Source organism: Nitrospira sp. M1 (assembly GCF_965152605.1).
Genome location: NZ_OZ224217.1, coordinates 1,170,585 through 1,285,927, shown reverse-complemented (window position 1 = coordinate 1,285,927; position 115,343 = coordinate 1,170,585). Strand labels below are relative to the sequence as shown.

120 protein-coding genes and 1 pseudogene (2 of these 121 cut by a window edge) are annotated in these 115,343 nt (G+C 47.8%); 63 read left to right on the top strand and 58 right to left on the bottom strand.

All coding sequences use genetic code 11. The features are described 5' to 3' along the window. Positions 1-907 carry the 3' portion of an alcohol dehydrogenase family protein gene (locus ACWHX8_RS06185; RefSeq protein WP_447971089.1) on the top strand. 149 nt of this gene lie to the left of the window's left edge, so only the last 907 of its 1,056 coding nucleotides appear in the window; the start codon falls outside the window, past its left edge; its stop codon occupies positions 905-907. A gap of 113 nt (positions 908-1,020) precedes the next feature. On the opposite strand, the gene ycaC is transcribed toward ACWHX8_RS06185, so the two are convergent. Together ycaC and ACWHX8_RS06175 are read right to left on the bottom strand one after the other, a co-directional pair. Next, positions 1,021-1,647 (bottom strand): isochorismate family cysteine hydrolase YcaC, encoded by a 627-nt coding sequence (gene ycaC, locus ACWHX8_RS06180; RefSeq protein ID WP_447971088.1) that lies wholly within the window; start codon positions 1,645-1,647, stop codon positions 1,021-1,023. A 50-nt stretch (positions 1,648-1,697) separates the two neighbouring features. Beyond that, positions 1,698-2,555 (bottom strand): pirin family protein, encoded by an 858-nt coding sequence (locus ACWHX8_RS06175; protein WP_447971087.1) that lies wholly within the window; start codon positions 2,553-2,555, stop codon positions 1,698-1,700. Between the two features lie 140 nt (positions 2,556-2,695). Between ACWHX8_RS06175 and ACWHX8_RS06170 the strand changes: the two genes are divergently transcribed. After that, positions 2,696-3,025 (top strand): winged helix-turn-helix transcriptional regulator, encoded by a 330-nt coding sequence (locus ACWHX8_RS06170; RefSeq protein WP_447971086.1) that lies wholly within the window; start codon positions 2,696-2,698, stop codon positions 3,023-3,025. Positions 3,026-3,325: 300 nt separating this feature from the next. On the opposite strand, the gene ACWHX8_RS06165 is transcribed toward ACWHX8_RS06170, so the two are convergent. Then, on the bottom strand, positions 3,326-3,538 hold the full coding sequence (locus ACWHX8_RS06165; protein ID WP_447971870.1) for a helix-turn-helix domain-containing protein: 213 nt from the start codon (positions 3,536-3,538) through the stop codon (positions 3,326-3,328). Then, positions 3,539-4,216, bottom strand: a complete 678-nt coding sequence (locus tag ACWHX8_RS06160) for a hypothetical protein (protein WP_447971085.1) — start codon at positions 4,214-4,216, stop codon at positions 3,539-3,541. 193 nt (positions 4,217-4,409) lie between these two features. Here ACWHX8_RS06160 and ACWHX8_RS06155 point away from each other — a divergent pair, with 193 nt between their 5' ends. After that, entirely contained in the window at positions 4,410-5,180 is a 771-nt protein-coding gene (locus tag ACWHX8_RS06155) for an SDR family oxidoreductase (protein ID WP_447971084.1), read from the top strand. Positions 5,181-5,774: 594 nt separating this feature from the next. Here ACWHX8_RS06155 and ACWHX8_RS06150 read toward each other — a convergent pair. From ACWHX8_RS06150 to ACWHX8_RS06135, 4 genes are all read right to left on the bottom strand, one after another. Next, positions 5,775-6,749, bottom strand: a complete 975-nt coding sequence (locus tag ACWHX8_RS06150; RefSeq protein ID WP_447971083.1) for an IS30 family transposase — start codon at positions 6,747-6,749, stop codon at positions 5,775-5,777. 375 nt (positions 6,750-7,124) lie between these two features. Beyond that, positions 7,125-9,176: a sigma 54-interacting transcriptional regulator gene (locus ACWHX8_RS06145; protein ID WP_447971082.1), complete on the bottom strand. Its 2,052-nt coding sequence runs from the start codon at positions 9,174-9,176 to the stop codon at positions 7,125-7,127. A gap of 315 nt (positions 9,177-9,491) precedes the next feature. Further along, positions 9,492-10,031, bottom strand: a complete 540-nt coding sequence (locus tag ACWHX8_RS06140) for a hypothetical protein (protein WP_447971081.1) — start codon at positions 10,029-10,031, stop codon at positions 9,492-9,494. Between the two features lie 204 nt (positions 10,032-10,235). After that, on the bottom strand, positions 10,236-11,228 hold the full coding sequence (locus tag ACWHX8_RS06135; protein WP_447971080.1) for a hypothetical protein: 993 nt from the start codon (positions 11,226-11,228) through the stop codon (positions 10,236-10,238). 131 nt (positions 11,229-11,359) lie between these two features. On the opposite strand from ACWHX8_RS06135, the gene ACWHX8_RS06130 reads away from it, so the two are divergent. After that, the gene (locus ACWHX8_RS06130) at positions 11,360-12,271 is read left to right on the top strand and encodes a LysR family transcriptional regulator (RefSeq protein ID WP_447971079.1); all 912 of its coding nucleotides are present in this window, start codon (positions 11,360-11,362) and stop codon (positions 12,269-12,271) included. 350 nt (positions 12,272-12,621) lie between these two features. Here ACWHX8_RS06130 and ACWHX8_RS06125 read toward each other — a convergent pair whose 3' ends face one another. The 5 genes from ACWHX8_RS06125 to ACWHX8_RS06105 all read right to left on the bottom strand — a co-directional run bounded on the left by ACWHX8_RS06125 (position 12,622) and on the right by ACWHX8_RS06105 (position 16,197). After that, complete coding sequence (locus tag ACWHX8_RS06125) at positions 12,622-13,311, bottom strand: YceI family protein (RefSeq protein ID WP_447971078.1); 690 nt, start codon at positions 13,309-13,311, stop codon at positions 12,622-12,624. A gap of 50 nt (positions 13,312-13,361) precedes the next feature. Then, complete coding sequence (locus ACWHX8_RS06120) at positions 13,362-14,006, bottom strand: DsbA family protein (RefSeq protein WP_447971077.1); 645 nt, start codon at positions 14,004-14,006, stop codon at positions 13,362-13,364. A 6-nt stretch (positions 14,007-14,012) separates the two neighbouring features. Continuing rightward, the gene (locus ACWHX8_RS06115) at positions 14,013-15,041 is read right to left on the bottom strand and encodes a methyltransferase (protein ID WP_447971076.1); all 1,029 of its coding nucleotides are present in this window, start codon (positions 15,039-15,041) and stop codon (positions 14,013-14,015) included. A gap of 24 nt (positions 15,042-15,065) precedes the next feature. Then, complete coding sequence (locus tag ACWHX8_RS06110) at positions 15,066-15,665, bottom strand: short chain dehydrogenase (protein ID WP_447971075.1); 600 nt, start codon at positions 15,663-15,665, stop codon at positions 15,066-15,068. Positions 15,666-15,747: 82 nt separating this feature from the next. Beyond that, on the bottom strand, positions 15,748-16,197 hold the full coding sequence (locus ACWHX8_RS06105; protein ID WP_447971074.1) for a MarR family winged helix-turn-helix transcriptional regulator: 450 nt from the start codon (positions 16,195-16,197) through the stop codon (positions 15,748-15,750). A gap of 357 nt (positions 16,198-16,554) precedes the next feature. Here ACWHX8_RS06105 and ACWHX8_RS06100 point away from each other — a divergent pair, with 357 nt between their 5' ends. Continuing rightward, on the top strand, positions 16,555-16,863 hold the full coding sequence (locus ACWHX8_RS06100; RefSeq protein ID WP_447971073.1) for a hypothetical protein: 309 nt from the start codon (positions 16,555-16,557) through the stop codon (positions 16,861-16,863). Positions 16,864-16,953: 90 nt separating this feature from the next. Here ACWHX8_RS06100 and ACWHX8_RS06095 read toward each other — a convergent pair whose 3' ends face one another. From ACWHX8_RS06095 to ACWHX8_RS06080, 4 genes are all read right to left on the bottom strand, one after another. Continuing rightward, on the bottom strand, positions 16,954-17,919 hold the full coding sequence (locus ACWHX8_RS06095; protein WP_447971072.1) for a hypothetical protein: 966 nt from the start codon (positions 17,917-17,919) through the stop codon (positions 16,954-16,956). 145 nt (positions 17,920-18,064) lie between these two features. After that, positions 18,065-18,841 (bottom strand): OmpA family protein, encoded by a 777-nt coding sequence (locus ACWHX8_RS06090; RefSeq protein WP_447971071.1) that lies wholly within the window; start codon positions 18,839-18,841, stop codon positions 18,065-18,067. Between the two features lie 316 nt (positions 18,842-19,157). Then, a complete protein-coding gene (locus ACWHX8_RS06085) occupies positions 19,158-20,048 on the bottom strand; it encodes a dioxygenase family protein (RefSeq protein ID WP_447971070.1) in 891 nt (296 codons plus the stop codon). Between the two features lie 48 nt (positions 20,049-20,096). Then, entirely contained in the window at positions 20,097-20,507 is a 411-nt protein-coding gene (locus ACWHX8_RS06080; RefSeq protein WP_447971069.1) for a VOC family protein, read from the bottom strand. A 1,025-nt stretch (positions 20,508-21,532) separates the two neighbouring features. On the opposite strand from ACWHX8_RS06080, the gene ACWHX8_RS06075 reads away from it, so the two are divergent. The 3 genes from ACWHX8_RS06075 to thiD all read left to right on the top strand — a co-directional run bounded on the left by ACWHX8_RS06075 (position 21,533) and on the right by thiD (position 23,773). Continuing rightward, positions 21,533-21,949 carry a response regulator gene (locus tag ACWHX8_RS06075; protein WP_447971068.1) on the top strand — a complete coding sequence of 139 codons (417 nt, stop codon included), beginning with the start codon at positions 21,533-21,535 and terminating at the stop codon, positions 21,947-21,949. A 472-nt stretch (positions 21,950-22,421) separates the two neighbouring features. After that, positions 22,422-22,757: a hypothetical protein gene (locus ACWHX8_RS06070; protein WP_447971067.1), complete on the top strand. Its 336-nt coding sequence runs from the start codon at positions 22,422-22,424 to the stop codon at positions 22,755-22,757. A 215-nt stretch (positions 22,758-22,972) separates the two neighbouring features. Beyond that, a complete protein-coding gene (gene thiD, locus ACWHX8_RS06065) occupies positions 22,973-23,773 on the top strand; it encodes a bifunctional hydroxymethylpyrimidine kinase/phosphomethylpyrimidine kinase (protein WP_447971066.1) in 801 nt (266 codons plus the stop codon). Between the two features lie 225 nt (positions 23,774-23,998). Here the strand turns inward: thiD and ACWHX8_RS06060 are convergent, their stop codons facing one another. After that, the gene (locus tag ACWHX8_RS06060) at positions 23,999-24,316 is read right to left on the bottom strand and encodes a hypothetical protein (protein ID WP_447971065.1); all 318 of its coding nucleotides are present in this window, start codon (positions 24,314-24,316) and stop codon (positions 23,999-24,001) included. A gap of 649 nt (positions 24,317-24,965) precedes the next feature. Next, a complete protein-coding gene (locus ACWHX8_RS06055; protein ID WP_447971064.1) occupies positions 24,966-25,514 on the bottom strand; it encodes a c-type cytochrome in 549 nt (182 codons plus the stop codon). Between the two features lie 745 nt (positions 25,515-26,259). Between ACWHX8_RS06055 and ACWHX8_RS06050 the strand changes: the two genes are divergently transcribed. The 11 genes and pseudogenes from ACWHX8_RS06050 (at position 26,260) to ACWHX8_RS06000 (ending at position 36,421) form a co-directional block, all read left to right on the top strand. Next, a complete protein-coding gene (locus ACWHX8_RS06050; protein ID WP_447971063.1) occupies positions 26,260-27,135 on the top strand; it encodes a YheT family hydrolase in 876 nt (291 codons plus the stop codon). A 349-nt stretch (positions 27,136-27,484) separates the two neighbouring features. Further along, positions 27,485-28,849, top strand: a complete 1,365-nt coding sequence (locus ACWHX8_RS06045; protein WP_447971062.1) for a DUF3422 family protein — start codon at positions 27,485-27,487, stop codon at positions 28,847-28,849. A gap of 48 nt (positions 28,850-28,897) precedes the next feature. Continuing rightward, the gene (locus ACWHX8_RS06040; protein WP_447971061.1) at positions 28,898-29,263 is read left to right on the top strand and encodes a DUF1499 domain-containing protein; all 366 of its coding nucleotides are present in this window, start codon (positions 28,898-28,900) and stop codon (positions 29,261-29,263) included. Between the two features lie 64 nt (positions 29,264-29,327). Then, complete coding sequence (locus ACWHX8_RS06035) at positions 29,328-30,149, top strand: mechanosensitive ion channel family protein (protein WP_447971060.1); 822 nt, start codon at positions 29,328-29,330, stop codon at positions 30,147-30,149. A gap of 120 nt (positions 30,150-30,269) precedes the next feature. Further along, on the top strand, positions 30,270-30,470 hold the full coding sequence (locus tag ACWHX8_RS06030) for a type II toxin-antitoxin system VapB family antitoxin (protein WP_447971059.1): 201 nt from the start codon (positions 30,270-30,272) through the stop codon (positions 30,468-30,470). Further along, positions 30,467-30,859 (top strand): type II toxin-antitoxin system VapC family toxin, encoded by a 393-nt coding sequence (gene vapC, locus ACWHX8_RS06025; RefSeq protein WP_447971058.1) that lies wholly within the window; start codon positions 30,467-30,469, stop codon positions 30,857-30,859. The genes ACWHX8_RS06030 and vapC overlap by 4 nt, the downstream gene beginning before the upstream one ends. A 1,138-nt stretch (positions 30,860-31,997) precedes the next feature. Next, positions 31,998-32,600 (top strand): LemA family protein, encoded by a 603-nt coding sequence (locus tag ACWHX8_RS06020; protein WP_447971057.1) that lies wholly within the window; start codon positions 31,998-32,000, stop codon positions 32,598-32,600. 114 nt (positions 32,601-32,714) lie between these two features. Further along, positions 32,715-34,664 carry a M48 family metalloprotease gene (locus ACWHX8_RS06015; protein ID WP_447971056.1) on the top strand — a complete coding sequence of 650 codons (1,950 nt, stop codon included), beginning with the start codon at positions 32,715-32,717 and terminating at the stop codon, positions 34,662-34,664. A 267-nt stretch (positions 34,665-34,931) separates the two neighbouring features. Continuing rightward, positions 34,932-35,834 (top strand): lipoyl synthase, encoded by a 903-nt coding sequence (gene lipA / locus ACWHX8_RS06010; protein WP_447971055.1) that lies wholly within the window; start codon positions 34,932-34,934, stop codon positions 35,832-35,834. A gap of 123 nt (positions 35,835-35,957) precedes the next feature. Continuing rightward, a pseudogene (locus ACWHX8_RS06005) lies at positions 35,958-36,219 on the top strand (type II toxin-antitoxin system HicA family toxin). Then, positions 36,209-36,421 carry a type II toxin-antitoxin system HicB family antitoxin gene (locus ACWHX8_RS06000; RefSeq protein WP_447971054.1) on the top strand — a complete coding sequence of 71 codons (213 nt, stop codon included), beginning with the start codon at positions 36,209-36,211 and terminating at the stop codon, positions 36,419-36,421. The pseudogene ACWHX8_RS06005 and the gene ACWHX8_RS06000 overlap by 11 nt, the downstream one beginning before the upstream one ends. A gap of 50 nt (positions 36,422-36,471) precedes the next feature. Here the strand turns inward: ACWHX8_RS06000 and ACWHX8_RS05995 are convergent, their stop codons facing one another. Both ACWHX8_RS05995 and ACWHX8_RS05990 read right to left on the bottom strand, forming a co-directional pair. Continuing rightward, a complete protein-coding gene (locus ACWHX8_RS05995; protein ID WP_447971053.1) occupies positions 36,472-37,446 on the bottom strand; it encodes a DUF2891 family protein in 975 nt (324 codons plus the stop codon). 238 nt (positions 37,447-37,684) lie between these two features. Then, positions 37,685-38,554, bottom strand: coding sequence for an MBL fold metallo-hydrolase (locus ACWHX8_RS05990; RefSeq protein WP_447971052.1), 870 nt, complete (start codon positions 38,552-38,554; stop codon positions 37,685-37,687). Positions 38,555-39,037: 483 nt separating this feature from the next. On the opposite strand from ACWHX8_RS05990, the gene pdhA reads away from it, so the two are divergent. The 3 genes from pdhA to ACWHX8_RS05975 are packed head-to-tail and all read left to right on the top strand — an operon-like array spanning position 39,038 to position 42,359. Further along, entirely contained in the window at positions 39,038-40,030 is a 993-nt protein-coding gene (pdhA, locus tag ACWHX8_RS05985; RefSeq protein ID WP_447971051.1) for a pyruvate dehydrogenase (acetyl-transferring) E1 component subunit alpha, read from the top strand. Positions 40,031-40,090: 60 nt separating this feature from the next. After that, positions 40,091-41,065, top strand: a complete 975-nt coding sequence (locus ACWHX8_RS05980; RefSeq protein WP_447971050.1) for a pyruvate dehydrogenase complex E1 component subunit beta — start codon at positions 40,091-40,093, stop codon at positions 41,063-41,065. A 22-nt stretch (positions 41,066-41,087) separates the two neighbouring features. Then, positions 41,088-42,359, top strand: a complete 1,272-nt coding sequence (locus tag ACWHX8_RS05975; RefSeq protein WP_447971049.1) for a dihydrolipoamide acetyltransferase family protein — start codon at positions 41,088-41,090, stop codon at positions 42,357-42,359. A 25-nt stretch (positions 42,360-42,384) separates the two neighbouring features. Here ACWHX8_RS05975 and ACWHX8_RS05970 read toward each other — a convergent pair whose 3' ends face one another. After that, entirely contained in the window at positions 42,385-43,008 is a 624-nt protein-coding gene (locus tag ACWHX8_RS05970) for a Spy/CpxP family protein refolding chaperone (protein ID WP_447971048.1), read from the bottom strand. Positions 43,009-43,249: 241 nt separating this feature from the next. Here ACWHX8_RS05970 and ACWHX8_RS05965 point away from each other — a divergent pair, with 241 nt between their 5' ends. From ACWHX8_RS05965 to ACWHX8_RS05925, 9 genes are all read left to right on the top strand, one after another. Next, positions 43,250-44,401, top strand: coding sequence for a citrate synthase (locus ACWHX8_RS05965; protein ID WP_447971047.1), 1,152 nt, complete (start codon positions 43,250-43,252; stop codon positions 44,399-44,401). A 60-nt stretch (positions 44,402-44,461) separates the two neighbouring features. Further along, positions 44,462-46,177, top strand: a complete 1,716-nt coding sequence (locus ACWHX8_RS05960) for an FAD-dependent oxidoreductase (RefSeq protein WP_447971046.1) — start codon at positions 44,462-44,464, stop codon at positions 46,175-46,177. Positions 46,178-46,251: 74 nt separating this feature from the next. Beyond that, on the top strand, positions 46,252-47,229 hold the full coding sequence (locus ACWHX8_RS05955) for a succinate dehydrogenase/fumarate reductase iron-sulfur subunit (protein ID WP_447971045.1): 978 nt from the start codon (positions 46,252-46,254) through the stop codon (positions 47,227-47,229). 94 nt (positions 47,230-47,323) lie between these two features. Beyond that, positions 47,324-48,214, top strand: coding sequence for a CoB--CoM heterodisulfide reductase iron-sulfur subunit B family protein (locus ACWHX8_RS05950; protein WP_447971044.1), 891 nt, complete (start codon positions 47,324-47,326; stop codon positions 48,212-48,214). Between the two features lie 64 nt (positions 48,215-48,278). Next, complete coding sequence (locus tag ACWHX8_RS05945; protein WP_447971043.1) at positions 48,279-48,710, top strand: hypothetical protein; 432 nt, start codon at positions 48,279-48,281, stop codon at positions 48,708-48,710. A gap of 21 nt (positions 48,711-48,731) precedes the next feature. Then, positions 48,732-49,742 (top strand): methyltransferase, encoded by a 1,011-nt coding sequence (locus ACWHX8_RS05940; protein WP_447971042.1) that lies wholly within the window; start codon positions 48,732-48,734, stop codon positions 49,740-49,742. A 61-nt stretch (positions 49,743-49,803) separates the two neighbouring features. Next, entirely contained in the window at positions 49,804-50,241 is a 438-nt protein-coding gene (locus ACWHX8_RS05935; RefSeq protein WP_447971041.1) for an SET domain-containing protein, read from the top strand. A gap of 164 nt (positions 50,242-50,405) precedes the next feature. After that, positions 50,406-50,582, top strand: coding sequence for a hypothetical protein (locus ACWHX8_RS05930; RefSeq protein ID WP_447971040.1), 177 nt, complete (start codon positions 50,406-50,408; stop codon positions 50,580-50,582). Positions 50,583-50,917: 335 nt separating this feature from the next. Beyond that, complete coding sequence (locus tag ACWHX8_RS05925; RefSeq protein ID WP_447971039.1) at positions 50,918-51,343, top strand: hypothetical protein; 426 nt, start codon at positions 50,918-50,920, stop codon at positions 51,341-51,343. A 9-nt stretch (positions 51,344-51,352) separates the two neighbouring features. Here the strand turns inward: ACWHX8_RS05925 and ACWHX8_RS05920 are convergent, their stop codons facing one another. From ACWHX8_RS05920 to ACWHX8_RS05910, 3 genes are all read right to left on the bottom strand, one after another. Further along, positions 51,353-52,624, bottom strand: coding sequence for an ATP-grasp domain-containing protein (locus ACWHX8_RS05920; RefSeq protein WP_447971038.1), 1,272 nt, complete (start codon positions 52,622-52,624; stop codon positions 51,353-51,355). A 67-nt stretch (positions 52,625-52,691) separates the two neighbouring features. Beyond that, positions 52,692-54,281 (bottom strand): CUAEP/CCAEP-tail radical SAM (seleno)protein, encoded by a 1,590-nt coding sequence (locus tag ACWHX8_RS05915; RefSeq protein ID WP_447971037.1) that lies wholly within the window; start codon positions 54,279-54,281, stop codon positions 52,692-52,694. A gap of 24 nt (positions 54,282-54,305) precedes the next feature. Beyond that, positions 54,306-55,037 (bottom strand): DUF169 domain-containing protein, encoded by a 732-nt coding sequence (locus tag ACWHX8_RS05910; RefSeq protein WP_447971036.1) that lies wholly within the window; start codon positions 55,035-55,037, stop codon positions 54,306-54,308. Positions 55,038-55,255: 218 nt separating this feature from the next. Here ACWHX8_RS05910 and ACWHX8_RS05905 point away from each other — a divergent pair, with 218 nt between their 5' ends. Beyond that, complete coding sequence (locus tag ACWHX8_RS05905) at positions 55,256-56,086, top strand: fumarylacetoacetate hydrolase family protein (protein WP_447971035.1); 831 nt, start codon at positions 55,256-55,258, stop codon at positions 56,084-56,086. A 154-nt stretch (positions 56,087-56,240) separates the two neighbouring features. Here ACWHX8_RS05905 and ACWHX8_RS05900 read toward each other — a convergent pair whose 3' ends face one another. Further along, positions 56,241-56,645, bottom strand: coding sequence for an HI0074 family nucleotidyltransferase substrate-binding subunit (locus tag ACWHX8_RS05900; protein WP_447971034.1), 405 nt, complete (start codon positions 56,643-56,645; stop codon positions 56,241-56,243). Next, positions 56,633-56,944: a type VII toxin-antitoxin system MntA family adenylyltransferase antitoxin gene (mntA, locus tag ACWHX8_RS05895; protein ID WP_447971033.1), complete on the bottom strand. Its 312-nt coding sequence runs from the start codon at positions 56,942-56,944 to the stop codon at positions 56,633-56,635. The genes ACWHX8_RS05900 and mntA overlap by 13 nt, the downstream gene beginning before the upstream one ends. On the opposite strand from mntA, the gene ACWHX8_RS05890 reads away from it, so the two are divergent. After that, a complete protein-coding gene (locus ACWHX8_RS05890) occupies positions 56,943-57,296 on the top strand; it encodes a hypothetical protein (RefSeq protein ID WP_447971032.1) in 354 nt (117 codons plus the stop codon). The two genes, mntA and ACWHX8_RS05890, sit on opposite strands and share 2 nt — an antisense overlap. Before the next feature lie 428 nt (positions 57,297-57,724). Here ACWHX8_RS05890 and ACWHX8_RS05885 read toward each other — a convergent pair whose 3' ends face one another. The 6 genes from ACWHX8_RS05885 to ACWHX8_RS05860 all read right to left on the bottom strand — a co-directional run bounded on the left by ACWHX8_RS05885 (position 57,725) and on the right by ACWHX8_RS05860 (position 63,075). Further along, entirely contained in the window at positions 57,725-58,861 is a 1,137-nt protein-coding gene (locus tag ACWHX8_RS05885) for an SGNH/GDSL hydrolase family protein (RefSeq protein ID WP_447971031.1), read from the bottom strand. Between the two features lie 237 nt (positions 58,862-59,098). Beyond that, positions 59,099-60,946, bottom strand: a complete 1,848-nt coding sequence (gene ilvD / locus ACWHX8_RS05880; protein ID WP_447971030.1) for a dihydroxy-acid dehydratase — start codon at positions 60,944-60,946, stop codon at positions 59,099-59,101. A 207-nt stretch (positions 60,947-61,153) separates the two neighbouring features. Beyond that, complete coding sequence (locus tag ACWHX8_RS05875) at positions 61,154-61,531, bottom strand: PIN domain-containing protein (protein WP_447971029.1); 378 nt, start codon at positions 61,529-61,531, stop codon at positions 61,154-61,156. Next, positions 61,521-61,769: a type II toxin-antitoxin system Phd/YefM family antitoxin gene (locus ACWHX8_RS05870; RefSeq protein ID WP_447971028.1), complete on the bottom strand. Its 249-nt coding sequence runs from the start codon at positions 61,767-61,769 to the stop codon at positions 61,521-61,523. Before ACWHX8_RS05870 ends, ACWHX8_RS05875 begins: the two co-directional genes overlap by 11 nt. 138 nt (positions 61,770-61,907) lie before the next feature. After that, positions 61,908-62,636 (bottom strand): HAD family hydrolase, encoded by a 729-nt coding sequence (locus ACWHX8_RS05865; RefSeq protein WP_447971027.1) that lies wholly within the window; start codon positions 62,634-62,636, stop codon positions 61,908-61,910. Positions 62,637-62,706: 70 nt separating this feature from the next. After that, positions 62,707-63,075: a cupin domain-containing protein gene (locus tag ACWHX8_RS05860; protein ID WP_447971026.1), complete on the bottom strand. Its 369-nt coding sequence runs from the start codon at positions 63,073-63,075 to the stop codon at positions 62,707-62,709. 317 nt (positions 63,076-63,392) lie between these two features. Here ACWHX8_RS05860 and ACWHX8_RS05855 point away from each other — a divergent pair, with 317 nt between their 5' ends. The 5 genes from ACWHX8_RS05855 (at position 63,393) to ACWHX8_RS05835 (ending at position 68,031) form a co-directional block, all read left to right on the top strand. After that, the gene (locus tag ACWHX8_RS05855) at positions 63,393-64,457 is read left to right on the top strand and encodes an ATP-grasp domain-containing protein (protein ID WP_447971025.1); all 1,065 of its coding nucleotides are present in this window, start codon (positions 63,393-63,395) and stop codon (positions 64,455-64,457) included. Positions 64,458-64,745: 288 nt separating this feature from the next. Then, on the top strand, positions 64,746-66,032 hold the full coding sequence (locus ACWHX8_RS05850) for a TAXI family TRAP transporter solute-binding subunit (protein ID WP_447971024.1): 1,287 nt from the start codon (positions 64,746-64,748) through the stop codon (positions 66,030-66,032). Positions 66,033-66,244: 212 nt separating this feature from the next. After that, entirely contained in the window at positions 66,245-66,865 is a 621-nt protein-coding gene (locus ACWHX8_RS05845) for a MarC family protein (protein ID WP_447971023.1), read from the top strand. A gap of 546 nt (positions 66,866-67,411) precedes the next feature. Further along, positions 67,412-67,786 (top strand): hypothetical protein, encoded by a 375-nt coding sequence (locus tag ACWHX8_RS05840; protein WP_447971022.1) that lies wholly within the window; start codon positions 67,412-67,414, stop codon positions 67,784-67,786. After that, positions 67,768-68,031 (top strand): transposase, encoded by a 264-nt coding sequence (locus ACWHX8_RS05835; protein ID WP_447971021.1) that lies wholly within the window; start codon positions 67,768-67,770, stop codon positions 68,029-68,031. The genes ACWHX8_RS05840 and ACWHX8_RS05835 overlap by 19 nt, the downstream gene beginning before the upstream one ends. A 487-nt stretch (positions 68,032-68,518) precedes the next feature. On the opposite strand, the gene ACWHX8_RS05830 is transcribed toward ACWHX8_RS05835, so the two are convergent. Together ACWHX8_RS05830 and ACWHX8_RS05825 are read right to left on the bottom strand one after the other, a co-directional pair. Beyond that, positions 68,519-69,127 (bottom strand): hypothetical protein, encoded by a 609-nt coding sequence (locus ACWHX8_RS05830; protein ID WP_447971020.1) that lies wholly within the window; start codon positions 69,125-69,127, stop codon positions 68,519-68,521. A 195-nt stretch (positions 69,128-69,322) separates the two neighbouring features. Then, positions 69,323-70,150 (bottom strand): nucleotide excision repair endonuclease, encoded by an 828-nt coding sequence (locus tag ACWHX8_RS05825; RefSeq protein ID WP_447971019.1) that lies wholly within the window; start codon positions 70,148-70,150, stop codon positions 69,323-69,325. Positions 70,151-70,453: 303 nt separating this feature from the next. Here ACWHX8_RS05825 and ACWHX8_RS05820 point away from each other — a divergent pair, with 303 nt between their 5' ends. Continuing rightward, positions 70,454-72,652, top strand: coding sequence for a LysM peptidoglycan-binding domain-containing protein (locus ACWHX8_RS05820; protein ID WP_447971018.1), 2,199 nt, complete (start codon positions 70,454-70,456; stop codon positions 72,650-72,652). A 265-nt stretch (positions 72,653-72,917) separates the two neighbouring features. Here ACWHX8_RS05820 and ACWHX8_RS05815 read toward each other — a convergent pair whose 3' ends face one another. The 8 genes from ACWHX8_RS05815 to ACWHX8_RS05780 all read right to left on the bottom strand — a co-directional run bounded on the left by ACWHX8_RS05815 (position 72,918) and on the right by ACWHX8_RS05780 (position 78,213). Next, positions 72,918-73,259, bottom strand: a complete 342-nt coding sequence (locus ACWHX8_RS05815) for a hypothetical protein (protein WP_447971017.1) — start codon at positions 73,257-73,259, stop codon at positions 72,918-72,920. 61 nt (positions 73,260-73,320) lie between these two features. After that, positions 73,321-73,581, bottom strand: a complete 261-nt coding sequence (locus ACWHX8_RS05810; protein ID WP_447971016.1) for a hypothetical protein — start codon at positions 73,579-73,581, stop codon at positions 73,321-73,323. A gap of 208 nt (positions 73,582-73,789) precedes the next feature. Continuing rightward, positions 73,790-74,131: a DUF5615 family PIN-like protein gene (locus ACWHX8_RS05805; RefSeq protein ID WP_447971015.1), complete on the bottom strand. Its 342-nt coding sequence runs from the start codon at positions 74,129-74,131 to the stop codon at positions 73,790-73,792. A gap of 12 nt (positions 74,132-74,143) precedes the next feature. Beyond that, positions 74,144-74,389: a DUF433 domain-containing protein gene (locus tag ACWHX8_RS05800; RefSeq protein ID WP_447971014.1), complete on the bottom strand. Its 246-nt coding sequence runs from the start codon at positions 74,387-74,389 to the stop codon at positions 74,144-74,146. A gap of 517 nt (positions 74,390-74,906) precedes the next feature. After that, on the bottom strand, positions 74,907-75,779 hold the full coding sequence (locus ACWHX8_RS05795) for an MliC family protein (protein ID WP_447971013.1): 873 nt from the start codon (positions 75,777-75,779) through the stop codon (positions 74,907-74,909). A gap of 333 nt (positions 75,780-76,112) precedes the next feature. Further along, entirely contained in the window at positions 76,113-76,358 is a 246-nt protein-coding gene (locus tag ACWHX8_RS05790; protein ID WP_447971012.1) for a hypothetical protein, read from the bottom strand. Further along, a complete protein-coding gene (locus ACWHX8_RS05785; RefSeq protein ID WP_447971011.1) occupies positions 76,355-76,885 on the bottom strand; it encodes a zeta toxin family protein in 531 nt (176 codons plus the stop codon). The genes ACWHX8_RS05790 and ACWHX8_RS05785 overlap by 4 nt, the downstream gene beginning before the upstream one ends. A 29-nt stretch (positions 76,886-76,914) precedes the next feature. After that, positions 76,915-78,213 (bottom strand): DUF2130 domain-containing protein, encoded by a 1,299-nt coding sequence (locus ACWHX8_RS05780; protein WP_447971010.1) that lies wholly within the window; start codon positions 78,211-78,213, stop codon positions 76,915-76,917. Between the two features lie 257 nt (positions 78,214-78,470). On the opposite strand from ACWHX8_RS05780, the gene ACWHX8_RS05775 reads away from it, so the two are divergent. Both ACWHX8_RS05775 and ACWHX8_RS05770 read left to right on the top strand, forming a co-directional pair. Beyond that, a complete protein-coding gene (locus ACWHX8_RS05775) occupies positions 78,471-79,163 on the top strand; it encodes an SDR family NAD(P)-dependent oxidoreductase (RefSeq protein ID WP_447971009.1) in 693 nt (230 codons plus the stop codon). A 399-nt stretch (positions 79,164-79,562) separates the two neighbouring features. Beyond that, positions 79,563-80,129 carry a heme-binding beta-barrel domain-containing protein gene (locus tag ACWHX8_RS05770; protein WP_447971008.1) on the top strand — a complete coding sequence of 189 codons (567 nt, stop codon included), beginning with the start codon at positions 79,563-79,565 and terminating at the stop codon, positions 80,127-80,129. Between the two features lie 153 nt (positions 80,130-80,282). Here the strand turns inward: ACWHX8_RS05770 and ACWHX8_RS05765 are convergent, their stop codons facing one another. The 5 genes from ACWHX8_RS05765 to ACWHX8_RS05745 all read right to left on the bottom strand — a co-directional run bounded on the left by ACWHX8_RS05765 (position 80,283) and on the right by ACWHX8_RS05745 (position 84,892). Beyond that, complete coding sequence (locus ACWHX8_RS05765) at positions 80,283-80,897, bottom strand: carbonic anhydrase (RefSeq protein WP_447971007.1); 615 nt, start codon at positions 80,895-80,897, stop codon at positions 80,283-80,285. 290 nt (positions 80,898-81,187) lie between these two features. Next, positions 81,188-81,925, bottom strand: coding sequence for a L,D-transpeptidase (locus tag ACWHX8_RS05760; protein ID WP_447971006.1), 738 nt, complete (start codon positions 81,923-81,925; stop codon positions 81,188-81,190). A 55-nt stretch (positions 81,926-81,980) separates the two neighbouring features. Then, complete coding sequence (locus ACWHX8_RS05755; protein WP_447971005.1) at positions 81,981-82,622, bottom strand: hypothetical protein; 642 nt, start codon at positions 82,620-82,622, stop codon at positions 81,981-81,983. Positions 82,623-83,384: 762 nt separating this feature from the next. Further along, the gene (locus tag ACWHX8_RS05750; RefSeq protein WP_447971004.1) at positions 83,385-84,062 is read right to left on the bottom strand and encodes an inorganic pyrophosphatase; all 678 of its coding nucleotides are present in this window, start codon (positions 84,060-84,062) and stop codon (positions 83,385-83,387) included. Between the two features lie 440 nt (positions 84,063-84,502). Continuing rightward, positions 84,503-84,892: a CBS domain-containing protein gene (locus ACWHX8_RS05745; protein WP_447971003.1), complete on the bottom strand. Its 390-nt coding sequence runs from the start codon at positions 84,890-84,892 to the stop codon at positions 84,503-84,505. Positions 84,893-85,162: 270 nt separating this feature from the next. On the opposite strand from ACWHX8_RS05745, the gene ACWHX8_RS05740 reads away from it, so the two are divergent. The 6 genes from ACWHX8_RS05740 (at position 85,163) to ACWHX8_RS05715 (ending at position 90,403) form a co-directional block, all read left to right on the top strand. Then, positions 85,163-85,483, top strand: a complete 321-nt coding sequence (locus tag ACWHX8_RS05740) for an ArsR/SmtB family transcription factor (protein ID WP_447971002.1) — start codon at positions 85,163-85,165, stop codon at positions 85,481-85,483. Beyond that, a complete protein-coding gene (locus ACWHX8_RS05735; protein WP_447971001.1) occupies positions 85,480-86,313 on the top strand; it encodes a phosphate ABC transporter substrate-binding protein in 834 nt (277 codons plus the stop codon). Before ACWHX8_RS05740 ends, ACWHX8_RS05735 begins: the two co-directional genes overlap by 4 nt. Then, on the top strand, positions 86,270-87,148 hold the full coding sequence (gene pstC, locus ACWHX8_RS05730; RefSeq protein ID WP_447971000.1) for a phosphate ABC transporter permease subunit PstC: 879 nt from the start codon (positions 86,270-86,272) through the stop codon (positions 87,146-87,148). Before ACWHX8_RS05735 ends, pstC begins: the two co-directional genes overlap by 44 nt. Further along, positions 87,141-87,995 (top strand): phosphate ABC transporter permease PstA, encoded by an 855-nt coding sequence (pstA, locus tag ACWHX8_RS05725; protein ID WP_447970999.1) that lies wholly within the window; start codon positions 87,141-87,143, stop codon positions 87,993-87,995. The genes pstC and pstA (ACWHX8_RS05725) overlap by 8 nt, the downstream gene beginning before the upstream one ends. After that, a complete protein-coding gene (locus ACWHX8_RS05720; protein ID WP_447970998.1) occupies positions 87,992-88,837 on the top strand; it encodes a phosphate ABC transporter ATP-binding protein in 846 nt (281 codons plus the stop codon). Before pstA (ACWHX8_RS05725) ends, ACWHX8_RS05720 begins: the two co-directional genes overlap by 4 nt. A gap of 189 nt (positions 88,838-89,026) precedes the next feature. Next, entirely contained in the window at positions 89,027-90,403 is a 1,377-nt protein-coding gene (locus ACWHX8_RS05715; RefSeq protein WP_447970997.1) for a porin, read from the top strand. A 98-nt stretch (positions 90,404-90,501) separates the two neighbouring features. On the opposite strand, the gene ACWHX8_RS05710 is transcribed toward ACWHX8_RS05715, so the two are convergent. Continuing rightward, complete coding sequence (locus ACWHX8_RS05710; RefSeq protein WP_447970996.1) at positions 90,502-91,152, bottom strand: hypothetical protein; 651 nt, start codon at positions 91,150-91,152, stop codon at positions 90,502-90,504. Positions 91,153-91,417: 265 nt separating this feature from the next. Here ACWHX8_RS05710 and ACWHX8_RS05705 point away from each other — a divergent pair, with 265 nt between their 5' ends. Further along, complete coding sequence (locus ACWHX8_RS05705; RefSeq protein WP_447970995.1) at positions 91,418-91,804, top strand: CBS domain-containing protein; 387 nt, start codon at positions 91,418-91,420, stop codon at positions 91,802-91,804. Positions 91,805-91,845: 41 nt separating this feature from the next. Beyond that, positions 91,846-92,325 carry a phosphate-starvation-inducible PsiE family protein gene (locus tag ACWHX8_RS05700; protein ID WP_447970994.1) on the top strand — a complete coding sequence of 160 codons (480 nt, stop codon included), beginning with the start codon at positions 91,846-91,848 and terminating at the stop codon, positions 92,323-92,325. A gap of 149 nt (positions 92,326-92,474) precedes the next feature. On the opposite strand, the gene ACWHX8_RS05695 is transcribed toward ACWHX8_RS05700, so the two are convergent. Further along, entirely contained in the window at positions 92,475-93,947 is a 1,473-nt protein-coding gene (locus tag ACWHX8_RS05695) for a porin (RefSeq protein WP_447970993.1), read from the bottom strand. A gap of 231 nt (positions 93,948-94,178) precedes the next feature. On the opposite strand from ACWHX8_RS05695, the gene ACWHX8_RS05690 reads away from it, so the two are divergent. Beyond that, the gene (locus ACWHX8_RS05690; protein ID WP_447970992.1) at positions 94,179-94,448 is read left to right on the top strand and encodes a transposase; all 270 of its coding nucleotides are present in this window, start codon (positions 94,179-94,181) and stop codon (positions 94,446-94,448) included. A gap of 161 nt (positions 94,449-94,609) precedes the next feature. Beyond that, positions 94,610-95,128, top strand: coding sequence for a SixA phosphatase family protein (locus tag ACWHX8_RS05685; RefSeq protein WP_447970991.1), 519 nt, complete (start codon positions 94,610-94,612; stop codon positions 95,126-95,128). An 18-nt stretch (positions 95,129-95,146) separates the two neighbouring features. Here ACWHX8_RS05685 and ACWHX8_RS05680 read toward each other — a convergent pair whose 3' ends face one another. From ACWHX8_RS05680 to ACWHX8_RS05670, 3 genes are all read right to left on the bottom strand, one after another. After that, positions 95,147-95,524, bottom strand: coding sequence for a bactofilin family protein (locus tag ACWHX8_RS05680; protein ID WP_447970990.1), 378 nt, complete (start codon positions 95,522-95,524; stop codon positions 95,147-95,149). A gap of 209 nt (positions 95,525-95,733) precedes the next feature. Then, a complete protein-coding gene (locus tag ACWHX8_RS05675; protein ID WP_447970989.1) occupies positions 95,734-97,284 on the bottom strand; it encodes a Ppx/GppA phosphatase family protein in 1,551 nt (516 codons plus the stop codon). A 65-nt stretch (positions 97,285-97,349) separates the two neighbouring features. After that, entirely contained in the window at positions 97,350-97,748 is a 399-nt protein-coding gene (locus tag ACWHX8_RS05670) for a winged helix-turn-helix domain-containing protein (protein WP_447970988.1), read from the bottom strand. A gap of 559 nt (positions 97,749-98,307) precedes the next feature. On the opposite strand from ACWHX8_RS05670, the gene ACWHX8_RS05665 reads away from it, so the two are divergent. From ACWHX8_RS05665 to ACWHX8_RS05640, 6 genes are all read left to right on the top strand, one after another. Further along, positions 98,308-100,779, top strand: a complete 2,472-nt coding sequence (locus ACWHX8_RS05665) for a hypothetical protein (protein ID WP_447970987.1) — start codon at positions 98,308-98,310, stop codon at positions 100,777-100,779. Beyond that, on the top strand, positions 100,751-101,803 hold the full coding sequence (locus tag ACWHX8_RS05660; RefSeq protein ID WP_447970986.1) for a phosphatidylserine decarboxylase: 1,053 nt from the start codon (positions 100,751-100,753) through the stop codon (positions 101,801-101,803). Before ACWHX8_RS05665 ends, ACWHX8_RS05660 begins: the two co-directional genes overlap by 29 nt. A gap of 3 nt (positions 101,804-101,806) precedes the next feature. Further along, a complete protein-coding gene (locus ACWHX8_RS05655; protein ID WP_447970985.1) occupies positions 101,807-102,856 on the top strand; it encodes a prolipoprotein diacylglyceryl transferase family protein in 1,050 nt (349 codons plus the stop codon). Next, complete coding sequence (locus tag ACWHX8_RS05650) at positions 102,834-103,574, top strand: tetratricopeptide repeat protein (RefSeq protein WP_447970984.1); 741 nt, start codon at positions 102,834-102,836, stop codon at positions 103,572-103,574. The genes ACWHX8_RS05655 and ACWHX8_RS05650 overlap by 23 nt, the downstream gene beginning before the upstream one ends. Before the next feature lie 160 nt (positions 103,575-103,734). Next, a complete protein-coding gene (locus ACWHX8_RS05645; RefSeq protein ID WP_447970983.1) occupies positions 103,735-104,046 on the top strand; it encodes a hypothetical protein in 312 nt (103 codons plus the stop codon). Between the two features lie 114 nt (positions 104,047-104,160). After that, on the top strand, positions 104,161-104,523 hold the full coding sequence (locus ACWHX8_RS05640) for a hypothetical protein (protein WP_447970982.1): 363 nt from the start codon (positions 104,161-104,163) through the stop codon (positions 104,521-104,523). Positions 104,524-104,783: 260 nt separating this feature from the next. On the opposite strand, the gene ACWHX8_RS05635 is transcribed toward ACWHX8_RS05640, so the two are convergent. Further along, complete coding sequence (locus ACWHX8_RS05635; RefSeq protein WP_447970981.1) at positions 104,784-105,590, bottom strand: inositol monophosphatase family protein; 807 nt, start codon at positions 105,588-105,590, stop codon at positions 104,784-104,786. A 207-nt stretch (positions 105,591-105,797) separates the two neighbouring features. Beyond that, positions 105,798-107,090, bottom strand: coding sequence for an alkaline phosphatase PhoX (locus ACWHX8_RS05630; protein ID WP_447970980.1), 1,293 nt, complete (start codon positions 107,088-107,090; stop codon positions 105,798-105,800). A gap of 294 nt (positions 107,091-107,384) precedes the next feature. On the opposite strand from ACWHX8_RS05630, the gene ACWHX8_RS05625 reads away from it, so the two are divergent. The 6 genes from ACWHX8_RS05625 to ACWHX8_RS05600 all read left to right on the top strand — a co-directional run bounded on the left by ACWHX8_RS05625 (position 107,385) and on the right by ACWHX8_RS05600 (position 113,236). Continuing rightward, on the top strand, positions 107,385-108,839 hold the full coding sequence (locus tag ACWHX8_RS05625) for a CHAD domain-containing protein (RefSeq protein ID WP_447970979.1): 1,455 nt from the start codon (positions 107,385-107,387) through the stop codon (positions 108,837-108,839). A 59-nt stretch (positions 108,840-108,898) separates the two neighbouring features. Continuing rightward, positions 108,899-111,043 (top strand): polyphosphate kinase 1, encoded by a 2,145-nt coding sequence (ppk1, locus tag ACWHX8_RS05620; RefSeq protein WP_447970978.1) that lies wholly within the window; start codon positions 108,899-108,901, stop codon positions 111,041-111,043. A 72-nt stretch (positions 111,044-111,115) separates the two neighbouring features. Further along, complete coding sequence (locus tag ACWHX8_RS05615; RefSeq protein WP_447970977.1) at positions 111,116-111,373, top strand: DUF6364 family protein; 258 nt, start codon at positions 111,116-111,118, stop codon at positions 111,371-111,373. Next, positions 111,370-111,798: a PIN domain-containing protein gene (locus tag ACWHX8_RS05610; protein WP_447970976.1), complete on the top strand. Its 429-nt coding sequence runs from the start codon at positions 111,370-111,372 to the stop codon at positions 111,796-111,798. The genes ACWHX8_RS05615 and ACWHX8_RS05610 overlap by 4 nt, the downstream gene beginning before the upstream one ends. A gap of 214 nt (positions 111,799-112,012) precedes the next feature. Continuing rightward, positions 112,013-112,695, top strand: a protein-coding gene (locus ACWHX8_RS05605; protein ID WP_447971869.1) for an IS1 family transposase whose coding sequence is annotated in 2 segments (ribosomal slippage) — positions 112,013-112,336 and positions 112,339-112,695 — 681 coding nt in all. Because the reading frame shifts where the segments join, the coding sequence is not laid out codon by codon here. 199 nt (positions 112,696-112,894) lie between these two features. Next, positions 112,895-113,236 carry a phospholipase effector Tle1 domain-containing protein gene (locus ACWHX8_RS05600; RefSeq protein WP_447971868.1) on the top strand — a complete coding sequence of 114 codons (342 nt, stop codon included), beginning with the start codon at positions 112,895-112,897 and terminating at the stop codon, positions 113,234-113,236. 353 nt (positions 113,237-113,589) lie between these two features. On the opposite strand, the gene phoU is transcribed toward ACWHX8_RS05600, so the two are convergent. The 3 genes from phoU to pstA (ACWHX8_RS05585) form a co-directional block, all read right to left on the bottom strand. Beyond that, the gene (gene phoU, locus ACWHX8_RS05595) at positions 113,590-114,258 is read right to left on the bottom strand and encodes a phosphate signaling complex protein PhoU (RefSeq protein ID WP_447970975.1); all 669 of its coding nucleotides are present in this window, start codon (positions 114,256-114,258) and stop codon (positions 113,590-113,592) included. A 49-nt stretch (positions 114,259-114,307) separates the two neighbouring features. After that, positions 114,308-115,114 carry a phosphate ABC transporter ATP-binding protein PstB gene (pstB, locus tag ACWHX8_RS05590; protein ID WP_447971867.1) on the bottom strand — a complete coding sequence of 269 codons (807 nt, stop codon included), beginning with the start codon at positions 115,112-115,114 and terminating at the stop codon, positions 114,308-114,310. A gap of 97 nt (positions 115,115-115,211) precedes the next feature. Further along, positions 115,212-115,343, bottom strand: the 3' end of a protein-coding gene (gene pstA / locus ACWHX8_RS05585; protein WP_447970974.1) for a phosphate ABC transporter permease PstA. The gene runs 1,509 nt beyond the window's last position; the window shows 132 of its 1,641 coding nt (coding positions 1,510-1,641); its start codon lies off the right edge, out of view; it ends in the stop codon at positions 115,212-115,214.

Genomic DNA, 115,343 nt, shown 5'->3' with positions numbered 1-115,343 from the left:
TATCTGGACACGTGATGGAGCTTATGGCCATTCCATCGATCAACAGGCTCAATCAGGATGGCGAGGTGGGACGTTTCAGTTCCCCAGGATACAAGGCGCCGACATCGTCGGTCATATCATCGCCGTTGGAGACGGTGTACCAGAGTCACGAATGAACGAGCGGGTCATTGTTAACCCCACCTTATACAAAGGGAACCGTGAAGACAGTCTTTATCACGCTGGTCTCATTGGAAGCGAGCGCGACGGTGGGTTTGCGGAATATGCCACTGTCCCGGCAGAAAATGCATTGGCAATCGATACCGGACTTTCCGATGCTGAGCTTGCGACGTTCATGGTTTCCTACCTCACCGCCGAGCATATGCTCAATCGAGGACGCGTGTCCAAGAATGATCGTGTCTTGGTCACTGGAGCTTCAGGAGGAGTGGGGTCGGCTCTCGTACAACTCGCAAAACGTCGGGGCGCTCAAGTTATTGCTGTCGTCGGAAAGGGGAAAGACCTTCAGGTTCGATCAATTGGGGCTGATGTGATCTGTATTCGTGGAGCGAATCTCCATACTTGTTTGCGCAACTCAGAAATAGGAACCGTTGACGTTGTCGTCGACATTGTCGCTGGTTCGCAGACAGCCGAATTGCTGGATGTGCTGAGTCCGGGGGGACGGTTTGTGACCGCAGGTGCGATCGCTGGATCTGTCACCGAATTCGACTGGAGAAAAGTCTACTTGAAACATTTGGACATTCTCGGCTCGACAATGGGTACGAGGCAAGAGGCAGAGGACTTAATCAGATACATTACAGCATCGGAAATACAGCCGTTACTCAGTGAAACATATCCAATCAGTGAAATGGTTCAAGCCCAAACATCATTTCTGGAAAAACAGTTTTTCGGAAACATCGTTTTAATCCCGTGAAAAGATTACTGAATTTAGTGCCGCAATTGATTTTGGCTTTCGGCCTCCTACGCGCCGGTCCGGTATTATCATGAAAGCTGACTCTTCATCACTTCTCTCAATGGCTGCCATTTTTATCCGTTTTTCGCAAAATAGCTGGTCATGAGGTTACGGTAATTGGGTATATGGTGAGAAAATAAGGCGCCCAATCCCTCAATATCATTGCGCCAATCACGATGTAGCTCACACGCCATGCCAAACCAACTCATCAATTGTGCGCCAGCAGCCTGCATCCGCAACCACGCACTGTGACGGGTAACCTCGTTGAAGGTGCCGGAGGCGTCGGTGATCACAAATACGTCGTAGCCCTCTTCAATCGCCGAGAGTGCGGGGAAAGCCACGCACACTTCTGTCACAACCCCGGCGATGATGAGTTGCTTGCGGCCTGTTTTCTTCACGGCGTTCACAAAGTCTTCGTTATCCCACGCGTTGATGTTCCCAGGGCGCGCAATGTAAGGCGCATTCGGAAACATCTCTTTTAACTCTGGGACCAAGGGACCGTTGGGACCATTTTCAAAACTGGTCGTCAGGATGGTCGGAAGGTTGAAATAGGCTCCGCACGCCGCCACGGCCAAGACATTGTTCTTAAACTCACCGGGAGCGAAATCTTGTACGACGGAGATCAGGCCAGATTGATGATCCACCAGCAATAAAGCAGCGTCCTCTTTAGAAAGGCGATTGTATTGGAAGTTTGATGCCACGATGTGAGTCCTTTCTGTATACAGTTGGTATGATGGTTACTCAAAAAATATTAAAAGCGTCCTGCACGATAATCGGTCATGGCCTGAAGAATTTCTTCCTGTGTGTTCATGACGAAGGGGCCTTGCCCCACGATGGGCTCGTCAATCGGTTCTCCGTTCAAGACGAGAACCGTTGCGTCGCTCGTGGCTTCCAACGAAAGACGATCACCATTCCGTTCGAACCGCGCCAGCTCTTTTCGGTTGAGTGTACTCGCGCCATTGACCACGACAGCTCCCTTCAAGACCAAGAGTGCAGTCGTAAATCCATCAGGCAAGGACAGATCGATTTTCTGTCCTGTGTGAAGGTGGATGTCCCAGACATTGATGGGAGTGAAAGTCTTCGCCGCACCCTTCGTGCCTTGATACTCACCCGCGATGACTCGGACCGTACCACTGTTTTCACCAAACGGCACAACCGGAATATCGTTGCTAACAATTTCCTGATACCGCGGCGTACCCATTTTGTCTTTGGCGGGTAAATTGACCCACAGCTGGATCATCTCCAGGGTGCCGCCATTTTGGGTAAATTCGCGTTCGTGCATTTCTTCATGGAGAATTCCGCGTGCGGCCGTCATCCATTGGACATCGCCCGGACCGATTGTCCCGGCATTCCCCGCATTGTCACGATGTTCGAGTTCTCCTTGATAGACAATCGTGACCGTTTCAAACCCACGATGGGGATGTTGCTCAACTCCTCGCGGGGTATCAGACGGCTCGAATGTCATTGGACCAGCATAGTCCAACAGGAGAAACGGGCTCAGTTCCTTCCCGAGATCGTCGTACGAAAACATCGTCGTGACGGGAAATCCATTGCCGACCCAATGCTGTTCACTTTGTCGTTCGATATTTATGACGTTTTTAGTTTTCATGGTCGACACATTCCCCCTTTTGCTCGTGCAAGAGCGACATGAACCGTTTCTTTTTTAATCCCTCAATGATATATAAAGCTTGTACGTTCCTTATGCAAGTACGATCATCAAGGATACTGTCACTACTCAAGGAGTTCTCTATGCCTGCCAAACATGTATCTTGTCCTGTAGAGGTAACATTGGATGTTATTGCTGGACGATGGAAGATTTTAATCATTCATCAATTGCTTGAGGGCACCAAGCGGTTCAATCAACTGCAACGGGAGTTAGGCGGCATCACTCATCGCACGCTCACCAAACAATTGCGTGAGATGGAAGAACGCGGATTGATCAAACGAAAAGACTATCAAGAGATTCCACCTCGCGTGGAATACTCGTTGTCGCCCCTTGGACGCACATTAGAACGCCTGTTAGTGGCTATGCAGGAATGGGGGGAATACTACGAACGGACGACATCACGGAAAAAATGAACGTCAGACCAACACACCTGCCTCTGTTTTAATCTCCTACCACCGTGGGAAAGTGGACATTTCCAATGACCGAGTATCACATCATTGAATCTCTACGATGAGGTAGTGAACTGACACTCGTGATTGTCGTCATCGTAGTGTAATGGTAAACGTGAGATAATACTGCTTCAGAGAGGTCGGTTTTGCAATGTCACGATTCTTGCTGACAAAAGAGAACTCGCCCTTGCGATCACCAAAATATGGAGGTTGGAATTGTAATTTAAAGCGGGTGCATTATAAATGGAGTCAGATTGTGATTAACTAAAAATTAATAGACTGTCGAAATTGGCTTGGGGTGATGTGGAGATGTTTTTTAAAAGTCGTCGTGAGATGGCTATGACTGGAGAACCCTGTGGCGTGGGCGATTGAGGTAATATCGTCTTTGCCGTTCACCAAAAGGCTCTGCACACGGCGAAGTCGTTGAGTAATTATATACTGCGCTGGTGTGGTACCGAACGCTTCGCGAAATGCGATTCAAAAATTATGAGTTGTCATGCCGGCAATTGTCGATAGTTTTGCAAGTGTCATTTCCTCCGATATGTGATCGTAGATGTATTCTTGCAACATTCGAACTGAGCGATTGTCAAACGGCTGCAAGCTATGCTGAGGTGGAATCTTAACCTGATGGCCACCATACTCTCGAAAGAGATGAAGAGAGAGCGTTTGGCTGATCGACTCCCCCAGCAAACGCGTTGTGTCATCGTTCTGATCTAGGCATTCGATCAATTTCCGCACCGCATGAAAGCAAAAATCATCTCGGTGGCCGTGTAGTGGGGCAATGTGTGAAAACTTTTCTTCTCTGAAAATCCCGCTGCGTATACGTTCCGGTTTAAGGAAAACCACGCCGTAATTTATCTTTCCTCCGCGGGCACGGCTTGCATAACGTGCACCAGCGGGAACAATCCAAATTTCCCCAGAATTCGCCGGACCGAAGGATTTCCCTCTACCGTCTAGCTCTGTCTCAAGGGCACTCATGGTTCCGCCTAAGTGCACGATGACCGCGTGTCGGTCATCATTAATAGACCATTCTATGCCATTCGAAATATCTTCTTTAGTAAACACAGCATCAAATGCGTTCCATTGAGAATACGTCTCTTGTTTCAAGGGCGCCATGGAAGTATTCGCACCATTTTGTTTGGTAAGGACATCCATCAATCACCTCCAAGTACCTCTCATATAGTAACCTGGGGATTTTAAAACTTTGCTGGAGAATTTGAAAGCGTCTTCCATCAGATAGACGGTATCATTGTACACCTATGAGACTGGATCTTAAGAATTCATAAATATTCAAGAGAGGCACATAATTGATCCTTTCGAAATCTATCCATAACTAAGGAGAATTACGATGAACAACACACTCAAGGACAAAGTCATTGTCATTGCTGGGGGAGCAAAAAACCTTGGCGGTCTGATAAGCCGTGATCTTGCTGAACATGGGGCAAAGGCATTGGTCGTTCATTACAACAGCACCAGTACCCGTGACAAAGCAGAGGAAACCGTTGACGCTGTTAAAAAAATTGGCGTGGAAGCTTTTGCAATTCAGGGTGATCTCACAAAAGTTGAAGAAAACCGCCGTCTTTTTGACAAGACCATTTCCCAGTTTGGGAAAGTTAACATTGCAATCAACACAGCCGGTATGGTGATTAAGAAACCACTAGGAGAGATTGACGAGTCGGACTACGATAAGATTTTTGCTATTAACTCCAAAGCAGCCTTCTTCTTCATGCAGGAAGCCGGGAAAAAACTCAGTGATCGAGGCAAATTATGTACGCTTGTTACTTCTTTACTTGCCGCATATACTGGATATTATTCAATCTATGCGGGGTCTAAAGCGCCTGTGGAGCATTTCACACGAGCCGCCTCGAAGGAATTTGGTTCCCGCGGTATATCTGTCACGGCGGTAGCTCCTGGACCAATGGAAACGCCATTCTTCTACGGCCAAGAAACCGAAGAGTCGGCACACTATAATCAGACGGCAGCCGATTTAAGCAAGTTCACCAAAACAGGCCTCACTGATCCAAAAGATATTGTCTCTCTAGTTCGCTACCTCGTCACGGATGGTTGGTGGATTACGGGTCAGTGTATATTTGCCAATGGTGGGTACACCACTCGGTAAGAATATCCGCGTAGGCCGCCAATTAACAGGGAACAAATTATTATTAAGCAGAAAGGAAACATGTGCGCACATCTCTATTCCTTCTCGCCGGGTTCTTGATTCTTGGCGGGTCTCTTCTGCTAGGGAAACTATTCTCCGAAAATTATCCGGGTGCCATATTCGTGGCTACCGTCGCCTATGTTGCACTTTGGTTCTTCATCGTCAGCGGCAATATGTGGGTCGGTGTCACGAGAGCAGGTTACTCCGTCAGTGAAGAATTGCCCATTTTTCTCCTCATATTTGGTCTGCCCACTGCTGTTGCAATATTTCTAAAGTGGAAAATTCTTTGAGCCTGTCAGGTAGTGGGTCCACCAAGGGTTTTAACCTGCAACGCGTTATCTCTCATATACTTGTCTTCACTAATATGGATCAGTGCCTCACATGACAAGTTTGACTATCCTCCGCCTGATCCTTCAGGGAAGATATTTGCTCTTCAACTTAGACTGAAAGAAAATAAGCATGCATATCGGAAGACACTACCGCTTGAAGGACCTTCTCCTTTTGACACGAAGAGAGATTTTCGTCTTCAGTCTTCTCTCAATTCTACCCCCACATTCAACCTTGAAGTGCACCACGGGCTTCGCGAAAGACTTCATAGGGGGTTCGATAGCCTAAACACTTTCGAGGTCGATTGTTTAGAAGCTTTTCAATACGATTCAAGACAGCCGGTCTCAGGTGGTGAAAATTCGTGCCTTTGGGCAAGAACCGCCGAATCAATCCATTCACCTGCTCCACACTGCCTTTCTCCCAACTGTGATACGGTGCACAGAAAAATGACTGCGTGCGCAGAGCTCCATTGATTTTTTCATGGCAGGTATTTTCACTGCCATTATCATAGGTGATGGATTGCCGCAGGGCAGGGGGATAACGCTTCAACCGACGCCGGATCGCCTGTTGCGTGTCTCTGGCCGTCTTTGTGGCCAAGACACTGATATGAGTCAGGCGACTCCTGCGCTCGACCAAGACATTCAGGCCATGTGTGCGGTGGCCCGCCACAAGCATATCGGTTTCCCAATGCCCGGGTTCCCGACGTTCCGTGGCGGCGAGGGGACGGTGCTCTAAGCCTGTCCGGTTCTTGATTCGCTCGCCAGTTTTCCGATACGGCCGCTTCGATTTTCGCTTCGGGTGGTGTCGGGGCAGTGAGGCAATCAAGTCGGGCGTAACCTGATAAATATATTGATAAATAGCTTCGTGGCACACCGCAGGCAGAAGCCTCTGCTGCTTTAAGCGTCCCGCAATCAATTCCGGGGTCCACCCGATTTGTAATTGCTGCTGCACATAGGCTCGGACCTGTTTCGACTTTAAGCGCTCGCGCTTTGCGCGACGGTGGAGCCGAGAGCCAGCGAGGAGCTGAGCCCCGCGTGGGAAATACGGTTGCCGAAACCAGCAATTTCGTCTCAATTCCCGGCTGATGCTGGTATGACTCCGCCGTAAGCGTCGCCCCATTTCACGGAGGCTGAGCCGTTCTTTCTGCCACCAATAGATGAGCGTCCGTTCTTTGTGATCGAAATGCGTATAATTCTTTCCCATACACCACCTCCTGGAGATAAGGATACCGTGGTGCACTTCATTTTAGAATATGGGGACCAGTCTGTTTGTATGATAATAGGGTCAAGTCTAGTTTTATAACTTTACAAACTCTCAGCACAGATTGAAGAGCCTATCAACACAGACCGTTCGGCAGGAATCAGTCATAGAAGTTACTAGTATATATAACTAGACTTGACCCTGGCATAAAACAGTAAGGTCGCATTGTGTTCGCACTTCAGATTCCCCTTTGCGTACAACTTTATACCAAGAGAGGTATAGTGGTTTGATTTTCAAATGAGCTTGTCTCGTCTGACCCGAGGGGCGAAGTGAATGTCATGTGTACCAGTTGAACGTGAATATACTGGGGAAACGACATTAGACGGGCCGGGAAATATCAAGCTTTTTCATTTTCGAGATAAGGGTTGTCCGTTTCATGCCCAACTGGGCCGCAGCTCCCGCCGTGCCGCCAATCACCCACTTGGTTTCACGAAGCACCTCGATGATGTGGTCGCGTTCGACTCCTTCCAACGTGGACTTCGACTGACGAGAGGGTGACGCCTTTGGTGCGACAGATTTGAGTTCAGTCAGAGGAATGGAAAGCATGGGTCCCTGCGAAAGAATGACGGCCCGCTCAATGACATTTTCCAACTCACGAATGTTTCCCGGCCAATGATAGCGCGTGAGGGATTCCGTCACTTTACTCGGAATGGTTTCTATTGTTTTGTTCATACGCACGGCATTCCGTTGCGTGAAATAACGAACAAGTATGGGAATGTCGACTGGTCGCTCGCGAAGCGCAGGGATCGTGACAGGAAAGACATTGAGACGATAGTATAAATCACGGCGAAACTGTCCGGCTTCGACCATAGCCCCCAAGTCCCGGTTCGTCGCCGCAACCAACCGCACATCGACTTTGATGGTACGCGTACTCCCCAAACGCTCGAATTCCTGTTCTTGCAAGACCCGTAATAATTTAGATTGCAATTCCAACGGTATCTCTCCCACTTCATCTAAAAAGATCGTGCCACGGTTGGCCAGTTCAAACCGTCCAACCTTTTGCGCGATGGCTCCTGTAAAGGCACCCCGTTCGTGCCCAAATAATTCACTTTCCAACAAGCCGGTCGGAATGGCCGCACAATTGAGTTTAACCAAAGTCCGTTCATTTCTTCCGCTTCGTTGATGAAGCGCTCGAGCTATGAGCTCTTTGCCAGTTCCCGTTTCTCCTTGGATCAACACGGTGGAATCGGTGGGGGCCACGATTTCCACCTGTTGGAGCACGCGCTTCAGTTCAACACTTTCCCCGATGATTTCGTCGAATTCATGTTCGGTACGAATTTCATCTTTTAAATAGGTATTTTCCTGCTCGAGCTGTTGCTTCAATTCCGTGATTTGTTGATAGGCCAGCGAATTATCTAGTGCAACGGCCACCTGCCCTGCAACCTCGGAAAGAAGCGTCGGGACGTCTTCAGGAAAACCCTCACTGTTTAAACTGGCAATGTTCAACGTTCCCAACACCTTTCCTCGGATAAGCAGCGGAGCACATAATCCGGACTTCATACCTTCGGCCAACAACTGACGTGTGGTATCTGAGTCGTATGCTTTCAAGTTCGAGTCATTCCACGCCACAGTCGTTCGATCCTGAAAAACCTTTCCAGCGGGCGTCTCATCCTTTCCAATGATTTCTCCAGCAGGGATGACCCCTTTCCCGACAGGGAAATCTAATCCATACCTTCGAAACACCTCGGTCTCCGCATCATATAAATACAAACTCGTCGTGACGTCAGGCATGACTTTTCGTAAGGATGTGCTGAGAGAAACAAACAGTTCACCTAAATTCAGGGTCGACACAATGGCATTCGTCACTTCAAGCAAGAGTTGTGACCGGTCGCGCGCGCGCGTGAGATCTTGAAAGTGCAACACATTGTCCACAGCCACCGCTACCTGCCTTGCAACCTGATCAAGAAAACTCATATCCATCTCGTTATAGGTAGCCGCGTCTCGACTGGCAAAGATCAAAGCTCCCAATGGCCGCAAGGCGGTCGTCAATGGAAGTACACACAACGACCGAATTCCGTCTTCCCGCATTAACGGAAACGACTTGGGATACCGTGGATCAGCGGTGATATCCGTGACAAAAAACGGTTCCTGACTTTGCACGACGGTTCCCGCTGGATGATCATCCACATGCCATTCTTTTCCACCTCCAATGTCAGCAGATACATTCGCGTGAATCAGGTAATCTTGAACCATGTGCCGCTCAGGGCTATAGAGTACCAGTGCGAGAAAATCTACCCGGATTACCTGAGGAATATGCTGCGCGAGAGCCTTCAATAGTCCAGAGAGATCCCGGTGCGCAGAGATGGACTCTGAGACATTCAGCAGCGTTTGTGACCACTGATCATGTGAATGACTCGATGTAATATCCACCTCCGTAAAGTTTATTGCAAGGAAAGAGTAAAGCGGATAATCCGATTATCGTCAAGAAGATACCACGTCTTACCTTCCTACAATACAACGTCAGCGGTAGTCTTTGAAAGGAGTTATTCTCGCTCTATCTGCCGTACCCCAAAAATCGTTCATCATCCTCACGATTATACATGGCATACCGTTTTAACGGTCATGTCTGTTGCGTTTTGAGGAAAATGGTGCTTGCAGGAAGAACAGAACAGTGAAAACGAAGTGCGCTCGAACTACCACCGATTGGCGGTAGTTCGAACGACATCAGTCTTGTCACCCAACTGGTCACTGAGGTGTTTTCGGCATCGCATTAATGCTTGTTTCTCCATGCGAACCACGATGCAAGTCGATGACAGTGCCCGCTTCATTCACTTCGACCGTCACGACTGCGCCTTCTTCAATGCCTTTCGTTTTGATTTCAAGCCGGCCAAGAGGGAACACTTTTTCTCCATCGATGGTTTCCAGTTTAATCTCCTTGTTCATTTTCCCCATATACACGAGTTTCCCGGTGTAAAAGTGATGATGACCCTCTTCGCCTTTAGGATGGGCCTCAATTACCGCGTTGTTTTCATCCAGAACAACGGTCATGGCATCACCAACCTTTGGAACGGTTTGTCCATGTCGACGGGCATCGTTCGCATTCAGCTGTAGATTGCCCGTTGGCGTTTTGAGAGTAATAATACCACCTTGATCGGCTGTCACCACTCCGTCAACCTTCTTATGTCCTTCGCTGAGCGCATCCGCCTGTCCAATACCTGCCATGATCAAAAACATGGCTAAAAAAATTGATACAGCAACGATGTGGAGATGAATGAGACGTTTCATGATGTCCTCCTTTTTGAAATTATTAAAAAAACATTCGAATGGGTTCCACTTCTTTCTAGTTCGATGAAGACGCGAGAACAAAAATCGCTGTGACCGAATAGTGTTCTTTTTCTCTTGAACCAGAGTTTTCAGCCAAATTGTTGCTCGTCATTTCATGAGTCTCCTAATGATTCGATTCTGTTTAAGACATTCTTACACCGGACATCACTCGACCGTTTTTCGCAGTAAGACCAGATTGTCGAGAACCAGATTCGATGACCAGATGAACTCGGCATCTGCCTTCGGATCATCAAAGACATCCGTAAAGTTCATGAATGCCGGCTTGTTATCAACGCCGACCGTATCATTCGTGAAGACGGAGGCTTGTGGCCAGGCACTGTCATCATAATTCTCAACAAACCAGTTTTTGGGAAGAGTCCAATGCGCAGCTGAAAATGATCTTCCATCTTGAACACTTTTCGTCGAACAGGCGGAGCTGTCTCTGCGCTGGTTCTGCACTTTCAGACATGAGCGATCTTGCAGGGGCGCAATGTAAAATGTCTGGGCTCTCCAGGTGCCATTCGTTATCGTGACGGTCTTTCCGCTTTCGTCCTTGATCACGGCAACGAACCCGGCGTCCCCTGGGTGATAGGCCTGTCCTCTGTTGTTCTCTGAGCCCAATCCAAGATGTTCTTCCCAATCAACCGCCAAGACAGCCACAGAAAACGGGCGATCAACCATAAATCGAATGACACTGCTATTAAACGGCGTGAAAGGAACCGCATCGACGGCCAGCAACCGACCGTTCACGTATAACTCAAAATAATTGTCGGCAAAGATATAGGCCGTAAAGTTCTCTGTACCGCCGGCGTCCATCACAGGGACGGTTTTCGGATCAAGCTCTGAAGGATGGCGCAACTGGACGTCATCACATTGATTGAAAAGGTCCGATGCCTTCTCTGCACTCTGGAAGTGCGTCTTCGCCGGCACGATCCACTCCGTGCCATCTTCAGCCCCGATCTTTCCAACTGCACTCACACGCGCTTTGGCTCCTCTGCACGTGTAAAGACCCGGATTGACCGTGTGAGCCAACCCGGTTGTGAAAGAAGGCATCTCTTCGGCCATGACTCCTTGGCTCAAGACGAACGTCCCAAGAGCCACTACGAGCAACCTGCAAGCAGGCTGCACCACCACGGAAATGATTTTCTTCGTTGCCATGATTTATCCTTTCTTTTTTGAGTAAACCATCAAACCTCATGTGGAATACAAGACATAGGATACACACCCACCACTCATAAGAGAAATGTTTTAATTTTATAATACTTATATATTTATGCTATAAATGAATTGTGGAAATACGAACCCTCAGAAGTTTCATGGCGGTGGCCTCGCTAAAAAGTTTTTCAGCCGCCGCACGGGAACTCAACACGGTGCAGCCCGCGATCAGCAGGCATATATCTGATCTGGAAGATGAACTTGGAGTACGCCTTTTCTGGCGCAACACCAGGGAAGTAAAGTTCACAGCGGCTGGTCAAAGCCTCCTACGCGAAGCCCAAGAGATTCTCTCCCGCGAACGGCAGGCGAAAGAGCATGTCCAACGGGCCGCCCGTGGAGAAATTGGACGCTTACGCATCGGCTACTTAGGATCCGCCTGTTTTAGTTTCATGCCCGAATTGGTGAGGGGATATTCAACGCACTACCCGGATGTACAAATCAGCCTTCAGGAAATGACCGTGCGACAACAAGTTGAGGCCTTTTCAGCGGGACAGTTGGATGTGGGCTTTTCCCGTCCAATGAGTCAGACTGAACGTATTGGTTTTTCCGCAGAGGAAATCTACGTGGATACGTTGATCGCAGTCCTTCCCGAAACTCATGTACATGCAAATGCGAAAAGCCTGCGGTTGCGTGAACTGGGAACAGAGCCCTTTGTCTTGTTCACACGCAATGAAGCCGTTGGCCTGTTCGACCAGATTGTCAGTGCGTGCCAACGTGAAAAATTCGCGCCGAGGATTTATAGTCAGCCGGGTAATATGCAAACGGTGCTCACCGAAGTCGCAGCCGGCCTTGGAGTATCGGTCGTACCGGGATGTGTCCGAAGATTGTATACGAAGGGCTGTGTGTTTGTTCCGATCGACAAACAAAAACCATCAATTCCGACCGTGCTACACTATCGATCAGCCCCGCCTTTGCCGATCGTAGAAAATTTTGTTGCGCTCGCGATGAAGGCCAAGCAGGCTATCCAACGACACATGTTGAAATAGCCTGCTTGTTTTAACACCCGCTTTACGCAGACTGATCGAATGCACAGATTTTGAATGCCCGTACCGTCAATGATCTATTGAGACGACATTGAGACTGAAAAAACATCAGGCAACTCGAGGGCGGTCTTTGAGCAAGTCGTTGGGCAAGCTGCGGGGAGCCGGAAGCATCTCATTATCATTGGCGGCCATCACGACGAAGGATCAATACCATGAGCCATAGGCGCAAAAGTACAATTTTCATTCACCTAGGGCGTGACACTCGCCTGACATCTTCTTCATCACGTTTGTCATTCCTCCAGACCCATTTCCGTGGGTGCTAGGGACCGCCACCATGCCACAGCCATTCACCATTATCCCTTTGTCGCTTTGGCGGCTGGCGCACTGGCCTCTTGAATCACCTCAATTTCCAGCAAAATTTGGACTTCGTCACCGACCATCAAGCCACCGTTGTCCAGCATTTTACTAAACTCCATCCCAAAATCTTTTCGGTTTAACGTGCCTTCTGCCGTAAATCCTGCACGCATATTCCCCCAAGGGTCTTTAGCAACACCATTAAACGTCCCCACAAGCGTCAGCTCTTTTGTGACACCGCGTAAGGTAATATCTCCAATGGCGGTATAGTTGTCACCGGTCTTCTTATAACTTTTCATTTTGTAGGTCATGGTGGGATATTTCTCAACATCGAAGAAATCGGGACTTCGGAGATGCTCATCCCGCTTTTCATGGTCGGTAAAGATTGACTTGGTCTGAATCTCCGCCTCAATGGTTTTAAACTTTTTGGCCTCAGCATCCATTTCCACGACGCTCGTATAATGCAAAAACTTCCCTTTGGTTTTGGACACAACCATATGCTTCACTTGAAACCCGATCGTCGAATGAGCAGGGTCAATCTTCCACCGCGTCACCTCGGCAGATGCCCAGGCCGTACTCATGAATAAGCTCATCGCTGCGATCATCACCACTGTTTTCATTTTTGCTACCGGCTTCATGACATTCACCTCCTGATTAAAAATATGATCTGCACGAACAGAACGTTGCATGGCCACACATTCACTTCACCATGAGTAACAGACGGCCAACGCCGTGCTCATCACTGGGAGACTGCTGCATTCAACCAAGTATCGATGACCGGGCCAAGGACATCGATTGATTGATACCCGTGCGTCAGCATGGTCGCTTCTCCGTTCTGCCTTGCTAGAAGCGTTGGAAATCCATTGACGCCCCACTCCCGAACCTGGTCAAACTCACTCCACACCGCATTTTTGACTTCCGCGCTTCGAAAAGACTCAAGGAATTGCTCGTTGGTCAGTCCATGTGGCTGTGCCAACTCAGCTAACACGGCTTCCTTCGTTACATCGATATTGTTCACATAAAACGCTTTTTGAATATCGTGCAAATATGAGAAGACACGATCTGGAAGCAGAGCCCGCATGACCACAATGGCACGGGCCGCCGGTTCCGTATCATACGTAAAATCTGCACCCATTTGACATGCAAAATTAAAGGGTTGTCCCGTTCGATCATGAACGGCTCGCCAATGACCAAGGATATAATTTTTCCGCTGATCGTCAAAGCGCTCGGTATTGCCAGGCCTCAATCCCCCCACTCGAACCTCTAAGACAAGCCGGTGTTCGTATCGCTGTCGCACCATTTCCATAACCGGAGCGAACCCCCAACACCACGAACACATGGGATCTGTAACATAGACAAGTATAGGAGTCAGGGAAGTTGTCATACGACGTTACCGTTTCGACTTTGACGTGATCATAACATGCTCTTTTGAATTTGGAACCTCATACATCTCGCTTGCACCAAATCCCGATAGATGAAACATCTCTTCCAATTCAGAGAAGGTATAGGCATCGCCGGCTGGCGTGGTCGCAAGCATGATCAAGGCAAAGTCCGCCGAGGCGGGGCTGATCCGATCATCGTTGGGAATAAACTCTAACGTGACCACTCGCCCATCGAGACGAAGCGCCGCATGCACGTTTTTCAGGAGCGCAACACAGGTTTCCCGATCAAAATGATGCAGGAAATTGGCAAGAAGAATCACATCATATTCCGAACCATAATTCTCATTAAATGCACTGCCGACAATCGTCTCATAGCGATCTTCCAGTGATGCGGCTCTGGCATTTTCCTTTGCGACTGCGAGCACAGGCTCCCAATCAAGCGCATATATTGTGGCCTCGGGAAATACCTTGCCTATCTCCACACCGAACATCCCGTGACCTGCCGCTATATCGAGGACTTTGTTAACCGCCTGCCCCTGTTGCTGAAGGAAATTAGCAATCCACGTGGCAGGACCGATCATCATGGGAACCATCGCTCGCGCAAAACTCACCCATTCCGGATGGGCGTCCGCCGTGGTTCCCTGTTCATCGAGAGCCGTCCCTCCCTTCCTCACCGCTTCTGTGAGATGACGAAACCCGTCATAGAGCGGCGGTGACAACAAAAACTCCGTCATCCCACCTAGATAGGCTTGCGATGTCTTCACCAGAAACGCCTTGGAATCACGGGGCAGTCGATACCCCGCATGATCTTTCGTCAACAGTCCAAGAATTGTCAGACCATCAAGTAACATCCGCAGACCTCGCGTTGAAGCATTGCATCGTGTCGAAAGCGCCTCAACGGTAAGATAGCCTTCATCTATAGCTGTAAACACCTCCAAGTCGACTCCAGCCTTGAGGACCGCGCTCCGTTGATGCGCATTCATCATCTCAAGAATAACGAGCGGAGAAGGTGGCATGGCATCGGGATGTTGACTCATCGACCTTTCCTCGTACACCAATCCTTACTGCGCATGGAAAACCTGTCCGGTTAAACGGCCTTCAACACTCTTACTATAAGCCAACGCGACTTTCGATACAGGGACTGGAATATGTCCTCGAAAAAACGAGCCGATTCGTTCCATCGATTCTTCAACTACTTCCGGACTCACAGCATTGATTCGAATCCCTCTCGGCATTTCAATCGCCGCGCCCAGCACAAATCCTTCAAGCCCGGCATTGACCGTCGTCACAGCCGCACCACAGTAAATGGGATCGTGACTTAATACCCCACTTGTGACAGTAAATGACCCACCATCGTTCACAAAATCTCGACCAACTAAGACGAGATTAATTTGCCCCATTAATTTGTTGCTGATGCCCATTGAAAATTCTTTTTCCGTTAGGGTCTCGAATGGGCCAAAATGCGCGCTTCCCGTGGCAGAGACTACGGCATCAACCTTACCAATTGCTTGAAACATGCGTTGAATTGACGCCGCTGACGTAATATCAACCGTCACATCTCCGCTTCGATGCCCTACCGTCACAATCTCATGACGCGGGTTCAATTCTTTTACCACGGCACCACCGATTGTCCCGCTTGCTCCAATCACCGCAATTTTCATCACGCATCCCCTTTAACTTTTATCAACCAAACATCCGAATGCGTTTCTTATCTCCAGAAACTTTTCAGGAGCAAGAAGACTTTTATCGTTTTCGACAACTATCGCGCAAACTCACTAACAACTCTTGTAGCACGTTCACATCACGTTGACTGAGCGCACGTTCAAAATATGGACGCATCATCTTGGCTTGGGCCGGAAAGCATTTACGATGCAGGGCAGTTCCTGACTTGGTTAGCTTGACTTTCATCGATCGACGATCGCCAGGTATCGCATGTCGCTCAACAAGCCCCTTGGTTTCTAATCGATCGATTATTCCAGTTAAACTGGCCTTGGCCAGTAATGTCGATTGAGAAAGTTCGACGGCCGTTAGACCATTCGTTCCCCACAACTCTGCGATGACATCAAACTGCGCAGGGGTTAACCCCATGGAACGAATGTGACGATCGCCGACTTCGAAAATCGCTTGATAGGCTTCGACAAGAGGTCGAAGAACTTTCAAATAGGGATCATCTTGAAGGTTAAAGGTCTCCATACAGTTTTTATATATATAGTCTATACATAAACTACTGTCAACGTGCTCCCATGTACCCACCCATAGCAATCGCGTAGCACACACGTCATCATAATCTTCGCATCATCACGATAAGCAGCTTTCTGTCAATGGGATACCATGGAGGTTTCAACTCCTCAATAATACAGAATCTCACCTCAAACTGTAGGGTGTTTCATTCATCAACCTCATCGTGAGCAGAAGCCGTGCAAGAATGCAATCTGTCTATCTTATTGATTTCCTCAAAGATTCTCTCTGTTCCGTTCTCTTGGCATTATCTTTGCTATAACATTAACTATCTCATAAAAAATTCTCGACCCCGAACCATGGAGATCGATCATGAAAAAAACGTTAGTGTTCATCGCAGTATGGAGCATCCTCGGCTTGACATCCGTTTCTTTCGTCCACAGTGCTTCAGACACATTTGGCAGCAGCCTCTTTTCACTTGGATCAAACACGCTTGAAGGGACATTACTGACGATTGAAGGAGACGAGTATGTCATCATGGATCAGGAAGGCGACGAACAACGCGTCCAGGTTGACGGAAGAACCTCCGTCACTGGAAACGTTCAGCCTGGAGCAAAAGTGAAAGCCGAAATCACGAATGATGGCCATGCCGCGGAGCTAGAACAAGTCGTCGAGGAATAACAGCTCCACCATGAAGGGCATTCATAAACAGGACGATCAGCCAATCCCCGCTCATGGAGCCGAGTAATACGGTGTACGCTTGCAGAATTTTTACATGATAAGCTCGACTAATCCATACACAGGAAAAGTCTTTCCACGGTAGGTTGCGTTTCCCTGAACAATGCCCATAGCAAATCCGCCGATAACCCAATTGGCAACCCGATGAAATTCCGACAGCTTGAGCTGGACACTTCCGCCCCCTTTCGCAGTGACCCAACGAATCGCCCACCCCATGGGCCACCGATACAATCCAAATCCCTGACTAAAACTGAGTGGGGTCAACTGCAAAATTTGAAAACGCTCAGCCTTTCCTTCTCGTGACATAAATCCATCGAGCGTTCCTACCAACGGAGCAAGCATGTCGCTTTGCTGACTGTGGACATACAGATCACCCGCTCCATCAAGTGAAAGGTAGAATCCCTGAAATTCTTTCCACAGCCCCCAATACGTTCGCGAAAGACGATTAAAATCAGGAATCATCAAATATTCATATATCACACGCCCCTTCAACGTACGGTTCTTCCATTGAAGCGTACTCGAAGCCGACCCTACCCACATCTCCCCTCCCTTATGGGTTTTCGAATACGCTGGTGAGATGGCGGATATCGTCAACGATAACGCATTGGATTCGCTTATGATAGTCATTCCAGTTTCAGGGGTTCCAAGAAATTGAAAGGCAGAAGAATCAGGGATAGCGATAAGATCATCGGCAAGGTTTTCGTACGAGCCGCTCCCCTGCATATCGATCCACCCCTGCTGCTCGTCATGCAGCACGACAAAATGTTCAGCTTGGTAGGCCTCATCATCTTTCCCTCGATTGTTGTCCAAAGCAAAGGCGACATGCCCATGTGCATCCTTGCCAACAAAGGAAAAATAATCGGACACATAGAGCAAGGACGTCTCTAGCGCCTTCTGATTTTGTGAAGACATATCGGAAGGCTGAGCTGCGACCGCATGCAAGGGATAATACCCAATAGCCACTAGCAGAGCGATGAGTTGGACGACGTGACGGAACATGCCATCATACCGAAAGGCAAAGCATGAAAAAATAGAAATAGACACGAGGAAAAAGTGGAGGAAGTATCTCCATCTCCCCATCTTTCGGGATGGGGAGATGGAAGAGATGCCTGCAAAACAAACGTGCGTTAATGAACCGTTAGCACTACTGTATCACAAAATGTACCCGACGATTTTCCTGCCAGCACTCCGGAGTTTGTTCGGTGCAAAAGGGTTTTTCCTTCCCCATGCTCAAAACCGTTAAGCTCTCTCCTGGAACTCCGAGATCAACTAAATAATCTCTCACGGCTCGTGCTCGACGTTTACCAAGGATCATATTGTAGCTTTCCGTTCCACGCTCATCACAATGTCCTTGAAGCACAATTGTCCGCCCCGCTAATTGCGATGCCAACACTTCCGCATTGGTCGTCAATTCAGGAAACTCATCTGCGCGAAGCCTAAATCGATCATAATCAAAAAACACATCCTGCAAGTTGTGGAGAACCTCTTCCTTTCTCTCGTCGGAGGAAATTTCTGGCTCACTAGGTATAAGCTTTGCGATCTCCATTGGCTCTTCATCAAGTTGCACCTCGGCTAGCGATCCGTCATGCCCATGACCACCAGGGAGGTTTCCCTGTCCTACCTCACTCCCCTCTTGTGGCATGAAAGCATCTGACAATTGTCCCTGGCCTTCTTGAGGTGAAGCAAAAATCGATTGCGACAATCCTTCGTCTTCATGAGATTGACTCGGAGGATCGACTGGTGAATCCACAGACGATGTACTAATTCCACTCTCCGATGGTTCAACTGGCTCTTGAAGTTGAGCAACATCTGACTCTTCACTCATAACCCGAGATTGTGATTTCGCACTACAGCCATTCATCAACACAATGACAAGGCCTAGGCTGAGAATGGTAAAAAGCCCCTGCTTCACATACATCATACTTTCTTTCCCTCCTTAAAATACTCGAGTTTTCAACTACCTGCAGGCTATGGAACCAACGACTTCCAAGTCAAGGCTCTTTTCGTAAATTTTCTATATGTGGATTCGCTTTAGCATTTCATACGTTTTCACTCCCATATTTACATACAAGGACGCTAATGCCTATACAAAATGTGCATCCCGCGATGAAATTCCTGCGTAGCCCCATGGACTAGGATGGAATTTCACGTTACCAGCCACAACTGACAGGCTTGTAAAAAGTAGGGGAAATTTTGCGAAAAAAGGGAAAGTATCTGACAAGAAAGGGAGAAATCAACTAAGAAGGCAGAAGAAATTGACATGTACCGACAAGACCATCAGTGAACACTCCAGTAGGATCTCGCTGATAGTCTATAATGACCTGCTCCCGCTGTTTCGTACTCATATGAGGGTCTTGCAATATATGATCGTGACGATTCAGCTGATGAATGATATCACGATCAGGAAGGGCTTGCCCGGTAAAATAGGTTTGCGTCACAAGTTCTGGATAGCCGGGGGCATGTATAGAAAAATGTAAATGGGGAGGTCGATACCAACCATCTGCCGCAGGATAGAATCCAGGAAGAATCGTTTTAAATTGAAATCGTCCCTGCTCGTCCGTCAAGGCCTTTCCCCAATATTGAAAAAACTCATCATGCACTCGTTCGATCATGCTGCCAGATACAGGATGCCGGAAGCGTGCCTGTGTCATCTCGTCTCTTTGATGATTGTATCGTCCAGAAAAATTCGCTTGCCAAAGAAAAACCGTTGTCCCAGCCAACGGCTGACAATCATCAGACTGTTCCTGCGCTTGAGCCAGCGACTGCAACACCTGACCCTGAAAATAGATGATGTGGCCTTTGGCAATTCCTTCTTTGCCTTTAATGCGTGTCAAATCATTATCGTTAGCTTCAATGAGCGATACGCGTTCATCTTCACTTTCTCGAATCGGATGCGACACCACAAGGTCATACGGAAAATATGGACCGCGAGTCTGCCGAGGCGTCGTGACAGACGGACAAAGAGCCGCGAACCCAACACCCGAAGTTGCCAGCCAACCCGCAGCTCCGACACCCATTTTTAACATTGAACGTCGTGTCACCATACGGGAATTCATAGTTTCAGACAATTGCGGATGACTCTCACCTGGTGGGTCGACTTGAGAGATCCTATGATGTCGTTTACTCATTCATTCTTCTTTCTGCACGAAAGCACTGCCTCTCATGGCCTTGCACACTCATTGAGAAAACGAAATATTCGCATCTTGAATCTCACGATATGGCAGCAACCAGACTAGCGACTCATCATGAAGGTCGCCAACTTGAATCCGATTCCCCCACGGATCGCGAAAATCACAGCGAAAATCCGGGTGAACCGATAGGCCATACTTGCCGGTGATTTTCTCACGAACTTCGTGAATTTGCGCTTCGTCTCGCACCATAATCCCAAAGTGCTTCATCCGATCAGGTTTGAGTTCTTCAACTTCAAAGATGGCGAGAAATTGATGTTCACCCAACTTACACCAAGCGGCTCCCTCTCCACCTCTAAGCATTTCAAGTTGAAAAACATCACGATAGAATTCAACAGCCTTTTGCGCATCGTCAACTTCGATCACCACATGATTCACACCAAAGACTTGAACAGCCATACTGACTCCTCCTTGATTCGTTTACTCAATCAGGAATGAAATGACAGGATGTGAAGCAACGCCTATGCTATTGTCTACGCTTTTTCTCCCAAGAATCAAATTAGCCTCTGACTTTTTTTCGTGCATTTAAGCCTGAGGAAATACTTTTCATACGTATGATTTATACCCACTAACGGCTCATAACTGTATTGCTGCCTAGTGTATTCCACAGCCTACAGTTATCTAATGACCAATGCCCATAGGGGAAATTTAGAAATATACGCTCTTGCAGACCATTGAACATGTAGGCGATATCCTTCATGCATTAACTGAAAAACATAAATGTTCCATGCCGTAACTCACATAACATACTGTTTTATTTAAAAATATAATTTTGACACATAACATGGAATATTACTTGCTCACCTCCTTCAGACCATAAGGCTGTTCAATGCTATGAATATTGAAGCATCCTATCGCCTCAAGGAAGAGGGGGATTTTATGACATTTCCAAGGTCATTCCGGCCCACACAAATATACTCTCCATCCCAGGCAATCCCTGCTCATCCGTTTCGCACCACAGACCTTAGACCAAGAACCGTAGACAAAACCGCAACTCACATTCTTCCAACGCAAGTCCGCAGCAAGAACAAAATTGAAGACAGAAAGCACAGGATATCATGTGGATGTTCCTGAAAAGTACACTCAACAGTCTCAAGCGCCAATCTAAAAAAGCTCATGGAAGTGAATTACCGACGACCCACGATATTGATCCGTTTAGATTGAACAGGAACGAGACGGAAGTCATGAGCATGCATTTAGTAATGGTATATCAGTATCAACTACTGAAATAGGCGGAGGGACTGCACTTCAAATGGGGACATCGGGATCCAAGCCGCACCGAGGACCCGGTCTCCTCATCAGCCACCTTCTCGTTAGTCCCTCCGCCACCATTATCTGCGGTACAATCGCACATAATTAGGAGGATGTGGTTCACCTGCCGATTTTTTTAACAGGCTCCCTAGCACCCTGGAGAAGGATTGCGTATGTTACTACAGAGTCAACACGTATGTGAGAAGGATATCTTGAGCAACATGGGCGTGAAACACATCCTCCTTGTCGATGACGACAGCATCGTTCGCGGCTGCATTCGTGAATTTCTCGAACTACAGGGGTACCATTGCACCGAAGCCCATAACGGAGCTATCGCATTGGAAGCGCTCGCGAATAATTCATTCTCATTAATTATTACAGACAACCAAATGCCCGTCATGGACGGGATCGCATTTTTAGAAGCTCACCATGCCAATGAGGGATGCCTGACTCCAACCATCATGGTCACAGGCAACCTCACACCAACCCTTGAAGCACGAGCTGCACGGATTGACGTCAAATCTGTTTTCGAAAAGCCCTGCTCCTTTGAAACACTTCTCGAAGCCATATCCGACGCAATCGAAGTCTAACTTTTTACGACCCTACAATTGAATACATTCTACGGTAGAGGGTTACCACCTCCCGTTCCTAACCTTGCTCGTGCGAACAACACGACAAACACACACGCAGCTCCACTCAGCAATGAAAGCCTGTTCAATACTTGATCTGACGTCAAGCCAGGAACGCGTCACTCAAGCGTCGAACATCTATTCTCCTCTCACATATACCTCAAGGCAATAGCCCATCGGCTCAACCTTCTCTCCGTATTCCAACACTATTCGTCTTCTGCCATTTCACCAAAATAACGGGGAAGAATCGAGAGACTCTTCATCAATACGGAAACGGCGTGCCGGAAAAACCCGAAGAGATAGAGACATGCATCTTTACAAGGACTCAAAGCATCCGCTAGGTTCATAAAAGTCGGACGTCAGGTAGATCGGCGTCCAGAGATAGCATCATATGAACACCAACTTCACCAACTCACTTAACATGGAGGAAAATATGAACTTACGTTTTTACCTTGCGGCAAGCCTTTTCTTACTCTTCACGGTCTGTCTTTCTCCGGTGCTTGCGAATGAAGACGATGGCTCGACGGTACAGATTACATCCCCTCAAAACGGCGATGTCGTAAGCGGTTCATTTGAATTACAGTACGAAGTAGCTAAAGGTTCCCATGGCGACCATGTTCACACATACCTTGATGGCAAATATCAAAAAGGCTTTCAAGGCATGTTTCATGATGTCCCAGCAGGCAAACACCAAATTACGGTAAAAGTCGCAACGCACGACCATGATGTCCTTGCGGCATCCCATTCCATCGAAGTCGACGTGAAATAGCGTTAGAGTCCACCAGTCAAGAAAACGTGTTGGTCCCTTTACGATGATTCATACTCCAACGATACACCAGAGAAAACACTTCCCCTCTCTTGGCTCTGGCAAGGGCCAACGGCAGGGGAAGAGGAGTATGCAGCGTTCTAACCTGCGGACGTGCGGAGAAAATCCTTCGCGGAGGGCATGACATATCATTCACCGGTCTTTGCCAGGGATACGCAATGCAAAAGAGTAAAAAACAAGTTCTGACCATAGCAGGCTCCGACTCCGGAGGAGGAGCCGGGATTCAAGCGGATCTCAAAACCTTCTCGGCGCACAATGTCTTTGGCATGTCCGTCATTACGTCTATTACGGCGCAAAATACCAAAGAAGTCACGGCAGTCTACGATCTTCCCCTTTCGATCATCGAAGCGCAATTGGATGCCGTGCTTTCAGACTTTGACGTTGCGGCAACCAAAATAGGTATGTTGTCAAACGCAGAAATCGTTCAACTCGTTAGTAAAAAACTCACGCAATATGAGAGAAACACGCTCATTCTCGACCCGGTTATGATTTCCAAAAGTGGGCACACGCTCTTACAGGCTGACGCCATACATGCCCTGAAAACAGATCTCATCCCGAAGGCGCTGCTCATCACACCCAATATTCATGAAGCGGAATTGCTCGCAGAGACAACGGTCCGATCACTCGCAGACGTGAGGCAGGCGTGCAAGATAATCCAGGCACTGGGCTGCCAACACGTACTCATCAAAGGTGGACATTTACCTGACAAACCGGCGATGGATGTGCTCTACGATGGACGATTCTTTCGAATGTATCCAGGAGAATATATCGACACCCCGCATACACATGGCACAGGCTGCACCTATGCCTCAGCCATTGCGGCGAATTTGGCAAAAGGCCTGCCCTTACCAAATGCGATCGAAGCATCAAAGCGATATATAACAGCAGCGATTCGCAATGGCCTCACGATTGGTCAAGGGCATGGCCCAACCGATCATTTCTACTTTTTGTCAGAGTAAGTTACGCACACAATGGCGACCTCTCCCTCGTTTGAGCACCTGTCATTTCTCACCAGAGGATGACACGACCCTACGAAGTGCATTATTTCCCACTCTACGCTTCAGAGGTTGAGCAAAGGCATCATCAAGGATTGATGATCTCAGAAAGAGTTTTGATAAGATTGAAAAGAAGAAAATATATGGAACGCAACCATGAAAGCCTATCACATATACATGTAAAAACACTTACTCCTTGTCATGAAAATATCCTAAGGCTGCATGATGCAATTCATGACCACAGACAGCAAAATTCCATTTAGGGCAATAGAGCGTGCTGGTACTGAAATCATAGAAACCTCTCAGTGTATTGACCAACGGAATCTCTCCACCATTCGATGGTCCCAATTGAACACCATCCTTCCCTGTACGGCTCTTCCATTCGCTATGTAAGGTTTGTTGATCAACGAATACGACATTTAAGTCATGAATGACATGTTCTTCTCTATACTGACTAACCGATGCACAGCCAGCAACCTCGACGAGAGTACACAGCAACGCAAGCATAAACCACGTTCGAATCAAGTAGCCAGAAATGCATAGATTCTTTTGTCTCTTCCAACGCGGACTTGTGAAAACAATCACGGTGTTTGTCATGGGCGACTTACTCAGATCATACGAATAATCTGTGAACAGACTTTCTATACTGTAAATAAGCATGCCCTATGCCAGAAAACTCACACGAGAAGATTCTTTGACTATCGCAAAACCGAATAACTTCCACCCGAATGTACATCATGAACGCAGCGCGATTACTCACTTCAAGCATCGGAAGGTTATACCCGCTTGGATTTACTGACAATAATTGATGTTTTTTATCACGTATTGCAGATCAAAATTATATAAGTTGGCGCTTTATATTTCGGTATAACTGAAACGGCTATAGCGCCTAAAAAAACTAAGCAAAATCTCTATGATATGAGAAAATGTGCAAATCACTATCAGGCCACGAAGGAAGGTATACACAAATCAGATACAAGATGTTATCTAACCTGATATCGAAAGAGAGAAGATGTACGTCGAGGGGGAGGACAGGTCAATCGAGGTTCGATGCTTCTTTTTTTGCTTGAGACGCGAAATCAGGAAGAGAGAAGAACGCACGAGTCGAGCAAAACCTGCTAGGGCTCCAGGAAAGGAATTGAGAGCACGCCCTTCTTTACTCCGACACTCTCTCCAAATATGCGATAATCTTATCGAGGGCGCCCGCACTCAACTTTTTCCCATACCAACGAGGCATCACGCGATCTGGATAGCCAGGGACAATATAGGCCCCAGGCTGTAAAATGGACTCCATGATGTACTCATGCACAGTCGTGGCAGTACCTTGATAATTCGGATCGGCTAACCGCTTGGGGCCATTGGTTCCGAGAAGTAAAGGTGGACCTTCTCGGCCTTTGGCAGCCAAAATTCCAGGAATCGTATGACATGCCGCACATCCGGATTGAATGAAGAGCTTGGGAATCGGTTCATCTCCCGTTGCTAAGGGAACATTCGCTGACGCAATTTTGGGGTTCGCAGTCGCCGGCTTTCGCGAAACCCGCTCGTTGGCTTCTGAGCCTGATGACCCTGCTCCTTGCCTGACAGGATTGGACTCACCGGAGAAGACACTAAACAGTAACGTCACAAAAATTCCGCCACACACCACAATAATGATTAACCAGGTTTCACGGTCCAACGGAGAATTCGAAGGTTGCTTGTTTGACATAACACTCCATACGAACGATGGGAATAGATTTCAATTGTCCAAATATTGTTCAGATAACGATTATTTAGTCTCGCGATAGTCCCCCACAGATTCTGTGGACAACATTGTGAATGAACACGTTGTAAGACACCTGTTTCGCTTACCTGCTGCACCACAATGACAAATTGCACATTTGTTAGGCATTGTGGCCGTACCTGTAAGACTACCATATCTCGTATTTCGAGTTTACCCTTAGAAAGAATTCCGCATTTGTAAGATAATCGCGAACTCCCAAACCTCTTTTGGAATACTGCTGGAGACGGAACCGAACATCACTCATGAAATTCTGAGCAACATACAGCACATCTCCATCAACTCCTCCTGCTATAGCCGTTTCAGTTATACCGAAATATAAAGCGCCAACTTATATAATTTTGATCTGCAATACGTGATAAAAAACATCAATTATTGTCAGTAAATCCAAACGGGTGTAACCTTCCGATACTTGAAGTGAGTAATCGTGCGGGTTCGTTCATCGACCTCAGCTGGAACGTATTTGGATTCGCTATAGTCTATAATGCGAACATGCAATCCATGGCAAGAACTTTCAGTCACCAATGGTTTTCTTGACACCATTTGACGTCAAAACAGTCCTATGCTGATGACTCCAACCTTTATACCACACCCTCTCGTCGCTGGGCCCCATCGAATGACACTCCTCCCGCGTTGGATTCCCAGACCTTATCTCCTCAAAGGCATCCCCATCATGGATCGACAGTTTCAGGTTGATGCCAAATCGCAAATCACAGCAAAGTGCCACTGGCAGAAACACGCCGCTCAATGCCCCACCTTGCTCATCATCCATGGCCTCGAAGGCTGCTCAGAATCCCACTACATGTTGGGAATCGCACACAAGGCATGGCAAACAGGGATCAATGTGGTCAGACTGAATCAACGAAATTGTGGAGGAACCGAACACCTCACCCCAACACTCTATCATACAGGTATGAGTGGAGATCTTCGTGCAGTCATATTAGAACTCATTGATCATGACAAACTTTCGAATCTGTGGTTGGCAGGATTTTCGATGGGCGGCAATCTCGCATTAAAGTTAGCTGGGGAAATCGGAGACTCCTTTCAGTCACTCCATGGCGTCGTCAGCGTATGCCCCAATATTCATCCAGCAGCATGCGTCGAAGCCCTTCAACAGCCAAGAAATCTAATCTATCATCACTTCTTCCTTCCACGACTGAAAGCTCGGCTACGGCGAAAAGCTCAACATTTCCCGCATCGCTGGGACCTATCTCAACTTGCTTCCATCCGAACCATGAGGCAGTTTGATGACGTCTATACGGCACCAGATGCAGGGTACCGGGATGCCGCAGATTATTACGAGCAATGCGGAGCTCGCCATGTCTTACATAATATTCGCGTGCCAACACTCATCGTCACATCGCAAGATGACCCCTTTATCCCCTTCGACACCTTTCGCATCAATGCCATTGCATCCAACCCTTTCATTCAATTGATTGCAACTGAAACCGGAGGACATTGTGGATTTCTCCAACGATCTCAGCCACACGAAGACCACTTCTGGATTGAAAACCGTATTATCCAGTTTGTCCTGGCGGGAAACAGTTGAACCGCCACATAAGACCGACAGCCAAGGCTATAGCGAAACCAAATAACTTCCAGCCGAATGTACATCATGTACACAGCGCAACAACACACGTCGTACAGACGGAAGTACATTGGAACGGCTATAGACACATGTCCGAAAATCATACGACACACCGGACAGAACACATACCGCCACTCCTCTCTCAAATCGCATCCCATACAATTTTTCAAATCCGCCCCCCCCACATGCTCTAATCCCCTTTCCATGACGATTCAGGTTGATCTTAGCTTGACCAGCCTTTATGTTTACGCTAGAACCAATCCTCAAACATGAGCCAGAATCCACTTACAATCAATCGTGGAGCACGGGTGTGAGAAATAAGCCATCAACACGACGACCAGAATTATTACAGCAGATGCACGAGCCCACGAAGAAGTATCTTGAAGAATGGCTTGATGCTCCAGCGCATATCCACCACATCGCCCATCGCATGGCCAATCCACCAATCGAACGTCCACTCAGTCGCCATGAATTCAAACAATTACTTGAATGTCTCGACGTACCCGCGAACGCCGCCGTCGTGCATGAAAAGTTTGGATACGGAGTGCGTACAGCAGAAAACGGTGACCAACTCATCATCACCTGGGAAGCCCACACCGAATATTATAGTTATCAAATCTGGCACATTCCCAATAACCCGTCAGCATTACTTGAATTTGGCCCCATTACCTTTCCCGGCTACGCCTTTCCGTTCTCACCACTTGGCATTGCGATAAATTCCCTCGACATTCTCATCACACCCAATACCCAGGTGACCCCGCAAGCACTCAAGTTGCGCATGCCGGGCCCTCAACTTCATGGGGGTCGCGTGTTGGGAGAAGACATTTCCGTCATCGCAAGTTTTACCCCGGATGACAATGGCCGTGAACGATATTATGTCTGTGCTGCGTCACGCGAGACACTCCAGCCTCATATCGCAGGATTGATAGACACCATCGTCTCCATTGAGAACTACACGCATTTAATCTTACTCCCCTATCAAGCGTTTAGTGCAGCAGTCGATCAAGTGCATCAGTTTGAACAACGGCATCTCTATCAACGGAATGTGATTACCACACAACTTGAACACGCAACATCTCAAAAACTCCAGAAATGGTTAACCGTGCTGACTCAGGACTTTATGAAAGTCAGTCGGCTCGCTGAATCCATGCGCTACAAACTGTCGGCGTCCGTTCCCTATGAACGCATCGTGGAAAGCAACCTCAACGCATTACAGGAACAATCGTTATCTTCCTGTCGACTCATTTCTGACTATATTCATCACAAAACCACGGGTGTCTCGGATGGCTATCAGCAGCTCATGAAACGGATCGATGCGTTGGAAAAAGATTTTGAAGGGACTATTTCCGTCATTCGCACAAAAGTTGATTTAATGTTGCAAGACCATAACATTGCACTTCAGGATCAAAATTTGAAAATGCTCGCCAGTGTCGATAAAACGACGAAAAGCCAAGCCATCCTGCAACATACCGTCGAAGGACTTTCCGTGATCGTCATTGCATATTACCTGAGTGGCTTAGGGAGTTATGTGTTTAAAGCGCTTCATGAAGCTGGAATATTAGAAAGCTACGCCTTCGCTTCAGGCATCTTTGTTCCTATTTCTCTTCTCGTGTCATTCGGACTGGTCTTTATTGGCAGAAAAATCCTTAATACGCGTCTATTCAACGATCACTAGCATTTGTCTCACGTTCACTCGTCCAGGCTTCGGACCTGGAATATTGACATGCAAAATACCACATCGCTTCCACCATGCCCCGATTCTCCCAATTGCGTCTCTTCGCAAAGTGCAAACCCTGAACAGTACATCGAACCATTTTCCTATTCAGGGACTCCAACCGATGCCAAAGCGAAACTGCATGCCCTATTCAAGAACAGCCCTCGATCCCGTATCGTCGTAGACACCGCCACATCACTTCGTGTCGAGATAACCTCTTTGATATTTCGATTTATCGATGATGTAGAATTCCTCATTGACGATGAACACAAGTTAATTCACCTGCGATCCGCATCCCGTACCGGGTACTGGGATCTTGGAGTCAATCGAAAACGAATGGAAACTCTCCGAATCCAATTCCAGCAATTGCCCTAACTCACGTTCCGTGAGTGCGTTATCACCACCACCCTATCATGCAATCTGACAAGGAGGTCATACAATGGAAGAAGTGCTCGATCAAGGAATCCGCTTACTGACAACCTATGGACTCAAGATTATCGGGGCGATTCTCATTCTCATCGTTGGTCGATTCGCCGCCTCGTGGGTTTCCCAGGCAGTCGATTCCTGGCTTCAAAAATCGGGGAAAGTCGATGAAACATTACGACCGTTCTTTGCCAGTTCCGCGAGATATATCGTACTCATCATTACGGTACTCGCCGTCCTCTCCCAATTCGGCATTGAGACGACAAGCCTCATTGCCGTCTTAGGCGCCGCAAGTTTAGCGATTGGCCTCGCATTACAAGGCACACTCAGTAACGTCGCCGCCGGAGTCATGTTACTCATTTTCCGACCGTTCAAGGTAGGAGACTATGTGGAAGCCGCAGGGATTGCGGGAACCGTCAAATCCATCACACTCCTCGTCACGGAGTTAGCCACTCCAGACAACGTACAAATTCTTGCCCCAAACAGTCAGGTCTGGGGAACCATCGTTAAAAATTACAGTTTTCACCAAACCCGTCGAGTCGACTTAGTGATGGGAATTGATTACGGCGATGACATAGATAAAGCTATCCAAACGGTCACCTCAGTGGCCAATGCCGATGCACGAATCTTAAAAGACCCAGCCCCGATGGCGGTGGTGGGAAATCTTGGCGACAGCTCGGTGGATTTAACTATACGCGTCTGGTGCGACGCGGCAGATTACTGGGGCGTGAAGTTTGATATGACGAAATCCCTCAAACAACGTTTCGATGCCGAAGGTATCTCTATTCCATTTCCACAACGTTCCCTGCATATGGTGAACACCGAAGCATCGTCATGATCAATTTCCGGAATATTCCTATCATACATATGATGACCAAGCAATGAAGGCGTTGCGCACTTTACATTAAATACTATGTGTATGGTAATATTATTTCATACACATAAATGGAGAATCATCATGCGCACGAACATCGTGATAGACGAACACCTGCTTGCAGACGCTCAACGCATCACGGGAATCAAAACAAAGAAAGGCGTGGTCGAAGAAGGGCTCAAGGTTCTTCTTCGACTCCAACGTCAACAGGCCGTGAAGAAACAACGAGGCAAGCTCAAATGGACCGGCAATCTAGAGGCCATGCGACTTGACACTCACTCATGATCATCGTTGACACGTCAGTATGGATTGATTACTTCAATGAACGCACTACAGAAGAAACCGAGAAATTAGATACGATACTTGGCATCCAAGAAATCCTCCTTGGAGATCTTATTCTCACTGAAGTCTTACAAGGGTTTCAGCAGGATTCGCATTTTCGAATTGCTCAAAAAGTATTTGATGCGTTTCCTATCGTGACAATGGTAGGGCCGCACCTTGCCCTTCGCAGTGCCAAAAACTATCGCACACTCCGAAAACGTGGAGTCACAGTTCGAAAGACCATCGATGTCATGATTGGCACTTATTGCCTAGAAAAACATATCCCTTTACTTTACGCTGATCGAGACTTCGACCCTATGGTTCGACACCTGGGCCTCCAATCAGTTGTCTAAGGTTCGCTCGCGTACCTTTGCTGAAAAATTCCCGGGTTAAAACGGAACTCTACATTAAAACCTCTAATGTTTTAGCCTTTATCATAGTCACTGATCTTTCCTTCACACTCGACAATTTTCAAACACCACAATCAAGTTTGAATCACTATATCGTCCTCTTTGAGCTCCCCTTCATCGTGGAGTGTGGATTGGAGCGGAAGTTGTTCTTTTGTTATTGTACGTTCCCATCATAGGAATTCTGCAGACTATCCCCGAAGACTCGACCTCCCTTTACGGGAGCAGACTGCTCCTATTTCTTGAAATATATATCTATGCGCTTCTCTTAAGTTGGATTCTTTCTTCAGTTAAAGAAAGAAAGAATGAATGATGAGCACGATGACTCAACGTCGTCGATTCACGCTTAGATCAGAGTTGCTCTGGAGAGGTGTATCTATGCTTTTTGTGCCATCTATTATTACATAGAATACCAAGGGCTTACGCTCTTCATCACAGATACCGTCATTGTCACTTACGGCATACTCGGAACGATTTTCTTTAGCAGCCTATGCGGAATGCCTTTAGGGGCGTTCATAGGCACAATCGTCGGTCACTTCCGTGCAAAATCACTTCCTCGAGCTCCTGATGCGGAACCAGAAAGCACTCTGCCTTATGTGATTGGTCTCGGCTACGCGTCAGTCATGCTGCTGTTTGTCATTCCAGCAACGTGGTGGGTCTATCCACGGTTTCTAGAATCTCTCGCACAATTCTAACCAATCCCCATAGCACGACTCGCAAGCAATTCCCAAGATCAGCACATTGTATGTGTATTTTCTTACTTCCCGACAATGCGTACATCAAAACGAGTTTCAGGCCTATCGATTCGATCCTATTTTTTGGACTTTCGGCTTTTGAAGCCTGCAGATAAAAATGACAAACGAATCTGCATAAATCACCATGAATTCAGACAAAGACGACAGAAATATCAAGAAGTAAAAATGAGAATATTCACAAACTTCCATAGGATTCCTCCGCTACGTAAAGCACCTGATAATACTGCCGAAGAGAGAATAGAGGAATGTTCTATATGATCGAACAAATATGAACCGTCGCCCGAAACGTGAGAGGAAGGTCTTTCTTCCTCACGTGAAAAGGACTACTCATGGATAGTGCAACGCTGTTTCTGATTGGCATGCTCCTACTTATAGCAACCATGATCTTTTGGGTCATCAGTGCCTATAACCACATGATCACTTACCGAAACCGTTTTAAGAATGCCTTTGCGCAGATCGATGTTCAACTCACCCGACGATACGATTTGATCCCGAATCTTGTCGAAACCGCGAAAGCCTATATGAAACATGAACGAGAAACATTAGAAGCGGTCATTAATGCCAGGAACCAGGCCTCAAAGGCTGCAAAACAGGCTACCGCTCAACCTGAAGATGTCATGGCCATTCAAGGCTTAGTCGGTGCCGAAGGACTGTTGACCGGCGCGATGGGACGGCTATTCGCCGTTATGGAAAATTATCCCGACCTGAAAGCCAATGAAAATATGATGCAGCTTACCGAAGAACTCACCTCAACAGAAAACCGTGTGGCCTTTGCCCGTCAAGCCTACAATGACGCCGTGATGATCTATAACACGGAACGAGAACGCTTCCCGATGAATCTTATTGCTCATGGATTTCATTTCCATGGAGCCTTGTTACTTGAAATTGAAGAAGAACAGAAACGCGAAGCGCCTCACGTCGTATTTGCCTAAAACAATACTGTGGACTTTTTCGACCATCAACACCAAGCCAAGCGCAATTCGAGATGGCTGCAAGGCCTCTTCGGCGTAGCTGTCCTGAGTACAATTCTCGGAGTCTATTGGATCGTGGCGGGTACCAGAGCCTGGTATGACTGGTGGACTGCAGGAACGGCAGATCCCTCAGTCCCTTTTTCCTGGAACTTCATATGGATGTGGGATTGGACACTGTTGGCATGGGTCGCCTTCTTTTGTCTCATCGTCATCACGCTTGGCTGTGCCATAAAATTCATGGAACTGCACGCCGGCGGCACATGGGTTGCCGAACTTCTTGGTGGAACACGGCTCGATCTCATCAGCCATCCAGATCACGCACGAACAGTCTTCAATGTCGTAGAAGAAATGGCCTTGGCTTCCGGCATCGTACCACCCCCCATTTATGTCCTTGAGCGAGAACTCGGCATCAATGCGTTTGCGGCTGGGCATGGACCTGAAGACGCGGTGATCGGAATCACCCGAGGAGCCATGACCAAACTCTCACGCGAGGAACTGCAGGGAGTGATCGGTCATGAGATGAGCCATATCCTACATGGTGACATACGCCTCAACTTTGAAATGATTGGCTTACTCAATGGATTGCAAGGGCTTGGGGCACTCGGACGAACCATCTTGAACTCCTCACTCGATCATAGCGCATATACCAGTAATTTCTTTACTCCCGTCCATGGTCTCAGTATTGTTCTCAGCTGCATTATCGGGGTTGTTCTACGAATTGTTGGATCTATCGGTGTGATACTCGCCAGCTTAATTAAAGCGGCAATTTCTCGGCAACGGGAATTTCTTGCCGATGCGGCATCAGTACAATTCACTCGAAATCCCGAAGCTCTTGTCAGCGCTTTACAAAAAATTGCTAATACGAAGAAGGGGTCCGTCGTGAATCACAGAGAGGCCCCTCAAGTCAGCCACCTATTTTTCTCGCAAGGGATTGCCAGAGGATTTGAGGCACTCTTTGCTATGCATCCTCCCTTGGCACGACGAATTCAGCGTATTGATGCAACGTATGCAACGCATACCTCCGAATCGACTCAACGACGAGAGCGTACACACCTATCAGACAATGCGCAGGCTTTTGCAGCATCTGAAGCCCCGACGCCTGAATCCCTTGTCCAGCAAATTTGGGCAAACCATCCTCAGCACGTGCACTATATGCACGATCTCCTGGCACACTTTCCAGAAACGATTCACCAAACGGTCCATGAGCCATTTGGAGCACGAGCCGTCGTCTATACGTTACTCCTCTCCCCCAACCCACATATACGCGCGGTCCAACACAATCGATTGGCCACCTATGCAGATGCCGAGGTTTATCAAGAAGCCTGTCAAGTGGAATCTGAAATACTCAAGCTTCATCCAGCGATGCGATTACCGCTTCTTGACATGGCCATTCCAACGTTGACGCAACTGTCTCCTCGGCAATATGCAACATTTCAAGCCAATATTTTGGCCATCATGCCTCAACGCGATCACGAAGCCCTGTTTGGCTGGGTGTTGCGTCGAGTCCTCTTACGGCACCTGACGCCTCATTTCTCCATAGTGGAATCTCCCAGAACGAAACATCATGCCATGAGGCCACTTGCGCATCATTGCGGCTATTTACTCTCCACATTGGCTCAGCAAGGAAAGGGAAATGATCAGAACGTGCGACAGGCCTTTCATGCGGGCAAACGAGCACTGAGAATCCGCAAACTCGTTTTAACGCCTGCAAGTCTCTGTACATTTGCATCATTGGACTTGACCTTGCACACCTTAAACGAAGCCACCCCACAGCTCAAACGAAGGATCATCAAGGCCTGTGCAGCCTGTGTACTTGCCGATCAACGAATCACGGTCGAGGAAGCCGAACTGCTTCGAGCTATTGCAGACTCTTTGGGATGTCCCATGCCACCATTATTGCGGGCGCAGCCTGAGAACACTCAAGAAGACACGATATTTCCCGTGCCTTCTCACCCGGCACCATTGACAATACATTCACAAGACCAATCGCAGGAAACTTCGCGGCTCCACGCTCATGTTCCCTGACATGCGCACACTAAAAGAAGGCTCAACTATTGTTTTTGCTTCTGCGAACGTTTTACGCAATAATAAATTATAGCGAATCCAAATACGGTCCAAACAAGAACATACAACGAACTCAGCGCAGTAGAACGTTTTAACCAGCTAAAAAAGTTATGTGAAACGGCTATAATCGCTAGCAATCATCATGCGTAAGCTATTAGAGTAGACAGGATAGAGCTTCGTCTCTTCATCATTACTTTTTTCGATGCATCACGTTCATTGGTAACATCTATGTCATTTGTTCCAACACATGAAATCAGCCGAATATCCACTCGCACAGAACGGCAACGTCTACCTGATTGGTTTAAAATCAAACTTCGGCAAGGACCGGATTATCGCGATATTCGGAAAATCATTGACGAACGAGGCTTACACACTATTTGCGAAGAAGCTCGCTGCCCGAACATGTGGGAATGTTGGAACAACCGCACTGCGACATTCCTCATCTTAGGAGATATTTGCACTCGACGTTGCCATTACTGCTCTGTCGAAACCGGCAGACCAACAAGTCTCGATCTCGATGAACCCCAACGCGTGGCCGAAGCGGTCGAGGCCATGGCGCTTCGCCATGCGGTGATTACGTCCGTGAATCGTGATGAATTAGAAGACGGCGGCGCTTCGCTTTTTGCCGAAACCATTCGTCTCATTCATGAGAAAATTCCAACCTGCGGCATCGAAGTGTTGATCCCGGACTTCCAAGGTAACGCATCAGCCCTACGAACCGTCTTAGACGAGAAACCTGACATTCTCAACCACAACATCGAAACCGTCCCCCGCTTATTTCCTTCCATACGTCCACAAGGTAAATACGCTCGTTCGATTCAACTCCTCAAACAGGCCAAGCAATTGGGAGCCACCACCAAATCTGGACTTATTGCCGGCTTGGGAGAAACCACCGACGAAATTCGAGAAGTCATGCGCGACTTACGCACCGTGGATTGCGACATTCTCACGCTTGGCCAATATCTCCAACCCACCAAATCCCATATGCCCGTCGCCCGCTTTTATCATCCTGATGAATTCGAAACTTTTAAAAAAGAAGCCCAAGCCCTTGGCTTTCAACATGTCGAATCTGGGCCTCTCGTCCGAAGCTCTTACCACGCCGAGGAACAGACAGCGAATACAGCTATGTAACAACCCAAACCTAGTCTCCCAAAGGAGAGAATGGTAGTATTGCTAGATCTACACACGAAAAGGAGCAATAGGATGGGACAACCATGCACATCTAATGACTTCATAACGGAAAGCAAGTAACTCGTGAGTCAATATGAAAAATTATTAGAACAAATTTTACGAGGAACTTCTGATGCAAATATTTCATTTACAGATCTCAGGCAATTGCTTATCCACCTGGAGTTTACAGAACGTATTCGGGGAGGGTCATCATATTTTCTCAAAACATGGAATTGAAGAAATCGTCAATCTTCAACCAAAAGGGACAAAGGCAAAGCCCTATCAAGTTAAACAGGTTCGAAAATTAATCGTTCGGTATAAGTTAGGAGCGAGCGATGGACTGTAGGTTTGAAATCATTATTTACTGGAGTCAAGAAGATAGTGCATTTATCGCGGAAGTACCAGAACTCTCTGGCTGCATGGCAGACGGGCAGACCTACCAGGAAGCTGTGACAAATGTGGAAACCGTGATCAAAGAATGGATTGAAACAGCCCAAGAACTTGGACGTCCAATTCCTGATCCACGTGGTCGGTTGCTATTTGCATAACATTTCACATGATCAATCATCAAATCCATGGAATACATGTTCTATTTGCTTCATGCCGCGACTTCATCCATACTCAATGCAATAGCATAGATCCCAAATTGCGGCACCCAGTGACTATACTTTTTATAATCATCCCGCCAGTATTGCGGCGACTCCATATGCGTGACGATATGATTCACGTATAGGTCCCGATACGCTTCGTCTCCCGTCGCGAGAAAAAGACTCCAGTACCCCCATGATCGACTAAAGTTCAATCCGCCTGAATGAGCTCTGGGAGCAATCCGAATCGGGTCCAGTCGTAAGGCTTTTGGATAAAAGACACGGAGCCATGACTGCGATTCTTCAACCGGTAAAATTGCAAGAATGGCTCTCATCCTCTGAAGAGACGCAGCAAAAAATTCATCAATATTATTGTCATACGATAACGAAAAATGCTTGTCGAGCGGCAACAACCGCTCCCGGGTGAACGTCACAAGCTTCTCATTTAATGCGGACCCACCTTTCCATTGGCTCCACTCCCACAGATGCAGCACGGCCCAGGATAGATTGCCATATTCCCGGCGAAGTGCATGCTGAAGAACCCCCTCATCCGACAATGAAAAGATCCATTGCTCCAATCGCTGGGCAACATCTGTTGCGAACAAGCATAAGTCGGTTTTCCCACCCCACCGTTCACGCTCCTGCGCAAGCTTCAAAAACCAGGCATAGCCATACGGCAATTCATGATCCAACTCACCACGATGTAGGCATCCCAACTCAGCGTCTAATCGGTCAGAATATAACAGAGGCTCAACCACCTCAATCCAACGGGATTCACCTGTAAGCCTCGAAGCCGCCAACAAAGCATAGGTCCCGTGCACACTCGAATGCCAATCAATACACCCGCAAAAGGCCGGATGCGATGTGTCAACTCGTTTCATCCCTCGTTCGATAACATTCGCGAGTGCAGAAAGATATTCTATTCTTAAGTCACAAAAGTTTTCCCAATTACTCAAGTCATTCTGATTTGTATGTTCTACAGTCATTGGCTTGCAACAACCTCCAACTTTATTTGCTGACTCAAAAGAAAGAATTATTAGTTTCCTGGCAAGAAAATTTGGGGTCTGGCATGTGTATTGATTATTCCCTGAGCATCCGTAAGGAGACAATCAGCACTACCACTGCGAAGTGAATGTACCTTCAGATGCTCGTGTGCCAAGATATTTTTTGCTGGGGATCAACGGATCTCTATTAATGCAGGGGCACGAAGTCCACTACTGAAAGTTATATTTTCTGCCGCGCTTCAACTAACCGACTCAACTCTTCCTGCATCTGATTTTGCTGCAAATGAATCCGATCACCATGTCCTGGCAGGACCCATTCAAACGCGAAATCACAAAGGCTTTTGGTAGATTCCAGAAGATGCTGAGCATTCCAAACTAACCGAGAAGGCATCCCAAGTTCGTTATTTTCTCGATCCCACCACAGGTGATCGCCTGTAAAAAGATACTTCTCTTTATAGAGTAGCGCCATACTCCCAGCCGTATGCCCAGGAACCGGAATAATCTGTAGATCAGGATTTACTTGCACGACGTCATGTCCCTTCACAATCCATTCTGACTCTGGCATGGCGTCCTTATCAGCCTGATGAATAATGCGCATCGCGCTGAATTTTTCAGCATATCGATCGGCATCTGCCACATCATCCTCATGGCTCAAGAAGATGGAACGAATGCCGCCGAGGCCCTGAAACGCGTCAAGCAAGTGGTGAATATATCGTGGTGAATCAATTAACCAGTTCCCGTCAGGGTGAGTAATGAAGTAACTATTCGCGCCAAACGATTTTTCTGAATTGAATCCATTGTAGTACACCCCGTCTGCGAGTTCGATCGGGAAACTCTCCTGGGCATCCATCAAAACATGTTTATTTTTTTGGACAGTACCAATCGACCCAACAGGACAAGCCAATAACGCTTGATACGCTTGGAAGACATCCAATGCACTATGAGGTTGGTGATGCACGGCGGAAAAACCATCTACCTCATGAAAAGTCTCTGAAGCTAATTGACGACAGGTATCGCAATTGATACACGTCTCATCAACAAAAAAATCACCTTCGACATTTGTTGGCAATCGTTTCTTCACATTCGCCATGGGCTTCACCCTTTCCCAACATCTTATTGATGCCATTCTCTATCTGTAGCATTGTATCGCAATGCCTGAATTCACCAAAAGGTGTTCCATGACGATGGACATGGATTGATTGGTATTTCGCTTGATCAAATATACCTTAAGTCATGCATTTAAGAACCGCTCACCTATTTCATTGCTCATAAATAGGTTTACATGAGGACCTGATACCTGCGAAGATAAGAAAACAGCATCTCGACACATGAGAGATCTGGAATTCAAATTGACGAGTCGGGCTCGTGCATTTCTCACGTTCGCGGAGGAGACGCCGATGTCCAGTTTTCTTCTTCACGGTTTTTCTGGCTTTAGGGAATTCAACACATCCCACATTGACTCTCTTACTCCGTTTTCAACTTGTTCTGGGCAGAGAAACAATACATCCCGCAACAACATAGATGTAAACATGTATCAGAGCGTGCCAGACTTGGATGAAATGTGAATAAACCTATGAGTAAACGCTCACCCGTAAATGACCTTGTCTCTCTCTATCGAGACATGCTGCTTATTCGCCGATTCGAGGAGAAATCTGCCGAAATGTATGCGTTAGCCAAAATTGCCGGATTTTTGCATCTCTATATCGGCCAAGAAGCGGTCGCAGTAGGCTGTATCGCAGCGACGAAACCAGAAGACTACATCATCTCAGCGTATCGCGATCATGGCCACTGTCTCGCGAGAGGGTCAGACCCCAAGCAGGTGATGGCAGAGTTGTTCGGCAAAGCAACCGGGCTTTGCAAAGGAAAAGGCGGCTCGATGCATCTCATCGACGTCGAGCGGAACTTCATGGGTGGCTATGCCATCGTGGGAGGCCATCTTCCCTTAGCCGTCGGACTGGCGTTTGCTGCACAATACAAGAAAGAAGACCGAATCGTGCTCTGCTTTTTCGGGGATGGCGCGATTCCGAGTGGACAATCGCACGAAGCGTTTAACTTAGCAGCACTATGGAAACTTCCCGTGATCTTCATCTGCGAAAACAATCGATATGGCATGGGTACTCCGATAGCACGAGAAATGGTTCTCTACAAAGACGTGGCCGAACGCGCGAAGGCACACGGGATACAAGCTGAACAGGTGGACGGCATGAACGTACTCGCCGTTCGAGATCTTATGCAACGAGTGGTCAGTCAAATTCGCAAAGATCCACAACCCTACTTTATTGAAGCATTGACCTACCGTTTCATGGGGCATTCCATGTCTGATCCAGCCCACGGACAATATCGAACGCGCGAGGAAGTAGCAGACGCTCGAAAAAATGATCCCCTTGCATTACTCAAGGACGCAATGAAAAAAGACGGGGTCGATACAGAAAAAACATTGACAACCGTGGAAAAAGAAATTGAAACAATCGTCAGCGAATGCATTACCTTCGCAGAGCAAAGCCCTTTCCCATCGCCCGCGTCATTGCATGAAGATGTCTACGCTGAACAAGAGGAAATGATATAAGAAGATCCATATGTTCATGAAACCTGCGGTGATCTTTCAAAGTAAGGAGAACGCGTAACTATGGTCGTGTCGTATCGAGAAGCATTGAATCAGGCCATGCGTGAAGAAATGCAGCGAGATGACCGCGTGTTTTTGATCGGCGAAGAAGTGGGATACTATCAAGGTGCCTTTAAAGTTAGTAAAGGCTTTGTGGAAGAATTCGGACCAGAACGTGTACGGGACACCCCAATTACGGAGGCTGGATTCACAGGATTAGCCGTTGGCGCAGCTATGGCCGGCCTTCGCCCGATTGTCGAACTCATGACGTTTAATTTTGGCATTCTGGCTATGGACCAAATTGTTAATAATGCGGCAAAAGTTCGCTATATGTCTGGGGGACAATTCACTGTTCCCATGGTGATTCGCGGACCTGGAAGTGCTGCGCATCAATTGGCGGCACAACATTCACAAAGTCTGGAAGCCTGGTTCTGTCATGTTCCAGGACTCAAAGTGCTTGCTCCCGCGACACCCTATGATGCAAAGGGATTACTCAAGAGTGCGATCAGAGACAATAACCCCATCATCTTTATTGAAGCTCAATTGTTATACGGCACAAAAGGCGAAACCCCTGAAGAAGAATACACCGTGCCTATTGGAAAAGCTGACATTAAACGGCATGGGCACGATGTGACGATAGTCGCGTATTCAAAAATGCTCTTGCTCAGTCTTGAAGCTGCAGAAGACCTAGCCACAGAGGGCATTGAGGCGGAAGTCGTCGACCTCAGAACCCTCCGACCACTGGACGTCACAACGTTGGTAGAGTCTGTAAAAAAAACCGGACGGTTAGTGATCGTCGAAGAAGGTTGGAAGTTTGCAGGCTTAGGTGCTCAGATTGCAGAAACCGTCTACTCGAATGCCTTTGATGAGTTAGACGGACCAATTGTCAGGGTGACCGGAGAAGACGTTCCCATGCCATATACACGGCCACTCGAAGATTTAGCCATTCCAGACAAGGCTCGCATCATCGCAGCCGTCAAGCAAGTCTTGTACATTTGACGTCAAAACAAAGGGGCATCCAATGATTACCCGTGTGGTCATGCCAAAACTTACAGACACCATGGAAGAAGGCGTGGTCGTGAGTTGGAAAAAAGCAGAAGGAGATACAGTCGATGCCGGTGACGTATTGGCTGAGATTGAAACAGACAAAGCCGTTATGGACCTTGAAGCCTTCGGATCAGGTTTTTTTCGAAAAGCCTTGGCGAACGAAGGCGATACAGTTCAATCAGGCTCTCTCATTGCCCTCATTGGTGAATTGAATGACGATATTGAGCCGTTCGTAACCGAAGGGCCAGACTCTGTTAAGTCGAACGAAAAAACTGAGAGCCCGCCTGAACCTTCGCAATCAAAAACGCTAAAAGCCAAGTCTTCAGCCTCAAAAACCCAAAAAGCTTCGAAACCAATAGAAGCAAACACCGAACTGCCGCCTGAAGAACCACAAAAAACTACAGACCCGTCTTCAAAAAACATTTCCCCACGCGCAAGAAAGAAAGCAAAGGACAAAGGGATTGAACTATCCAACATCGAAGGATCCGGCCCAGACGGACGAATAGTTGAACGAGATGTCGTACAGTTTCCTCAACGAGTACCTGCCCCTTCGAATGATGTCATCGAACGTCCGTTAAGCCAAATCAGGAAAGCCATTGCACGTGTTACGACTGAAAGCAAAGCTCCAGTCCCACACTTTTATCTGACAGCCGATATCAGTATGACTGAAGCCGAACGGTTACGAGCACAGATGAACGACCTTCAAGATACCTCGCTCAGTATCACGACTCTGCTTATTCAAGCTGTGACACTGGCGCTCATTGAACACCCGGAGATCAATGTTTCCTATACGGGCGAGGCCATTCGGCAATATCCCTCCATTGATATCGGGATAGCTGTGGCCATCGATGAGGGATTGATCACCCCCGTCATTCGAGATTGCGCACACAAAACGCTGCGAGAACTCTCACGAGAAAGTTTTCGCCTGATCCGTCTTGCTAGAAGCCAGAAGCTGAAACCAGAAGAATATTCAGGCGCCACGTTTTCAATCTCTAACCTCGGAATGTATGCCATAGAACAATTCAGCGCGGTCCTGGTTCCACCTCAAGCCGCATCACTCGCAGTCGGTGCAATTCAAACCATTCCAGTCGTTGAAAGCGATGCAATCGTTATCGACCAACGGATGAAAGTCACCATTTCGTGCGACCACCGAGCACTGGATGGAGCACAGGCGGCAAGGTTTCTCCAAAAATTGAAGGACGTACTCGAACACCCCCTCAAACTCTTCATTGCCCAAAATATGTAAGCGAGATTATTCCCTGACTATGTAGTTACCTCAGATCTTTTCCGTGTCCATACCCCTCTGAATGTTCTTGTCCATAGCCGTGCGTCCCCATAGACCCATGTTTTCCCTGTCCGCTCATGCCATGCATACGTCCACTCATTCCACGATCCATTTGTTGTTTCAGCCGATCACGGAATTGCTGATATTGCTCAGGAGTCAAGATCTCTTTCAGTTTCAGTAATGTATCAACACGATACATCATCAGTTGTGTTTGCAATCCACCAATTTCCTCAACTTTAGTCGCAACCGCACTTCGGTCCGTCTCCGTTTGATCAAGCAACGATCCTAAATCGATCATGGCAACACGTAGGTCCGCACCATTTTTGATCATGGTTTTTCGATAATCCGATTCCACAGGCTCCAATTTCTTGACTTGTTCATCTTTTAACCCCAACTCTTCCTTCATACTCAACGGAGAGGCAGACATATGATGCTGCATCCCTCCATGTTCCGACCCGGAATATTGCTTCATATCTCCAGAATGATGAGACATCCCTTGCTCCGAATGCGAATGCCCTTCATCTGCAAGAGCGAATCCCCATGGCAGACAGGTTAGAACCACGGTCAACGTCAATATCATCACATCACAACCCACGATTTTTCTGATCATTGAATACCCCTTTCATACATTATAAGATACGTATCTGAACAAGAATTAATACAGAAAACACTGCGTACAGTATAGCAGATTTTTTTACGAACTGAGCCTGCCTCAAGAAACCTGCAATGTAGTATAATCAAGAAGAAAGATCATTGAAAAAATACGCAACCTGGAGCATCCCGTCGAGGTGACAAGGGGTTTCATACGGATAGCGTTACTCTCATGAATCGACACAAAGGATTGTAAGCCCATGCGAGATTTTTTCCCGGGACTAGCCGGAGTTGTCGCGACCAAATCACACATCAGTTCAGTGGATGGGCAACAGGGTATTCTAGAATACCGTGGCATTCGTATTGAAGAACTCGCGACGCATGGCACATTCATAGAAACAGCCTATCTGCTCTTGTTCAATGAACTTCCCACGCCCTCAGCGCTTCAACAATTTGAAAACGATCTCCTCATCCATCGACGCATTAAATATCGTATTACGGATCTCATTAAATGCCTGCCCGAGCATGGACATCCGATGGATGCCTTGCAGGCCGCGGTTGCGGCATTGGGCATGTTTTATCCAACACCCGATGTCCGTGATCCGGAAGCCCGATACTGGGCAGCCATCCGGTTATTAGCCAAACTGCCAACCATGGTCGCCGCGTTTGCTCGACTTCGTCATGGCGATGATCAAATTCAGCCTAACGATAACCTGTCGTATGCCGAAAATTTCTTTTACATGCTCTTTGAACAACAACCTGACCCTGCGGTCGCCAAAACGTTTGACACCAGCCTGATCCTTCATGCCGAACACACCATGAACGCCTCAACCTTTAGTGGCTTAGTGACGGCCTCCACGCTTGCCGACCCATACACTGTGATCTCATCGGCCATTGGCACACTCAAGGGTCCGCTCCATGGAGGAGCGAACGAAGCCGTCATTCATATGCTTGAGGCCATCGGCTCAGTCGAACAGGTGCCAACCTATCTTGATAAAAAAATCGCTGCCAAAGAAAAAATTATGGGGTTTGGACATCGCGTGTACAAGGTCAAAGACCCTCGCGCCCTCATTCTGCAGGAACTTGCTCAGCGCATGCTCAAAGACGAAAAACATGATTCGCTACTCACGATCGCCCGTACAGTTGAACATGAAATGGAACAACGCGTTGGGCCTAAAGGCATTCGTCCCAATGTAGACTTTTATTCTGGGATCATCTACCATCAAATGGGCATTGACACCGATATGTTCACCCCAATATTTGCAATGGCTCGAGTCGCAGGGTGGCTTGCCCATTGCTTTGAACAATATCAACATAATCATCTCTTTCGTCCCGATCAGATCTATGAAGGGCCACATAATCGTCCGTATGAACCCATCGAATCCCGTGAACGTTCGTCCTCTGCAACCTGATCATCCTGCTCCCATATGTCGGGAGTGTCGTCTATCGGAATTTCGTATCGTCACCTGTTCATGACCACTGTTCATACATACGACGTCTTAGTGATTGGAGCTGGCTTGGCAGGTATGCGTGCCGCCATCGCTGCGCATGAACATGGCGCAACTGTAGCCGTTCTGACGAAAGTCCATCCCGTTCGAAGTCATTCAAATGCCGCACAAGGCGGCATCAACGCCGCCCTCACCGATCGTGGAGATAAATGGGAAGACCATGCATTCGAAACAGTGAAAGGGAGCGACTACCTTGGGGATCAAGATGCCGTAGAGATCCTGGCACAAGAAGCGGGGAACGATATCATTGCCCTCGAACACATGGGCGTCATTTTCAATCGGAATGAAGAAGGACGCTTAGGAACCCGACGATTTGGCGGACAAAAACGAGCACGCACCTTCTTTGTCTCAGATTTTACCGGCCAAGCCATGCTGCACGTTCTGTTCGAACAAATACTCCAATCGAAAATCCCTATTTATGAAGAATGGTTTGTGACATCGATTATTAAGGATGATGAAGGAAAATGCGCCGGCGTCGTGGCCTTTGAAATACGGACGGGCACGTTTGCCGTATTCAAGGCCAAAGCCGTCATCCTCGCGGCAGGCGGATTAGGACGCGTGTACGAACCCAGCACCAATGCGTTGATCTGCACTGGTGACGGCATGGCCCTCGCCTACCGAGCCGGAGCGCCATTGATGGACATGGAAATGGTCCAGTACCACCCAACAACCCTCAAAGGCAAAGGCCTGCTCATCAGCGAAGCGGCGCGCGGAGAAGGCGCATATCTTCTGAACAGCGATGGCGAACGGTTTATGGAACGATACGCGCCAAACATGATGGAACTCGCCTCTCGCGATGTCGTGTCGCGTGCGGAGCAATTGGAAATCAATGAGGGTCGCGGCGTCAACGGATGCGTCTTCCTGGATTGCCGGCACCTTGGCAAAGCCTTTATCAATGACCGGCTTCGTCAAATTAATGAAGAGGCCAAAACCTTTGCCAATATTGATCTCGCCGAAGAACCGATTCCCATACGCCCAGGTATGCACTATCAAATGGGTGGCATCAAAACGGATATTGATGGACGATGCTGGGATATCCAGCAACAATGGAAGGGCGTACTCGGGTTATTCGCTGCCGGTGAAACCGCATGCGTGAGTTTACATGGAGGGAATCGTCTCGGAGCCAATTCCTTGCTCGATACCGTCGTATTCGGTCGACGAGCCGGAAAGTCTGCGGCCGAATATACAAAAACAGTAAACGGGGTTAAAGTTTCAGAGGCCCTCGTTGACATCGATCACGACCTTGTTACGTCAATACTCAGAAGACCAACCCATGACGATACCATTGCCAAGATTCGATCCGAAATGGGTCAAACCATGAATCGGCACCTCTCAGTCTTTCGAGAGCAAGAAGGGATGACCAATGCACAACAGGTTATTAAGGCTCTTAAAAATCGATGGGACACTGTCGGGATCAAAGATAAAGGTCATGTCTTTAATACCGGACTCGTCAATACACTCGAACTGGGGTTCATGTTGGATTGTGCGGAAACAATCATCATGGGAGCTCTGACCCGCCAAGAAAGTCGTGGGGCACACTTTCGAACCGATTACTTAGACCGGAACGACGACAATTGGCTCAAACACATCTTGCTCTATCATTCGACAAACGGGGCTCCAGACATAGACTATCTCCCGGTGCGCATCACCCAATGGCAGCCGCAACCCCGAGTCTACTAGAGAGCCGAAAAAACCATGATGTACCTCCAAACTCTTCACGGCTATTCTGAGCAATTGCAGGCCTGAACGATACTATGAACACTACCCTTCGCGTACGCCGATTTAATCCGGAGCAAAAAACTCCAGCTCCATTTTTTCAAGAGTACAATCTTGAACTTGAGGCGTCTGATAGCGTCCTCGACGGATTGATTAAAGTGCGTGAGACACTCGACGACTCCCTGGCGCTTCGCTGTTCCTGTCGCGGAGCCATTTGCGGCTCATGCGGCATGCGCATCAATGGTCATGCCGCGTTAGCGTGTAAAACAAAGATCATTTCAGCAACGAAAGACAGCCAGACTATTCACGTTGAACCCATGAACAATATGCCCGTCATTAAAGATCTCATCACGGACATGTCGCCCTTTTGGGAAAAAATTCGACAAATCCAACCCTGGCTTCAACCGGCTACGCCTATCCCGGAAGCTGAACACCTAGCACCGGCCGAAGCTATGAATCATCTTTCCGGAGTGATGACCTGCATTATGTGTGGAGTTTGCGTCTCTGACTGTACGGTCTTGGAAGTCGATTCCAAATTTGTCGGCCCGGCAGCTCTAGCCAAGGCCTATCGGTTTGTGGCGGATCCACGCGACGATGCCACCACTCATCGACTCGCCGCACTCAACGAACCTGGGGGCATGTGGGATTGCACGCGATGCATGGAATGCATCCAAGTCTGCCCGAAAGGCGTGGGTCCCATGGATCGCATTATGTCGTTGCGAGCCAGGGGAATTGACGAACAACTCCCTTCGACGACTGGCTCACGTCATGCCGAAGCCTTCACGGACATCATCAAGAATAAAGGGGTGTTGGATGAACCCATGCTAGCTCTTCGGACATTTGGCTTCAGAAATATTCGCCGATTGGTAGGCATGATCCCCATTGCCATTCAATCATTCCGCCATAAAAAAATCGCACCATCAGGGCCATTACACCGGGCTATTCCGGGTATTGACCAAATCAAACGACTCTTCAAACGTGCGAGCGTCGAGAACCGTACATTCCGAGACAAATAGCGTAGTAGCATTCACTGGTGATCCTCTCGAAACACCATATGATGATTCTTAGACGATGCGACGAACAGTTGGAACACTACACGAGGAGTCATCCATGAAATATGCATTCTTTCCGGGTTGCGTCTCAAAGGGTGCGTGTCCAGAGCTGTATCAATCCGTCATGCAGGTCTATCCAAAGATCGGCATAGATCTTGAGGAAATGACGACTGCCGCTTGCACAGGCGCAGGTGTCCTTCAAGAAAAAGATCAGCGACTGGGCGACGTCATCAATGCACGAACCTTTGCCCTGGCCGAACAGCAGAACGTACCCATCATGACGATTTGCAGTACATGTCAAGGCGTCATGAGTCAGGCCAATCATCGCATGACCACTGATGAAGAGTACTTGGCGGAAATCAATCAGATCTTAGGAGAAGAAGGGCTCACCTATCGCGGCACGACGAACATTCGCCATTTCATCTGGATCTTATTGGAAGATGTGGGAGAAGACGTCCTCCGACAGGCAATCAAAAAACCATTGACAGGTCTCCGCGCTGCGCCGTTTTACGGATGTTACCTTCAACGTCCTACCGAAGCGCTGCAATTCGATGAACATCCCGATCGCCCCAAAGCCTTGGAACGCGTCATTGAAATCTTGGGAGCAGAGGTTGTCGACTTTCCAGGAAAAAGTCGATGCTGTGGATTTCCCATTCTGACCATTAATGAGAAAAATTCTCTCAACATGGTCGCAACACATACAAGCAATGCCAAATCACACGGAGCCGATATCATGGTAACCCCCTGTCCTCTTTGCCATCTGAACTTAGACGGGATGCAAGCTAAAGCCGCAAACCAAGAGAATATCTCCATTGATCTTCCGATTCTTCACCTCCCCCAACTGCTTGGGCTTGCCATGGATATGGACCCAAAATCCCTTGGATTTAACAGAAATTTTGTCTCGCCCCATTCAGCATTACAAAAATTGGCGACCGTGGTATCCTCCTAACACATATTTCCATGTTATTGACGAGAACAGAAAAATGGTGTGACAGAGGGAAGGAACACGTTGCATGAACTTCGATCCGGCGGTTGCGGCACGACAAGCACTTCAAGAAGCAGAACAACACGGGGAACTAGGAGAACTCGAAGAGGATATCCTTGAAGCGGAAGAAACCTTTTCCTCAGTCCAAGGTCCAGACGCAACTCGCGCCTACAAGGCCTTACAACAGTATGGGGAAGGACTCCCCGACGCTCGATACTTCCAAGAATTTCTCATTTATATTACCTGGCAACAGGTGACAGAAGGTCCTTTGCCAGAGTTTTTTCAAAAAGGGCTCTCGCTCTCGGACCAATTTCTCACACGTTTCACGAAGGACATTGCCCAGACACCATCGCATGACCATATCCTGGCCATTCGAGAATCATTTCAAGCAGGACTCGGCATGGAAACAGAAGAAGTCATCGAAGAATATGAAGAAGATTCATTTGCCGGTGGAGATTAAGTTATCCATGAGGCAAGTACGATGAGTACACCATCATCACCAGCGAATATCATGCAACTCGGCATGGCGTTTTGGGGTTCCAAAACCCTTCTGAGTGCGGTTGAATTAGAGGTATTCACCATATTAGCTCGTCAACCTCTCGACGCCGAGACTCTCCGAACACAACTGGGGCTTCACAAACGAAGTGCGCGAGATTTTTTCGATGCACTTGTGGCACTCGGTATGCTTGACCGACACGACGGGAAATACTCCAATACGCCCGAGACTGATCAATTTCTTGATAAAACAAAACCCACGTATATTGGTGGATTTTTAGAAATGGCCAATGACCGATTGTACCGCTATTGGGGATCGCTCACAGAAGGGCTCCGCACCGGACTTCCACAAAATGAAACCAAAAACGGTGATGATTTTTTTGGAACCTTGTACCAGAACCCCATCGCACTTCAGGCCTTTCTCCAGTCCATGACCGGGATCAGCATGGGAGCCAGCCAGGCCATCGCTCAGAAATTCCCATGGAACAACTACAATACGTTCATCGACATTGGCTGTGCTCAAGGCGGATTAGCCGTTCAAATTGCTCAAACACACTTACACCTCACAGGAGGAGGATTTGACCTCCCACCCGTTGGCCCCATTTTTCACGACTATGTGCAGTCATTTCAGTTGGATGATCGACTACGATTCATACCAGGCGATTTTTTCAAAGAAGCACTCCCGAAAGCCGATGTGCTATGTATGGGACACATTCTTCATGACTGGAACTTAGAAGAGAAAAAACACCTCATCGCCAAAGCCTATGACGCGCTGCCTCCCGATGGAGCTCTCATCATATTTGAAGCGTTGATCGATGATGAGCGACGACAGAATGCATTCGGTCTGCTCATGAGTCTCAACATGCTCATTGAGTTAGCTGGAGGATTCGACTATACAGGCGCCAATTGTTCAGGTTGGTTACAAGAAGCTGGATTTCGCGAAACACGCGTTGAACATCTTATTGGTCATGACTCCATGGTCATTGGCATCAAATAGCAAGCTCATACGGTGTCGTCTAATTCAGCGTACGATCTCACCCATCATTTTCATTCATCACATGCCCTCACATAAGTCTTCATCTTCTCAACAACGGTCCTGGCCTGTTCAGTTGACGATTCAATCCAGTCCCATCGATGGAAAAGGACTCTTTGCAGCAGAACCGCTAGCAGCAAGAAGAAAAATCGGTGAATTCGAAGGCGAACTCATTAGTCAACGTGAAGCGAGACGGAGGGCAAAAACGCAACGCCACATCGCTATCGTTGAAGTCAATAATGGGAAAGCCATTGACGCGTCCAAACAGCAAGAAGGCTTTCGATTTATCAACCATTCCTGCTCACCAAACACATATATGCGAATTGTTCATGAACGTGCAGAATTTTACACGTTACGCCGAATTAAGAAAGGAGAAGAGTTAACATGTAATTATGGAGAAACCCATCACGAAGGCACACGTCGATGTACATGCCGCAGCCTAATATGCCGTCAATTCCTCTAAAACTTCACATCGTACCATAAAAATATTTCCTCAACCGTTCAACGAGCACCAATACACGCTACGACTCAACAATCAGCAATATCCTCTAATCAAGATTTCTGAAAAAACCACCGATACCCCCTCTAGATCCAACACTTTTTAACAATCGTGAAAGGAGCCAGCCTATGGATGGACTTGCCGCCCTCAATGCTGCAAACATACAAGCACAAACGACTCTTCCGTTGATTGAGTCTGCGACCAATGTGCAATCAACAAGACAAGTGAAAGCACCAACGTCGGTATCCATCGACCCTGTCACAATTTCCCCTCAAGCCGCTGCGCTTCAAGATTCTCACAAATAGTTTCTCAAACGTTCATTTATTCCCTTTTACGTAATCCAAAATATCTTTCTCTTGGGCATCTGAGTCTGCCCAAGAGAAAGAGGAGTATCTCTTGTCCAAAAAATAAAGAAACGATCCCATCACTCGATACACAGTCTGTAGCTCTGAATGTCAACATCTCCACATCGTTGAGTGAGAGGGAACGAACGAGGGAACCTTCAATTGACGGCAAGCTCAAATGCGTTCTGTCCTCTTACCCAACGGGTCCATCCCATGCTTGCTCATCTTGTTGCTGCTTGTTAAGCTCACAGCATACCGAGTGTAGTAAGTTTATTTGTCAAAAAGGAGTAGCCCTTATGGGAGAAGTTGATACAAGCGCAGCCCCTCCTCCACCAATGATTGATTTAACCGCTGTTGAAGTTGATCCCTCCATAGGCGAACGGTTCTATAGGGCTGTCATTATACGATCGAAACAAGGAACAACGTACCGGATGGTGGCCAAAACGCTTCCAGATGGTCGGCTAGACCTGGTGCATTTTGTGTGCGATCTTGACGTCAATGGAACCATGTTCGGAAAAAGAAGAGTGAGGCGAATTGAGTCCCAGCCTGTGACACGATTTGAGGCAGAAATCGAGACGATCAAAAAAGACATCACAGCGAGCGGAGAAGAAGTTCAAGGCGTGTGGGAACATGACTTAATGAACATTCAGGATGTGGCAGAGCAAGTGAGTAGCCTGGATGCGTGGATGGTGACAACGGCTAAAGAGATTGTACCGGCTTAGACACCGATATTAGACGCGAAAGACCCCTGGGTGATCTGCTGTGGAGTCTTGTGACCTCATCACCACGGTTAACCGTTGATGAGCTTTTCGCAGGGTGGCTTCGACCTCTTCTGGCCGTGTTCCTCTGGCCAAGATGAACCCAAGATATCGTTTGCCTTCCGGCAAAGGAATCAACTGCTCCCCTGGATTTGCTGTCATCACCAACTCCTCAACACCACGGACCTGTTTCGCCTCTTTTTGTCCTTCAACTCTTTCTAAAATCCCTTCATGAGGTATCGGGATCATCATAACTCCACCTGCACGCCCCGTAAGATCGAAAGACGGGAGTTCTTGACCCAATGCATGAAGCAGGATCAGTTCCTCTAAAGACCTGCCAGTCCCGAACTCCAACATTCGAGAGCACTTCCCGCCAATGCTTCGAGCAGCCACTTCAATAACCCAAATGTTGTGCTCGTTAATCCGAAGTTCTCCATGAACAGGCCCTTCGCGAAGCCCAATGGCACGAGCAGCCTGAGCCAGGGCCTCAGCTATTCGCACTTGCATGTCAGGCGGAAGACGTGAAGGCGTGACATAGATCGTTTCCTCAAAATAGGGACCGTCGAGCGGATCGGGCTTATCAAATAGGGCCAGCGGATGAAACCTACTCTTTGTCAGTAACCCTTCCAGGGCAACTTCGATTCCGGGAATAAAGTCTTCAATTAAGATTTGACGGCCCGCAACATCCTGTTCGAAACTTGGAAAGGTTTGTAACAGATTGGCAATTCGAATAAAGGCTTGCTGAAAACTCTCCTGATCATCCGCACGGATCACTCCACAGCTACCTGAGAGCGTGAGCGGTTTGAGCACGCAAGGAAAGGTGACGTGCGGGACAACCTCCGCTGGCACCTCATCGAGGCTCACCACCATAAAGTTTGGACAAGGAAGTCCTTCTTTCTGCAATAGTCTCCGCATCGTGTGCTTGTTGCTTGCAGCTTGGACCGAATCAATTGAGTTGGCAGAGAGACCTAACGCCTTGGAAAGAATCGATGCCAAAACCGCAGTCTGATCGTTTACCCCAAGGACCACATCAATAGGAGAATCTTTGGCATACGTCATCACAGCAGAAATAGCGGCGCTAGGATTATGCAGATCAAGAAAAAGAAAGTTCTCTAGAGATTGTTCAAGAAATTCAGGTGGAGCATCCCCGGCAATTGTCAGGGATACACCAACTTTACTGGCAGCTTCTAGGAAAGCCTCACCACGATAGCTCATCGAAGGAAGAAGGAGGAGAAGATGTGACATAGGAGAATCCCAATTGAGTAGTGAGCTAGTATGAAGTCACACTCTTGTTTTTATAACTCAGGAAACTTCATGTCTTGGAAGAACACTCGACAGAATGGAATTGATCCGTCGTCGGCTCCGCACAACAAAACCAGGGTTCTGACATCCGGGGAGGACGCACACGATCAGGATTTATGGATGAGGTCTTGTGCAATGAGGAAAATTCAAGCTCCGCAGTGTTATAGACCAATTCCCACAAACGATAAAATGTTTGTGCTGGATCTTCTTTCATTTTCGTACTGTCTTCCACAACCTTCGTCACCGATTGCTGTAACTGGTCCATCCGTGGATCAGGGTGAGTCCATGTGTGCTGAAATTTCTGCTGATCAAGTGACCCAAGAAACTGGGACATCGGTATCGGGTGAGAGTCGGGAGGGGTCAACAATGCTGAGCCAGGCGGGACCAAGAGTCGAACACTGTATTGAACAGGATCAATACAGTCGATCAAGCCATGCCGTTCAACCAAGTCAAACATTTCTCTATACTCTTCTAAGGTTGTCCAGGGTGTGAAGGCAACCAAAGACGGACGAAGGGTAATCCCGGTAGACTGCAGAATGTGGTGTGCCATGAAGATATCTTGTCGCGTATGTCCCTTCTCCAAATGAAGTAGCACATTCTCACTAAATGACTCCACCGCAGAAATGATAAACAGGCAACCGAGTTGACTAAATTCTTGGAAGAGTAATCGGTGCTTCAGGATATGTTCAATTTTGGTGGTGAAATCGAATGTCACATGAGGAAACTCTTCATGCATGGCCCGAACAATGTTCAGAGAGTGACCAGGGCCGTTCAGAAAGTCTGGGTCACCGAAGGTGACGTGCACAGCACCGGCCTTGACCTGCTGTCGAATGTCCGCTAACACGACTTGAGCCGGGAACAAGAAAAATCGGCCGTTATAGACTGGGACAATAGGACAATGCAAACAGGTATGCAAACACCCACGACTTGCTTCAACATAACCCACCACGTGCTCCTGTCCCTGATATTCTAAGCGTGCATATTCGCAAAGCGGGGAAAGTTGTGCACGTGCGGGAACAGGGAAATTACCGCCATCAGCCGAGTCTGAAGTTGAAACTCGAGATGGCCAACTGATCCGTTTCAAGAAGGGAGGGACTATCGAGTCGACACAACTCACACCCGCAACTTGTGAGACAAAGTTTGAAGCCGTGTCATTGGATTCATGAGAAAATGATTGAGAATTGGCCAGTTGCTCGAGAAGATTGACCAAAGGCATTTCGTATTCCCCGCCGATCACGGAATCAGCAAGGTGACTCAGTAAATACTCTGCATTCAGTGAGGCATAGAGCCCATAAAAACAAATATGCGCATTGGGATTGATGTGACGAATGCGTTCGGCCACTTGGCATCCTAAGGAAAGCGCCGTATGCATCGGCACGGAAATACCCACTACACGTGCCTGGTTAACGCGTTGTGCATCAAAATCCTCTACCGACAAATCTAAGGTAAAGGGAGCATAGCCCTTCTGCTCAAGGAATCCGGCAGGCTGCGCCAGACCAATTGGCTGATGCCCTAACTCATAACAAGAAATGAGAAGGATGGCTCCCGGTTGTTGAAGAAATTTATTGGCTTTATCTGTTATTAACGAAAGATGGGTCATGACGCCTCACTGTTCTTGACAACGTTATTGACGTTTGGAAAATCGACGACCATCAGCATTGGCATAACTCGCCACACGAGCATTTGCCTCACGACGAGTCTCAAGTTTGTCAACGACCTCTGCAAACCGACTTGCAGGAATAGTACAAGTCATCTCATCGGGAGACATGCCAGTCCGAATACGGCTCAGCGTGCACCCCGTACTCATAGCAATCTGATTCTGTTCCTTCGCCAGAGGAATAATATGGCATTGTGGCTTGCCAACAATCGACATGTCACCAAATGCATCATGCAATACCATTCCTTGGAACGCACTCAGGCGAAGAAGGATCACATCGGGATCGATACTCGTCTTGGCGACAGGACCATAGGTAATAAACTTGTACCGATTCTTCACGACCGGCAGCTGTATCGCTTCTTCAGGAGTCACCCACTCACTCTCTAAGAGGCCCAGAACATCCTCGTTTTGCATGACATCACCAAGTGCCTTGAGACCATGCGTGACGCTCCCAACGCTACAGTTAAAATGATCCTCCGCTTTCGTTGTGAAGGTGCGGTTCTCAGATTGAATCCAAAATACACAGCCAGCCGTCACTTTCCCCGTACGGCCATCCGCACTTGGATCTGGCATCTCACCATCATGGAACGGAACACCTTCCGGGACTTCTTGAGAAAACGTGATGCCAATGGGCGTATGTGAGAGTCCCAAGGCTTGCTTCGTTCGATTGGCTAATTCTTCCCACTTATTTGTGCCCACAGGTATTCCTCCAGAAATAAAAATGGAATTTTATTGGCATGATGTGGCAGTGTACCATGCCTTGCGTCCAATCGGGAATCAACGTAATTAGGGCTAAACATTGCCAAGCTCATCTAAAGGCCTTTGTTTCCCTAAACTATTTCTTTCACCTTTTCGAACACGTAAACTGTGTTTTGATAAATTCTCAATTCTCTTTATAGGCGAAGGTAGACTCATCCATGAATATCATTAGATTTCAAAATTCTGACGGGCAAATCAGCTATGGCGAACGAATTGACGACCAGACAGCGACACTCATTAACGGTGACATTTTGAGAACCTACGAGGTCACAGAAAAGACTACGACAATCCAAAAACTATTGGCCCCAATTGTTCCGCCTACCATTCTTTGCATTGGACTGAACTATCGTGCTCATGCCGAAGAAACGGGAGCGAAGCTTCCTGAACATCCCGTGCTCTTTATCAAGGCCGCCAATGCCCTCAATAATCCAGGAAATCCCATTGTGATCCCAACTGTCGCGCCGGGAGAGGTGGACTATGAATGTGAGCTGGCTATCGTCATAGGGAAACCAGCCAAAAATGTGTCTCAGCAGGAGGCTCTGGATTATGTCTTCGGGTATACCTGTGCGAATGATGTGAGTGCGCGTCGATGGCAGAAAAACGGTGGAGGCAAGCAATGGTGCCGGGGAAAATCGTTTGACACGTTTTGTCCACTTGGACCGGCACTCGTGACCAAGGACAATATTCCAAATCCGAATGACTTAGTAATCAGGACCATACTAAATGGTAAAACTATGCAAAACTCAACGACGTCGGATATGATTTTTGACGTGCCAACGCTGATCAGTTTTCTCAGTCAAGGCACAACGTTGTTACCCGGCACTGTCATTCTGACCGGCACGCCCCCTGGGGTTGGATTTGCTCGTAACCCACCGGTTTTCCTCAAACCAGGAGATCACGTCACGGTTGAGATTGAGAAGATTGGTACGTTGTCGAATCCGGTGATAGATGAACCATACATGCAAGACGAAAAAGAGATCGGAAACTAACCACGCCCTAACACTCACCTTCTATAGCCTTTAGTCAGTTCATAGAGAAAATGAGCAAGACGACGATCAAATAAACTTTCATACACACAGCAGCAGTTAGCAAACATTATAAACACGTGTCGTTAGAGATCATGCAAAGGAAATAGCGTGCGCCTCATGATACTCGACGCATATGCTGGTCCATTCGCGCGAGCCAACGATCAATAATCTGCGCATAACCTGCGAGTCGTGCGTACAAGATATTTGCGAGTGCTTCATTATAGGTATGTACGGTGAGATTTCGATCGTCAATCATGGCCAAAGCCTGTCGTGCATCGTCTTCTGTCATCATGTCGACTTGTTGACAGTGTCGAATCACGCTCTTCGGAGAGGCGATATCGATGCCTTCTTGTATGCGAAGAAACTGCTTTCCAGCTTTCCATGTCGCTTCACAGGTATACTCAAAACGCTGAATAGCGGCATCGCGCTCAATATTCGAAGGAGCTGGCTTCCCAACTAATTCGTTGAATGTCGTGAGGGCTTGTCGTGCGACCGCTAAGCGTTGAGTTAAGCGTTCCATAATATGCCGTTTGTTATGACGTGCTTTTGGAAGTGTCGCTCAGTCTGCGAAAGATCAATGAGGTCTACGTGACATAATATCTGACTGTCTTCCAGGTCGGCTCGAATGTCACTCAAGACTTCAGGAGGGATTGGCTGATCAGACAATATCGCAACATCCACATCAGATGTCTTCCAATTCTTTCCGGTTGCCCATGATCCAAATAGGTAGATTTGGGCTGAATACCCCATCAATCCCAAGAGAATACGACGTCGAATGTCGGCAAGATCAGCCTGAGAATCAAGGTTCTTCGATTTCATGTATATCGCACGCTCTCCCTACAATGGATCAACGGTTGAGGACAATCGTTCACATGTGTATGCCCAAAGTATATCAGGAGTAGGCGATGGGGGAAATGGTCAATATACTCACATCATACTCGTAGGCCGAGACATCAGTAAGCACATTGATCGTTTGCAGAAGGTTGCCGTTGGGGTCATAGCCAAACTAAGTCACCACTCGAATCGGATCATCGATCCACAAAACTCGATTGATGGCTTCATAGATTCGCGTCTCAATCTCTCCGATCGCCAATTCCGTTTCGGTGAGATTTCTTCAGCATCGTATCGGAGTTTCGGCACCGCCGACGTGCCATCTGTGGCACTAGGTTAAATGGTAAAGCATGATAAACCTAGAGTTGCCCGTGGAACTTCTAGCAGGGTCTGTGACGATGAACGGGAAGAAAAACCATTTCATAAAGAAAGCGTCTTGGCCCCTTTTTCTGGAGGCGACCACCTTCCCCGCGCATCCCTATTCATCCTGAGAGTAAGGGATCAATGAAAACACCAATGGGCTCTTTCACCAGTTTTTTCCGAAGGGGACAGACTTCAGAATGGTCTCCTGCAACAAGCGAAAGAGGCAGTGGACCATCTCAATAACCGACTAAGAAGAACACGAGGCTATCGAACGCTCAACTAACTGTTCAATCAGCACTTCGTCCCACTTGTCGAGAAGTAATTGTACTTATGACCTGAATTCAAGCTAAAGCATAACATCGCATGCGTTGATGAATATTTTTATTTTGCTCCAAACTTTCTACCTTATAGAAGTTTTGGAAACGTCACCTGCATTTTCCTGAGAACTTCTTGTGCCATCAGCTCATGTCCCTGCTCATTCCAATGCACATCGCCTTCGATGAATTTCTCACGAAGAATCTCCTTTGGGTCTGTATCAGGAGAAATAAACAAGGGAAAGAAATTGAAAAAAGTTACAGAATGCTGTTGGGCCCATTCCTGCCAAAACGTGACTTGTCGAGAATGCAGGTCCTTGTGAACAATCTGATCTGGCCATGGATAGACTGCCAGCGTCATTTCCTTCTGATGCCGTTGAAGTAGTTGATACAGGAAATCCATGTGCTTCCGCGCTTTTTCCAGTCCACGTTGTCCATACTCATGAAATATTTCTTCATTCACCGTCCAAAGACTTCGTTGCTGATTGAGCCCATATCGGCGTTCTTCTTCAGAACGTAAATCTTCATGAGTCGGGACAAGAGTCTTTTGCATATTGACGGCCACGGTCCAGATATTTTTCAGCAATCCGGTATATTCATACACAAATTCCTTTATCTTTGAAGTCTGACTCACCAATCCGATGACGCGTCCATCCTGTATGTCGTAACGTTGTACTTCGTCCTCAATATCAGAAATATCTAAAAAGACGATAAGATGATCGAAGTCCAACTCGATGGTTTCGAGCAAATATTCCACTTTCTTGAAATAGATTGCTGGCGCATAAGAAGACACCGCTGCATTGAGTACTTCAATATTCCGGCGCGCCAGCTCTGAATCAATCAGCCCAACAAAGGTCTTCTCGTAGTCAATCCCAATCCCTTCCGTAAACGAATCACCGATAACAAGAAAACGAAAGTTGGACGAGGCTAACGGGATTTCACGAATTTCCCGATCTTTGAATCCGAGCGAATTGGTATACAGCGGACTGGACAGGTGTCCCCATTTTTGTTCCTGCTGTTGCCCATTGGGTTTGAGCGTGTGGTGAAAGACGGGAGAGGGTCCACGAAGGGCTCGACGATCGGCGAACTTATGAATCGTTCCGTATTTTTGAATGTGATACACCCCGGTGAACACAAAGTCCGCGACCACGACAACGATGATGACAAGCAACGTTAAAACTGTTTTCGAATATTTCTCAAATCTGTTGTTCGTAAAGTGTGCCTCCATTCAACCATCAATAATCAGGCAAGTTGAGCACCAGAAGACTTCTCATCGTGAAAAAGCTTCACGACATGACTCAGCCTATGCTCCGGCCAATAGCCGGGACTTATCCACTCAACATTTCGCCAAGGCAGAAATCTTCTGACATTCACGGCACGATCAAATCTCGACTGTGATGGCAATTGACGAAAGTCGATAGATAATCGACTTTCGTCAACCTAGCATATTTGTTTGGGGGATAGACTACTTCTTGAGTTGATCTAAATTCCGAACAGCCCCTTTGTCGGCACTCGTCGTCAAAGCTGCATAAGCTTTGAGGGCCGCAGACACAACGCGAGTTCGTTTTTCGGTCGGAGTCCATGCGTCGTGACCTTTGGCTTCCATTTGGGTTCGCCGTTTAGCTAGATCGTCGCTGGAAACGTTCAGGTGAATCGTTCGATTGGGAATATTGATCTGAATTTCATCACCTTCTTGCACAAGACCAATCGCTCCACCTTCTGCAGATTCCGGTGAGGCATGCCCAATAGAAAGCCCGGATGTGCCGCCAGAAAAACGACCATCGGTGAAGAGTGCACAAGCCGCACCCAAGTCTTTTGATTTGAGATAACTGGTGGGATACAACATTTCTTGCATACCAGGTCCGCCTTTTGGGCCCTCATACCGAATAACGACCACATCACCAGCTTTAATCTGGTCCTGTAAAATCGCGTCGACCGCTGAATCCTGAGACTCAAAGACGCGAGCCGGGCCAGAAAAAATCCAGTTTTTTTCATCAACGCCAGCTGTTTTGACGATGCACCCATTTTCAGCAATATTGCCATAGAGAACGGCCAATCCTCCTTGCTGACTATAGGCATGCGGAATATCACGAATACAGCCACTTTCGCGATCCAAGTCCAACGTCTCATAGCGTGTGTCTTGGCTAAACGCGGTTTGGGTTGGAATCCCCGCTGGTCCAGCTCGATAGAATCGCTTCACGTCTTCATTACCAGTTACCGCGATGTCCCAATGATTCAATGTCTCTTCTAATGATGTCCCATACACGCTCTGTACTTTGGTATTCAGCAGGCCACCCCGGTTCAGTTCTCCTAAAATACCCATCATACCGCCAGCACGATGAACGTCTTCCATATGATACTTGTCTATGGCCGGCGCAGCTTTACAGAGGTTCGGAACTTTTCTGGACAGTTGATCGATATCTTTTAATGTAAAATCTATCTCGGCTTCCTGTGCCGCCGCCAATAAATGCAGAATGGTATTCGTCGAACCTCCCATGGCAATGTCCATGCTCATGGCATTCGCAAAGGCATCATACGAAGCAATGCTACGGGGGAGTACCGATTCATCGTCTTTCTCATAATATTGTTTCGTCAGTGCCACAATTCGACGACCAGCCTCCAAAAACAATTCTTTTCGATCAGCATGAGTGGCAAGTAATGAGCCATTACCCGGCAGCGCGAGTCCTAACACTTCCGTGAGACAGTTCATGGAATTAGCCGTAAACATACCCGAACAGGATCCACAGGTCGGACAGGCGGACCGTTCATATTCTTCCACCTCACTATCCGTGAGTTTGTCATCAGCAGCCTTCACGATTGCATGGATTAAATTCGTATGATGTTCGGCAAGTTTCGTGCGACCAGCCTCCATCGGACCACCCGACACAAACACCGTCGGGATGTTCAAACGCAGCGTCGCATTCAACATGCCTGGCGTGATCTTATCGCAATTCGAAATACAGACTAAGGCATCGGCGCAATGCGCATTCACCATGTATTCGACTGAATCCGAAATAATGTCTCGAGATGGCAAACTATACAACATGCCGTCATGCCCCATGGCAATCCCATCGTCAACCGCAATCGTATTGAACTCTTTCGCCACTGCACCGGTTTTTTCGATTTCACGAGCAACGAGTTGTCCGAGATCATGTAAATGCACATGACCTGGCACAAATTGCGTGAATGAGTTGGCGATAGCGATGATGGGCTTTCCGAAATCCTCATTTTTCATTCCCGTGGCCCGCCAGAGAGCCCTGGCGCCAGCCATATTCCGGCCTTGAGTAGACGTTTTTGATCGAAGTGAGGGCATAATTCCTGCTCCTATGTATTGATGAGTACCAAAATCATAACCAATGAATAGAGGTGAGATTGTACCATCATTGCTTCAAGTATGAAAAATACTCCCCAATTGGTGTCCCTTAGAGAAAATGAACGAATTGGAAGGCATTGAAACATCACAAGCATGGCAACCATATTCATCACTCACAAAAGCTGCTTCATTCATTGTAGCTCTTTTTCAGGGACGAAAGGTTCGAAGATCGATGTCCGTGATGACTCGATAGTGCTTCGTGTTTGCGGTAAGCAAGGGAAGGGAGCAGGCAACGGCAGTCGCCCCGATCAGGGCATCCGCCAGATGAAGCGAATGGCTAAGGGCATACCTTTCTACGTATAGCATTGCCTTGGAAGATATTTCCTCCGTGAGATACACAACTTTGGCTTCCCATTGACGGAAAGCTGTTCGCATAGCCACTAATTCTCCTTGGTTGCGCATCCCTTGCACTAATTCGATATAGGTGACGACCGACAGTGAAAACGGTATCTGTTGATCGATGGCCCGTTGAGCTTTGACATTGCCACGCATAAACCAAATCAGGACATCGGTATCAATCAGCACGCGTGTACCTCGGCTTTCTGAGTTGACGCACATACGCGTTCACGTTTTCTGAGGGGGTATAATCGGCCCATATTCCATACATTTCGAGTTCGGTACTTGGCTGTGGGACACCTGATGCTAAAGGCACCAGTTTCGCAACGGGCTTTCCCCGATGGGTAATCACAACCTCTTCTCCTCGAGACACGGTAGCAAGAAGCTCTTTCGACGAGAGTCTGAGATCTTTGGCTGTAGCCTTCATGACATCCTCCATTCAAAGTGTACACTTTAAAGTGTACACTTCAAGCAGACGCTCGTCAAATAGAGTCAAGACTTCTCAGTGCGTTTTGTCACCACATAACAACCAATGAGGCTTTCCGTATAACACCAGAATGGACAATCAAGCCGCTTCTATCGCATACGTGAACTCTAGCAAATTAGGAAAGGCCCTGAAGACATCAGGATGCTCGGCTCCACCGACCAAGATGCAGTCGATGCCCGCATTCTTCGCGCCACCGAGATCTCTTCTAACAGAATCACCGACGACAAGAGCTTCCGCTTTGGATATTCCAAGTTGTGTTAACACGAATTCAAATGGTTTCGATGAAGGTTTGACCATCCCATGGTCTGAGGAAAACGACAGGGCTGAAAAGAGCGGTAAGATACCCGTTTCATCAAAAATGCGCACCCAGGCTTCTTTTGGCGACCAAATATCGATGACGACTGCCAACTGAAAATATTTCCGCAATGTGTTGAGCGCAGTGACATATTCGCGCGGAATACAACCAAGCTCGTGATGCGTAAAGGTTTCAATAATTTTTTCTATTTCATCATGAGCAAGAACCTTGTCGACAACGTCAGAAATCGCGAATCTCACTGAAGGAAAGTCATGTCGATACTGTTCATCAGGATATCGAAGACTCAGATATCCATACACGGCACGAATGATTTGATTAATTTCCTCTTTTGGAAGAATTCCACCCAGACGACCATAGTGTGCGGAGAAATCTTGACACTCGTCAAAGCGATCTTCTCCGAACATGAATGTCCCATTCATGTCCAGTAGTAGGGCCTTTTTCCCAATTAACACAGTAGGCCCTTTCCGATTGAGAGTTACGGATCCATCCATGACCCAAAGGGCTCAGAACGAAGAGCAATAAACATGTCAATCAAACCAATTTTTCTTCTCACATGAATATTCATGTGGTGGCCTGGCTAGGATATGACATCTCTAGCACGATGCATTCTTCATCGGCTTTAAAAGGCCCATGGACTTCACCCGGTGGACGGCTGGCATAGTCTCCCGCCTCAAGCCAACGAGCAAATGCGGCATCATATAATCGCCCTTTGACGATAAATATTTCCTCTGGATATGCATGGCTTTTAGGCCCAAAGGCCGTGGTATCCGCACCAGGCTTAAATCGGGTTAAACGAGTATAGTCGCCGGACTCCTCATCGATTGCCAACGTCAGCTGCTCCAGCTGACCATCCGTGCCCTCCATAGCTTCCCAGCTCTTTTCATTTTCTGAAATCAGTGGATTCCAATACGTCCGTGTTGTTTTGGCCATGACGTCTTCCCCTTATACTCTTTTTCATCTGCCAAGAACGTGAAGCATCGATGCATAATACACGGGCAATTCTGAGTGACATTTCGTCATTCCGAGTTGTTCCCAGTTCCATCAAAACTATGCTGAGCTTTTAAAGTTTTGTCAATCTGTAAGAAGAATGTGAACATGCATAAGTGAAACTTCTGAACAAAAGATTGAGTAGAAGTTCCGTGTCATTTAAACGTATTTGGCCTTGATAGTTTGGAACAACATTCCGAAAAGAGAGCATACGTCTGCCAGCTCAAGACCCTGTTCCTGTCCCTGAAAGGAAGTCATCTTTGTATACTATCGCCATTCAACCGGATGATGTGCCACTGGCAAGTGGACGACGTCAATCATTTTCGCATCGCTGGCTAGAATTGGCGAAAGAGTCAGGACATGAGGTTCGAATAGTCAATGTCTACGATGAAGAACATTTCTTTTCTCAGCTCAAAGGATCTGAGGCCTTCATGTGGGCGTTTTGGAATGCCCCAACAAGTCGTGAACTCGGCAAACGCATGATGGCTGCCCTCGAGCATGTGAATGCACTGACCATCTTCCCTAACTGGCGAACGTCTTGGTTTTTTGAAGATAAAATCTCCCAACGCTACCTAATGGAGGCAAGTGGTATTCCAACGCCAACGACTTGGGTCTTTTGGCGACGACAGGATGCAAGTGATTTCCTGAAACAGACCACGTATCCCATCGTGCTGAAGCTCGCATTTGGAATCTGTTCAGACAATGTGCGTTTACTCCATAATGTTGAAGAAGGAGAGTATTGGGTTGCCAAGCTTTTTGGAGAAGGGGTCACGACGTTACACATCAAAGAACCGAGACCTTTGTTCCGCGAAATGGCAGCACGTGGACGAGATGCAGCGAAAGCATTGTTGGGAATAGCCCCTCCAATAGACAGTGCATCCCCAGATATTCAGCGGGGACGTATCTTATTTCAAGAATTCATCCCAGACAATAATCACGACCTACGAATTATTGTGATTGGCACGAGAGCCTTTGCCTTTCGACGAATGAATCGACCCGGCGATTTTCGAGCAAGTGGCAGTGGATTAATTGATTGGAATCCTCAACAAATAGACGAAGCATCAATTCACTTGGCGTTGAACCTTACCAAAAAGCTTGGCCAGCAAGTGATCACGTTCGACATTGTACATCGAAACAATGAGCCATTCATCGTCGAAATGAGCTACTACTATGAAGCATGGACGGTCTTTGAATGTCCTGGGCATTGGGTCTTAGAAGAAAACGCTGAAAACAACGCCCTTGAATGGATTGAGGGAAATATGAAAGCTGAAGATGCGATCTTCATCGATCTGATACATGAAATAGAAAGAAAATGCTCTGTGTAATTAATAGCGAACAATAGCCTTCCTCTTGTCTCTTCCATCTGGAGAAAAACCTATAGTCGCAGCAGCCCTGAACGTTCCCTGAACAATCGTTGTATGATAGTATCGGAAGTACAGTATCGATCCCCACAGTCACAATACACGTTATGTAGTTCCACTCCTTCTCCTTATGTTGGCGTTACTTGCAAACTTTTTTCGACGAGCCCATTATGATGATTGCCCTCTCTGCATCCGATATGAAGAGGCTCGACTGTTGCTAACATATTATCCCTGCCAGTACGTATTGAAGTGATGAACACGTCTCTACTGAAAAGTTCTGGACTTGCCGTGTTCATTGCATTAACCGGGTTTGTGCTGGCCTATCAATTCGTAGAACCTGCGCCGCCGAAAGTCATCACCTTAGCCACGGGCAGTGCCACTGGGGCCTACCATGCCTTCGGCCTTGCCATGCGCGACATTCTGGCTGACAACGACATCGAACTCAAACTACACAACAGTGCCGGTAGCGACGATAATGCGGCGTTACTCGCCGAAGGAACAGTCGATATTGCGTTGATGCAAGGCGGCACTCCTGTCGATTCAGTGCCAGGAGGAAAAACGTTACGCGCACTTGCCAGCTTGTATTACGAACCTCTATGGATCTTTCACCGCATAGACCCGGCACCGACCAAACTATCAGGCTTAGCAGGCCTGCGGGTCAATCGTGGCATCCCGGGCAGCGGGACACGGAGACTGACGGATGAGTTGCTCACGCTGAATAAGGTAGCAGGAGAGGAATTTCGTGGATTGGAGAGCACCTCAGCGAGCGCGGCGCTTCAGGAGGGCCAATTAGATGCATTATTTATGGTGAGCGGTGAAACCTCGTCGGAGGTGCAAACGCTCTTGCAGGCACCGGGGGTTTCACTGATGGATCTACCGCGAGCGAAAGCCTATCATCTGCATCGTCGCTATCTTTCGCCATTGACGTTACCACCGGGCGCCATTGACCTCGCCGGTGAACGGCCACCAACCGAAGTGAATATGATTGCCGTCACCGCAATGCTCGTGGCTCGCAAAGATCTACACCCAGCGTTAGTCGACCTGCTGCTATTATCGGCACCAAAAATTGTGGGAGGCCCTGGCCTATTTCACGAAGCAGAACAATTTCCATCCGGACAGTATCTCTCCATTCCGTTGAGTAAAGAAGCTCAGCGCTTTCACAAACGCGGACCGTCCTTCCTCCAGCGATTTCTGCCATTTTGGGCTGCCACGTTGATTGATCGACTGGTGGTGATGCTCATTCCACTGGCAGCGCTTGTCATCCCGCTCTTCAAACTCTTTCCTCCATTATACCGCTGGCGTGTACGGTATCGTATCTATCGTTGGTATGAAGACCTCCAACGTATCGAATCGCACCTCGACTCCGGCCATGCGACTCCAGAGGAACTCGCCGCTGCTGTGGTCAAACTGGAAACGGAAGTCAAACATGTCGAAACACCCCTGTCCTACGCCGACCAGCTCTACCATTTACGCAACCATATTGATCTCGTCCGCACACAGATAAACCAGAAGACCTCGAAGCAACACCAGACGTCTTAGAGGACTAGTACATACTCAGTGGAGAATAGAATAGGAAAAAGGTAAAATCCTTTCAACTCATTTAAAGAAGTGACGGTTAGCTCTTTCCCTCTCAATATCCCGACGAACTACCTCTGGCTACCTCCATTTTTTCAAAATCTGTATTTCACTGGCTCTTCGTGATAGTGTCAAAGACATACACTCCTTTCAGAAGACGAAATAAGGATAACTCAATGACTGAGAAATTTATTCGAGATGCTTTGATCTTATGGACGACAATCGACCCCATTGGGACATTAGCGATTTTCACGGCGATTACTGGCAACTTGGATGCGGCACAACGAAAAAAAACGGCAATAAAAGCCATATGCTACAGCGCCGCAATTTTGCTGGGAGCGATTATTATCGGTCAGGTCTTACTCTCCTCCATGGGAATACGGCTTCTTTCTTTGCAAGTTGCGGGAGGAATCATTCTATTTTTATTCGGACTTCAAATGGTTTTTGGGAGTGGAGTCACAAGTACCCAGACCGTAGAAGAGCCTGGACATGATATCGCGGTGTTTCCCCTCGCTGTCCCCTCTATCGCCACTCCAGGTGCCATACTGGCTGTCATCCTGTTAACGGATAATCATCTGTATTCCATTCCAGTGCAAGTCATGACATCGGCCATCCTTCTTGGAATACTGGCTATCACGCTCGTGTGCATGCTCGCAGCAACCCCCATACTCAAAGTTATCGGCATGAATGGCGCTTCAATTATGATTCGGGTCATGGGAATGATCCTGGCGGCTTTATCGACTGAATTCGTCATGGAAGCCTTACATGTCCCACAATGGATCGGGGACACACCATAATGCCACGCATGCCGCGGGAGTCTACATCTCTGTGCATACTTCATTGTTCCACGTTGACACACGGATACATCACTTACTTAGAGGCATCTGTTACAGTCCCAGATCAGTAATCAACAATCAGCCGCCTTCAAAACGCCAAGCATGTCAAACAACTTGTCGAACAATTGCAACGCTCTGTTTCGGCTCTAGTGTAAAACGAATCATGGGCCCAGACCAATCAGTAGCGAGCAAGAGAATTGCACCTTAATGCGACGGCGCTTCCTACCAGGAAAGCAGAGTCAGACTAGCCCGATAGACAGAGGATGAAGAGCGAAGCTGAAAACAAATCAATGATATTTTAGTGGATGGGCTCATGGAGGCGGGCTATGCCGTGCACTTGGCGAACCCCGCCGCGATGCAACAATACGCCAGGCTCAAATACACCAAGATGATACCGACGCCCGATGGCTCGCTCACGTGCTCCGGTTAGGGGTATTGCCCACGGGCTATATTTATCCGAAGGCGGATCGAGCGGTGCGGGACTTGTTACGCAAATGCCGTTAGTTGATGCGACAGAAGACGACGAACCTTCTCAGCCTTCAAAACTTACTCACGCGGAATACCGGTCAGTCGATGAGGGGCGATCGCGTCCAACAGCTCACGCCCGAACAGGTTGGCACATTGGTCACGTTCCCGGAACAGGCCTTAGCCCTCCAAGGCACCGTCACGGTGATGCACCACCTGGCCGAGCAGATTACCCAAGTCGAGCAGGCGGTGAAAGCCCAGGTACACCTGCGACCGGCGTTTCAGGCCCTGTCGACGGTCCCGGGCATCGGGCAGATCTTGACGCTAACCATCATGCTGGAGACGGGTGAGATTCGCCGATTTCTTACGGTGGGCAGTTCGCCTCGTACTGTGGATGCGTGGGCAGTCCCAAGCTGAGCAATGGGAAACGCAAGGGGCAAGGCAACACCAAGAATGGGAATAAATATTTGGCGAGGGCCTTCGTCGAAGCGGCGTACTTTGCCATTCGCTATGAGCCGAAGATTCGCCAGTTCTATGACCGGAAACGCGCCAAGACAAAGGTGGTGGTGGCTCGTAAGGTCGTGGCTCATAAACTCGCCCGCGCTTGTTATGACATCATGCGAGATGCGGTCCCGTTTGACATCACACGGGCCTTTGCCTGATTGAGAGTGAGGGCGTGAGCTAGAAAAGGGGTTGGTTGAGAACCTCGAGATTTGATTGGTCGCGCCCTCACCCCGTTTCTTCTCCCGTAAGCGGGAGCGACTGAGTCGCCTCGACGATGAGCCAACAAGGGGTTGGCGCTTGAGGGTGGGGAGCGTACCCACGAGCAGCCACACGATTTGTGCTTCCTTCGGATGGACCTCCGTCGGACACGAACGGTTTTCTGGGGCACGCACGATGCCAGGGACCGAAGGCGTGTCCCGCGGGACAGTCTTTTGCGTCTTGATCCTGATGGATGACTGGTGCGGCTCAGGCAAGGAGTCGACATCGACTAACATGAAAACCCAGATGCGAGTTCGGTTTGCTCACAGCAAAGAGAGAAGAAAAAATATTTTACCAACATAAGAAATGACAGAGTAGTTGTGTGGCCACTTGACAGAGCCTGCTAATGGGTGCCCCCTAATTCGTTACAACTTGCCAAGCTTGTCACTATTCGGCAGGATCGACTGCAGAAAACTGCGAGATCAGGCGTTCGAGACATTGTCCGCTAAGATTCTCGAATTTTGCTCTTAAAATATTGCCCTCACTAGAGTTACGTTCAGTACTATCCGGCATGGTATAAAGATCTCGGTCTTCTAAATCACAGACGCCTTGCCAAAGAACACTAGCATTGTGAACATCGATTAGGCGTACTCGTCCTTGGTACTTTATGTAAGAATTGCCACTGAAGGGCTGACCTACAACTCCCCACCTGATAGTTTGAAAATCAAGAATATTCCCTTCCACAAACTTCTCTTTCATATCATCAATATCATCGTCTTTAAACGGCTCCGATATATCTGTTAGTTTAATATTTGCAAAGTCAGACAAAACGCGTGCTGCGAACCTCTCTTTGACGTGCAGAATCGGATCTCGTAGATCATATTGCTGTACCATTTGTTGTCCCCGTGATTCAGCTGCAAGACCTGCAACAGCAGCACCTATCGCCCCAAACATCATTCCCATTTGACTAGGTGGCACCTCGAAGGAAGAAGGTTCGTAATGGATGAGTGTAATCTGACTAGCCCTATTTAGTGATTCTTTCGTAGCCAGATCCATCTTTATGACCTTTGGCGAGCACCCAACCGTCAAGATCAAACCGATAATTAGCAATATTCTCGATCTCAACACCAGTCCCATTTTCTGCCTCTTAGAAATATTGGTTTTCGAATGACCGCAAACAAACCACTCCTCTTTTTCGCCAAAAACGTACCGAAACTTAATTATTTGGCTGACAATTTAAAATCAAGAAAATCACTCCGCAAACCGTGCCTGAATAAAGAGTCGATCCCGTTCTTTTTGACTCAGGAACTCATTCGCAAATCCTGATTTCTTTTTGGCCTTCCTGAGTCGATTCGCTTCTTCACGAAAAAATACCACCAACGATCGAACCGCTTTCTGAACTTTCTCCGCCTCACCCCTTGCGCTAGCCTTTTCCAACAATACATCAATCGCGACTCGAAGAAAGTTTCGATTCTTTCCATTCAGAAAGTCGGAAAGTTGTACAGTCAATTGAGAATCTAACTGTCTAAATCCAGAAATGTGTGCATATGGCATTGCTGAGAATTTCTTCACCCGTTGGCTGGGCTCACGATGTCCAAGGAAACTCAATATCCGAACCAAGGAATAATATGCGTCTTTCGTGAAATCCCTCGAACGATACACCCCATGCATCTTGAAGATCGTATTTTCGAACGCCTCCGGGTCTGTTGAATAGCAAAGATAGAATACGCCGTCGTCATCGCCTACGCCAAGGGCTGGATACATGAATGAAAATGCACCGGAAATATTGAACGTGGGCTTGAGCTCTTGAATGAGTTGGTTTTCCAATAACAACGCCTCTTTTTCAGATTCAACGACATGAAACGTTAAGTCAGTGGCAAGCCGAACCATCTCACGCATTTTTCTATGCTCTTTTTTTCTTGTTGCGTTTCGGTATTGCCGAATTCGATTGTGCAAGTTCTTCGCTTTTCCAACATACAGGGTTTTCTCTTCTACTTTGAATTCGTACACGCCTGCACTCGAAGGAACAGATTCCAGAAATTCTTTTCCAAATTTCCTGTCGAACAGCTTCATTCCCATAAGAAAACCTTACGTTCTCAAATAACCTGACACAACGAGCTAGAAATAGAGTAAATGTAAACCATTTCAATTCATCGACACCACGACATTGACGAGAATGGCCTTTCCGATGCGAAAATAATAGTGTAGCCTGCCTTGTAGGGTGACATGAAGCAACGTGTGTCTTTCGATCGTGAAAATATTTCTTGACGATGCGCCTTCCCCTTCCATAGATACATAGCCCCTCACATTTATTGACAGTACTTTATTATAGTGAGAAAGTTAGATGTGTCGTAACAAAAACGAAGGAAAAACAAGCACCCCGTGACAAAGATAACGACACAACAACCAAACGGGTTGAGCATTGTTGTCGCATGCTGCATGACAACCTTGTGGTGGAGTTCATCTATCACAGAATCCACCTACGCACAGAGTGGATTCAACACAAACAAGCCAGCGACAGAATTAGGAAGAACCTCAAAGTCAACGTTCGCCACACTACAACGCAACCAAGGAGAGAAGGGACAGGTACTAGCGACTCAGTATTTTTCTCTCCATACACCATTCCCCACTGATGCTGAAGGCAATGTTCAAGGTTCGCGCACAGTCGATCACCCTTCGAATCTATCAAAGAGTTCCCTATTGACTGCAGCTGCAGTCTACAGCGCCAAAGCCACAGAACCTTGGTCAGTTACTAAACCCTTAATTGCAGAGCACCATGCTCAACGAGATCCCACCCGACATATTCTGGTTTCTACTCGTCGTTCTTATGCCATGATGCCACTCAAGATCAATCGGCCGGTGAAACGCATCCTCGATTATTATCAACATGACATTCACGATAGATTTCAGAAATACCTTGACCGATTCGAGAAATATAAAAAACTGGTCCAGCGTGTTTTCAGAGAGGCCGGGTTACCGCCAGAGCTTGGCTATCTCTCATTGATCGAGAGTGGGTTTAATACTCGTGCCTTCTCTCATGCACGGGCTTCTGGTCCTTGGCAATTTATGAAAGCGACGGGGAGACAGTACGGACTTGATGTGACGTGGTATGTGGACGAACGCAGGGATCCAATCAAGTCAACGATCGCTGCGGCTCACCACCTCAGAGATCTCTTTGATGAGTTCCAGTCTTGGCCGTTGGCTCTGGGAGCGTACAATGCGGGTGGACCGAAAATAACGCGAGCGATTCAAAAAATCGATAGTCGAGATTTTTGGAAGATTCGGGAAACAGCGTATATCATGGAAGAAACCAAGGAGTATGTCCCCAGTTTTATCGCGGCAGTTCTCATTGCTTCAAATCCGACCCAATACGGGTTTACGGTAAATACGACGACTCCTTTTGCCTATGATGAAGTGTTGGTGCGTAAGCGTGTTCACCTAAAATCTGTTGCAAAAACCACGGGAATTTCCATTAAACAACTTAAGGAACTGAACCCAGAACTTCTTCAAGACATTGTTCCAATGGTGGATGTCGGGTATTCGTTAAAAGTTCCTCCTGACAAGGGGGACCTTGTCCGAGAGCGCCACGACCAAATTGAGAGATGGACAAAACTTCCTCCGGAGTCTGCCACCTGGTACCGCGTACGGTTTGGTGAGACCCTCGATGACGTGGCCAAGAAATTCGGGCTGTCTGTACAAGAACTCAGACAACTCAATAACCTGAAGGAAGAAGGTTTGATTTTTTGGAACGACCGTCTTCGGCTACGAACTGACGACGATAGTGCTCCACTCCCACTCGAGACTGAGCCGTCCCCGCCACCCACCTGGTACCAGGTACGGTTTAGTGAGACACTCGATGATATAGCCAAAAAGTTCGGACTGTCTGTGCGGACACTCAGACGCCTCAATAACTTAAAAGAAGAAGATTTGATTTTTTGGAAGGACCAGCTTCGTGTCAGAGCAGACGAGGATGACGATCCCTCGCTGGTCCCGAAATCCGAACCATCCCTGCCACCCACCTGGTACCAGGTGAGATTTGGTGAGACGCTCGATGACGTAGCCAAAAAGTTCGGACTGTCTGTGCGGACACTCAGACGCCTCAATAACTTGAAGGAAGCAGACCAGATTCTATGGAGCGACCGACTTCGTGTCAGAGCAGACAAGGATGACGAGCCCTCGCTCGCCCCGAAACCTGAACCATCTCCACCAGCCACCTGGTACCACGTACGGTTTGGTGAGACCCTTGATGACGTGGCCAAGAAATTCGGGCTATCTGTGCGGGCACTCAGACGACTCAATAACCTGAAGGAAGCAGATCAGATTCTATGGAGCGATCGACTTCGTGTCAGAGCAGACGAAAATGACAATCCCTCTCGAATCCTGAAATCTGAATCGTCTCCGTCAACCGCCTGGTATCGCATCCATTATGGTGACACACTCGCATCGATCGCCAAGAAATTCGGGCTGTCTGTGCGGAAACTCAAACGACTCAATAACCTGAAGCATGATCGTATTCGAGCAAACGACCGTCTTCGTGTCAGACCAGACAATGACAATCTGCCAGTCGCCTCTACCCCTTAAAAAACAAACCTTAGCCTGACATTCTCAACTTCACTAGTTGGGCCACACACCCAAACTTCAACTCATCCTGCACATGAAACAAGGAAAAATCATTGCTTCAGCAGACCTTGCCGATACCCCACCCTGGGCCAAACCGATTGTAGCGGCTGCTATCAAGTTGCAACACAAGTAAGGCTGTAAGACAAGGAGTCAATAATAGAAAGTTTCTTGCAGGAAAATGGATGGGACGCTTGAATTCACGAACTAGACTTTTTGGAAGAGCACATCACTTGAATAGCGCTAATAAGGTGCTGACAACTGTCGTCAACCCAACCACGGCTGCAACCGCAAAAGACGCCCAGGTCGCCAAGCGTTGCGATCGCTGGAGAGCGAGCATCTTGATTTCCATTTCTCGCCGGTCAAGGTCGTTGTACTCACGGAAGAGTCGCTCCGCGTCAAGCCGGGCAGACTGTAGCCGGTGCTCGTCTGCGGCGCGGGCATCCGGGTCTCCGTACCCCGATCCCGGCTGGAAGAGCTCCACTGCAAGCTTTGAAGCTGCCGAGCTGGCTGTCAACCATTTCACACGAGCTGCCTCAACCGTGCTGCCACATTCTTGAGTTTGAAACATTGTATTATCTCATTTCTTGGGTTGCATCAATCTGCCAAACAGCTATACTCAGCCGCCGCTTTCAGCGGTCTGTTGAAAGTAGTGAGGCCCTTGTCAACGCTGTTTTATGTCGAATTAACTCTTGCCTAAGAAGATTGATTGCAGATCTAACCGACCCTGCAATAAAGATCCCCGTGGCAAGACCACGGCGATCTTTATTAAGCTGTTCAATATCAATATCTCTCCCATTTTGTCTGTATGCCTCTAATGTTCGAACGACTGTATCTGTCAAGTTTATTCCAGTGGCAGCTGTTGCAGATGCATCATCAATTCCAAAAGCCATCGCCCTCCTCCATTCTTAATGCCTAAATAGATATAGACAGCCCCAATACTGTCACTGCAAACTCTTCTCTCTTACAAGAACTTAATAATTCTTTAACTCAAATAATTTCCCCTCCGTCTTGTCACCATCATCCTTAGGGCCGTCTAACAATTTGAATTCGAGGCCTTCTATTTCTTGTAGGGTATTGTGGCGATGCCTCTAAATTGACCTAAGCAATATGGCCAAATCGAACTTGGGTTGCAGTGACCACAACGAATTGATTGGGGAGCTGCTCGGAATACTGTTCAAGCACTTTTCTAATCGTATCGATTTTGTTCGTCGCCCGCTCATCTTCGAGACGTAGGAAAATGAGACCCCGATGTGGGTGACGTTCCCGATACACTTTTTCTCCAAACCCTTTGTCGTTCGTGATGAGAATCCAATTCTCGGTATATGCCTTTTTGATAATTTCACTATCCGTCATCCCTCGTGCTTCCTCATAGACTGAGAAAACCTCATGGTGTGAGTTTCGTAACCAACGGGCTACCGCAGGCCCTATACATTCATCCACCAGAAAGCGCACTTACCCGTTACCTGCCAAGGGCATGAACGCTGTGTCTTCCAAAGACTTAGTGGCAAACAACAAACACGCCTGAATATCTTCTTGTGTAAGGCCTTCGTATTCTTCCACCACTTCTGTGACAGTTGTGCCATGCGCTAAAAGATTGAGTATATACTCAACCGTTAAGCGAGTTCCCTTGATGATAGGTTTACCAACCATGATATTGGGATCAATCGTGAGCCGATCAAGTAATTGTTGGTCATTCATGAGTCAAGCCTTTCTATACGATATATTGAGTTCCTTTGCCAGAACGAGACTCAAAATTGGGGACTTTCCCAAACATGCGAGACGACATTACGACGATACCTCACTGACTCCTGCAATTTCACAATCCTGTAGGATGCTTTTATCATTCACCACATGCTACGCAACGTATCGCCTTGATGCAAGACAAGATTGAACCTACTCGAGCCCCTCGACTTCTTGGAGTTTTTTCCCATGATACATTGGAAATCGCTGTACAGGCCGACGCTGTATCGCATAACACGATCAATTTGTTGTTTTGCATATCTCCCAATGAAATTTCACAACTAGACTCTGGATTTCGCTTATCCTAGGAAGATATAAGAAATGGCCTGTGTCTATAAAAAGAAGATTTTTGCATATTCCGTTTATTTGTCAAGATTGCCTTAGGGTAAAGTTGAAAGAAGGAATCAATGTGCAAAGATGCAAACCACATACAACATCGGATCTCCGAGTGATGCTCTAACGTCTGCTTTTTCCTTCAACGCGATGATGCCTTCTTGCAGTACATCTCTTTCGCGTCATAGCCCCAGGTAATCAACGCTTCGCCTTGGTGTTCCCAAAAGGTTTCGTTACGACCTTGGTACTTGCTTCCGCTCCCGCTTGGCTGCCCGAACATGAGTGAGACACTGTCTCCGCGTTCGGCAATTAATGTAGAATGATCGGTTTGGAAGAATGTGGCAACGACCTCATTGGCGGGATTACCGTCGCAGACAAAGTGCACAGGCCCATTGGAGGGTACCAGTCGATACTTGGCCTGTAGCTCGGCGATGCGACGCCTGTATCCGTCCCGAACGCATCCCCGCTTGTCGTGGCTCTTCCAGCAGTCTTGTCGTCCTTTGATCCACCCCCGCTGCTCTGCCTTAAGCACAGGAGGATGCTCATTCGTCGCCTTCTTCGATGCGGCGGCATAGACGCTGGAAAGTTTGCGGTCAAGCGCCGACAAATCCTCATCTCCGCAAATCATCGCTTCGATGCTCCCGACTTTGATCTCGTTACAGGCAAACGAAGAGCCAGCAGCATTGACTTCTTTTCCGAGGTTCTTATTTACGACAAACGACGTGTGACGGTTTCGAACAATCTGATCAATGTAGTGACACCAGACTTCGCTATCCCGGCTCGGCACATCAGGCTTTCCTCGAATACCGAGTTTGAACTCCACCCCCGACTTCCATTCGTCGGACCCGATATCCGGACCGTGCCCTTGTCCATCACCTGTTTGCACCTTGCCTTCGACAAACCGATACCACGAGTGAGAACAAATATTCATTTCCTCCACAATCGACTTCTCTGTGGAACGTGCTCCCGCACAGGAAGCTGCCATGATAAGAAAAAAAACTACCCACCAGTTCATGGAAATTTCTTCAATGCCACACCTCGGCCCGTTAGACAAGAAGCCACGATTGGCTCTCTCCGTTGCTTTCTGTTGCAATCGACTCAATGTCAATTGTTTCCTCGCTGTTTCTTCTTATCATATTTCACCCTGTCAAATGACTGTAGCTCTGAGCTTTTAGTTTTCTGAAGAGAGGCGTCTAAAAATCCTGACAAGGCAGATGCTACGTGTACACATTGTTTCAAATGATACTCTTTGTCAAGAACGAAGAGAAGGAACGTTGAGAGAAGGTTCTGAGGAGGTAGGATCAAAGGTCATCGGAAATTTCTAATGAACACCCAACGGTCTCATTTTCTATGAACGCTTAGGAGTTCGCTTTGCTAGTCGTTCTCGGCTCATCCCGCCCTTGATGATATTCACTCTGGAACGTTTTTTCTTCTTACTTTCCGCAACAAGGTCAACCATCACCCCATCACGAATGACCCAGACTGGAGTATTGGTCTGGATTCCTTGCAGTTTGGCATTCGCCGCAGCTCGTTCTAGCGCAGACCCTACCTTGGAAAAATCAGAATCAATGACAGAAGGACGTCTTTTGGTCATCGTGCATTTTGACCTTCCTCTACCCAGATGGGGCGTTCTTGAGAATTCTCATAAAGTATCCACCGGTCCACCAAAGTTTTATAGGTCTGTTCAAAATGACGAGACCCCGCCCGAAATCGCCTCCGAATGACTTCCTCAGGAACATTGTGTCCACCATGAGCTACACGTGCGACAACTCGAGCAATAGCGATCTGCGGGTGATCTACTCGAAGAAAAATGAGCTTCACAATGTATCCCTTCTTTTGCCATTGCGGGATAAGTCGGGCATATCTCAGGCCACTTAATGTCGTTTCGAAGGCAAAACTCTCTCGCTTACGAACAAACGAGGTCATTTGCTCAACCATCAACCTGCCAGCCCGTATCATCGCAAGTTCCGGGTTGAATGGAGACAAGCCATAGGCAATGAGGTCGGCGTTAATAAACCGTGGACAATGCGCATCCTTAGGCAAAAATTCTCGCGCAAACGTGGTTTTTCCGGCACCATTAGGACCGGCAAGAATAATGATTTTTTTTCGGTCTTTACTCATTAATCAATGAAGCATTCCATTTTATATTTTCACCCAAATAACTTTCCACTTGTTTCGTCACCTTCATGCTTGGGGCCATCCAACGATGTCAGCTCAAGCCCTTCTATTTCTTGCAGTGTTTTACCCGCGATCCCTTGCAGATCACCGTACATGCCGACAGTAGATTGCATGACACGCTCAATCTGTTCTTCGCGTTTCGCCCATTGCTTCATGATGACTTTGCGTTCTTTATCCAGATCTTCTTGCATGGATGTAAAGCCTTCGACAATGGCTTGGACACGCTGACGGAAACGTGGACCCATGAGATATTGATAGACCATTTCCATTTTGGTCTGTTGTCCTTCGGACGCTTGACGGGCCGAGGCCACCTCCATGAGTGTATGGCGCAAGACAATGGCTACCGGTAATGCAGCCTTGGGGTGCGTCACCCATACGCCATCGAGCAGTTCGAACGTTTCCACATCTTTGGGTAACGCCTGACTAACGATGACGGCAATCTCGGCCTTGGCCTGCCGCTGATCTTCGCGTAATTTGGTGAGCCAGCCATCACTCCAATTTTTGGTGCGCTTCGATTCCCACAAAATTGTGCCGCACGGTTGACCGAATCCACTCACGACCCGTTGCAACACATCTCCTCCATACTCGCCCTTGGGAACTGGCTGAATTTGATCCATCGGAAACTTCGTGGTGAGCAACGTTTCGAGTTCTAACTCTTGCACTTCACCCTGTAACTGCTGTGATCCCTGTTCTGCTCTACGCTTGAGCTCTTCAATTTGCTTCTGCATCGACGAGATAGTCTGTTCTTTTTCTTTTACCTTAAGGCTGAGTGATTCTTCGGCTTCCTTCTTCGCTTGCTCACGCGTGACAGTGAGGCCTTCTTGTACGCGTTTCTCGACGGTGAGATCCAACTCGCGCTTGGCATCATCCAATTCACGTTGTTTTTTAAGTAACTCAACTTGGGCGTTCTGGGCTTCCGCCAATTTTTCGTCACGCTGCTTGAGCACGGATTGAAGTTCAGACAGTTCTTTCGACTTTTGCTCGAGATCGGTCCCAATCTCCAGCCTAGCTTTCTTCGCTTCTTCGGCAGAGATTTTGACTCGTTCTCGTTTTAGTTTTTCAGCCACCTGACTATCCAACGTTTCTCTTTCCCTTGCAATCGCGGCTTCTCGGGCACCTAGCACCGCTTCGCGTTTCGCTGCATCGGCATCTTTCTGCGCTAACCGCCGCTCATAGTCTTGTTTGGTGGTTTCAAGCAACGGCGCTGCAAGCGACTCGGTCAGCTTGATTTCGTTCTGACATTTTGGACAAATAATGGTTGGTTCAGTCATAACAGGTTACCGACTCCTCTACCTCGGCAAATCACATGTCATCTTACAATGCATTTTTCGGAAATACATTATGACCAGGCCTGAATTCACACACAGACATTCGACACAATGACTAGACCTGACTCCATTTTTGACCCATCCTATCCAACACTCAATAAAATGTACAGGTCATGGACGCTCAGTTGACAAGTCTTCATATTGCTGGTTTGATCGACATGAGAACCTAAAGGCTCTGAGTCACAATTCCGTTATTGTTCATGCCACAAAAAATCTTGCTCATTGGAAATTCCGACGGCATTGGCGCTGCCGTCACTCGTGCACTGCTTGCGCGTGGGGATCAGGTTGTGGGAATTTCTCGCAGCGCGAGTCCACTCGGAGACACAGGGCCTCGTCATGAAATACTCGATGTCACGTCGCCTGAATATCCAAACCTCTTGCAACGAGTCCTGACAGAAGAGGGTCCGTTCGATGTGTGTATTTATTGTGCCGCCATTGGATCAGAACTCACACTTCCTGATCTGTCGAGAGAAGCGCAGGTTATTGAGGTAAACTTCACGGCCATGGTGCGAACGTTCTCTGCGCTCATTCCCGTATGGATCAGTAGAAGCAACGGACACTTCATCGGGCTTTCCAGTTTGGCCGATGACTTTTATAATCAAGCTGCCCCATCCTATACTGCATCAAAAGCAGGTTTTAGCAACTATTTAGTCGCTATGGCCTTAAAACTTCAAGAGCACGGCATCAGTGTGACCAACATTCGTTTCGGGTATGTTGATACGAAGCTCCCTGGAAACGCTCGCAAACCATTGATGATGTCAACGGAACAAGCGGCAGCTCATATCTTACACTGCATGAATACACGGCCCATTCAGCTCAGCGTACCCAAATTGGCCGGGGCGATTCTTCAAAGCTTGCGTTGGATGCAATCGCTACGCGTGTGGATTACATGAGTGAGTCCTCTTCCTTTGCAAGGAGGGGGATAGGAGAGGAACGATTCAATACTTGGGTACATGGAAAAATGCTAAAAGTGCATGTGTCTATAGCGAAACCAAATAACTTCCAACCGAATGTACATCATGTACACAGCTAACTCCGCGCGGGATAACGTTAACGTAGAGGAAAGTTATGCCCGCCTGGATGCCCTTCATAGAATTGACGGTTCAATAACGAAGGGTCAATCAGAATTCAGTAGGTCGATATTTATAGCAAAACCAAATAACATTCCAGCCGAATGTACATCATATACACAGCGCAAAAACACACGTCGTACGGACGGAGTATATTGGAACGGCTATAGACGCATCAATTTCTGAAGTACAACGATTCTAACCTAAAAGGAGATTGCTCAAATGGCAGACGCCGAACTGATCAAGAATCTCGGTCCATTAGGACCACTTGCGGGAACGTGGGAAGGAGATCAAGGCCTCGACACCGCTCCGTCAAAAACACAAGGCCAAAAGGAAACACCGTTTCGAGAACACATGGTCTTTGAACCCTTTGGGCCAGTGGTAAACGGGACACAAACACTCTATGCCTTGAGATATCGAACAACGGTCTGGCCAGTGGGTGAGACAAACCCGTTTCATGAAGAAGTCGGCTATTGGTTGTGGGATGCCGAAGCGAAACAGGTGTTACGCTGTTTTATTGTCCCGCGAGGTATAGCCGTTAATGCCGGAGGAACGGCTGAGTCAAACGCAACATCATTCACGATGACGGCAGAGGTGGGATCGGAAACGTACGGTGTCCTCTCAAATCGCTATCTTGATATACATGCCAAAACAGTACGGTACGAATTAAGCATTACCATTCTTAGCGAAAGTCGCTTTAGTTACCAAGAAGACACGCAACTACAGATTCAAGGGCAATCAGCTATTTTTCATCACACGGATACCAATACGCTCACGCGAAGCATCTAAATTTCCCCTCAGGACAATCACCTACACGATAGACACACATTCCTCCTTCGTGCGTTTCCTCAATTCCTTGACTTTTGCTTTGCCCTCGCCTCCACTTGCTGGAGGCGAGGGTCATGATCAGTCATCATGAAAGGTGACGAAACGCTTGACGCCTTATTGTAATTCGATAAATTCTTTTATCTCAAAATCATAGGTCCACACAGTACCAGCCTCAATAGAGTAGACCCAGCCATGAAGTCGAAGCATATTCTTTTTCAACTTCGTGGCGACTGAAGGATGGGTTCGAAGATGATCAAGTTGAACAACCACATTTTCTTTAATGGTCGCTTCAAACAGTTCATCTCCCGATAGATGTTGGAAGTGATCGGTCATGATTCGTTGAGTCGTCTCAGCCTGCTGCAACCACACTTTTACCGCCGGGAGCGTTTCAAGATTTTTAGGGTGTAATAGGGCTTTCATTGCGCCGCAATCCGTATGGCCACAGACGATCACATCTTGGATATTCAACACAGAAAGGGCATATTCCACGGTCGCCGTACTTCCGCCAATCGCCGCGCCATAGGTCGGAATGAGATTTCCCGCCGTTCGCAAAATAAATAAATCCCCAGGTTGGGTTTGCGTGAGCAACGTGGGGTCAACTCGTGAATCAGAGCAGGTGATAAACAACGCTCTCGGCTCTTGCTGCCGAGACAATGTTTGAAATAATTCTTGTTTTTCCTGAAACACCTGGCGCTGAAAAATACGCAACCCATCTAAGAGTTTCTGCATGATTATCTCCAAAGTCTATCAAGGGAATGTTGAAAAAAGCCGCCAGCGGCGTTCTCGCCCTTTTGCCGTGCTCACGTAATGCCAGTACGCTGCGCGCGCCAAAAGGGCTGCGACCTTGCTGGACGGACTTTTTTGACCATTCCCTCCCATCCAGGATGCGAGTCTACAGACGGCAATTTATGAGCGATCGAAATGAAATGTTCAACAGTCCCATCAATGGAACATGGCCAATACGAAGAACCTGCGCGACCGTCCAGTCGTATTTCTTCCTATGCCGCCCCCGAACAGACTCACACAATCACGAGCGTTGCCCCAAGCGGGACCGTCTCAAAAATATAACGAAGATCGTCATCATTCAGTTGGATACACCCATGCGTGACATTGAATCCGAGCAGATAGGTATAGAGTGCGCCATGGATAAAATACCCGTCACCAAAGCCTAACGCATAGTCGCCCAAGGCATTGGGCAATAAACGGGCATCAGGATCTTCAGGAACGACAGCCCCCTTCTCGATAAATGCCCAATCAGGTCGAATCCACACCGGCTTTTCCAGTTTACTCTGAATGGTAAAATTTCCCTTGGGCGTCTCAAACTTCCATGTCCGCGAAGGATTGTGCGGATCATGCAACACCTTCCCGCTTCCCGTGGCCGCAAGTGCAGTGTGAATGACCACACTTCCTCTCTTGACCATCAACAGATTTTTCGAAAGGTCTAGTAAAAGAGAGATGTCTTCAGACGTTTCCGTTGTAGGAGAAACTGGCGGCGCATAGCCTCTTGTACCGGAGCGTTGTGCCTCAGAAGCATGACTCAACGATTTGGACTGTATCGATAATACTGACGTCTGCCCATCAGACTTTACTTTGTAAGCAGTTTGTTGCCCAGGCGTTCCTTCCCCCACCTTCACGCCATCGCTTGAAGTATTGAGAGGGCCCGCAAAGACCAGCGAGAGAGTTAACGAACTCATGAATGCCAGCGCGGTCACCATGCGCCAATCGGTACGATCAATCCAACGTAACACTCGATACATGGGTGCTTACCCGTTCACGGTTGGGTAAAAATCATGCATGGCCAACCTGCTCACCTCACAGTCTTTCACCTTCAGCCTTGTTAATCGCTTGAAGAATTTGATCTCGCACACGAGAGGCAACAGTGCTTGCCTCTTCAGCTTTCTCTCGAACACTCGCATAATCTTGAGGCGCGATCTCTTTGGGAATTTCAGCCAAAGCGGACTCGGCAGTGCGGAGATCAATTTCCATAATCTGCAAGACCAGCTCAACATCCTTTCCTTCCGGCGCTCTCGCCAACAAGTCGCTGGCTTCCCTCACCAATTGACGTGCTTCGGTAATCGCACCGACAACCGCCTCTTTTTCATCCCCCATATTTTCCGTGACCATTTCAGTCTGGAGGCTGGCCTGAACTTGCCCTTTATTCTTGGCCTCTATGGCTGCCACTTTGGCCTGAGCTAAGAGTTCCTCGGCATTAGAGTAGTCCCGAAACATTCCAAACTGATCATCTTGCGTCTGCAGCTCATTCATGGCCTGTTGAAACAAAGCCTCCGCTTGACCAAATAGGTGGGGAGCCGTCTCTGGAGCACCAGCTTGCCGAGCATCTTCGAGTGCTTGGCGGGCATCGGAAAGTGCCCCCTTCGGTGAGTCCTCGCATCCCAATAACAGAAAAAGTGAGACGAATATGATGCCGATGTACACAAAGGAATGATGTTTCATGGTCACGGTCCTCCATTCGGTCGTATCGCTATAGCTGTTTCAGTTATGCCGAATCTACAGGTAGCCCCATTGAATGCCGATCGACCCTTCGTTCGTGAACCGTCAATCGCCTGTAGGTCATTCAGACGGGCATAACCTTCCTTATGTTCACATTGTACCGCGCTGGGCTATAGCAAAACCAAATAACTTCCAGCCGAATTTCCATCATGTACACAGCGCAAAAATCACACGTCGTACAGACGGAAGTATATTGGAACGGCTATAGTTGCATTTTCCTGTTTGGAACGTATTTGGATTCGCTATAGCCATACATTCATGAATGTATAAATTCCATCTAACAAAGAATATCACGCAAAAACTATGCTGAGCCGCAATTCCTTCAAAACATTAGGGATAGCGTAGGGTCTTCAGATGAATTTGGCAAGCCCGATGTAGGGATTCGAAGACAGTAGACTCATGATAGATGAATGATGAATCTTATGGTTCTAGAGTCGTGAATGTGAATGGCACTTACAAATTACCGATTGCCTGTTCGGGAAACGTAGAAAGTGAACGGAGTGAACACCGGAAGATATGTGTAAAGCTGCTAATCGTTCAGCACTGCCAGAAGGATAGCAACGCGTTGGGGAGGCTCTTACTTTACTGTAGGTGCAACAACAATGGAAACAGAAGAAGGCAGAAAACTTCATTACGGAGAAACAAAGGCGCGCGAAGTTCGGATACATTCACTGAGAGCCCCTCACAGACTCTCAAATAACAATCTCAGGTTGAGGTGCTCAACAGGGCTTCAATGCTTGGATATTGGAGAAGATAGTCTTCCTGGCTTCGCCGAATGACTTCATAGGCTTCTTCTCGCCCATAGACCTCGGCAATCTCACAATGGCGGTGAGTCGAACCAGGAATGTCTTTGTAGGTGAGAAAATAATGCTTGAGCCGCTCGATCAATGCTGATGGACACTGGTCAATTTCATGCCAATCCTCATACACCACATCGCCTTTCATGACGGCAATAATCTTATCATCAGCTTCATCCCCATCAATCATACGCAACCCGCCAATTGGCCTGGCCTCGAGGAGCACATCCCCATGCGTAATGGTTTTTTCCGCAATGACACAGATATCAAGTGGATCACCATCTCCCACCACACCAGGACGTCCAGTCCGACTGGCACACAATGCGCCGACCTGGGTTCCACAGCATGTACGTGGAATAAGTCCGTAGAGCGATGGACAAATATTTGAAAAACGTTGAGGGCGATCAACTTTCAAATGTCCCGTCTGTTTATCCAATTCATATTTCAACGTGTCACTGGGTACGATTTCAATATAGGCGGTAATGACCCTCGGAGCCTCAGACCCAATAGGCACTCCATGCCAAGGATGTGACTTACATACTCGACTCACCAACTCCCAAATCGACTCTAATTCCGGTACACTCATGGTTCTTCTCCCGCAATGTGAATAGTCTTGTTCACTTATCTCACGATATGCGTCGTTCTGCAGATTTGATCGGCACACGCACTACATCTGTATGTCGGGATATTCGCTAGAAATCTCAACGCCAAAATGCAGAGAATGCTGAACACAGATACACACAATGAAAATATCGGAAAAACAGGGTGGTGAGAGGCGGCTTTAAAAAAGGCGAGAGATATGGACTGAACAACGTGCTAACACGATGCACAGTGCTCGTTATTCATCGCTGACGTGCATGGCAGCAAGGTGACGCACTCCGTTATCCAGAAAGGACATGAGACTATTGAGATTACCTGGAAATGCTCAAACACTCACTCCAATATGAACTCAAGACCAGACACCAGGGCTTGCTCCACATACGGTAACAAACGTCTATCGTATCGGCCAATTCAGTGAATACGTACCTATTCAAGAGCTTTGGTCACGGTCTTGAAATAGGCCAATAAATCACGAACGGAAATGACCCCTACAATTTTTTCATCTTCTGTCACGGCCAGATGCCGAATGTGGCGGTCCGCCATCAGATCACGTGCATATTGAGGCGAAAGCGTTCTGTTGACGGTAATAATCGGACTGGACATCAGGGCCTGGACCGTCAGTTGAGACATATCACGTTGCTCGGCGACACCTCGAACAATATCAGTCTCCGTGATGATGCCTGAATACTCCTGACCCTTTTGAACAAGAAGCGATCCAATGCGCTGTTGCTGCATGAAATTTGCGGCTTCGTGAATGCTGGCATCCTCTGAGATCCTACTCACATCTTTTGTCATGAGTTGCCCGACAGTCGACATAGCGTACCCTCCCTTTACTCGCGAGATGCCGTCAAGACATCCCTGCTCCTACATTATGCTCTCTACACCCAAAATGCACCAACTTTCTCGACATAGGCATTCGATCATTGCTTACATGGGAAACTTAAAAATATGAGGTTCTTCTTTATTGAGTAATACACACGCCACTATTCTAATTGACTTCTCTCAACATATCATCTACAAACTTTTCATCTTTTATATGAATATTTATTCATGTAACAATTTCCTTATGACGGATACTACACGCCAATGAAAAATCACACTCCCACATGCGCCGATAAACTCAAAGCCCTTGCTGACACCACTCGTTTAGCAGTGCTTGAATCATTAATGGATCAGCCAAAACTTGTCAGTGAACTGCTACAGACTTTAGACATCGAACAAAGCCTTCTGTCACATCACTTGGCTCACTTACGAGAAGTCGGACTGGTTGAATCCACTCGAAATGGGAAAACCGTACAGTATCAACTGGCACCTGATGTTGCCATGTCGACAACAGCCAACGCTCTTGACCTGGGATGCTGCCAACTCTCGTTCCCGATCCAACACAAGAAACACCCACAACGATGAGATCATTCCTCCCACAATCACTGACCATCGCACTCCTCTTTCTGACACTTTCCGCCTGTCAGGACTCCCCTGCCACGTCTGCTGACAATTTCAAACTGGTCATTACCGGCTCAAGCACCATCGCCCCGCTTGTTGCAGAAATCGGAAAGCGCTTTGAAGCTCAACGCCCAGGCTCACGCATCGACGTGCAAACGGGGGGCTCCTCTCGAGGAATCGCCGATATTCGTCAAGGATTGGCAGACATCGGCATGGCGTCTCGTGCATTACGTCCCAGCGAGCAACAATTGCATGGAATCATTTTGGCGCATGATGGCATTGGAATGATTGTCCACCAATCTAACCCCCTCTCATCTCTTGATTCCAACAACATCATCAACATTTATACCGGCAAAGTGAAAAACTGGAAAGATGTGGGTGGCATCAACGCACCAATCACGGTCATCAATAAAGCAGAAGGACGAGCCACGCTCGCGCTCTTTCTGCAGCATTTCCATCTCACGAGTCCGCAAATCAAAGCCCATGTCGTGATAGGCGATAACGAGCAGGGCATCAAAACAGTTGCAGGAAACCCCAACGCCATTGCCTACGTATCCATCGGCACCGCGGAATACGATGCAGCCCATGAGGTTCCGATTAAACTCCTGTCTTTGGACTCAATTCCCGCATCTCTTGACGAAGTGCAATCAGGCCGGTTTCCGCTTTCCCGCCCATTAACCCTTGTCACACACACGGCTCCAGTTGGGAAGGTCAAAACATTTATTGATTTTGCAACCTCAGAGAATATGCATGATTTGGTCAAACGCCATTATTTCGTCCCCCGCCAAGGGTGACCGCATCCTCTTTCACATTCTCAGGAGCTTTGCGGGAATAGCGGGCATTCTTGTCCTGGGAATTCTGACTTTTCTCGTCATTGAATCCCTTCCAGCACTCCAACAGATCGGTATCGCCGCGTTTGTCACTGATGCGTCGTGGCATCCGACAGAAGGAGCCTACAATCTTCTCCCCATGTTCATTGGGACGATGTTCGCCACAATCGGAGCTGTCGTCCTTGCGACTCCACTTGGAGTACTCTCTGCACTGTTTTGTCACTACTATGCCCCTCAAGCTATTGCATCGGGCTATCGAGCCTTTATCGAATTACTGGCAGGCATTCCCTCTGTCGTCTATGGACTCTGGGGGCTTGTGGTCCTCGTTCCACTTATTGCCAGCCTTCAACCACCTGGGCCGAGCCTTTTGGCCGGCATTCTGATCCTGACAATCATGATATTTCCTACGGTGACATTGGTGAGCCTCTCGGCATTACACCAAGTGCCGAAAGAATATATCCAAGGCGCGACGGCATTAGGCTGTACACGTTGGAGTATGATTCGTCAGATTATTCTTCCCAATACATGGTCGGGAATTCTCACGGGCGTCACCCTGCAAACCGGTCGAGCCATTGGAGAAACCATGGCCATTTTGATGGTCTGCGGAAACGTCGTACAATACCCCTCAAGCGTGTTTGACCCGATCCGAACCTTAACGGCCAATATCGCGTTAGAAATGGCCTATGCCACCGACGCACATCGTGCCTCACTCTTTTTAACCGGCCTCTTTCTCTTGACCATCGTGATGGTATTGCTCATGTCCACCCAACGAGCTCGATCAAACCAGGCATATGGATAAACACAGCCCATTCACACACGATATGCTGTCAACCACAATAATATGGACCGTTGCGGGAGTGATTGGCTGTGTGTTTCTCTGGTTGTTCGGAGATCTCATGTGGCAGGGAATCCCGCACCTTTCCTGGGAATTCCTTTCCGAACCTCCCGCCAATGCCGGACGCTCAGGAGGGATCACGAGCATCCTTGTTTCGACTGGACTTATTCTCGTGGTATGTATGGTCGTCGCACTCCCGATCGGGCTTGGTACGGCTATATTTCTGACTGAATATACAGTCGAAACTCACCCGCTGGCCAAGTTCACAGGACGAAGCTTGGACGTGCTAGCAAGTGTTCCCTCTATTGCGTTCGGACTCTTTGGAAATGCGTTCTTCTGTCAAGTACTCGGACTGGGCTTTTCCATTCTCTCTGGAGGCCTGACCTTAGCGTGCATGGTCCTCCCAATTTTAGTCCGAACTACCGAACAAGGCTTTCGTGCACTTCCGTATGAGTATCGCGCATCTGCTGCGGCATTAGGCCTGAGCAAACGGGCAACACTCGTTCATCTTCTTTTGCCTGCCGCGATGCCGGCCATCATCGTTGGCTTTGTCCTTGGACTTGGACGAGCCATTGCCGAAACGGCTGCACTCATCTTTACCAGTGGTTACGTCAGCCGAATGCCAGAATCGCTCTTCGATTCCGGACGCGCATTGTCGATTCATATTTACGATCTCTCGATGAATGTTCCCGGGGGAGATCAAGCCGCGTATGCAACGGCTCTTGTGTTAATCGTCTGCGTATTGACCCTCAATCGTCTTTCCCTTTGGATTGCCAAACATTGGACGCACACAAGGATGATGAACACATGAGTTCGACCCGTAAATCTCCAACACCACACACTGAACCATCACATTCCACACGAAACATTGCCCCCTGTTGCGATCCCGACCCCCTTATCCAAACCAGAAATCTTTCCCTCTCCTACGGCAATCACCAGGCCATAAGAAATATTTCTCTCACGATTCATCGTGGCTGTTTAACGGCCATCGTCGGCCCCTCTGGAAGTGGAAAATCAAGCTTTTTACAATGTCTGAACCGACTGACGGACCTACTCCCAGAATGCACGGTCTCAGGGCAGGCAACGATCGAAAACCTCGACATTCTGTCTCCAACGATCGATGTGCTTCAACTTCGTCGTCGAATTGGCATGATTTTCCAAAAACCCAACCCCTTCCCCATGTCGATTCAAAAAAACCTAGAGTTTCCCCTCAAAGAACATGGCGTGACCGCAAAGCATCTCATTCAAGAGCGTGCTCAACAGGCACTCATGGATGTAGGGCTCTGGAATGAAGTGAAAGATCGAATGGACACATCGGCTTTACGACTCTCCGGAGGACAACAACAACGGCTGTGCATGGCACGTGCGCTCGTCCTGTCTCCCGATGTCTTGCTCATGGATGAACCCTGCAGTGCGCTCGACCCACTCTCGAGTGGGACGGTGGAAGATCTCATCTTCAGTTTGCGTGGCCAGTACACCATCATTATCGTGACGCATAATCTCGCACAAGCGTATCGCATTGCCGATTATGTCGGAATGTTCTGGAATCAAACACAGGCTGGAGAATTGATCGAGTTTGGTCCAACTCATGCGATTTTTGAACACCCGCAACAAAATCTTACAGCCGCATACATCAACGGCATCCGCTGGTAACTCCCCTCGTTCAGACACATCATCATCTTCGACTTCTTCACAATTTACGGCACTTTGACCCTTCCTTAACACGAACGTAACAGGCCTCATTTATCCTCACGTCCAAGATCACAGAACAATTCTCAGCATTTGAAATTTGAAAATTTTTATATCATCACTAACTTGGAGGTTTGAATGATTCTGAGCAGAATGAAAATTCTCATACCCATGCTCTTACTGGCTTTTGGAGGTGCGGCTCCATTGCCGACAATGGCTGGGGATACACTGGCCGAGGTCCTACGAGAAAAAGGCACTATTTCAAAAGAAGATTATATTCGGATTCAGGCCAATGAAGAGAAGAAAGCCGAAGAGATGGCCAAACAGAAAGACGACTCCTCTGTGATCGTTGGCTGGGATAAGAAAGGGTTCACATTTTCAACAGTAGACGGATTGTTTAAAACCGCCATTCAATGGAGATTCCAAGGCCGGTTTACCTACCCGGAACGGGGAGACCCGGACAGCGTTGGAGATTTTTCGGACAATGAGGAAAGCACCTTTGAACTCCGGCGAGTTCGTATGAAAGTCGGTGGACATGGATATCGCCCCTGGCTCAAATACTACTTCGAAGTCGATTGGCAGCCAACTCGATCGGCTGGCGACGATCCAGTTGACTCCTCTACACGAGTAATAGACTGGCGGATTATGCTTGAAAAATATCAATGGATGCAGTTGCAAATCGGTCAATGGAAAATCAACTACAACCGCGAACGGGTAGACTCATCCGGAAAACAACAGTTTGTCGAACGATCAATCGTCAACAGCGTGTTCACGATTGACCGTCAAGTCGGTGTCATGCTCCATGGACATTTGGCTCCTGGGACATTGTTTGACTCACGATACTACGCAGGTGTGTTCACCGGTTCTGGAAGAGGTGAGGCTAACGACGATGACCAAATGATGTATTTTGGCCGTTTTCAATGGAATTTTTTGGGGAGAGACCTCAAATGGGAACAAAGTGATACACAGTATCATCAAAGACCAGCAGGAAGTCTTGCATTTGCTGGATACACGACTACAGGAAAATGTACACGATGGTCGTCGAGTGGTTGTGGATCATTGGGGACAAATAATTCCCTTGGTCTGGGTTTTACGAGCGACGGAAACGCCGCTGACGGACAGTTTCGTGTCGAAGGATTAGTGGAAGAATTTGCTTTTAAATGGGCAGGGCTATCCATTCAACATGAATATCACTGGAAGCAAGTCAAAGATTCGGGTGGCGGAATCGGTGGGATTGGAAACTCAAAAACCAATTTGATGGGTAGTTACGCGCAAATTGGGTACTTTCCACATTACATCATCCCGGTTATTCCGAAACCATTGGAATTCGCGTTCCGCTATGCCTTTGTCGATCCCAACGTGTCGGTCAAGGATGACAAACTTCAAGAATTCACGTTCGCGACGAACTGGTTCTTCGCAGGGCATCGCAACAAGATCACCATGGATGTTTCTCACCTTACGTTAGCGCAACCGGTCGGAAACGACTTGACTGAGCAACGTGTTCGCTTGCAATGGGATGTCTCGTTTTAAAAAGGCATGTCCCATACACAACGCACTTCTCCGTGTGCCTCTCAGACCGTCTCTCTTCGCATCAAGAGAGACGGTCTTTTTTTGAGCAATACCACGCACTATTCCGATAACGCTAAATACTTCACCGCTGCATGCCAGGGTTTCCCCTTGAGGGTATCGACCCAATTATTTTCCTTTAACGGCAACATGAATTCTGCAGGCTCAAAAACCAAGCGGCCGGGTTCTGGGGCCATGGGTTCTAAGGGGCTTAATCGCTGCGGCGGCTCATATTGATCGTTATCCTTCCAAATTGCCGTTTTGACTCCGTGATTACTCAGAATTATGTACAGAGCATCTTCCCTGACAAATACGCCACCAGACGTTGTGGCTTCCTGTAAGTCGGAAATTTCTGCTGTTTCAAAAAACGTCACGACTTCTTCAGGAGTCGCTTGCTCAAGGCCTCTCACAAACAATGGCGCAAAAAACTTGATCTCGCTGTCACTAAACGCTTTACGTCGTGTACCTGACTTTGAAAATGGGGTATAGCCAACCTCTACATAGAGACCTGTTAACACCCTGGTCATTTGCTCAACAGAAATCGACGCCGGATGAGAATAGCCACCTCCGGTATCTTCAAGCGATTTCGTCTGCAATCGTACGACACGCTCAGGGCTATCATAAATGGTCACGGTAAAAAACTCAGAGGTCGCACAACCCACGACAGAAAGAGACAAAACCAGGACAAAAACTATCGCAATCTTTCGACTCATAAAACTCCTTTACATATTGGGTTTCGCATCACAATACATATGAACAAACTCTTTTTCTTGAAAAATGCCAAGTCACATATCGCGACATGGCTACTATAGAAAACATCGAGGCAGTAGGGCAAAAAATCTTGAAATTTCCGTAACTATTTTACAGAAAAGACATATGCTTGTGTCCTAACGGTAACAATGGTGCGGTATTCTTGAGACAAGTACAAGCAGTAGAAAGCAGTGTATCACACATCTTTAATCAGGAAAGGATAACACCATGGTACACATTCATGAAGTCATGAAACGAGACTTGATCACGGTAGACGACCGAAAATCTGTGTCGGTCGTAGCTAATCTGATGCGCATTCAACGTGTGGGCAGTGTGTTTGTTGAACGAGATGGCGAGATCATCGGCATCGTCACGGAAGCGGATATTGTCAGAAAAGTAGTCTCGCTCCATCGTTTTGCCGAATACACACCGGTCAAACGCATTATGAGCTCCCCGGTAATTTGCATTGATGAAGACAGTCCAATTTTTGAAGCTGCTGACTTGATGGAACGCTCACACATCAGACACTTGGGTGTTGCCAATCAGTATGATGGCATTATTGGAATCGTCTCTGTTCGAGATTTATTACACCCTGTGGCAATCGACGAATTCTAGTCATTGCCCAACAATCAACACACAAGGAGAACACGTACATTATGGCATTTCTTCATTCAGGCGTTGCGGCATTAGGACGATCATTTGCGATTGATATGACGCAATTTTGGGTACAAGGCATTAAAGTGATATTGAGTTTAGTGATCTTGACGATTCTGACCGCTCTCGCTGGTGGGGCACTGATGACCTTCATCGGCTTAGAGTTATTATTTACGCAACCACTGGAAGTCGTGTTACGACAAGTCATCGTCAACACGCTCACGTTGTTAGCCATCGTAGAAGTCTTGAAGACTACTTTGACATACTTTTCAGAAGGTCGAGTCAAGGTGACGTTTATCGTTGATACCATCCTTGTCGTCATGCTCACCGAAGTCATTTCGCAGTGGTTTAAGGAAGCCCACCCCGCTCAATGGGCGATTCTCGGAGGCATCATCGTGACCTTAGCGCTCACTCGTGTTGTGGCGGTACAATGGTCTCCAGCCAAAACTGAGGATCGCTCTGAACCGCAAGGTGCGATCTGAGCCCATTTCATGTCTACAACCTCACTTCCCTCCCTGACTGGCTAAAGGGTTATCTATCATCTTTCTCTCCCATTTATCCCAATATTGGGGACCACTATAGGTTGGGATGACTATTCAACCGCTTGAGTAATTCAGCGAGAGTAGATTATTCAGAAGACGATTTGGCCTCGCAAGGTATAAATGTTGACAGCTTCGTTTACGCCTGGCCCGACGATGCTGCTCGGACCGGTCTCTGCATGGATATAATTGACGCGGAACATAACATTCGGGTTTACATACCAGTTAAGGGCTGCGGTGAAGTTGTTCTCTACTCCGCCTAAAATCCCCTTATCGGTGAGGTCAATGTTGCTATAGCGGGCGGCAATCTCCCAAGCCCCCCAGCCGTCTTGACCGACAATACTCTTGGGGAAAATGCGGTCATAGTGGCCTTCTGTGCCCTTGTAATTGCGGGATTCCCCGGTCAAAAAATACCCCGCCTGGACATACCAGCCGTCAAAATGAGGGTCAGGTAATCCATTTCTACGGCCCAATTTGACATGGAGGTACTCTCCCTGGGCATGGAATGGACCCCAAACGGTGGAAAGCTCTCCACTGAGCAATAAGGCGTCCTCGGTCCCGGAAATCACGCCGGTATTGACCAGGCCTGGCGCGATGTGCTCCTCGGGATGGGATGTGAAAACCAGCTCTGGGTCATGCTCATAATTGCGGTAATAGGCCGAAGCCCCTAAATGCAGGACATGGTTTGCTTCGGCGATGGGCGCAAAAGTGACCCGGCCCATGGGCGCCCAGCTTTCGTTAAAGGGGCCCCCATGATCGGCGCCTTCGCCAAACAAACCGACAAGAGCCGTCCAGTGACTTCCATGGGTGCTCACCTTTAGACCAAAGCGGCGGCGGCCGATAGCATCATCTTCAATAAAACTGTTCATTAGTGCCCGCTCTTGAAAGACCTGCCAATTGTTGCTGGTCCATGACTGAAGGGTAAAGGGCAATTTTTGCTGACCCAGCGTAAAGCTGACTGATTTAAGCCCCTTGAATTTAATAAAGGCGTCCTTTATCTCCATCTCTTCTTCTCCAAAGTCTGGCTGGAACTGATAGTCCCAGATCCTCCACATAGTACCTTTAAGCTTGATCCGCGCACGGCGGAGTTCTGCCCCACTCCCCAGCGGAGTTTCATCATCGTCAACAAAACCAGCATCGATTTGAAGGCGGCCGCCCACACTAAAGGCAAATGCGCCGTCAGCAGACTCCACTGACAGTGCTTTGTCGGAACCGGTTTTAACTTTCATGGAATCCTGAGGAGGTTTTCTCACTTTTTTCTTGGATTGTTCTTGCTCGGTGATTTTGTTTGCCTCATCCCCAAGTGTGACTTGCTTGGAGGATTCCTTCTTTTCATCGACCCTAACGGTAGTGCTTAGTGCCTCAAATTCAGCTTGGCTGATAGTGCCCCGATCTCGTAATACCTTGAGTAGTTCTAGCAAGGTCTCGGTGCCCGCATAAGCAGGGGTACCGAATAAGCTTGCACAACCCAGAATAACGACATAAAGATAAATAAGGAGCGGTCTGGTTTGAGATTTCAAAATTCTGTCTTCTCTGTAAAAAGTGGTTGTGGAGATTTTTGGCAAGTGTACTGACTACTCCCTGAGGCCACGCTGAAAAGAAATTTAAGCCTGACTTAAGGTTGGTCGTGATAGGGCCTTGCAAACAGAAAGAAAAACGGCTTCTCCTATCGCCGGTGAGAACTGAAGTGGTCTAATACAAGTGGACACTCGATTAGGTGAGAGACGACAACCCAAGCGAGTTGAGAGATGGGACATACACGGCGGAGTTTTACGACAAAGTAGAAGCGAGACGCGGTGGTACTTGTGCGACGCCAAGGGTATTCCGTACCTCAAGCGTGTCAAGCGCTCAACATCGCCGATACGGCCTTGCGACGCTGGCTGGCTCAAGTTGAGGTCGAAGTTGCTGGGACAACGCCAACCGGAAAGGCGCTGACTCCGGAGCAGCAACGAATCCAAGCGCTGGAAGCCCAGGTCAAGCGTCTAGAGATGGAGAAAGCTATTAAAAAAAAACGAGTCGATCTGATTGCATTTCATGTCTACAACCTCAATTCCCTCCCTGACTGATTAAAGACTCCCACCGTTTCGTTCTCATCTTTCTCTCCCATTTGTCCGAATAGCGGACAAGTCCCTCTTTCCTCGCCCTTTCATACTGTGTCCCTCGACATTTCCTCATTCCGATTCTGGAATAGTTGTGGTACGCTGGGCGTCTATCGACTGACACCCTTATGAAATGTATTCTCCTCAGACATGGCATTGCGGTTGACGCCGAAACGTGGAATGGGTCCGACAGTGAGCGACCATTAACACGCGAAGGCATCAAGAAAACACGCAAGGCAATCACAGGGCTGTCCCTCTTAGACTGCCAACCAACGCATCTTCTTTCCAGCCCGTTTGTCAGGGCGCGAGAAACCGCTGAACTCGCCCAAGAAGTCTTCAACATACATGACGGCATTCAATTCTGCGACGAACTTGCCCTGCATCACTCGCCAACGACAATTTTCCCGATACTCACAAAGTTTCCAGAAGTGGCTACCGTCATGTGCATTGGCCATGAACCGCATCTTGGACAGTTGGCGGCCATCATGATATCCGGGAGATATATCCCAGGGCTTTCGCTCAAAAAAGCAGGCGCATGCGCGATTCAGTTTGAAGGGAAGCCTAAAATCGGATGTGGATGGTTGGAATGGTGGTTGCGACCTGCACAACTCAGACAGCTAGGAACACATTCGCTTGATATGCAGTAGAGACATCCTCGATTTCTCTTAAGGTTTCCCCATCTTAATCATCGCATTCACCTGAACCCCTTGTTCAAAGGAAAACTTGGGAGAAGAGATCGCACCCTCTACCGTAGCCGGGGTTAAGAGTTCTACCTGTTGCTGAGCCACGACGTCGCCACGAATCGGGCCTTGCGAAATAAGCCTATTTGCGAAAATGTCCGCAACAATGACCGCCTCTTCCCCAATTTGCAAGGTCAGGTCCGTATGAATTTCCCCTTCAAAATACCCGTCAATGCGAGCCATTCCCTTCACATGCATGACGCCATGTATGTGCGCGCCTTTACTAACATAGAGTTCAAGTTCATGCTCATCGTACGAATCAGTTTTCGGAAAAGTTAGATTGCCAAACATTACGTCACTCATAGGACACTCCTTCCATCTTAATCAACATGCACTGATACGCCAGCAATTGCACAGACCTTAGGCTTTTCCTTGCACGAAGCTGAACAATTCATTGGGTGAGATGACGGAAGGATAGAGTCGAGGAAGAGGAAGAGACAATGCCCCATTAGAGGGGGCACAAATGATGTGAACATCTATCTAAAAGAAACTGAGGAAACGAGAAGAAAACCTCACGATTCACCGTTTGAAAACTGAGGGACAAATTGCACTGGTCGATCAAACACTTTCTCAAACAACTTCGCGCGCTTCTGCGCAGCCCATACCTCCAGCTCAGGATCGGCTGAACAGTCAAGGTTCAATTGAATGGAAGGGCCAATGGACACATGAACGGATTGTACAACAGAAAACTGACTCCGATCTAAGCCATCGGCAATACGCAACAAGGCACTCAAGACCTGGACAACATGTCGCTGCGTTTTGGACAGTTCCTGAAAAGTTGTATGTTTATCTTTCGGCATAGCCCGTCGATGATACCTCGCAATATTCGCGACAATATCGACTTCATCGGCAGTAAGTCCGGAAAGATCACCATGCTTAATCAGGTAGTACGTATGCTTATGATGCTGCCTGCGGCGAATTAAGTACCCAACATCATGCAGTAATGCCGCATATTCCAACCATTCCCGCTCTTGATCATCAAGGCCATGCAGCGACTTCAACTCGTCAAATAATTGCAGAGCCAGCTTCGCGACGTGAAAGGCATGCGCTTCAGCATAGTGACACCGTCGTCCAAAAAGAATTACATTTCGACGACGGGTATTCGGAATTTCCTGCTCCGCTTTCAACCCATCTTGATGCCGATCAATAAAGTCATAGATCAACCCTTCTCGAAGAGCTTTATCACAAATTGTTAATGTTGTTTGCCCGGTGAGTTCGAGTAAACATCGAAAAAACATCACGCCCGGCAACAGGGTATCGACTCGCTTCGGATCAAGCCCTGGGATAGCCAGTCGCGCATCGGTATCCCCTTGAATCAGGTCAGCCTCAACAGCACGAATCTCCTCAAGCTGAACGGTGGCTAAATTTAATTGCGGGACAGGTTTTCCCGTTCGCCGAAGGTAAATGATTTCGGTAAGGTTTGCCGCCGTACCGGAGGTTGCGACGACTTGTGAAAAGGTCAGATTTCGTGCTGACTTCAGACATGACTCCAGCCCACGCTGTATCACCTTTTCCAGTTCTTTGAGCATGCCTTTGGTCGGAGGGTCGTGTTTCAAATAAAGATCCTTGAGTCGAATCGTTCCCAACTTCAGGCTTTTCCCCGAGAACATTTGCGTCCGATTGCACACAATCACCTCTACCGACCCCCCACCAACATCAGCAATCAATGCGCGCTCATCTGACAACTCCATACCATTTCGCACGCCAACATAAATAAGCTTTGCTTCTTCCTTGCCTGTAATAACCTGCACTTCCAAGCCAAGTTGTTCATGAACAATCTGAAGAAACTCGCCTCCATTCTTTGATTCACGAACGGCACTGGTTGCCGTCGCCACAATTCGGTTAACCCCTTTATTCTTTGCAAGCATCGTTAAATTTCTGAGCGCATCCAGACCTCGAAGCATGGCAGAATCGGACAGGACATGATTGGTAAAGGTTCCATCCCCTAATCGCACCATATCCTTAAATCGATCCATCACTTTACACGAAAAATCAGAACCGATTTCTACAAGAATCATATGAATCGAATTGGTTCCAATATCAATAACCGCAAGAGTGCTCATAGCAGTCCTTTGTAAGAATTATCGAACACACATGAAGGGACATTTTCAAAAGCGGCAGGGTTAGCTTATTCAGAAGAAGACTCAAGAGATTCTTGTGATGATGCATGGGGCATTCGCAGACGATAGCCAACTCCCCATATCGTATCCACGTGCAGATCTTGTTGGCTTAAGTGTTGTATTTTCCGGCGAAGCTGCACCACATGCCGATCAATGGTTCTCGAATCGACAAACACATCACGCCCCCAAACATTGGCCAATAGCACCTCACGTGAACAGACACGACCCTGACTTACATGCAATTCTAGCAAAATCCCATACTCCTTGCGAGTCAATCGAACCGTACGATCTCCATACGATACCTCCAGCGTCGCATGGAAAAAGTGTAACGTAGGCTCAACAGCGCGTGAGGGAACTTGCGTGGTCATCGTTGAACACAACGTTGAGGTTGAAGTCATAAATTCCATAGGTTTATTCCACAGTCACGTTCATACAACACAGAAGTTTTTTTCAACATATCACCTCCAGACACTCCGCACGTTGCAGTTACCATACCTCAGACATCGTGTTGTATCATTGAAAGCGTAAGGTCCAAGGAATCGCATCGACTCACAGCAGATTTAAACACTCAAGGCACACTCAGAATGTCTGAGTTCGAATGCTAGCAAGGTAAGGTTGCTGGAAAGTTAGAGTCATGTAACATTCACGTAAATTGGCTGCCGCGAAAGCAAAGGCAGGATAAGCCTAATCATCCAAGACTAGAACTCTAGCAAACAGGTATGAGCGAGATCTTCCATCAGGAATATGAAGCATCCAGTTTCAGGATACAAGTCTGCGCATTTCACATTCCAATGACATTGATCAACAAGATGTATTTACACACTAGTAGCAGCAGAGCAACTCACTCGTAACATACATAACCGATATTCTACATATGAGAAACCTACGATAAACGACACGATGAAATGACGAAGAACACAACAAGCGGTCATCTCATTGAATAGCTGTTGAACAGGGAGGTACCCATTGAGCTTATATCGTTCCCGGATAGCCCAGGGCTTATCGGCTGACCGAGCAACGCTCTCACAGGCAGAACATCATCACATCGTCGAGACATTTCTCCAAGCATGGTCACAACAGAATAGCGCTTCGGGTGCACATGACCACCCCCTTCCGTTTCATGCGTACGACATGACCGCCGGAACCGAAAATGAATATCAAACGGCCGTGATTGGCTCTAAAGATGCCGTCGACCTTCCAATCAGTCTGGCATCGTCGAATTTTTTTAAAAATATGATAAGGCAGTCGGCTTCAGGATTGTCGCCCAATACCTCTGCAAGCGAACTTGAACAATACGTCAATGATTCATCTCAACATGTCTGGGAAAACTCATGGGTCCGTTTTCCACTCAACCGACTCAGTCACTTTTCGAAACAGGTCCTCCAGCATGACCTCTTGGAAGATAAAAGGCATCCGACTGGACCACGACGAAGCGACGTCTTCAAATTCCTCTTCTCGCATCACGGGGAAGATTGGCTCCGCATCCCGATCAGTTACTTACTCAGGATTGCCCTCGCCGACGTGATCAGTATCTCCCCGCAAACGCATCATGTCATTCGCGGCCTCGGGGAGCGATTGATGAACCACTTTCTCAACGACAATACTTCCCCTGAAACGTTCAGTTTTTACGTGGTTAAGATGAATCCACGCACGCACATGGGACACGCCGTCGGCCGTGAAGCGTCAAAACGATATCTCCTCAGTCAATTACTAATTATGTACGCGAATCACAAGTTCGATTTGCTGGAACTTGGCCAACAAGCCATGGTCTACTTCGCGCCCCACCCGCCAATACGGCAAAAAGGGCTGAATCGTCTCATTTCCGACTCATTTTACCGAGAACTCTTCATGAATCCCTGTTTATCCGGCTGGGACAGCGGAGAAGAAAAACATCATTACATGGCCTTGTGCCACACAGTCCTATCACGGAGCCATGTCAATGCCATCGCCAAATTACAGGGGGCCGGCATTATCAATCGCAATCTCGTCACGTTGCCTACGCCGTCAAACATTAGCCTGGCGAACAACGGCACGCATCTAAGCCTCGGCAGTCAAAGTTTGAGTCGATTATTACAGCACACTACTGACCCCCAAATGCCGAGGGGTGAAAAATATATTGGCGATCTCGTCATCAAAATCACCGAGCATTTCCTGCCGTTATTCGTCGGCACCTACAGCGCTGCCCCCTATCGTCTCGATTTTTGGGACTTTCATCCGGAACAAGTCTTAGGGTTTCTTTCCCATGAGCTCGATTACACCTACCTCCAGCTCTTATGGCAACGGTGGAAACGCAAAGCCGGTCTAAAAATTTTTGGCAATCCGATCACACCAATTGGGCCCTTATGGCTCGATAAAATGATTAGCAAAAATTTCGGACTCAAGGGAGACTTTATCCCCGACTTTCGATTAATTGATTATCTCGCCGTTCTTCCCAGCACTGAACAATGCCCAGCGCTTGACGGAACACTCGGAAATGATCGTAGGCTGAAAAAGGACCTGAGTGAACTCGGGATCTACGATGAACGCATGTCGTTGTATCTGTTGTATAAACTGCGTATCTGTTCAGAAAAGGGGTTTTCAGGATTTGAAGGACGCTACTATAGCCTCTTTGAAAGTCTGACAGATGATTTGGCCGATGCCGCCAACCTTCAGGCACTCCTGACGGCCCTGGCGTTTCGATATATTGCACATCATGACGTCACACATGCCCATATTCCCGACACACCTGCGATCGAAAGCGAACGCCGGCAACTCTTTTTTGGAGCCGCACTGAATGTTCCGACATTTTATGTTCGAGTCAATTCCGAAAATCTCTTTTTACGAAAAATTCTTTCAAAAATGAAACACATTCGCCTTAGCCGCCGGTTTCCACAATTTATTCGTGCCCATCACCACGAATACCTCCGAGCGCTCGTCACCATTCTGAGAGAAGATGCCCGCGATCTTATCGAAGAATTTCAACTGGGAGATTTCCTCGATCGCCTCACCTTACGGATTGAGGAACCTGCGGAGTTCTCGACATTCGGAAAATTGACAAAAGGCATACAACGGCAGGCGGGTGTGTCATCACCTCTGCACCTGTCAGGGGAAGAATGTAATGCAGCTGCGGAGTCATATTACCGAACCACACTGAGAACGCATCACATACAGGAAGGCTTGAATGGACTAGAAGATGATCTGAAGCATTTCGATTCAAGTGCTGACCCTCAACTCGATCCGCTTCGTCCGATCGCCAGATCCATCGTTGGCCATGCGGTATCCACCACAGCGTTTCTCCAGTCCGTCAAACAAGACATCATCAACGAATGTGCAGATATCCAGACCATCATCAAACTGATTCGGTTAACATTGCTCACCATTCACATTGATAGCGAGTCACATGCCGACTCGCCATCGCCGAACCCGACCCATGAACCACATTGCACACCAGTATATTGACCGGGGAACGTCCCACATCATCACGGAACGATTCTACGGTGATCGTCTTGTGAATTTTCTCTATACGTCGACGCGCGAGCACACCCCGTGGTTATTTCACGCTCTCACCTCTCCCTACATGTCGCAATTGTTAGGCTACTGGAATTATGATTCATGGCTTTCGACGAAAATCCGCGGCGTTGAGAAGTTCCTTGAAGCTCTGAAGATTGATCTAAGCGAATGTGTCGACCCACCATCGTCACTCGATACTCCAAGAAAAGTGTTCGAACGAAAAATCCGGTACTGGGACTGTCGCCCAATGGCGGAAGCCTCCTCATTGATTGCTTCACCGGCCGACGCCTGCGTGTTGTTTGGATCGTTCTCCGAGTCATCTCTCTTGTTTTTAAAGGAAAAGTTTTTTGACTTCCCCGATCTCTTCGGACACGACAAGAGTGAATGGCAACAAGCATTTACCGGTGGGGACTATGCTATTTTTCGTCTTACTCCGGACAAGTATCATTATAATCATTCACCCGTCAGCGGGACGGTCCGCGACCTCTATGAAATCTCCGGGCAGTATCATTCCTGTAATCCCGGACCAGTCATTTCTGTAGCCACACCTTTTTCAAAAAACAAACGCATTGTGACCATTGTGGACACCGACGTACCCGGCGGGTCCGGCATCGGACTCGTCGCCATGATCGAAATCGTCGCGCTCATGATCGGGACCATCGTGCAATGTTATAGCGCAGAGCAATACCGTAGGCCTCAAGATGTCACTGCAGGGCTCTTTCTTCAGAAGGGACAGCCCAAAAGTCTCTACCGTCCCGGCAGCTCAACCGATGTCGTCATTTTCCAAAAAAACAGAATTGTCCCTTGCCAAGATTTACTCACCAACATGTTTCGCCAAGATGTCCTCAGCCGCTATTCATTAGGCTTTGGGCGTCCACTGGTGGAAACGAATGTCAAAGTACGATCAACGATTGCGACAGCCCGACACCGTTCTTCAACAAGCGAGCACCACATGGACACAGACGTCGAGTAACGCATGGAGAATATCGTTTTCCTGTTGGGGATAAGTCTGATTCTTGGGATGGTATTTCGATGGGCCTTCCATGCCTTACCACAAGAACAATGGCAAATGCTCGCTATTGTCCCCATACACAAAACACAGACAACAGTTTGGAAGGGATTAAACTTGACATACTATGGCGCCTTGACCGCTTTCGGCGTCTCGCTTGCCGTGAGCGTTACCTGTATTTTATTAGGCACAATCGGCGTGGCCTTATCGTCTACCATTCATTTGGCGATACTGCTTCTTGGCATCACGGTGCCAACCGCAAAGTTCATTGCAAAAGCCGTAGAAAAAAAGCCCCATACCTTCACGATAGGGGGATCCTCCTTTGTCGGAATACTCATGGCACCATGGGCCATCTGTTTTCTCAACTGGCTCCAGATAAATGGTGACGCAGAGATTCCTCTCCTCCCGGCATGGGCAACGCTCTGGATTTCGCTCGCGTTCGGTGAAGGGGTCGGACGATTAGCCTGCCTCAGTTATGGCTGTTGTTATGGGAAACCGCTTTCCCAGGCCGGTCCATTCGCTCACAAACTCTTTTCGCACGTCCATCTTCAATTTACCGGCCCGAATAAAAAAGCTTCCTATGAATCGAATCTAGAGTCGGTGCCCCTCATCCCCATTCAGGCCATGACGGCACTCGTCAATACCTTCACTGGGATTATCGGTATGCACATGTTCCTCAATGCAGAATTCACCATGGCCATTGCATGGACAGCCATCGTCACGCAAGGCTGGCGAATCGTCTCAGAGTTTATGAGAGCCGATTATCGAGGCCAGGGAACATGGTCGTCGTACCAAATAATGGCACTCGCCGGGATAGCCTATACGATCGGATTGCTCCCGCTCTGGCCGCATGAACCAATTTCGACCATAGACATCATGAATGGCCTGCACATCCTCTGGACCCCAGAGTTTTTTTTCTTGTATCAAATCTTGTGGGTCCTCATATTTTTCTTTACCGGAAGAAGCCAAGTCACCGGTTCATCTATTGAATTTTATGTTCACCCCGACCGGCAATAAGGTCCACTCCGTATTCATTCTGCTGAGTTTGAGCTGTGTGTTGTTATTGTCCACTCTCGTATGGGCTCAACGCGACAGCATCCCTAACGGATACCCGCATTCCCTTCACGCAGGTCTGACATCGCTGACCGCTGAACTCGCACAGCATCCAAACAACGTGCCACTCTTGCTTCAGCTATCCGAACTGCACCTCAATATGGGGGATGATCTTTTTACGGAAAACCCGCATCGACTGTCGGCCTATGAAGCAGGGGCACATCACGCCAAACAGGCCATGGCACTCGAAGTACTCAATGCCGAAGCACACTTTCTCTATGCGGCAAATCTCGGCAATACCACTCGGCTCAAAAGTTACGCAATCGGGATGATAAATATTAAGGAAATTTTCTCACATGTCCGGCAAGCACTGACCATCGACCCCACCCATGCTCCGGCACATCAGATGCTGGGCGGATTGTTAGCAAAACTCCCCTGGATGCTGGGCGGAGATGAAGAAAAAGCTCAACATCATCTTGAGCAAGCGATCGCCATTGATGAGCGCTACACCAATGCGAGACTGCTTCTGGCAAAACTGTTCATCAAGCAAAACAAACAAGAGGCTGCTCGCAAGCAATTACTTGCCGTCATCCAAGCGACACACCCACATTACCCGTACACGTGGACTCATCACTTTCTTCCTGAGGCTCACAACTTGCTCAGCACATTAGACGCCCGCTGAGTAAGCTCTGCAAGGTATCGCATTTCTCCATCGTCCCGACGTACCGGTTTTACAAATTAGTAATCTGACTTTAACAGGGCTGTCACAAACCGTCACTATACTTTCAGAATATGAAACACAACCCCCATAACACACGCCGCCCCATTCTAAGGAGTATCATGTGAAAGCCCCTTTGCTACCTGATGATCGAGTACTGACAAGGAATCCATCTAATCATAAAACATCTCGCAATGCTCCGATGCATTTTAAAACGTGCCCTCGATGTCAGGGATTCATTGTTCGGGAAGAGTATTGCGACATGAAAGATTCATGTCATCCGCTTTGGATTATTGGCGTCCGCTGTGCCAATTGTGGATTTGTCAGTGATCCGCTTATCCACCACCATCACACAATCGAACAAGCAGAAAAACCGGCACCTCAACCACGACGTCGCCGGGGCTATCGTCGAATTGATCCTATACGAAGCCGTTAAGCTAACAGGGCTCGAGGGTTATAATATGAAAATCACCGGGAGACCGAGAGAACGCACAAGAGAGTAGAGTCACGATTCGCTGATTACGAACCCCTCGCTAGGGAAGGTCAACATATGACCTCTTGCATCCACATGATTGATCGGACGGGTGCCGACACTACCTTCTTCACCTCTCTCGCTCAATCGTGTGCCTACCCGGAACGGCGAAACTCACCTTCTCGCCAGGACCAAGAACCCGCCAGGCTTGGTCATCCGCGTCTTGCAGGAGAACATCGATATCTTGACCTTCCCTCCCTTTTGAGGACAAACACCTTGCGGGCAAGACCACGGTCAATTTCGCCTATTGCAATTCAATGGCTGTGTTCTGACTATTCCGGTATTGGTCGGAAAGAAATCCCTCACACCAAGAAAACCCCATCGACTCGACGTCCCAATTATTTGATCATCAACGAAAGGGAGAAAGAATGTACCCATTGAACATTCGTTGCCAATCACTCCTTATCCTTGTCCAGGCTAAAATTGTTCGGATGGCTACCTCTCTGTCCCAAGCGATGCGTTTTCACCAAAAATCTCAGGGACACTTTGGACAGCTTCACGTGACTGAGAAGACAACGCCTCGAGCCACAATCAACCTGAGCATGCGCACTCACGAAATATCTTCACCCAAGAAAGCACACGAGCATTCTTCTCCTGAGAACAATCAGATCGAGCTGTTTCCTGCCAGGCAATGGATCCGTCTACGAAAAACATAGTTCCTGAGAAAGGAAATTGACAAGATCAGGATTCCCAAATAACGCATCGACTTTTCCAGTGTTCACCGACGCACGCATCAGCATTACCCCGCCCGCTTCTTCAACAAGAACCTGAGTCGCCAGAATATCCCATGGATTCAAATCAGGATCCAGCATGGCATCAATCGCCCCACTGAGCACTAAACCATGACCAAAGCAATCCGCATACCCTCGCAAACACGGACACAACTCACCAAGTCGACGATACGCGGCTTCACAATTCGCATGCGCAAACTGCAAAGGATCGCCGACGGAAATGATGGCCTCATCGACACGTGTCACGGAAGAAATACGCAGAGGCTTGTCCTGACACCAAGCCCCTAAGCCTCGTGCCGCCGAATAGGTTGTCTTGAGCACCGGAAGATGAATAACCCCGACTAATGCGCGCTGTGCCGCGACGTCTTCAAGCGCGACCAGGGTTCCAAAGAGCGGGATTCCACGTACGAATGAGCGCGTCCCATCGATGGGATCGATAACCCAACGGTATCGAGCGCCCGTCCCCTCAAAACCATGTTCTTCACCCAGGATATCAATGGCTTCAGACGATGAATGTTTGGCCAATCGCTGCCGGATCCGACGCTCAGCTTCTTTATCCGCTTCGGTGACGGGCGAGTGATCCGATTTTTTCTCGACCACAAGATCCGCATTATTGAAATACGTGAGAATAATCTCCGCCGGCGCTTGTGCGGCTTGAACTGCAACCTGCAATAACGCAGATATATCCATTCGGTCAGGAATGTCTACATAAGTCATAATTCATTTCCCTCAAAAATATAGGCGAACGTCCATAAACACATTCAAAACGCCAAACGAGACAAGACACCGGGATACGTTGTTTTGAAAAAGCACCGCGAAACCATGAGCAACAGAGGAAGAACCATCGACCGTCAACGCTCCAATCGCACATCCAATTCTGCATTATTAAGAAACATGTCGAGTACGTATTAGATATCACCCATATTATTTCTGTTTGAAATGCGGTGAAATCGTCAGCGTCATGTCATTTCCGTTGTCCGCATGCTGCACGTTCACAAATATCGTGGTTGGGTCTAACGGTGAAATGTAAATACCAGAAGCCTCTGCACCACGAGTCGTGAGTGTGGCAAATAATATGACAGAATCCGCCACACCATCCTCATCGTTGTCCGGAGTGGCAATCCATATATCGCTCTTTCCTGAATTGTCTTCGACAATGTAGAGATTGCCGTCAGGATCGGACGCTAAATTATCTGGAGCATACAACCCGTAGGTTGGCAGAGACTCTTCACTCTGTATATTCGTATTGATACCGGCATATTCCGTGACCATTGGAGTGGACGTTCCCCAAGGTATTTGAATGACAGCATGAGTCGTCGTAAGTGACACATACAAATTATCATCGATGATCTCAATGTCCTCTGGGCGACAAAACGGTGTCGCGCCAGCCTCACGCGCTGCGGCTCGCGCATTGTATGCCGGATCAGTCACGACACCATCACGGCCCGGCCTAAGCGCCACCCACTCCGCTGTCCCCGTCGGCGTCACGCCAATGCCCGGTGTTTCTGAGCAAATCGTCACGTCATCGATTTGTACATTCAGCGCAAAGAGTTGGCCGGAAGAAAGATTCCCATACACATCCGGAACAAATTTGAAAATCGATCCCCCATCAAATTCATCCACGAGATAGACAGAACCGTCTTGCGTCACGGCGATCCCTTCATGTGACATACGCCCGACAGCCGGACGATCCACACACGTCAAAAGCAAACGATCGACCTGGCATTCAAACAACCGACCATACGCACCGGATTCTTCTGCCGTCAGGATGGTCCCCCATGGTGTCCACTCAATGCCATCCAGTCGATCCCAACCGCCAAATTCCTTGCCTATATGAATAGATGTTTTCCCTGTCTCTACATCAATCACGGATATCGCGCCTCTCCCTTCGTCCGTTTCGTGTGTACGATAGAAATACCGCCCGAGGTCAGAACCCGTTTCATTCACGGTATTCATATCCGTACGGTCACTCGTGTCTGCTACCACATCAAGCGTATGCGTCGCATGTGAACACAGAGGCTGTTCCTGCACTAGAATCGACTGCGTAAGCCCTTCCGGTAAGGCAAAAGGAGCACATGAAGACAGGCTGCCAGGAACAGCCGATTGTGTGAGCGGAATAAACATAAACGACTTGGTGTGAGGAAGCAGCGAACATGACAATGGAAGAATCGAAGCGAATACGAACAACATTGTGGACAAGACAGATTGTCTAAGCATCGTTCCTATAACTCCATCACGATATGACAAACGGGACACCATTCAGGGAACGCATGACACTGCGCACAATCACAACCAAGAGAGGTACCTGAATATGTTCAAAATACCTATAGCTTTCATCGCGTTTCAATATGTCTTCATGAAGCATTGTTAATCAATACGGCTGACAGTTTCCGACAATTTGCATAAAAAATTTCACACTTTTGCAATAACGCGATATGATACAGTGACGCATTTGTTTACATCATTTCATGTCAACAATGACGTTCATTTTACCTTTATCTCTTTATCTTCATGAACCCTTCTACATGTAAACACCAGACCAGACAAGAGATAAGGCTGAAACTTCCCGTTGGATTTCATCTTCCAGAACACCTCGCCAACCATTGTCTCCCCAAACGTACGTACACCTCAACGTACTACGACACCAAAAATTACGACTTGACTCGATTAGGACTCACTCTACGACGACGCGTCGAACGGGGAAAGGGCATATGGCAACTCACATTACCAATATTCAATGACCCGCATACACTTGAAATTCCTCATAGATCGACCAAAGTCCCCCAGGAATTAGTCGATCTGCTGTTTGCATTCTTTCGGAACCACCCCCCCATTCCAATCGCCAAACTTCGAACGGAGAGACAATCGTATCAAATACGCGAACAAGATTGTATCCTAGCAGACATAACAAAAGATCACATTGCCCTCTTGGAAGATCGTCGTGTTCGCAAACGATTCACAGAACTACGGGTTAGGCTTCTTAACGGGACGAACAAACACCTCAAACACATCACCTCACAGCTAAAAGCGAACGGAGCGGAAGAGGGAAATGGACGTCCGCAATTAAGCCAAGCACTGGACCTCAAATACCCAGAACGACCACACACACTGCCTGCATCTGCTCATTCTGGAGCGTATGTCCAATTACGGCTACAGCAACAACTGGACGAGATACTCCGGCATGACCCCGGAACACGGTTGGGGCACAATCGAGAACACCTTCATCAAATGCGCGTGGCAACAAGACGATCACGCGCCATCCTTCGGACGATTCAACCGCTCTCCAATTCAACATGGAACTCAACGATTCGAAGAGAAATTGGCTGGCTGGCGTCAACCCTTGGGCGAGTGCGTGATTTGGATGTCTTGCTTGAAAAACTTCAGCGTGAAACTCAAACACTGGCCATCCCCGAGCAAGAAGCCTTTCACTCGCTCTTATGCCAGTTGGAGTCACAACGAACTGAGGCGCAAACGACAATGGTACAAAGCCTGCGGAGTACACGTTACCTTACGCTCCTCGATCACTTACAGTCCTCCATACAACATATGGACATTATGCATCTGCATGTTGCGCTTCAAGACCTTGCGAAAAAAGAATTCGACAAACTTGAAAAAGCCGTAGATAATTTACCTAAAACGTACAACGATGAAGATCTTCATCGTCTACGAATACGCGCCAAACGAGTTCGATACGCCACTGAGCTTGCAGAGCCGTCTACTGGCGAATCCGCAACCAAACTCATTCGTCAAGTACGAAAATTTCAAGACCTCTTAGGCGAACATCAAGATACGGTCATGATCGAAGAACAACTACAAAGCTTTCTTCGTTCAACGCAACAGGTCAGTTCCGCATTTACCACAGGCCTCATGGTCGAACGCCTTCGCCATCGACGCGCACACGCACGCACCGTCTTCCCTGACCGATGGGGAAAAGTGAAGAAGCGCGCGAAAGCGGTATGGAGATAACAAGGATTTCACAATCACCCAATTCACAAAATTCACAAAAAACCCAGGTAGAGTGAACCATGGCAGACTCCCAACAACATCCCACTCCAGAGTCAGAAGTTGATCTATACGATCCCAAGCTTTATCTCAACCGAGAATTAAGTTGGCTAGAATTTAATGATCGTGTACTTGAAGAAGCTGAAGATCAAAGTCAGCCACTTTTGGAACGAGCGAAGTTTCTTGCCATCTTCTTTAGCAACCTAGACGAATTCTTCATGGTTCGCATTTCCGGTCTTCGCGAACAAGTCACCAGCGGAGTCGTCGAAAGTCCTCCAGACGGAATGGCACCCTCGGATCAATTGAATGCGGTACGACAGAAACTCCTGAAACAACTTGCACGTGTCACGAAATGTTGGGAAAAAGATCTGTTCGGGAAACTGCATGAAGCCAACATACACCTCTTCACATACGATCAACTTTCGCCAACACAACGTGAAACCTTACGGCAATACTTTTCACAAGAAATCTTTCCAGCATTGACTCCCCTGGCCTTTGATCCGTCTCATCCATTTCCACACATCTCCAACCTCACGTTGAATCTTGCGGTTGTTGCGCACGACCCAGAGCGAGGGGAATGTTTCGCCAGAGTCAAAGTCCCCAACAACTTTCCTCGTTTGATCCAACTACCTCAGGCTGAGACGCCACGCAAGAATCAGAAGAATGACACCTCGACCACTCCGGGAGCCTACCACTTTGTGTGGCTCGAAGATATCATTACCGCAAATCTCGACTTGCTATTTCCTGGCTTAACCATTCAAGCCTCGTACTTGTTCCGTATCACGCGTGACGCTGACTTAGCCATCGAAGAAGACGAAGCTGCCGACCTTCTTTCAACCATCGAAGAACAGGTTGACCTGCGTCATTTCGGATCGGTCGTACGACTGGAATTAGACCAACAAACACCAGAGCATATTCGAAATATTTTAGTCCGAAACTTGAATCTCGCCCCGTATCAAGTGTTTACCTATGACTTCCCCCCTGGGCTGTCAAGCTTGATGGAATTGCTGCAAATCGACAGACCTGAATTAAAATTCACGCCCTACCTCAACAGCATCCCAGAACGTCTTGCCAATCGGGACAATATATTTTCCGCCATTCGACAGGAAGACCACCTCCTCTTTCATCCTTATGACAATTTCCTTCCAGTTGTGGATTTTGTACGAGAAGCCGCCAATGATCCACATGTCTTAGCCATTAAACAAACGCTCTACCGAGTTGGGGCCAATTCCACCATCGTTGAAGCACTGATGGAAGCCAGGGAGAATGGGAAACAGGTGGCGGTGCTGTTTGAATTGCAAGCTCGATTTGATGAAGAAAACAATATTGAGTGGGCCAGAAAATTAGAAGATGAAGGCGTCCACGTCGTCTATGGAGTCCGCGGCCTGAAGACGCATGCCAAACTCTGCATGGTCGTGAGAAAAGATCACGATGGCCTGCGCCGGTATTTACATTTAGGGACAGGAAACTACAATCCGATTACCAGTCGAATTTATACGGATTTCAGCTTTTTTACCTGTGATGATGCCATTGGCACCGATGTCGCCGATTTATTTAACGCCTTGACCGGATATTCTCGTAAAGAATCATACAAAAAATTACTGGTTGCGCCTCATTCCTTGCGTAATGAAATTCTCCGCCGAATCGAACGCGAAATCGACCGCCAACGTCAACATGGCGATGGCTACCTCGCATTTAAAATGAACGCGCTGGTCGATCAAGCCTGCATCCATGCCCTCTACCATGCTTCACAGGCCGGGGTGAAAATTGACTTAGTCGTTCGAGGCGTGTGTGGACTTCGCCCAGGCATCCCCGGCGTAAGCGACACGATTACGGTGACATCGATTGTTGGAAGATTCCTGGAACATTCTCGTATGTATTACTTTCGAAATGGCGGCAAGGATGAACTCTTCCTCGGCAGCGCCGACCTCATGGCCAGGAATCTCGATGGGCGGGTTGAAGTATTATTCCCCATTGAAAGTCAGACCTTGAAAGATCTCCTCATTCACAATATTCTGCATATTCATATTCGAGATAACACAAAATCCAGAAAACTCACCTCAACGGGACGCTATACACGCCTATCGCCAAAATCTGAAGAGGATGCCTTCAATTCGCAAGAATGGTTTCTGACTCACTGGAAAGATCGCACCATTTCGACTTCTTGACCAAACATTATTTTGTACGTATAGTTTAAATATAAATACACGTCATCCATAAGATAATTTTAAGATAATTTCATGCATAGCAAACTCACTCTCCGTCTCAAGTCCAGCACGATTAAAAAAGCCAAAGTCTGGGCTAAACGTCGCAGAATTTCCTTATCTCAAGCCATGGAAGCATTTTTTGACCATATTCAGGATGAATCACAGGAGAATCAAGCAATGAGTCCCTGGATGAAGCAATTACTCAAACTTTCTCAACGCCCCGGGAAAGCACCAACCGATGAACAAACGCATAAGCAATACTTAGACTATCTGGAACGTAAACATCAGTGACCCCTGTTCTCTTTGACACCAATATTCTCCTGGATGTTTTCCTCCAACGTAAATCACACGTTTCAGCCTCCCGACAAGCCATTGATTTAGTCGGGAAAAATCTGGTTCAGGGCTACGTCTCAGGCCATGCCGTAACCACACTATCCTATCTCCTCACCAAGCATCTTGATGCCAAAAAGAGTAAGGCAATCCTTACAACCTTACTCACACGATTCACCGTGGCCGCAGTCACAGATACGGCCATACGTAGGGCACTGGAAAGTCCGATTAAAGATTTCGAGGACGCGGTCGCTCATGCTGCAGCAGAAGAGTCAGAAATAGCCATAATAGCGACCAGAAATATTCGCGATTTCGCGAAAGGTTCCATCCCAGCCATACTTCCTGAAATGCTTGTGCTTCGATTCTCTGTCGAGCAAAACGAGTAGTAAAACAACTCGAAGCTTATGGAGCAATGTATGAAAAACCTGTCATGATCTCAGATCCTCCGCACATCCTGACCGAGCTTTGCCTTACCTACCCCTCATCAAAACAAATTAGTGCCACTACACCGCCCAAACTAGGACAAAAATACTTAGCATTGTTAATTTAAGATATATTCACTAAACTCGCCTCCCTCACCTTGTCATGGGGGCGACCATGCTGAATTGCCCTCGGTGTACGAGTCCCGACAAAGTGAAAAGTGGCTTCAAGAGCGGACGGCAACGCTACAAGTGTAAAACATGTGCGCTCTTTTTTACCGTTGCCCAGAAATCCGATACGGCCACCCCCGCCCAACGCCGCCTGGCATTGACCCTGTATTTGGAAGGCTTGGGGTTTCGAGCTATTGGACGAATCGTGGGCTTTAGCCATGTCGCAGTCTATCAGTGGGTGAAAGCGTTTGGGGAAACCGTGGAGTCGATCAAACGACCGGCCGCTCAGATTGTCGAACTCGATGAATTGCATAGCTATGTGAGACATAAAAAAACTACTGTTGGATCTGGCTTGCTGTTGATCGACTTGGCAAACGCTTCCTCGCTGCTGTCACTGGCACGCGAGGCGTCGTGACCGGAGCCCGTTTCTGGAAGACCATCAAGCACCCACGGATTGCGCAAGTGATGACCGACTATTGGGACCCGTATGAACACTTCCTCCCGCCGACGAAGCCTGTGCAGTCTAAAGCGGATACCTTCACAGTCGAGAGCTACAAGAGTTTGTTGCGACATTTTCTGGCTCGCTTCCGTCGGAAAACCAAATGGTACAGCAAAAGCGAAACGATGTTGCGGCATTCGGTGCACCTTTTCATGGCAAAATGGAACGGTGAGCTGAAAGATATCTTAATTTAACAATACAGAAAATTTACGCTATGCTTTTGATAATGACCAATAGAACAAATTCTTCAAAAATGGTACGTTCCTCTTTAACGTCCCGCTTTCATTTTTCTTCATAGGATAATCAGCATCAGACAGTTTTTGAGAAGAGAAAATTCATCAGGGAAACCCTTGAGATACGCATGATGCGAAGCAGACGAATCCCGCCACGTACATACCAAAAAACATAGTTGTCTGTTGTGACGGGACTTGGAACAAACCAGAAGTGTTCCTCAATCAACAACAATACAGTCCAACAAACGTTTTACGAATTGCAAGACCCTTATCCAAGACCGATGACGACGGACATCATCAAGTCATCTACTATGATTTAGGTATTGGAACAGACGGCGGGTTTGGCTATCAAATTCTCTGCGGTGCGACCGGCTATGTCCTGTCTTCTCGCCTACTCAAAGCGTACCGATTTGTCTGTCATAATTACGTCGAAGGTGATCAGCTCTATTTCTTTGGTGAGCCGTGGAGCCTATTCGGTCAGAGCCTTAGCTGGCTGGCATGATTGGAGCTGTTGGATTATTGCATTCTGAAGATCTTCACACATTACCTACTGCATTCCGCTACTAGAACACGCCCTCAAATAGAGGCAAATAAACCGTAGAACTCTTTGAGTCTGTTCTATAAAGGATTGATTCCGTTCACAGTGCTTTTTATCTCAGGCACCCCATGGCCGTTTCACATAACTTTTCAGACGTGGGGTGCATGACTTCGCTCTGATAGTCAGATTCATTTCATTGGCGATTCATTGGATTCGCAATAATCATTCGACGATCGTATGGCAAAGACTTCATGGGAAAAATGAAGCCTTACTTATCATGAGGGCAAGAAAGAACCGTCTAGAAGGAGAAACTAGGATTAGACGGGTTCGGTAGGTAGCATATGTCGAATGATCTTGCCTTCGACGAGATAGACGACAAGTTCCGCAATATTCGTGGCGTGATCCGCAATACGCTCAATATACTTCGAGATAAATGACAGTCGAATCGCACGAGAAATCGTTTTAGGGTTTTCGATCATATACGAGAGTAACTCACGAAATAACTGCTCGTTCAACTGATCAACCTCATCGTCACGATCTAGAACTTTTCGAGCTAACACCGAGTCCCCTCGAACAAAGGCATCAAGGGCCTCTCCAACCATGTTCAAACTCTTGTTTGCCATGGCCGGAATGTCGATATAGGGTTTCAGTTGCGGTTCGTCATTCAACTCAATCGTCCGCTCACAAATATTCTCCGCCAAGTCACTCATACGTTCTAAGTCGGTAGAAATTTTCATCGCGGTCGTGATGAATCGAAGATCACGAGCGGTAGGTTGATACAGCGCCAATAGCTCCAGACAGGACTCATCGACCTCGACATCTAAGGTGTTCACGCGTCGATCGTTATTGATAACCTGTCTTGCCAAGTCAACATCTCGATCAATTAATGCATGCGTCGCTTGTCGAATCTGGTCTTCGACCAATGCACCCATACGTAAAATTTTCTGTCTCAGTTCAGCTAATTCCTCATCAAAACGACGTTGCACAGCGCCTCCTTCAGCAATCCGTTATGTGACAACTCTCGACAATAGCTCATTAACCAAAGCGGCCGGTGATATAATCTTCCGTGCGATTATCCTCAGGATTGGTAAAGATCTTCTTCGTATCATCATACTCAACCAGTTCACCTAATAAAAAGAATCCGGTGTAATCTGACACACGGGACGCCTGCTGCATATTGTGAGTCACAATGACAATGGTGAGTCGCTCCTTAAGGGAATGAAGCAGTTCTTCGATTTTTCCGGTTGAAATGGGATCAAGGGCGGAACAGGGTTCATCCATCAAGAGGACATCGGGATTCACCGCTAACGCACGAGCAATGCAAAGCCGCTGCTGTTGCCCGCCGGAGATACCGAGTGCACTTGCATGCAAACGATCTTTCACTTCATCCCACAAGCCCGCACCTTGGAGACTCTTTTCGACGATTTCATCAAGTGCCGACCGGCTGGTAATTTTTTGCAGCATCGGGCCATACGCCACGTTTTGATAGATCGACTTGGGAAACGGATTCACCTTTTGAAACACCATGCCAACCTGTGTGCGTAGGTCCGTAATATCGACCTCAGGCTGATAAATATCTTGCCCGTCGATCAGAATTTCCCCATCGACACGCGAGCCTAGCACCAAGTCATTCAAGCGATTCAGACAGCGAAGTAACGTTGACTTCCCACAGCCAGATGGTCCAATAAACGCCGTGACGCGATTTTCGGGAATCGTGAGGTTCACCGTAAATAAGGCTTGATTGGATCCATAGAAAAAATTCATGTTCCGAATTTCAATTTTCGGTCTCAAGGCATTGGATGCAGCATATTCCGATTCCTGCCCCTTCTGTGCGTGTATCATATTCTGTCCATTACGTAAGACTTCAACTTTTAGGCGAGATGATGATTGCGTACGTTTCTGCGTAGTCGTGTCAACTATGTCCATGATTGTACCTGATTTAGATTGTGGAACCAGCATATTTTCTTCGCATTCGATTTCGTATAGAAATCGCTGCCATATTTAGGATAATTACGACCGCAACAAGAATCAGCGTGGTGACATACACCATCGGCTTCGCGGCTTCCACATT

What these genes read in the sequence shown, in the direction of transcription:
- ACWHX8_RS06175 (WP_447971087.1), bottom strand. Translation starts at nt 2,555, where the DNA reads ATGAAAACTAAAAACGTCATAAATATCGAACGACAAAGTGAACAGCAT.
- ACWHX8_RS06170 (WP_447971086.1), top strand. Translation starts at nt 2,696, where the DNA reads ATGCCTGCCAAACATGTATCTTGTCCTGTAGAGGTAACATTGGATGTT.
- ACWHX8_RS06160 (WP_447971085.1), bottom strand. Translation starts at nt 4,216, where the DNA reads ATGGATGTCCTTACCAAACAAAATGGTGCGAATACTTCCATGGCGCCC.
- ACWHX8_RS06155 (WP_447971084.1), top strand. Translation starts at nt 4,410, where the DNA reads ATGAACAACACACTCAAGGACAAAGTCATTGTCATTGCTGGGGGAGCA.
- ACWHX8_RS06150 (WP_447971083.1), bottom strand. Translation starts at nt 6,749, where the DNA reads ATGGGAAAGAATTATACGCATTTCGATCACAAAGAACGGACGCTCATC.
- ACWHX8_RS06140 (WP_447971081.1), bottom strand. Translation starts at nt 10,031, where the DNA reads ATGAAACGTCTCATTCATCTCCACATCGTTGCTGTATCAATTTTTTTA.
- ACWHX8_RS06135 (WP_447971080.1), bottom strand. Translation starts at nt 11,228, where the DNA reads ATGGCAACGAAGAAAATCATTTCCGTGGTGGTGCAGCCTGCTTGCAGG.
- ACWHX8_RS06125 (WP_447971078.1), bottom strand. Translation starts at nt 13,311, where the DNA reads ATGCAACGTTCTGTTCGTGCAGATCATATTTTTAATCAGGAGGTGAAT.
- ACWHX8_RS06120 (WP_447971077.1), bottom strand. Translation starts at nt 14,006, where the DNA reads ATGACAACTTCCCTGACTCCTATACTTGTCTATGTTACAGATCCCATG.
- ACWHX8_RS06115 (WP_447971076.1), bottom strand. Translation starts at nt 15,041, where the DNA reads ATGAGTCAACATCCCGATGCCATGCCACCTTCTCCGCTCGTTATTCTT.
- ACWHX8_RS06110 (WP_447971075.1), bottom strand. Translation starts at nt 15,665, where the DNA reads ATGAAAATTGCGGTGATTGGAGCAAGCGGGACAATCGGTGGTGCCGTG.
- ACWHX8_RS06105 (WP_447971074.1), bottom strand. Translation starts at nt 16,197, where the DNA reads ATGGAGACCTTTAACCTTCAAGATGATCCCTATTTGAAAGTTCTTCGA.
- ACWHX8_RS06100 (WP_447971073.1), top strand. Translation starts at nt 16,555, where the DNA reads ATGAAAAAAACGTTAGTGTTCATCGCAGTATGGAGCATCCTCGGCTTG.
- ACWHX8_RS06095 (WP_447971072.1), bottom strand. Translation starts at nt 17,919, where the DNA reads ATGTTCCGTCACGTCGTCCAACTCATCGCTCTGCTAGTGGCTATTGGG.
- ACWHX8_RS06090 (WP_447971071.1), bottom strand. Translation starts at nt 18,841, where the DNA reads ATGATGTATGTGAAGCAGGGGCTTTTTACCATTCTCAGCCTAGGCCTT.
- ACWHX8_RS06085 (WP_447971070.1), bottom strand. Translation starts at nt 20,048, where the DNA reads ATGAGTAAACGACATCATAGGATCTCTCAAGTCGACCCACCAGGTGAG.
- ACWHX8_RS06080 (WP_447971069.1), bottom strand. Translation starts at nt 20,507, where the DNA reads ATGGCTGTTCAAGTCTTTGGTGTGAATCATGTGGTGATCGAAGTTGAC.
- ACWHX8_RS06075 (WP_447971068.1), top strand. Translation starts at nt 21,533, where the DNA reads ATGTTACTACAGAGTCAACACGTATGTGAGAAGGATATCTTGAGCAAC.
- ACWHX8_RS06070 (WP_447971067.1), top strand. Translation starts at nt 22,422, where the DNA reads ATGAACTTACGTTTTTACCTTGCGGCAAGCCTTTTCTTACTCTTCACG.
- thiD (WP_447971066.1), top strand. Translation starts at nt 22,973, where the DNA reads ATGCAAAAGAGTAAAAAACAAGTTCTGACCATAGCAGGCTCCGACTCC.
- ACWHX8_RS06060 (WP_447971065.1), bottom strand. Translation starts at nt 24,316, where the DNA reads ATGCTTGCGTTGCTGTGTACTCTCGTCGAGGTTGCTGGCTGTGCATCG.
- ACWHX8_RS06055 (WP_447971064.1), bottom strand. Translation starts at nt 25,514, where the DNA reads ATGTCAAACAAGCAACCTTCGAATTCTCCGTTGGACCGTGAAACCTGG.
- ACWHX8_RS06050 (WP_447971063.1), top strand. Translation starts at nt 26,260, where the DNA reads ATGGATCGACAGTTTCAGGTTGATGCCAAATCGCAAATCACAGCAAAG.
- ACWHX8_RS06040 (WP_447971061.1), top strand. Translation starts at nt 28,898, where the DNA reads ATGCAAAATACCACATCGCTTCCACCATGCCCCGATTCTCCCAATTGC.
- ACWHX8_RS06035 (WP_447971060.1), top strand. Translation starts at nt 29,328, where the DNA reads ATGGAAGAAGTGCTCGATCAAGGAATCCGCTTACTGACAACCTATGGA.
- ACWHX8_RS06030 (WP_447971059.1), top strand. Translation starts at nt 30,270, where the DNA reads ATGCGCACGAACATCGTGATAGACGAACACCTGCTTGCAGACGCTCAA.
- vapC (WP_447971058.1), top strand. Translation starts at nt 30,467, where the DNA reads ATGATCATCGTTGACACGTCAGTATGGATTGATTACTTCAATGAACGC.
- ACWHX8_RS06020 (WP_447971057.1), top strand. Translation starts at nt 31,998, where the DNA reads ATGGATAGTGCAACGCTGTTTCTGATTGGCATGCTCCTACTTATAGCA.
- lipA (WP_447971055.1), top strand. Translation starts at nt 34,932, where the DNA reads ATGTCATTTGTTCCAACACATGAAATCAGCCGAATATCCACTCGCACA.
- ACWHX8_RS06000 (WP_447971054.1), top strand. Translation starts at nt 36,209, where the DNA reads ATGGACTGTAGGTTTGAAATCATTATTTACTGGAGTCAAGAAGATAGT.
- ACWHX8_RS05995 (WP_447971053.1), bottom strand. Translation starts at nt 37,446, where the DNA reads ATGACTGTAGAACATACAAATCAGAATGACTTGAGTAATTGGGAAAAC.
- ACWHX8_RS05990 (WP_447971052.1), bottom strand. Translation starts at nt 38,554, where the DNA reads ATGGCGAATGTGAAGAAACGATTGCCAACAAATGTCGAAGGTGATTTT.
- pdhA (WP_447971051.1), top strand. Translation starts at nt 39,038, where the DNA reads ATGAGTAAACGCTCACCCGTAAATGACCTTGTCTCTCTCTATCGAGAC.
- ACWHX8_RS05980 (WP_447971050.1), top strand. Translation starts at nt 40,091, where the DNA reads ATGGTCGTGTCGTATCGAGAAGCATTGAATCAGGCCATGCGTGAAGAA.
- ACWHX8_RS05975 (WP_447971049.1), top strand. Translation starts at nt 41,088, where the DNA reads ATGATTACCCGTGTGGTCATGCCAAAACTTACAGACACCATGGAAGAA.
- ACWHX8_RS05970 (WP_447971048.1), bottom strand. Translation starts at nt 43,008, where the DNA reads ATGATCAGAAAAATCGTGGGTTGTGATGTGATGATATTGACGTTGACC.
- ACWHX8_RS05965 (WP_447971047.1), top strand. Translation starts at nt 43,250, where the DNA reads ATGCGAGATTTTTTCCCGGGACTAGCCGGAGTTGTCGCGACCAAATCA.
- ACWHX8_RS05960 (WP_447971046.1), top strand. Translation starts at nt 44,462, where the DNA reads ATGACCACTGTTCATACATACGACGTCTTAGTGATTGGAGCTGGCTTG.
- ACWHX8_RS05955 (WP_447971045.1), top strand. Translation starts at nt 46,252, where the DNA reads ATGAACACTACCCTTCGCGTACGCCGATTTAATCCGGAGCAAAAAACT.
- ACWHX8_RS05950 (WP_447971044.1), top strand. Translation starts at nt 47,324, where the DNA reads ATGAAATATGCATTCTTTCCGGGTTGCGTCTCAAAGGGTGCGTGTCCA.
- ACWHX8_RS05945 (WP_447971043.1), top strand. Translation starts at nt 48,279, where the DNA reads ATGAACTTCGATCCGGCGGTTGCGGCACGACAAGCACTTCAAGAAGCA.
- ACWHX8_RS05940 (WP_447971042.1), top strand. Translation starts at nt 48,732, where the DNA reads ATGAGTACACCATCATCACCAGCGAATATCATGCAACTCGGCATGGCG.
- ACWHX8_RS05935 (WP_447971041.1), top strand. Translation starts at nt 49,804, where the DNA reads ATGCCCTCACATAAGTCTTCATCTTCTCAACAACGGTCCTGGCCTGTT.
- ACWHX8_RS05930 (WP_447971040.1), top strand. Translation starts at nt 50,406, where the DNA reads ATGGATGGACTTGCCGCCCTCAATGCTGCAAACATACAAGCACAAACG.
- ACWHX8_RS05925 (WP_447971039.1), top strand. Translation starts at nt 50,918, where the DNA reads ATGGGAGAAGTTGATACAAGCGCAGCCCCTCCTCCACCAATGATTGAT.
- ACWHX8_RS05920 (WP_447971038.1), bottom strand. Translation starts at nt 52,624, where the DNA reads ATGTCACATCTTCTCCTCCTTCTTCCTTCGATGAGCTATCGTGGTGAG.
- ACWHX8_RS05915 (WP_447971037.1), bottom strand. Translation starts at nt 54,281, where the DNA reads ATGACCCATCTTTCGTTAATAACAGATAAAGCCAATAAATTTCTTCAA.
- ACWHX8_RS05905 (WP_447971035.1), top strand. Translation starts at nt 55,256, where the DNA reads ATGAATATCATTAGATTTCAAAATTCTGACGGGCAAATCAGCTATGGC.
- ACWHX8_RS05900 (WP_447971034.1), bottom strand. Translation starts at nt 56,645, where the DNA reads ATGGAACGCTTAACTCAACGCTTAGCGGTCGCACGACAAGCCCTCACG.
- ACWHX8_RS05890 (WP_447971032.1), top strand. Translation starts at nt 56,943, where the DNA reads ATGTATATCGCACGCTCTCCCTACAATGGATCAACGGTTGAGGACAAT.
- mntA (WP_447971033.1), bottom strand. Translation starts at nt 56,944, where the DNA reads ATGAAATCGAAGAACCTTGATTCTCAGGCTGATCTTGCCGACATTCGA.
- ACWHX8_RS05885 (WP_447971031.1), bottom strand. Translation starts at nt 58,861, where the DNA reads ATGGAGGCACACTTTACGAACAACAGATTTGAGAAATATTCGAAAACA.
- ilvD (WP_447971030.1), bottom strand. Translation starts at nt 60,946, where the DNA reads ATGCCCTCACTTCGATCAAAAACGTCTACTCAAGGCCGGAATATGGCT.
- ACWHX8_RS05870 (WP_447971028.1), bottom strand. Translation starts at nt 61,769, where the DNA reads ATGAAGGCTACAGCCAAAGATCTCAGACTCTCGTCGAAAGAGCTTCTT.
- ACWHX8_RS05865 (WP_447971027.1), bottom strand. Translation starts at nt 62,636, where the DNA reads ATGGATGGATCCGTAACTCTCAATCGGAAAGGGCCTACTGTGTTAATT.
- ACWHX8_RS05860 (WP_447971026.1), bottom strand. Translation starts at nt 63,075, where the DNA reads ATGGCCAAAACAACACGGACGTATTGGAATCCACTGATTTCAGAAAAT.
- ACWHX8_RS05850 (WP_447971024.1), top strand. Translation starts at nt 64,746, where the DNA reads ATGAACACGTCTCTACTGAAAAGTTCTGGACTTGCCGTGTTCATTGCA.
- ACWHX8_RS05845 (WP_447971023.1), top strand. Translation starts at nt 66,245, where the DNA reads ATGACTGAGAAATTTATTCGAGATGCTTTGATCTTATGGACGACAATC.
- ACWHX8_RS05840 (WP_447971022.1), top strand. Translation starts at nt 67,412, where the DNA reads ATGCGACAGAAGACGACGAACCTTCTCAGCCTTCAAAACTTACTCACG.
- ACWHX8_RS05830 (WP_447971020.1), bottom strand. Translation starts at nt 69,127, where the DNA reads ATGGATCTGGCTACGAAAGAATCACTAAATAGGGCTAGTCAGATTACA.
- ACWHX8_RS05825 (WP_447971019.1), bottom strand. Translation starts at nt 70,150, where the DNA reads ATGGGAATGAAGCTGTTCGACAGGAAATTTGGAAAAGAATTTCTGGAA.
- ACWHX8_RS05815 (WP_447971017.1), bottom strand. Translation starts at nt 73,259, where the DNA reads ATGTTTCAAACTCAAGAATGTGGCAGCACGGTTGAGGCAGCTCGTGTG.
- ACWHX8_RS05810 (WP_447971016.1), bottom strand. Translation starts at nt 73,581, where the DNA reads ATGGCTTTTGGAATTGATGATGCATCTGCAACAGCTGCCACTGGAATA.
- ACWHX8_RS05800 (WP_447971014.1), bottom strand. Translation starts at nt 74,389, where the DNA reads ATGAATGACCAACAATTACTTGATCGGCTCACGATTGATCCCAATATC.
- ACWHX8_RS05795 (WP_447971013.1), bottom strand. Translation starts at nt 75,779, where the DNA reads ATGAACTGGTGGGTAGTTTTTTTTCTTATCATGGCAGCTTCCTGTGCG.
- ACWHX8_RS05790 (WP_447971012.1), bottom strand. Translation starts at nt 76,358, where the DNA reads ATGACCAAAAGACGTCCTTCTGTCATTGATTCTGATTTTTCCAAGGTA.
- ACWHX8_RS05785 (WP_447971011.1), bottom strand. Translation starts at nt 76,885, where the DNA reads ATGAGTAAAGACCGAAAAAAAATCATTATTCTTGCCGGTCCTAATGGT.
- ACWHX8_RS05780 (WP_447971010.1), bottom strand. Translation starts at nt 78,213, where the DNA reads ATGACTGAACCAACCATTATTTGTCCAAAATGTCAGAACGAAATCAAG.
- ACWHX8_RS05775 (WP_447971009.1), top strand. Translation starts at nt 78,471, where the DNA reads ATGCCACAAAAAATCTTGCTCATTGGAAATTCCGACGGCATTGGCGCT.
- ACWHX8_RS05770 (WP_447971008.1), top strand. Translation starts at nt 79,563, where the DNA reads ATGGCAGACGCCGAACTGATCAAGAATCTCGGTCCATTAGGACCACTT.
- ACWHX8_RS05765 (WP_447971007.1), bottom strand. Translation starts at nt 80,897, where the DNA reads ATGCAGAAACTCTTAGATGGGTTGCGTATTTTTCAGCGCCAGGTGTTT.
- ACWHX8_RS05760 (WP_447971006.1), bottom strand. Translation starts at nt 81,925, where the DNA reads ATGTATCGAGTGTTACGTTGGATTGATCGTACCGATTGGCGCATGGTG.
- ACWHX8_RS05755 (WP_447971005.1), bottom strand. Translation starts at nt 82,622, where the DNA reads ATGAAACATCATTCCTTTGTGTACATCGGCATCATATTCGTCTCACTT.
- ACWHX8_RS05750 (WP_447971004.1), bottom strand. Translation starts at nt 84,062, where the DNA reads ATGAGTGTACCGGAATTAGAGTCGATTTGGGAGTTGGTGAGTCGAGTA.
- ACWHX8_RS05745 (WP_447971003.1), bottom strand. Translation starts at nt 84,892, where the DNA reads ATGTCGACTGTCGGGCAACTCATGACAAAAGATGTGAGTAGGATCTCA.
- ACWHX8_RS05740 (WP_447971002.1), top strand. Translation starts at nt 85,163, where the DNA reads ATGAAAAATCACACTCCCACATGCGCCGATAAACTCAAAGCCCTTGCT.
- ACWHX8_RS05735 (WP_447971001.1), top strand. Translation starts at nt 85,480, where the DNA reads ATGAGATCATTCCTCCCACAATCACTGACCATCGCACTCCTCTTTCTG.
- pstC (WP_447971000.1), top strand. Translation starts at nt 86,270, where the DNA reads ATGATTTGGTCAAACGCCATTATTTCGTCCCCCGCCAAGGGTGACCGC.
- pstA (WP_447970999.1), top strand. Translation starts at nt 87,141, where the DNA reads ATGGATAAACACAGCCCATTCACACACGATATGCTGTCAACCACAATA.
- ACWHX8_RS05720 (WP_447970998.1), top strand. Translation starts at nt 87,992, where the DNA reads ATGAGTTCGACCCGTAAATCTCCAACACCACACACTGAACCATCACAT.
- ACWHX8_RS05715 (WP_447970997.1), top strand. Translation starts at nt 89,027, where the DNA reads ATGAAAATTCTCATACCCATGCTCTTACTGGCTTTTGGAGGTGCGGCT.
- ACWHX8_RS05710 (WP_447970996.1), bottom strand. Translation starts at nt 91,152, where the DNA reads ATGAGTCGAAAGATTGCGATAGTTTTTGTCCTGGTTTTGTCTCTTTCT.
- ACWHX8_RS05705 (WP_447970995.1), top strand. Translation starts at nt 91,418, where the DNA reads ATGGTACACATTCATGAAGTCATGAAACGAGACTTGATCACGGTAGAC.
- ACWHX8_RS05700 (WP_447970994.1), top strand. Translation starts at nt 91,846, where the DNA reads ATGGCATTTCTTCATTCAGGCGTTGCGGCATTAGGACGATCATTTGCG.
- ACWHX8_RS05685 (WP_447970991.1), top strand. Translation starts at nt 94,610, where the DNA reads ATGAAATGTATTCTCCTCAGACATGGCATTGCGGTTGACGCCGAAACG.
- ACWHX8_RS05680 (WP_447970990.1), bottom strand. Translation starts at nt 95,524, where the DNA reads ATGAGTGACGTAATGTTTGGCAATCTAACTTTTCCGAAAACTGATTCG.
- ACWHX8_RS05675 (WP_447970989.1), bottom strand. Translation starts at nt 97,284, where the DNA reads ATGAGCACTCTTGCGGTTATTGATATTGGAACCAATTCGATTCATATG.
- ACWHX8_RS05670 (WP_447970988.1), bottom strand. Translation starts at nt 97,748, where the DNA reads ATGGAATTTATGACTTCAACCTCAACGTTGTGTTCAACGATGACCACG.
- ACWHX8_RS05660 (WP_447970986.1), top strand. Translation starts at nt 100,751, where the DNA reads ATGAACCACATTGCACACCAGTATATTGACCGGGGAACGTCCCACATC.
- ACWHX8_RS05655 (WP_447970985.1), top strand. Translation starts at nt 101,807, where the DNA reads ATGGAGAATATCGTTTTCCTGTTGGGGATAAGTCTGATTCTTGGGATG.
- ACWHX8_RS05650 (WP_447970984.1), top strand. Translation starts at nt 102,834, where the DNA reads ATGTTCACCCCGACCGGCAATAAGGTCCACTCCGTATTCATTCTGCTG.
- ACWHX8_RS05640 (WP_447970982.1), top strand. Translation starts at nt 104,161, where the DNA reads ATGACCTCTTGCATCCACATGATTGATCGGACGGGTGCCGACACTACC.
- ACWHX8_RS05635 (WP_447970981.1), bottom strand. Translation starts at nt 105,590, where the DNA reads ATGACTTATGTAGACATTCCTGACCGAATGGATATATCTGCGTTATTG.
- ACWHX8_RS05630 (WP_447970980.1), bottom strand. Translation starts at nt 107,090, where the DNA reads ATGCTTAGACAATCTGTCTTGTCCACAATGTTGTTCGTATTCGCTTCG.
- ACWHX8_RS05625 (WP_447970979.1), top strand. Translation starts at nt 107,385, where the DNA reads ATGAACCCTTCTACATGTAAACACCAGACCAGACAAGAGATAAGGCTG.
- ppk1 (WP_447970978.1), top strand. Translation starts at nt 108,899, where the DNA reads ATGGCAGACTCCCAACAACATCCCACTCCAGAGTCAGAAGTTGATCTA.
- ACWHX8_RS05615 (WP_447970977.1), top strand. Translation starts at nt 111,116, where the DNA reads ATGCATAGCAAACTCACTCTCCGTCTCAAGTCCAGCACGATTAAAAAA.
- pstB (WP_447971867.1), bottom strand. Translation starts at nt 115,114, where the DNA reads ATGATACACGCACAGAAGGGGCAGGAATCGGAATATGCTGCATCCAAT.